This window comes from Compostimonas suwonensis (assembly GCF_002797855.1).
Taxonomy (GTDB): Bacteria; Actinomycetota; Actinomycetes; order Actinomycetales; family Microbacteriaceae; genus Compostimonas; species Compostimonas suwonensis.
In genome coordinates this window covers 1-108,300 of the sequence record NZ_PGFB01000008.1, presented here as the reverse complement: position 1 = coordinate 108,300, position 108,300 = coordinate 1, and the positions used below count along the sequence as shown (strand labels likewise).

General features: G+C 69.4%; 96 protein-coding genes. 62 read left to right on the top strand and 34 right to left on the bottom strand.

From position 1 onward, the window contains the following. Window positions 1-137: 137 nt before the first annotated feature. The 6 genes from CLV54_RS17275 to CLV54_RS17255 all read right to left on the bottom strand — a co-directional run bounded on the left by CLV54_RS17275 (window position 138) and on the right by CLV54_RS17255 (window position 6,465). Window positions 138-452: a hypothetical protein gene (locus tag CLV54_RS17275; RefSeq protein ID WP_157803058.1), complete on the bottom strand. Its 315-nt coding sequence runs from the start codon at window positions 450-452 to the stop codon at window positions 138-140. A gap of 131 nt (window positions 453-583) precedes the next feature. Next, the gene (locus tag CLV54_RS17645; protein WP_157803057.1) at window positions 584-967 is read right to left on the bottom strand and encodes a hypothetical protein; all 384 of its coding nucleotides are present in this window, start codon (window positions 965-967) and stop codon (window positions 584-586) included. A 587-nt stretch (window positions 968-1,554) separates the two neighbouring features. Beyond that, window positions 1,555-2,049 (bottom strand): MarR family winged helix-turn-helix transcriptional regulator, encoded by a 495-nt coding sequence (locus CLV54_RS17270; RefSeq protein WP_100346246.1) that lies wholly within the window; start codon window positions 2,047-2,049, stop codon window positions 1,555-1,557. Further along, entirely contained in the window at window positions 2,049-3,779 is a 1,731-nt protein-coding gene (locus tag CLV54_RS17265) for an MFS transporter (RefSeq protein ID WP_245861795.1), read from the bottom strand. Before CLV54_RS17265 ends, CLV54_RS17270 begins: the two co-directional genes overlap by 1 nt. Before the next feature lie 157 nt (window positions 3,780-3,936). After that, a complete protein-coding gene (locus CLV54_RS17260) occupies window positions 3,937-5,466 on the bottom strand; it encodes an MDR family MFS transporter (RefSeq protein ID WP_211294599.1) in 1,530 nt (509 codons plus the stop codon). A gap of 201 nt (window positions 5,467-5,667) precedes the next feature. Continuing rightward, entirely contained in the window at window positions 5,668-6,465 is a 798-nt protein-coding gene (locus tag CLV54_RS17255; protein WP_100346245.1) for a class I SAM-dependent methyltransferase, read from the bottom strand. Between the two features lie 486 nt (window positions 6,466-6,951). On the opposite strand from CLV54_RS17255, the gene CLV54_RS17250 reads away from it, so the two are divergent. Continuing rightward, window positions 6,952-7,254 (top strand): hypothetical protein, encoded by a 303-nt coding sequence (locus CLV54_RS17250; protein ID WP_100346244.1) that lies wholly within the window; start codon window positions 6,952-6,954, stop codon window positions 7,252-7,254. Window positions 7,255-7,385: 131 nt separating this feature from the next. Further along, window positions 7,386-10,397, top strand: coding sequence for a helix-turn-helix transcriptional regulator (locus CLV54_RS18170; protein WP_100346243.1), 3,012 nt, complete (start codon window positions 7,386-7,388; stop codon window positions 10,395-10,397). Between the two features lie 95 nt (window positions 10,398-10,492). Here the strand turns inward: CLV54_RS18170 and CLV54_RS17240 are convergent, their stop codons facing one another. Continuing rightward, the gene (locus CLV54_RS17240; RefSeq protein ID WP_100346242.1) at window positions 10,493-11,131 is read right to left on the bottom strand and encodes a LysE/ArgO family amino acid transporter; all 639 of its coding nucleotides are present in this window, start codon (window positions 11,129-11,131) and stop codon (window positions 10,493-10,495) included. A 72-nt stretch (window positions 11,132-11,203) separates the two neighbouring features. Here CLV54_RS17240 and CLV54_RS17235 point away from each other — a divergent pair, with 72 nt between their 5' ends. After that, the gene (locus tag CLV54_RS17235; protein WP_100346241.1) at window positions 11,204-12,082 is read left to right on the top strand and encodes a LysR family transcriptional regulator ArgP; all 879 of its coding nucleotides are present in this window, start codon (window positions 11,204-11,206) and stop codon (window positions 12,080-12,082) included. 55 nt (window positions 12,083-12,137) lie between these two features. Here CLV54_RS17235 and ppk2 read toward each other — a convergent pair whose 3' ends face one another. The 5 genes from ppk2 to CLV54_RS17210 all read right to left on the bottom strand — a co-directional run bounded on the left by ppk2 (window position 12,138) and on the right by CLV54_RS17210 (window position 16,606). Beyond that, window positions 12,138-13,073: a polyphosphate kinase 2 gene (ppk2, locus tag CLV54_RS17230; RefSeq protein WP_100346240.1), complete on the bottom strand. Its 936-nt coding sequence runs from the start codon at window positions 13,071-13,073 to the stop codon at window positions 12,138-12,140. A 76-nt stretch (window positions 13,074-13,149) separates the two neighbouring features. Continuing rightward, on the bottom strand, window positions 13,150-13,710 hold the full coding sequence (locus CLV54_RS17225; RefSeq protein ID WP_100346239.1) for a hypothetical protein: 561 nt from the start codon (window positions 13,708-13,710) through the stop codon (window positions 13,150-13,152). Window positions 13,711-13,783: 73 nt separating this feature from the next. Beyond that, window positions 13,784-15,226 carry an MDR family MFS transporter gene (locus CLV54_RS17220; RefSeq protein ID WP_100346238.1) on the bottom strand — a complete coding sequence of 481 codons (1,443 nt, stop codon included), beginning with the start codon at window positions 15,224-15,226 and terminating at the stop codon, window positions 13,784-13,786. Beyond that, window positions 15,223-15,936: a hypothetical protein gene (locus CLV54_RS17215; RefSeq protein ID WP_211294598.1), complete on the bottom strand. Its 714-nt coding sequence runs from the start codon at window positions 15,934-15,936 to the stop codon at window positions 15,223-15,225. Before CLV54_RS17215 ends, CLV54_RS17220 begins: the two co-directional genes overlap by 4 nt. A gap of 262 nt (window positions 15,937-16,198) precedes the next feature. After that, entirely contained in the window at window positions 16,199-16,606 is a 408-nt protein-coding gene (locus tag CLV54_RS17210; RefSeq protein WP_100346237.1) for a helix-turn-helix domain-containing protein, read from the bottom strand. 205 nt (window positions 16,607-16,811) lie between these two features. Between CLV54_RS17210 and CLV54_RS17205 the strand changes: the two genes are divergently transcribed. The 3 genes from CLV54_RS17205 to CLV54_RS17195 all read left to right on the top strand — a co-directional run bounded on the left by CLV54_RS17205 (window position 16,812) and on the right by CLV54_RS17195 (window position 19,721). Next, entirely contained in the window at window positions 16,812-17,387 is a 576-nt protein-coding gene (locus CLV54_RS17205; protein WP_100346236.1) for an ATP-dependent Clp protease proteolytic subunit, read from the top strand. Between the two features lie 57 nt (window positions 17,388-17,444). Further along, complete coding sequence (locus CLV54_RS17200) at window positions 17,445-18,470, top strand: alpha/beta hydrolase (protein WP_100346235.1); 1,026 nt, start codon at window positions 17,445-17,447, stop codon at window positions 18,468-18,470. 213 nt (window positions 18,471-18,683) lie between these two features. Next, window positions 18,684-19,721 carry a Dyp-type peroxidase gene (locus tag CLV54_RS17195; RefSeq protein ID WP_170062024.1) on the top strand — a complete coding sequence of 346 codons (1,038 nt, stop codon included), beginning with the start codon at window positions 18,684-18,686 and terminating at the stop codon, window positions 19,719-19,721. A 137-nt stretch (window positions 19,722-19,858) separates the two neighbouring features. Here CLV54_RS17195 and CLV54_RS17190 read toward each other — a convergent pair whose 3' ends face one another. Both CLV54_RS17190 and CLV54_RS17185 read right to left on the bottom strand, forming a co-directional pair. Beyond that, window positions 19,859-21,244 (bottom strand): threonine/serine exporter family protein, encoded by a 1,386-nt coding sequence (locus CLV54_RS17190; protein ID WP_100346233.1) that lies wholly within the window; start codon window positions 21,242-21,244, stop codon window positions 19,859-19,861. Between the two features lie 47 nt (window positions 21,245-21,291). Further along, window positions 21,292-21,693 carry a glyoxalase superfamily protein gene (locus CLV54_RS17185; protein WP_100346232.1) on the bottom strand — a complete coding sequence of 134 codons (402 nt, stop codon included), beginning with the start codon at window positions 21,691-21,693 and terminating at the stop codon, window positions 21,292-21,294. A 196-nt stretch (window positions 21,694-21,889) separates the two neighbouring features. On the opposite strand from CLV54_RS17185, the gene CLV54_RS17180 reads away from it, so the two are divergent. From CLV54_RS17180 to CLV54_RS17170, 3 genes are all read left to right on the top strand, one after another. Continuing rightward, complete coding sequence (locus tag CLV54_RS17180) at window positions 21,890-22,267, top strand: VOC family protein (protein WP_100346231.1); 378 nt, start codon at window positions 21,890-21,892, stop codon at window positions 22,265-22,267. Window positions 22,268-22,358: 91 nt separating this feature from the next. Then, on the top strand, window positions 22,359-23,279 hold the full coding sequence (locus CLV54_RS17175; protein WP_100346230.1) for a J domain-containing protein: 921 nt from the start codon (window positions 22,359-22,361) through the stop codon (window positions 23,277-23,279). Window positions 23,280-23,377: 98 nt separating this feature from the next. Continuing rightward, window positions 23,378-23,803, top strand: a complete 426-nt coding sequence (locus CLV54_RS17170) for an organic hydroperoxide resistance protein (protein ID WP_100346229.1) — start codon at window positions 23,378-23,380, stop codon at window positions 23,801-23,803. On the opposite strand, the gene CLV54_RS17640 is transcribed toward CLV54_RS17170, so the two are convergent. Further along, window positions 23,778-23,948, bottom strand: a complete 171-nt coding sequence (locus CLV54_RS17640) for a hypothetical protein (RefSeq protein WP_157803056.1) — start codon at window positions 23,946-23,948, stop codon at window positions 23,778-23,780. The genes CLV54_RS17170 and CLV54_RS17640 overlap by 26 nt on opposite strands. Window positions 23,949-24,025: 77 nt before the next feature. Here CLV54_RS17640 and CLV54_RS17165 point away from each other — a divergent pair, with 77 nt between their 5' ends. From CLV54_RS17165 to CLV54_RS17130, 8 genes are all read left to right on the top strand, one after another. Next, entirely contained in the window at window positions 24,026-24,736 is a 711-nt protein-coding gene (locus tag CLV54_RS17165) for a PhzF family phenazine biosynthesis protein (RefSeq protein WP_100346228.1), read from the top strand. A 221-nt stretch (window positions 24,737-24,957) separates the two neighbouring features. Next, entirely contained in the window at window positions 24,958-28,005 is a 3,048-nt protein-coding gene (locus tag CLV54_RS17160) for a Na+/H+ antiporter subunit A (RefSeq protein ID WP_100346227.1), read from the top strand. After that, window positions 28,002-28,538, top strand: a complete 537-nt coding sequence (locus CLV54_RS17155) for a sodium:proton antiporter (protein ID WP_100346226.1) — start codon at window positions 28,002-28,004, stop codon at window positions 28,536-28,538. The genes CLV54_RS17160 and CLV54_RS17155 overlap by 4 nt, the downstream gene beginning before the upstream one ends. Then, window positions 28,535-30,097 carry a Na+/H+ antiporter subunit D gene (locus tag CLV54_RS17150; protein ID WP_100346225.1) on the top strand — a complete coding sequence of 521 codons (1,563 nt, stop codon included), beginning with the start codon at window positions 28,535-28,537 and terminating at the stop codon, window positions 30,095-30,097. The genes CLV54_RS17155 and CLV54_RS17150 overlap by 4 nt, the downstream gene beginning before the upstream one ends. Then, on the top strand, window positions 30,097-30,798 hold the full coding sequence (locus CLV54_RS17145; RefSeq protein WP_100346224.1) for a Na+/H+ antiporter subunit E: 702 nt from the start codon (window positions 30,097-30,099) through the stop codon (window positions 30,796-30,798). The genes CLV54_RS17150 and CLV54_RS17145 overlap by 1 nt, the downstream gene beginning before the upstream one ends. Then, complete coding sequence (locus tag CLV54_RS17140; RefSeq protein ID WP_100346223.1) at window positions 30,795-31,058, top strand: MrpF/PhaF family protein; 264 nt, start codon at window positions 30,795-30,797, stop codon at window positions 31,056-31,058. The genes CLV54_RS17145 and CLV54_RS17140 overlap by 4 nt, the downstream gene beginning before the upstream one ends. An 11-nt stretch (window positions 31,059-31,069) precedes the next feature. Beyond that, window positions 31,070-31,399 (top strand): monovalent cation/H(+) antiporter subunit G, encoded by a 330-nt coding sequence (gene mnhG / locus CLV54_RS17135; protein WP_245861794.1) that lies wholly within the window; start codon window positions 31,070-31,072, stop codon window positions 31,397-31,399. 239 nt (window positions 31,400-31,638) lie between these two features. After that, a complete protein-coding gene (locus CLV54_RS17130) occupies window positions 31,639-32,130 on the top strand; it encodes a LysM peptidoglycan-binding domain-containing protein (protein WP_157803055.1) in 492 nt (163 codons plus the stop codon). A gap of 53 nt (window positions 32,131-32,183) precedes the next feature. On the opposite strand, the gene CLV54_RS17125 is transcribed toward CLV54_RS17130, so the two are convergent. The 5 genes from CLV54_RS17125 to CLV54_RS17110 form a co-directional block, all read right to left on the bottom strand. Continuing rightward, window positions 32,184-35,612, bottom strand: coding sequence for an error-prone DNA polymerase (locus tag CLV54_RS17125; protein WP_100346220.1), 3,429 nt, complete (start codon window positions 35,610-35,612; stop codon window positions 32,184-32,186). Between the two features lie 46 nt (window positions 35,613-35,658). Further along, a complete protein-coding gene (locus tag CLV54_RS17120; protein ID WP_100346219.1) occupies window positions 35,659-37,293 on the bottom strand; it encodes a DNA polymerase Y family protein in 1,635 nt (544 codons plus the stop codon). Beyond that, window positions 37,290-38,147 (bottom strand): hypothetical protein, encoded by an 858-nt coding sequence (locus CLV54_RS17115; protein WP_211294597.1) that lies wholly within the window; start codon window positions 38,145-38,147, stop codon window positions 37,290-37,292. Before CLV54_RS17115 ends, CLV54_RS17120 begins: the two co-directional genes overlap by 4 nt. A gap of 199 nt (window positions 38,148-38,346) precedes the next feature. Then, window positions 38,347-38,469, bottom strand: a complete 123-nt coding sequence (locus CLV54_RS18165; protein ID WP_281258195.1) for a hypothetical protein — start codon at window positions 38,467-38,469, stop codon at window positions 38,347-38,349. A 246-nt stretch (window positions 38,470-38,715) separates the two neighbouring features. Then, window positions 38,716-39,588 (bottom strand): LysR substrate-binding domain-containing protein, encoded by an 873-nt coding sequence (locus CLV54_RS17110; protein WP_100346253.1) that lies wholly within the window; start codon window positions 39,586-39,588, stop codon window positions 38,716-38,718. Window positions 39,589-39,754: 166 nt separating this feature from the next. Here CLV54_RS17110 and CLV54_RS17105 point away from each other — a divergent pair, with 166 nt between their 5' ends. Further along, window positions 39,755-41,077: an MFS transporter gene (locus tag CLV54_RS17105; RefSeq protein ID WP_245861793.1), complete on the top strand. Its 1,323-nt coding sequence runs from the start codon at window positions 39,755-39,757 to the stop codon at window positions 41,075-41,077. Between the two features lie 52 nt (window positions 41,078-41,129). On the opposite strand, the gene CLV54_RS17100 is transcribed toward CLV54_RS17105, so the two are convergent. Then, window positions 41,130-43,802, bottom strand: coding sequence for a LuxR C-terminal-related transcriptional regulator (locus CLV54_RS17100; protein ID WP_157803054.1), 2,673 nt, complete (start codon window positions 43,800-43,802; stop codon window positions 41,130-41,132). A 348-nt stretch (window positions 43,803-44,150) separates the two neighbouring features. On the opposite strand from CLV54_RS17100, the gene CLV54_RS17635 reads away from it, so the two are divergent. Both CLV54_RS17635 and CLV54_RS17090 read left to right on the top strand, forming a co-directional pair. Further along, a complete protein-coding gene (locus CLV54_RS17635; RefSeq protein ID WP_157803053.1) occupies window positions 44,151-45,548 on the top strand; it encodes an MFS transporter in 1,398 nt (465 codons plus the stop codon). Between the two features lie 34 nt (window positions 45,549-45,582). Then, the gene (locus CLV54_RS17090) at window positions 45,583-46,509 is read left to right on the top strand and encodes an NUDIX hydrolase (protein ID WP_100346216.1); all 927 of its coding nucleotides are present in this window, start codon (window positions 45,583-45,585) and stop codon (window positions 46,507-46,509) included. A 74-nt stretch (window positions 46,510-46,583) separates the two neighbouring features. Here the strand turns inward: CLV54_RS17090 and CLV54_RS17085 are convergent, their stop codons facing one another. Beyond that, window positions 46,584-47,417 (bottom strand): DUF1295 domain-containing protein, encoded by an 834-nt coding sequence (locus CLV54_RS17085; RefSeq protein WP_100346215.1) that lies wholly within the window; start codon window positions 47,415-47,417, stop codon window positions 46,584-46,586. 87 nt (window positions 47,418-47,504) lie between these two features. On the opposite strand from CLV54_RS17085, the gene CLV54_RS17080 reads away from it, so the two are divergent. The 4 genes from CLV54_RS17080 to CLV54_RS17065 all read left to right on the top strand — a co-directional run bounded on the left by CLV54_RS17080 (window position 47,505) and on the right by CLV54_RS17065 (window position 50,153). Further along, complete coding sequence (locus tag CLV54_RS17080; protein WP_100346214.1) at window positions 47,505-48,083, top strand: CDP-alcohol phosphatidyltransferase family protein; 579 nt, start codon at window positions 47,505-47,507, stop codon at window positions 48,081-48,083. Between the two features lie 10 nt (window positions 48,084-48,093). Next, a complete protein-coding gene (locus CLV54_RS17075; RefSeq protein WP_100346213.1) occupies window positions 48,094-48,588 on the top strand; it encodes an FHA domain-containing protein in 495 nt (164 codons plus the stop codon). 47 nt (window positions 48,589-48,635) lie between these two features. Then, window positions 48,636-49,289 (top strand): transcriptional regulator FtsR, encoded by a 654-nt coding sequence (ftsR, locus tag CLV54_RS17070; RefSeq protein WP_245861792.1) that lies wholly within the window; start codon window positions 48,636-48,638, stop codon window positions 49,287-49,289. 315 nt (window positions 49,290-49,604) lie between these two features. Then, window positions 49,605-50,153: a MerR family transcriptional regulator gene (locus CLV54_RS17065; RefSeq protein WP_100346211.1), complete on the top strand. Its 549-nt coding sequence runs from the start codon at window positions 49,605-49,607 to the stop codon at window positions 50,151-50,153. 174 nt (window positions 50,154-50,327) lie between these two features. On the opposite strand, the gene CLV54_RS17060 is transcribed toward CLV54_RS17065, so the two are convergent. After that, window positions 50,328-51,140: a ParA family protein gene (locus CLV54_RS17060; RefSeq protein ID WP_100346210.1), complete on the bottom strand. Its 813-nt coding sequence runs from the start codon at window positions 51,138-51,140 to the stop codon at window positions 50,328-50,330. 76 nt (window positions 51,141-51,216) lie between these two features. Here CLV54_RS17060 and CLV54_RS17055 point away from each other — a divergent pair, with 76 nt between their 5' ends. The 4 genes from CLV54_RS17055 to def are packed head-to-tail and all read left to right on the top strand — an operon-like array spanning window position 51,217 to window position 57,870. Next, window positions 51,217-54,621 (top strand): pyruvate carboxylase, encoded by a 3,405-nt coding sequence (locus tag CLV54_RS17055; RefSeq protein ID WP_100346209.1) that lies wholly within the window; start codon window positions 51,217-51,219, stop codon window positions 54,619-54,621. A 42-nt stretch (window positions 54,622-54,663) separates the two neighbouring features. Next, window positions 54,664-55,983: a MinD/ParA family ATP-binding protein gene (locus CLV54_RS17050; RefSeq protein WP_100346208.1), complete on the top strand. Its 1,320-nt coding sequence runs from the start codon at window positions 54,664-54,666 to the stop codon at window positions 55,981-55,983. Next, on the top strand, window positions 55,973-57,382 hold the full coding sequence (locus CLV54_RS17045; RefSeq protein ID WP_100346207.1) for a mycothione reductase: 1,410 nt from the start codon (window positions 55,973-55,975) through the stop codon (window positions 57,380-57,382). Before CLV54_RS17050 ends, CLV54_RS17045 begins: the two co-directional genes overlap by 11 nt. After that, window positions 57,379-57,870 carry a peptide deformylase gene (gene def, locus CLV54_RS17040; RefSeq protein ID WP_100346206.1) on the top strand — a complete coding sequence of 164 codons (492 nt, stop codon included), beginning with the start codon at window positions 57,379-57,381 and terminating at the stop codon, window positions 57,868-57,870. The genes CLV54_RS17045 and def overlap by 4 nt, the downstream gene beginning before the upstream one ends. Before the next feature lie 3 nt (window positions 57,871-57,873). Here the strand turns inward: def and CLV54_RS17035 are convergent, their stop codons facing one another. Further along, complete coding sequence (locus CLV54_RS17035; protein ID WP_100346205.1) at window positions 57,874-59,700, bottom strand: AMP-dependent synthetase/ligase; 1,827 nt, start codon at window positions 59,698-59,700, stop codon at window positions 57,874-57,876. Between the two features lie 176 nt (window positions 59,701-59,876). Here CLV54_RS17035 and CLV54_RS17030 point away from each other — a divergent pair, with 176 nt between their 5' ends. From CLV54_RS17030 to CLV54_RS17020, 3 genes are all read left to right on the top strand, one after another. After that, window positions 59,877-60,824: an ROK family glucokinase gene (locus tag CLV54_RS17030; RefSeq protein ID WP_100346204.1), complete on the top strand. Its 948-nt coding sequence runs from the start codon at window positions 59,877-59,879 to the stop codon at window positions 60,822-60,824. A 30-nt stretch (window positions 60,825-60,854) separates the two neighbouring features. Continuing rightward, on the top strand, window positions 60,855-61,544 hold the full coding sequence (locus CLV54_RS17025; protein WP_100346203.1) for a lysophospholipid acyltransferase family protein: 690 nt from the start codon (window positions 60,855-60,857) through the stop codon (window positions 61,542-61,544). Window positions 61,545-61,656: 112 nt separating this feature from the next. Continuing rightward, window positions 61,657-63,033: a class II 3-deoxy-7-phosphoheptulonate synthase gene (locus tag CLV54_RS17020; RefSeq protein ID WP_425430290.1), complete on the top strand. Its 1,377-nt coding sequence runs from the start codon at window positions 61,657-61,659 to the stop codon at window positions 63,031-63,033. A gap of 168 nt (window positions 63,034-63,201) precedes the next feature. Here CLV54_RS17020 and pknB read toward each other — a convergent pair whose 3' ends face one another. Beyond that, window positions 63,202-65,139: a Stk1 family PASTA domain-containing Ser/Thr kinase gene (gene pknB, locus CLV54_RS17015; RefSeq protein WP_100346202.1), complete on the bottom strand. Its 1,938-nt coding sequence runs from the start codon at window positions 65,137-65,139 to the stop codon at window positions 63,202-63,204. Between the two features lie 61 nt (window positions 65,140-65,200). After that, on the bottom strand, window positions 65,201-66,307 hold the full coding sequence (locus CLV54_RS17010) for a LysM peptidoglycan-binding domain-containing protein (protein WP_100346201.1): 1,107 nt from the start codon (window positions 66,305-66,307) through the stop codon (window positions 65,201-65,203). A 197-nt stretch (window positions 66,308-66,504) separates the two neighbouring features. Between CLV54_RS17010 and CLV54_RS17005 the strand changes: the two genes are divergently transcribed. Further along, entirely contained in the window at window positions 66,505-66,846 is a 342-nt protein-coding gene (locus tag CLV54_RS17005; protein WP_100346200.1) for an Rv2175c family DNA-binding protein, read from the top strand. Between the two features lie 51 nt (window positions 66,847-66,897). On the opposite strand, the gene CLV54_RS17000 is transcribed toward CLV54_RS17005, so the two are convergent. Continuing rightward, complete coding sequence (locus CLV54_RS17000; RefSeq protein WP_100346199.1) at window positions 66,898-68,016, bottom strand: polyprenyl synthetase family protein; 1,119 nt, start codon at window positions 68,014-68,016, stop codon at window positions 66,898-66,900. A 77-nt stretch (window positions 68,017-68,093) separates the two neighbouring features. Between CLV54_RS17000 and CLV54_RS16995 the strand changes: the two genes are divergently transcribed. The 21 genes from CLV54_RS16995 (at window position 68,094) to dnaE (ending at window position 92,152) form a co-directional block, all read left to right on the top strand. Next, a complete protein-coding gene (locus CLV54_RS16995; RefSeq protein ID WP_100346198.1) occupies window positions 68,094-68,480 on the top strand; it encodes a DUF3040 domain-containing protein in 387 nt (128 codons plus the stop codon). A gap of 247 nt (window positions 68,481-68,727) precedes the next feature. Further along, on the top strand, window positions 68,728-69,159 hold the full coding sequence (gene mraZ, locus CLV54_RS16990; protein ID WP_100346197.1) for a division/cell wall cluster transcriptional repressor MraZ: 432 nt from the start codon (window positions 68,728-68,730) through the stop codon (window positions 69,157-69,159). A gap of 100 nt (window positions 69,160-69,259) precedes the next feature. Beyond that, on the top strand, window positions 69,260-70,213 hold the full coding sequence (rsmH, locus tag CLV54_RS16985; RefSeq protein ID WP_100346196.1) for a 16S rRNA (cytosine(1402)-N(4))-methyltransferase RsmH: 954 nt from the start codon (window positions 69,260-69,262) through the stop codon (window positions 70,211-70,213). Then, window positions 70,210-70,848, top strand: coding sequence for a cell division protein FtsL (gene ftsL, locus CLV54_RS16980; protein ID WP_100346195.1), 639 nt, complete (start codon window positions 70,210-70,212; stop codon window positions 70,846-70,848). The genes rsmH and ftsL overlap by 4 nt, the downstream gene beginning before the upstream one ends. Window positions 70,849-70,919: 71 nt before the next feature. Then, on the top strand, window positions 70,920-72,695 hold the full coding sequence (locus tag CLV54_RS16975) for a peptidoglycan D,D-transpeptidase FtsI family protein (protein ID WP_100346194.1): 1,776 nt from the start codon (window positions 70,920-70,922) through the stop codon (window positions 72,693-72,695). 30 nt (window positions 72,696-72,725) lie between these two features. Next, a complete protein-coding gene (locus CLV54_RS16970) occupies window positions 72,726-74,279 on the top strand; it encodes a Mur ligase family protein (RefSeq protein ID WP_100346193.1) in 1,554 nt (517 codons plus the stop codon). Further along, window positions 74,280-75,689, top strand: coding sequence for a UDP-N-acetylmuramoyl-tripeptide--D-alanyl-D-alanine ligase (locus CLV54_RS16965; RefSeq protein WP_100346192.1), 1,410 nt, complete (start codon window positions 74,280-74,282; stop codon window positions 75,687-75,689). After that, a complete protein-coding gene (mraY, locus tag CLV54_RS16960; protein ID WP_100346191.1) occupies window positions 75,686-76,780 on the top strand; it encodes a phospho-N-acetylmuramoyl-pentapeptide-transferase in 1,095 nt (364 codons plus the stop codon). Before CLV54_RS16965 ends, mraY begins: the two co-directional genes overlap by 4 nt. Continuing rightward, window positions 76,777-78,309: a UDP-N-acetylmuramoyl-L-alanine--D-glutamate ligase gene (gene murD / locus CLV54_RS16955; protein WP_245861791.1), complete on the top strand. Its 1,533-nt coding sequence runs from the start codon at window positions 76,777-76,779 to the stop codon at window positions 78,307-78,309. Before mraY ends, murD begins: the two co-directional genes overlap by 4 nt. Then, entirely contained in the window at window positions 78,272-79,597 is a 1,326-nt protein-coding gene (gene ftsW / locus CLV54_RS16950) for a putative lipid II flippase FtsW (protein WP_100346189.1), read from the top strand. Before murD ends, ftsW begins: the two co-directional genes overlap by 38 nt. Further along, window positions 79,594-80,673, top strand: coding sequence for an undecaprenyldiphospho-muramoylpentapeptide beta-N-acetylglucosaminyltransferase (gene murG / locus CLV54_RS16945; RefSeq protein WP_100346188.1), 1,080 nt, complete (start codon window positions 79,594-79,596; stop codon window positions 80,671-80,673). Before ftsW ends, murG begins: the two co-directional genes overlap by 4 nt. A gap of 90 nt (window positions 80,674-80,763) precedes the next feature. Continuing rightward, window positions 80,764-82,212: a UDP-N-acetylmuramate--L-alanine ligase gene (murC, locus tag CLV54_RS16940; RefSeq protein ID WP_100346187.1), complete on the top strand. Its 1,449-nt coding sequence runs from the start codon at window positions 80,764-80,766 to the stop codon at window positions 82,210-82,212. A gap of 28 nt (window positions 82,213-82,240) precedes the next feature. Beyond that, the gene (locus CLV54_RS16935) at window positions 82,241-83,395 is read left to right on the top strand and encodes an FtsQ-type POTRA domain-containing protein (protein WP_100346186.1); all 1,155 of its coding nucleotides are present in this window, start codon (window positions 82,241-82,243) and stop codon (window positions 83,393-83,395) included. A gap of 127 nt (window positions 83,396-83,522) precedes the next feature. Continuing rightward, the gene (ftsZ, locus tag CLV54_RS16930; RefSeq protein ID WP_100346185.1) at window positions 83,523-84,695 is read left to right on the top strand and encodes a cell division protein FtsZ; all 1,173 of its coding nucleotides are present in this window, start codon (window positions 83,523-83,525) and stop codon (window positions 84,693-84,695) included. Window positions 84,696-84,705: 10 nt separating this feature from the next. After that, entirely contained in the window at window positions 84,706-85,389 is a 684-nt protein-coding gene (locus tag CLV54_RS16925; RefSeq protein ID WP_100346184.1) for a YggS family pyridoxal phosphate-dependent enzyme, read from the top strand. Between the two features lie 36 nt (window positions 85,390-85,425). Continuing rightward, window positions 85,426-85,902 (top strand): cell division protein SepF, encoded by a 477-nt coding sequence (locus tag CLV54_RS16920; protein ID WP_100346183.1) that lies wholly within the window; start codon window positions 85,426-85,428, stop codon window positions 85,900-85,902. A gap of 19 nt (window positions 85,903-85,921) precedes the next feature. Continuing rightward, window positions 85,922-86,230 carry a YggT family protein gene (locus CLV54_RS16915; RefSeq protein ID WP_342745302.1) on the top strand — a complete coding sequence of 103 codons (309 nt, stop codon included), beginning with the start codon at window positions 85,922-85,924 and terminating at the stop codon, window positions 86,228-86,230. A gap of 128 nt (window positions 86,231-86,358) precedes the next feature. Continuing rightward, window positions 86,359-87,042, top strand: a complete 684-nt coding sequence (locus CLV54_RS16910) for a DivIVA domain-containing protein (RefSeq protein ID WP_100346182.1) — start codon at window positions 86,359-86,361, stop codon at window positions 87,040-87,042. Next, entirely contained in the window at window positions 87,032-87,643 is a 612-nt protein-coding gene (gene lspA, locus CLV54_RS16905; RefSeq protein WP_100346181.1) for a signal peptidase II, read from the top strand. The genes CLV54_RS16910 and lspA overlap by 11 nt, the downstream gene beginning before the upstream one ends. 2 nt (window positions 87,644-87,645) lie before the next feature. Next, window positions 87,646-88,566: an RluA family pseudouridine synthase gene (locus tag CLV54_RS16900; RefSeq protein WP_100346249.1), complete on the top strand. Its 921-nt coding sequence runs from the start codon at window positions 87,646-87,648 to the stop codon at window positions 88,564-88,566. A gap of 118 nt (window positions 88,567-88,684) precedes the next feature. Next, entirely contained in the window at window positions 88,685-92,152 is a 3,468-nt protein-coding gene (dnaE, locus tag CLV54_RS16895; protein WP_100346248.1) for a DNA polymerase III subunit alpha, read from the top strand. 112 nt (window positions 92,153-92,264) lie between these two features. Here the strand turns inward: dnaE and CLV54_RS16890 are convergent, their stop codons facing one another. Beyond that, the gene (locus CLV54_RS16890; RefSeq protein ID WP_100346180.1) at window positions 92,265-92,813 is read right to left on the bottom strand and encodes a flavin reductase family protein; all 549 of its coding nucleotides are present in this window, start codon (window positions 92,811-92,813) and stop codon (window positions 92,265-92,267) included. Window positions 92,814-92,906: 93 nt separating this feature from the next. Here CLV54_RS16890 and hisD point away from each other — a divergent pair, with 93 nt between their 5' ends. The 3 genes from hisD to CLV54_RS16875 are packed head-to-tail and all read left to right on the top strand — an operon-like array spanning window position 92,907 to window position 95,866. Next, window positions 92,907-94,244 carry a histidinol dehydrogenase gene (hisD, locus tag CLV54_RS16885; RefSeq protein WP_100346179.1) on the top strand — a complete coding sequence of 446 codons (1,338 nt, stop codon included), beginning with the start codon at window positions 92,907-92,909 and terminating at the stop codon, window positions 94,242-94,244. Window positions 94,245-94,249: 5 nt separating this feature from the next. Continuing rightward, window positions 94,250-94,747 carry a transcriptional regulator NrdR gene (gene nrdR / locus CLV54_RS16880; RefSeq protein ID WP_100346178.1) on the top strand — a complete coding sequence of 166 codons (498 nt, stop codon included), beginning with the start codon at window positions 94,250-94,252 and terminating at the stop codon, window positions 94,745-94,747. Window positions 94,748-94,804: 57 nt separating this feature from the next. After that, complete coding sequence (locus tag CLV54_RS16875; RefSeq protein ID WP_100346177.1) at window positions 94,805-95,866, top strand: quinone-dependent dihydroorotate dehydrogenase; 1,062 nt, start codon at window positions 94,805-94,807, stop codon at window positions 95,864-95,866. 48 nt (window positions 95,867-95,914) lie between these two features. Here CLV54_RS16875 and CLV54_RS16870 read toward each other — a convergent pair whose 3' ends face one another. Beyond that, on the bottom strand, window positions 95,915-96,490 hold the full coding sequence (locus tag CLV54_RS16870; protein ID WP_100346176.1) for a DUF3043 domain-containing protein: 576 nt from the start codon (window positions 96,488-96,490) through the stop codon (window positions 95,915-95,917). 39 nt (window positions 96,491-96,529) lie between these two features. Here CLV54_RS16870 and CLV54_RS16865 point away from each other — a divergent pair, with 39 nt between their 5' ends. The 5 genes from CLV54_RS16865 to ctaF all read left to right on the top strand — a co-directional run bounded on the left by CLV54_RS16865 (window position 96,530) and on the right by ctaF (window position 101,783). Continuing rightward, entirely contained in the window at window positions 96,530-97,975 is a 1,446-nt protein-coding gene (locus CLV54_RS16865) for a dipeptidase (protein ID WP_100346175.1), read from the top strand. Between the two features lie 155 nt (window positions 97,976-98,130). After that, on the top strand, window positions 98,131-98,520 hold the full coding sequence (erpA, locus tag CLV54_RS16860) for an iron-sulfur cluster insertion protein ErpA (RefSeq protein ID WP_100346174.1): 390 nt from the start codon (window positions 98,131-98,133) through the stop codon (window positions 98,518-98,520). A 191-nt stretch (window positions 98,521-98,711) separates the two neighbouring features. Further along, complete coding sequence (gene ctaC / locus CLV54_RS16855; protein WP_170062023.1) at window positions 98,712-99,605, top strand: aa3-type cytochrome oxidase subunit II; 894 nt, start codon at window positions 98,712-98,714, stop codon at window positions 99,603-99,605. A gap of 5 nt (window positions 99,606-99,610) precedes the next feature. Continuing rightward, window positions 99,611-101,365, top strand: a complete 1,755-nt coding sequence (gene ctaD, locus CLV54_RS16850; RefSeq protein WP_100346172.1) for an aa3-type cytochrome oxidase subunit I — start codon at window positions 99,611-99,613, stop codon at window positions 101,363-101,365. Between the two features lies 1 nt (window position 101,366). Beyond that, complete coding sequence (ctaF, locus tag CLV54_RS16845; protein ID WP_100346171.1) at window positions 101,367-101,783, top strand: aa3-type cytochrome oxidase subunit IV; 417 nt, start codon at window positions 101,367-101,369, stop codon at window positions 101,781-101,783. Window positions 101,784-101,800: 17 nt separating this feature from the next. Here ctaF and CLV54_RS16840 read toward each other — a convergent pair whose 3' ends face one another. The 5 genes from CLV54_RS16840 to ctaE form a co-directional block, all read right to left on the bottom strand. Next, on the bottom strand, window positions 101,801-102,655 hold the full coding sequence (locus CLV54_RS16840) for a putative RNA methyltransferase (RefSeq protein WP_157803052.1): 855 nt from the start codon (window positions 102,653-102,655) through the stop codon (window positions 101,801-101,803). A gap of 90 nt (window positions 102,656-102,745) precedes the next feature. Further along, the gene (gene qcrB / locus CLV54_RS16835) at window positions 102,746-104,365 is read right to left on the bottom strand and encodes a cytochrome bc1 complex cytochrome b subunit (RefSeq protein ID WP_100346169.1); all 1,620 of its coding nucleotides are present in this window, start codon (window positions 104,363-104,365) and stop codon (window positions 102,746-102,748) included. Next, window positions 104,362-105,441 (bottom strand): cytochrome bc1 complex Rieske iron-sulfur subunit, encoded by a 1,080-nt coding sequence (gene qcrA, locus CLV54_RS16830; RefSeq protein WP_100346168.1) that lies wholly within the window; start codon window positions 105,439-105,441, stop codon window positions 104,362-104,364. The genes qcrB and qcrA overlap by 4 nt, the downstream gene beginning before the upstream one ends. Window positions 105,442-105,479: 38 nt before the next feature. Continuing rightward, complete coding sequence (gene qcrC, locus CLV54_RS16825; RefSeq protein WP_100346167.1) at window positions 105,480-106,292, bottom strand: cytochrome bc1 complex diheme cytochrome c subunit; 813 nt, start codon at window positions 106,290-106,292, stop codon at window positions 105,480-105,482. A gap of 24 nt (window positions 106,293-106,316) precedes the next feature. Next, window positions 106,317-106,907, bottom strand: coding sequence for an aa3-type cytochrome oxidase subunit III (gene ctaE / locus CLV54_RS16820; RefSeq protein WP_100346166.1), 591 nt, complete (start codon window positions 106,905-106,907; stop codon window positions 106,317-106,319). A 182-nt stretch (window positions 106,908-107,089) separates the two neighbouring features. On the opposite strand from ctaE, the gene trpD reads away from it, so the two are divergent. Beyond that, window positions 107,090-108,142, top strand: a complete 1,053-nt coding sequence (gene trpD, locus CLV54_RS16815; protein ID WP_100346165.1) for an anthranilate phosphoribosyltransferase — start codon at window positions 107,090-107,092, stop codon at window positions 108,140-108,142. Window positions 108,143-108,300: the final 158 nt, after the last annotated feature.

The following is a 108,300-nucleotide window of genomic DNA, read 5'->3' as shown; positions in this document are numbered from 1 at the left end:
CGCCCCTGGACCTCGAACGACGACCGGAGAGCAGGGTTGACGGCCTGGCTCGATCACTACAACCTAGACAGACACCACCTCGGCATCAGAGGCAAAACCCCCATCGACCGAATCAACAACGGTCGAGGTCAGTACACCTAGACGGCTTCGCTCTCGGCGATCGGCCGTTCATCCGAGTTCACGATGTACTCGAACGTGTCCGCCTCGATCGAGATGTTGTCGCCGGTCTGGGCGAGGATCTGCACGGAGGTCGCATCCGGCCAGTCCTCGCCATTGATGGACAGCTCGTATACGGTTCTGGCCGGGCCCCACGGGTGCATTCGAGGCATCACCAGGAGCCTGAGGCCTTGTGCGATGATCGTGCCCGTCACGTCGTTCGCAATTTTCAGGGGAATCTCGACTGCACCGTTGTCCCAGTCGATCGTTATCGGGCCGATCGTCGAGTCGTGCACATCCTCCGGATTGGTCCAGTTCATTATCATTCCGTCCCAAGCGGGAGATGAGCCTCCGCACCTTTATTTATTCCTGACAGGTTCACCGCAAGGATTTAGTCGTTGACCTCGGGCATTACCTTTTTCGGAGCTTATTCGTCGGCGTCCGGGTCGGGTGGGCGAATGCTCAGCAGATGGCGACCTTCCGCATTACCCTTTTCGGTGTTTTCAAGCCAGGGCATGGGATCACCGAAGCGCTTGTTTGTCACAGCTGTCCATTCCGACCGAAGTTCAGCGAGAGCGGATGCCCGGTCGTGCGTCCAAGGAACAAAATACGATTTCTGTCCTTCCATCACGAGCTGCCCGACTCTTGCGTATCCGCCCTCCAGAAGTTCTTGTAAAGAACTGATGACTGTTTTCATCGGATTCTCAGCGAAATCGTCAGGGACATAGTCTTCCGCGAACTCGTGGACGTGCCACAACGAGTTCCAGTCGCGGAGGCCGCTGATCAGTATCTCTTGCGACAGTCTCAGCATCCTTCCTCCCAATGAAATCTCGAAACGTTGACGCCTTTGATGTTGTTGATGCCCTTGCTGTTTACGTCGAGTGTTGAGCCATGGTCGCTGCTTTCCCGCAGGCCGACGAATCCACCACCGGGTAAATCGTAGCCTTCACCTGAATAAGCCGATCAGTTCGTAGGAGCTCCGAGTGCGGCAAGACGATTGAAAATGCTCTGCATCTCGTCCTCGGTCAAGGTCCTAACGTGACCCTGGTCACCTTTTTCCCGATCATTCTCCCAACCGGTTTGAGGATGTCTTCAGCGGTCTCGCCCTCGCTCGCTTCGCTGTCGCCACCAGCTTCACATCCTGGATTGCCATCTCCGCCTTGCTGCTTCCTGGCTGGCGCTTCCTTCGGGCGCGGGCGCTCCGGCGCGAGGCTCGGTAGAGAGGCACATTCTTCCTGTCGCATTGAAACCAGCGCAGACGATCTGACCGAGAGCCGGCATGAGACAGGATGCGAGTGTTCCACCGCCACGGCCACACAGGCAGCGGAGTTGGAAGTCGCGTAGTTGGGACGCTCACCGTAAACCCAGGCTGTCACGCGCTCGGTGGCTTCCGGCGGATCAGCCGTTCGACGAGGCGGTGTCCGTCGAGTCGATGCCGGGGATCACGGGCGCGCCGGCGACCGCGGCGGCCTCGAGCACGTCGACCGACGCGGCCAGGCGGGCGATCTGCTCGTCGGTGCTGTCGGTGAGCAGCTGTTCGAGCAGTTCGGCGCGCTCGGCCCGCGCGCGGAGCACGGCCTCTGCTCCGGCATCCGTCGACTGGATGAAGAAGGCGCGGCCGTCGGCGGGGTCTGCCGTGCGGGTGACGAAGCCCTCGCTCTCGAGGCCGGCGATGAGCCGGGTGGCGCTCGGAGCCGCGATGGCCTCGAGGCGGGCCAGATCGCCGGGGCGCAGCGGCCCGAGGCGCACGATGCTCGACAGCGCCGACAACTGCGCGTACGTCATGATGCCGGTGTGCGGTCTGATGCGTCGATTGATGCGACCGATGGCGATGGCGAGACGGGAAGCGAGTTGCGCGCGTTCGTCGTCGGACGCGTGAGGCGCTGTGTCCATCAGGCTCGACTTTCTGTGACTTCCGTTTGTGTTGTCGTTGAGTCTTCCACATGCAGGTACTTCTTGCCGCGGCTGAGGGATGCCACGGCCGCGATGACCGACATGATCGCCGCCGCCGTGAACACGACGACGAGACCGTCGTGGAAGGGCCCGGAGATCAGCTGCGGGAAGAACTCCTTGCCCGTGAGCGTCGCGACGTTCCCCGCCGGAAGGCTCTGCAGCACGCCGGTGGGCTCGAGCAGGCTCTCGATCGGGTTGTAGCCGAGGAACGCGGCGAACAGGCTGCCGACCGGAGGCAGCTGCCCGATCTGCTCCGCCGCGGCCTGCGGAACGCCGTTCGAGGCGAGCCCGTTGGTGAGGGTGCTCGGCAGGGCGACGGCGAGCCCGGCGATCATGAGCGAGAAGAAGACGCCGATCGAGAGCGAGGTTCCCGCGTTCTGCACCGTTCCGGCCATGCCCGAGGCCGAGCCGCGCTGGTTGGCCGGCACGCTGTTCATGATCGCCGTGCGGTTGGGTGCGCTGAACATCCCCGAGCCGATGCCGCTCAGGCCCGTGATGATCGCGAACTGCCAGTACTCGAAGTTCACCGGGATGACGAGCAGCAGCACGAACGACAGTGCGGTCAGCAGCAGGCCGGCCGTCGAGAAGAACCGTGCCCCGAAGCGATCGGAGAGGGTGCCCGAGAGCGGGCCGGCGATCAGGAACCCGATCGTGATCGGCAGCATGTAGATGCCGGCCCACAGAGGTGTGTCCTCGTAGGAGTAGCCGTGCAGCGGCAGCCAGATGCCCTGCAGCCAGATGATGAGCATAAACTGCAGGCCGCCGCGGGAGACCGAGGCGAGCAGCCCCGAGAGGTTCGCCATCGCGAAGGAGCGGATGCGGAAGAGCCGCATCTCGAACATGGGCGCCGTGCTGCGCAGCTCGATCACGACGAAGAGCACGAGAAGCAGGATGCCGCCGCCGATCGCACCGAGCACCCACGGGTTCGTCCAGCCGGTCGAGCTGCCGCCGTACGGCTGGATGCCGTAGGTGATGCCCGCGAGGAGGGCCGTGAGCCCGACGGCGAAGGTGAGGTTGCCGGGCCAGTCGAGCTTGCCCGGGTTGCGCACGCCGACCTCGTGCAGCGACTTGTACGACCAGATGGTGCCGATGATGCCGATCGGCACGCTCACGAAGAACACCGCGCGCCAGTCGACGACGGCGAGCAGGCCGCCGACGATGAGGCCGAGGAAGCTGCCCGCGATGGCCGCCACCTGGTTGATGCCGAGGGCCATGCCCCGGCGGTTGGTGGGGAAGGCGTCGGTGAGGATCGCCGTCGAGTTGGCGAAGAGCATCGCTCCGCCCACCCCCTGCACCAGGCGCCAGACGATGAGCCACATGGCGCCGGCGCCGGCCTGCAGTGGGTCGAGGGCGAGAGCGATCGACCCGATCGTGAAGACCACGAAGCCGAGGTTGTAGATCTTCACGCGCCCGTACATGTCGCCGAGGCGTCCGAAGGTCACCACGAGCACGGCGGTCACGAGCATGTAGCCCATGAGCATCCACAGCAGATAGCTGATGTTGCCGGCCTCGAGCGGGTCGAGGTCGATGCCGGTGAAGATCGCCGGCAGCGAGATGATGACGATCGAGGAGTTGATCGTCGCCATGAGCATGCCGAGGGTCGTGTTGCTGAGGGCCACCCACTTGTAGCGGGGGTGGTCTGTGCTGAAGATGCCGGTGCGCGACGCCACGTGGGCCTCCGGAGAGAGAGGATTAGTTAATTGACGTTAACTAACTATACGCTCACGAAAAGGCCGGCGGCGAAGATCGCCGCCGGCCTCGGCTCGGTGCTTTGTCGAGTCAGTGCCTCGTCGAGTCAGTGCCTCGTCGAATCAGCGCTTCGTCGAGTCAGTGCCCCACGGGAACGCCGTGCGGATCGGGCGAGTCGGCCGGGCGCCGCACGAAGAACGCCGCGACGATCGCGAGCAGCGAGATGATCGCTCCGACGAAGAACGCCGACTGGATGCCGGCGGCCGTCGCCGAGACGACTGCGGCGCCGTTCGCCTCCATGCTGATCTTGGTCGCCGACATGATGGTGATGAAGAGCGCCGTTCCGGCCGCTCCCGCCAGCTGCTGCACCGTTCCCACGATCGCGCTGCCGTGAGAGTACAGCTGCGGGCGGAGCGATCCGAGCCCCGCCGTGAAGAGCGGGGTGAAGAGCAGCGCGAGGCCGACGCTCAGTGAGACGTGGGCGAGCAGCACGAAGCCGAACGGCGAGTTCTCGGTGAGGAGCGTCATGCCCCAGAACACGGCGCTCACGATAACCGAGCCCGGAACGAGGAGCACCCTCGGCCCGAAGCGGTCGTAGAGGCGGCCGACGACGGGGCTCAGGATTCCCATGACCAGCCCGCCGGGCAGCAGCAGGAGGCCGGTGAGCAGCGGGTCGAGGCCGAGCACCGTCTGCATGTAGATCGGCAGCAGGATGATCGTTCCGAAGAGGGCCATCATGCTGATCGCGAGCATGATCGTCGTCACCGTGAAGGTCTTCGAGAGGAAGGTGCGCAGGTCGAGCAGGGCGCGCTCCTTGCGCTCGAGCGAGATCTGGCGCAGGACGAAGACGGCGAGCGCCACGACGCCCACCGAGAGCGAGACGATCGCGGGCATCAGCCCGAACTCGCTCGCCGACTCGCCGAGGCTGCTGAGCCCGTAGACGAGCCCGCCGAAGGCGAAGGCCGAGAGGATCACGGAGAGCACGTCGATGGGAACCCGGCGCGGGGTCGTCACATTCTGGATCCGGAATGCACCGATGGCCAGAGCCGCGACGGCGATCGGGAGCACGAGCCCGAACATCCAGCGCCAGTCGAGCACGCTCAGGATGAGGCCCGAGATGATGGGGCCGATGGCCGGGGCCACCGAGATGACGATCGAGATGTTGCCCATCGTCTTGCCGCGCGAGGAGGCGGGCACGAGGGTGAGCACGGTCGTCATGAGCAGCGGCATCATGATGGCCGTTCCGCTCGCCTGGATGACGCGGCCCACGAGCAGCACGGTGAAGCCGGGCGAGAGCGCCGCGATCAGGGTGCCGATGCTGAAGAGCGTCATCGCCGCGATGAAGACGGGGCGGGTGTTGAAGCGCTGGAGCAGGAAGCCCGTGATCGGGATGACGACGGCCATCGTGAGCATAAACGCGGTCGTCAGCCATTGGCCGGCGCTCTCGTCGATGTCGAGGTCGTGCATCAGACGCGGCAGGGCGACGCCCATGATCGTCTCGTTGAGGATGACGACGAAGGCGGAGACGAGCAGGAGGCCGATCACCAGGCGGTTGCGCGCGGAGACGCGACCGGCCTCGGCGGAGTCGACGCCGGCGGAGTCGCCGCCGGTCGGGTGGAGGTCGCCGGAGGGCGGGAGTTGAGTGGCGGGCAGGGTGCTTTCGGTCACGAGAGGGTCCTGTCGTCGAGCGTGAAAAAGGGTGAAAAAAGTGCTGAGCCGTGCGGGTGGTCGGGCTGTGTGCTGGTGGTCGGAGTCTGGGAGAGGTGCTGGTGGTGAGATGGTGCGACGGTTCACGAGCGCCGGCCGGCTGAGGGCCTGTTGGTGTGAACGTCGTCTACATCCTGCTTTATTCCACCGACATCGCTGTGTTCAACCGACGTTCGACTCCGGGGTCGCGACGGTCACGCGGGTGACGTAGGGGAGGACGAACGTCGTCGAGCCTCCGACATCCGGATCGTCGTCGAGGAAGCTGCGCACTCTGCCCATGAGCTCGTCGCGCTCGGCGGGGGAGAGCCGGATGACGTAGCTGCGGGAGGTCACGAGGGCGAGCAGCTCGTCGACCGTGAGGGTGTCCTGCCACGCGAACTCGCGGTAGGCCGTCGCTCGGAGCGGCGCGGCGATCCGGGGTGTCACGCTGTCGTAGTTCTCCGCCGCCGAGGTGCGGAAGATCGACCAGAACCGGTCGACCCAGCCCACCGAGTCGTCGCGCACGTTCCAGATGAGGGCGAGAGCGCCGGAGGGCCGCAGCACGCGCCCGATCTCGGCCGAGGCGACGACCGGGTCGATCCAGTGCCAGGCCTGGGCCACGGTCACGAGGTCGGCGCTCGCGTCGTCGAAGGGGATGGACTCCGCGCTCCCCGCCCGGGCGTCGACGCCCGGGAGCTTGGCCTGGAGGCGTGCGCGCATCTGCGGGTCGGGCTCGACGGCGCGGCAGTCGAGCCCGCGCTCCACGAGGGACGCGGTGAACTTGCCGCTGCCGGCGCCGAGGTCGATCGCGGTCAGCGGCTCATTGCGGATGCCGGAGCCGCCGTGCTCGCCCGTCGGCCTGCGTTCGCTCGTCAGACCGAGGATCCAGTCGACGGCCTCGGCCGGATACCCGGGGCGTCCGCGCTCGTAGTCGTCGACGGCCGAGCCGAAGGAGAGGGCTGACCGGTCATCGCGAGGCATGCCTCCAGGCTAACCGCTCGGGACGTGTCGCCGCTCGAGATGACGGTGGCGGGATGTCTGAGGCGGGTCTTAGACGCGGTGGCCGAGCGCCTCGGGCAAATAGGTCAAGCGTCCGATGCCGGGCATCCGCCTTAGCGAGCAGTCTCGATCCATCGACGTCGAACACGGTGACACCGAACAGCAGTGGCACGCAACAGCGGCGACATCGGGAGAGGAGCGGAATCATGTGGATCTTCATCGTTCTCGGTGCGATCGGGGTGTGGGCCATCGCCACGACGATCGCCCAGCTCGTGCGGGACGGCTACGGGCCGGTCCCGACGAAGCGCGGTCTGCGCTAGACGCCCGGCACGCGGCATCCGGCACACGGATCGGCACACGCCGTCGACCGTGCAGACCTTCACCCGTGCAGACCTTCACCTACACAGACATCCGGCAGGCGGCTCGCGCACAACGCCGAGCACGCCCGAACACAGAGGAAGCATCACCATGCAGATCACCGAATTCTCCTTCCCCACCCTGTACCGTGCGCACGAAGAACAGCTGACCCGCGAGCTCGAGATCCGGCGCAGCGCGCTCGAACGTCTCGAGGAGACGGAGGGCGGGCATCCGGTCGCAGTGGAGGCCCCCGCGCCTCGCGTCGTGCGCTCCGGTCGGGTCGCCCTGCCCGGGCGACGCGGCGTCCCTCAGCGGATAGTGGCCTGGTTCCGCGGCACCCCGGCCGAGCCGGCCGAGCCGGCCGATCGCGCCCGGGCCGTGCCCTGCGAGAGCCGGGCGAGCTCCGCGCGGTGACGGATGCCGGCGGCGCCCGGGGCACTGCGCGCGGCGGTGCAGACGGCGGTGCAGACGGCGGTGCACATGTCGGTGCACATGTCGGTGCACATGTCGGTGCACATGTCGGTGGTCGGTGGCACGATGAGATCATGCCGCCGACCACCAGCACGAGCCTCATTGGTCGTGAGAAAGACCTCGCGGCCCTCGCAGACGCGCTCGCCGAGAGCCGCACGGGCTCCGCGCGCACGGTCGTCGTGAGCGGCGAGGCGGGTGTCGGCAAGACCCGTCTGCTGACCGAGTTCATCCGCTCGATCCCCGTCGGCGGGCCGTCGAGCCCCGCGCCCATCGTCGTACGGGGCCAGTGCGTCGACCTCGATCGCGACGCCCCTCCCTACGCGCCCGTCATCGCCGCGCTCCGCGCCCTCGCGGCGACGATCGGCGAGGAGGCCTTCCTCGAGGCGGCGGGCCCGGCGCGCGACGCGCTCGCGGTGCTGCTGCCCGAGCTCCGCGACCGGGCGCAGACCGAGGCGACCCAGCGCGGCAGCGCCGAGCGCCTCTTCGAGGCCGTCGCCGCCGTGCTCGAGAACGTCTCGCGCGAGCGTCCCATCGTCGTCGTCGTCGAAGACCTGCACTGGTCAGACCAGGCGACCCTGGCTCTCCTCCGCTTCCTCGTGCGGGTCGTGGAAGACGCCCGGGTGCTGCTCGTCGTGACCTTCCGCAGCGACGATCTGGGCCGCGGTCATCCCCTGCGGGCCTGGCGCCCGGAGCTCGACCGCAACCGCAAGGTCGTGCGCCTCGAGCTGCAACGGCTGAACCGCCGTCAGGTGCGGCAGCTCGTGGGCTCCCTCGTCGGCTCCGCGCCCGACGCGCACGACGTGGGCATCATCTTCGATCGCACCGACGGGGTCCCCTTCTTCATCGAGGAGCTCGTCAAGGTCGACGGCACCCTCAACGTGGAGTGCGTGCCTGCGACTCTGCGCGACATCCTGCTCGTGCGCTACGAATCGCTCACCGAGCCGACTCAGAAGGTCCTGCGCCTGCTCGCGGCCGGCGGCGCACGTGTCGAGCACGAGCTCCTCTCCGAGGTCTACGACGCGAGCTCGGAGCAGGCCGCGGCCGATGACATCGACCGCGCGGCGAGGGAGGCGGTCGTCGCGAGCGTTCTCGTGGTCGACGGCACGGCCTACGCCTTCCGGCACGCGCTCGTGCGCGAGGCCATCCACGAAGAGCTGCTGCCGGGTGAGCGCGTGCGTTTCCACACGCGCTACGCCGAGGCGCTCGAGGGCCGGGCCGGGCCGGCCGACGCGACCGCGATCTCCTATCACTGGATGGCGGCGCACAACGTCGGATGCGCCTTCGCCTCGGCCGTGACGGCCATGCGCCAGGCCCGCGCCGCCTATGCCTTCGCGACCGCGGCGCGTATGGGCGAACGGGCGCTCGAGCTCTGGAGCCAGGTGCCCGACGCCGAGACCGTCGCCGGCAGCAGCCGGGTCGACCTGCTCGCCGACACCGCCTACATCCTGCGCAATGTAGGCGAGAGCGAACGGGCCGTCGCGCTCGTCGACGAGGCGATCGCCTCCTCGTCTCCGGCCGAGCCCGAGCTCTACGCCCGGCTGCTGCGCGACAAGGCCTCCTATCTCGCGAACCTCGGTCAGACGGGCTCGGTCGAGCTGCTGCGCCAGGCGCTCCTCGTGCTGCAGGGCCGGCCGCCGAGTGTGCTCCGGGCCAACGTGCTGGGGGAGCTCGCGGCACGGCTGATGCTCTCCGCCCACTTCGAGCAGGCCGTCGACGTGGCCGACGAGGGCTTCCGCGAGGCCCGCGAGGCGGATTCCCGGGCCCGGATGTCGGTGGCCGCCAACATCCGCGGATTCTCCCGGGTCTCGCTCGGCGACATCGATCGGGGGCTCGCCGACCTCGCGCTGGCCGGAGAGCTCGCCGAGGGCAGCGACTCGGCTCGGCTGCGGTACTGGGTGAACCAGTCCGACGCCATGAACCTGCTCGGGCGCTACGAGGAGGCGATCCGCTTCGCCGAGGAGGGCACCGGGCGCGCCCGCGAGCGGGGCGTGGAGCGCACCTCGGGCGCGATGCTCATGTCCAACGTGATCGGTCCGCTGTTCTGCCTCGGGCGCACGGAACGAGCCAACGAGCTGCTCGACCGCGCGCTCGAGCTCGACCCGCCGATCGGGTTCAGCGCCCATCTGCAGCGCCTCAAACTCCGCACGACGCTGTGGGGCGGCGACGCCGTGCAGGCCGAGCGGCTGCTGCGCGGGTGGCGGGCGGCGCTCAGCGTGCAATTGCAGGTCGAGGCCCAATCCCGCCTCGGCCTCGCGGCGATCGCGGCCGAGATCGCCCTCGAGCGGGGCAACGTGCGCGAGGCGTGGGCGGAGGTCAGCGGCATCCTCGGCCCCGGCTACTGCATCTTCTCGGCCTACGACCTGCCCGTGCTCGCCGTCGCCGCCCGCACGCTGGCCGCGATCGTCGCGACGGGCACGGTCATCGAGCGCGGGGTGAGCGAGGGCGGAGTCAGCGGGGGTACGGGCGCCGGGGGCGACACGATTGCGGGGGAGGGCGGCTTCGACCCCGCTGCGGCCGAGCGGAGGCTCCGCGACATCCTCGGGCAGTCGAGCGGCTGGCCGACGGCGCCGGCCTATCTCGCGATCGTCGACGCCGAGCTGGGCGGTCCGGGCCGCACGGGAACCGATCCCGAGCTGTGGGATGCCGCGGTCGCGGCCAGCGCGGCTGCGACCGTTCCAGCGCAGCTCTCCGCCTACACGCTCCTGCGTCACGCGGAGTCGCTCGCCCTCTCGGGAGACCGGGTGGCGGCGCGCGATCGGGCCCAGGAGGCTCGCGAACGCGCGGAGGAGATCGGCGCCGGTCTCATCACCGCGCACGTGCTCGAGCTCGAACGCCGGATCGGCGCCATCGGCCCGGCGAACGCAGGTTCCGTGGGCGCCGGATCGGCGGCCGGCGGGCTCGCGGGCGGGGCGGGGCTCACCGAGCGCGAGCAGCAGGTGCTCGACCTGCTCGCGCAGGGTCTCAGCAACCGGCAGATCGCCGAACGGCTGTTCATCAGCTCGAAGACCGCGAGCGTGCACGTCTCGAGCATCCTGCGCAAGACGGGAGCCTCGACGCGCACGGAGGCGGCCTACCTCGCGCGCTGAGTCTTCGCGGGCTGACCCTTAGCGCGCTGACCCTTGGTGCTTCCGACCGCGCGCTGATGCCTCGCGCAGGGATTCGGCGTGTGGAGAGCCCGCGTCTACGAGAAGAGCGGCGCGAGCACCGGCACGAGCAGCAGCACGCCGAGGGTGAACATCACCACGGCGATCGCGGCGTCGAGGATGCGCCAGGCCAGTGGGCGCGCGAAGAACCGGCTCAGCAGACGGGCGCCGTGGCCGAGCCCTGCGAACCAGAGGATGCTCGCGAGCACGGCCCCGGCGCCGAAGATCCAGCGGCCGGTGTCGCCGTGCGTGGAGGCGAGCGAGCCGAGCAGCAGCACGGTGTCGAGGTAGACGTGCGGGTTGAGCCAGGTGAGCGCCAGGCAGGTGAGCACCGCGGCGGCGAGGGTCGTGGCGGCCGGGCCGCCGGCATCCAGTCGACCGGGCCGGATGGCGCGGCGGGCGGCGAACACGGCGTAGGCGATGAGGAAGCCCGCGCCGAGCCACCGCACGATGTCGAGCACGACCGGCGCCGTCGTCACGAGCGCGCCGATGCCGGCGATGCCCAGGGCGATGAGGATCGCGTCGCTCAGCGCGCAGATGGCCACGACGACGAGGACGTGCTCGCGGCGCAGACCCTGACGCAGCACGAAGGCGTTCTGCGCGCCGATCGCGATGATGAGCGACGCCCCCGCCGCGAAACCGGAGAGCGCGACGAGGAGGGCTGGCGAGGAGGTCATGCCGTCAACGGTATGCGGCGGGGCCGATGAGGTGAAGCTAAAGATTCTAACGAAAGATTAGGATCGCTTAATATGGAACTCCAGCTTGACCAGTTGAGCACCCTCGCAGCAGTCGTCGACAACGGCAGCTTCGAGAACGCCGCGCGAGCGATGCGCATCACTCCCTCTGCCGTGAGCCAGCGGATCAAATCCCTCGAACAGCAGCTGGGGCGTGTGCTCCTGCAACGCTCGAAGCCCGTGCGGGCGACCGAATCCGGTCAGGTGCTCGTGCGGCTCGCCCGGCAGTTCGCCGTGCTCGAACGCGAGGCCTTCGAGGCGCTGGGCGCGGGTGACGGCTCCGGCCGCACGGTCGTGCCGCTCGTCGTCAACGCCGACTCCCTCGCCACCTGGATCCTGCCCGCGCTGGCCCGGGTTCCCGAGCTCTCGTTCGAGCTGCACCTCGAAGACCAGGATCACTCGACGGTGCTGCTGCGCAAGGGCACCGTCATGGCCGCGGTCACCTCCGAGCCCGAGGCGGTGCAGGGATGCATCGTGCGCCCGCTCGGCTCGATGCAGTACCGCGCGATGGCGAGCCCGGCCTTCGCCGAGCGGTGGTTCCCCGAGGGGCCGACGCCGGAGGCCCTGGCCGTCGCGCCCATGGTCGTCTTCGATCGCAAGGACGAGCTGCAAGACCGATACCTGCGTCTCCGCACCCGGCGGCAGCTGCATCCGCCCCGCAACTACGTCCCCGCCTCGACCGACTTCGTCGAGGCGGTCGTCCTCGGCCTCGGCTGGGCGGCCCTCCCCGGCATCCAGGTGGAGGGGCGGCTCGCCGAGGGGCTGCTCGTCGAGCTCGACCCGGGGCATCCCGTCGACGTTCCGCTCTACTGGCAGCAGTGGGCGCTCGAGTCGACGATGCTCGCGGATGTCGCGGACACCCTCAGTCGCGCCGCCGCCGAGCTGCTGCGCTAGCCGCCCCGCGCCCGATCGTGTTCCGCCCGGGCTCGTCCCGCCCGGCCGCGCTGTGTCAGACGGCCGGTGCCGCCGTGCCGCCCGCGTTCTCGCCGCGCTCGTAGACGTGCGCGGCGGATCCCACGATCTTCGCGTCGGGCCGGCCGACGATCGCGACATCCTTGTTGTCGTAGTCGAAGAGGTGCAGCACGTGCTTCATCGCCTCGAGGCGGGCGCGCTTCTTGTCGTTGCTCTTCACGACAGTCCACGGCGCGATCTCCGTGTCGGTCGCCGCGAACATGGCCTCCTTGGCTTTGGTGTAGTCGTCCCACTTGTCGAGCGAGGCGATGTCCATGGGGGAGAGCTTCCACTGGCGCACGGGGTCGACCTGGCGGATCGCGAAGCGCGTGCGCTGCTCGTCGGACGACACTGAGAACCAGAACTTCACGAGATCGATGCCGTCGCCCACGAGCATGTTCTCGAACTGGGGCGCCTGGCGCACGAACTCCTCGTACTGCTGGCCCGAGCAGAAGCCCATGACCCGTTCGACGCCGGCCCGGTTGTACCAGGAGCGGTCGAAGAGCACGATCTCGCCGGACGCCGGGAGGTGCTGCACGTAGCGCTGGAAGTACCACTGCGAGGCCTCCCGCGGTGTGGGCTTCTCGAGCGCGACGACGCGGGCTCCGCGGGGGTTGAGGTGCTCGGTGAAGCGCTTGATCGTGCCGCCCTTGCCCGCGGCGTCCCTGCCCTCGAAGACGACGACGAGGCGGCGGTTGCTCGCCTTGATCCAGTTCTGCAGCTTGAGCAGCTCGATCTGCAGCAGGCGCTTGTTGAGCTCGTACTCCTCGCGGTCCATCCGCTCGTCGTAGGGGTAGCCCTCACGCCAGGTGTCGACGGGCTTGCCGTCGCGGCCCACGAGCACGGGGTCGTCGTCGTCCACATCGATGACCGTGTAGCCGAGCACGTCGTCGAGGTCGGGTGCGGGCAGGTGGTGGGTCACGAGTTCCGTCATGCTGCCCGAGAGTAGCGAAGCAAGGGAAAGCCGGGGTTGCGGATCGATGGACGGCAGGTTGTGCCGTTCGGCGCGTTCAGGGCAGCAGGCCGTCGTCGGATGACGATCGCACGGCGTCGTCGGGCAGGGTGCGCTCGGTGAAGTAGAAGGTGCGGAAGGCGGTGACGATCTCGACGGCGTCGAAGACCGAGAAGACGCTGCTGACGACCCTGTCGCCGTTGCGGAAGGCGATGGCCTCGAAGCCCTCGTAGATCGACTGGAGCACCGTGTGCGTGCTGCCGTCGATGTCGACGACGGCCCGCTCCCACTCCGGCAGCCGATCGAAGCGCACTCCGCGATTGCCGGGGTCGCGTTCGGCGACGGCCCGCAGATGTTTGGCGGCGAGGCGCTCGACCGTCGCCCACTCGGTGTCCGGCGCCCGCAGATGGTTGCGCACCGCGCCCGAGAGCTCCCGGCCCATCTCGGATCGCAGCGGCGTGCTGTAGGTCACGTCCACGTGGGTGATCGGCCGCGGGCGATCGCTCCACTCGAGCGACTCGTGGATGATCGCCGGCTGAGCGACGAGGCCCGTCAGACGCCCGAAATCCGGCCGTGGGCGCGGCTCGCGAGGGCTCTCACTCCGACGATAGACCGCCATGCTCTCAGCGTCGCACGCGGTCGGGGACTGCGCCAGACCTCGACGTGACGTTCACTCTCCGGTCAGCTGCTGGTCATCTCCCGGTTACCGGCGACTGCCCGGTGTGCTCGACGTCTTCGACGCGGGCGGCGGGCATCACGAGGCCCGCGACGATGCTCAGCACCGCGCAGACGGCGACCGCGACGAAGACGCTCAGCGAGGCGGAGACGACGGTCGCCGGATCCTGTTCCGCGGTGTCGGATGCCGCGAAGATCGAGTTCGCGATGGCTCCGAAGATCGCGACCCCGACCGCGCTGCCGATCGATCGCGCGAAGAGGTTCGTGCCGGTCACGACGCCGCGCTCGTTCCACGGCACGCTCGACTGGGCGGCGATGAGGCTCGGCGTCGCGGCGAGGCCGAGGCCCAGCCCCACGACGAAGCAGCTCACCGCGACGAGCACGAGACTCGGGGTGGAGGCGGTGAGGGCGAGCAGCAGGGTGCCCACGACGGCGAAGGCCGTTCCGAGCAGGACCGTCAGCCGGAAGCCGATCCTCAGGTAGAAGCGCCCCGAGAGCGAGGCCGAGATCGGCCAGCCGATCGTGAGCGCCGCGAGCGCGAGCCCCGAGACGAGCGGGGTGACGCCGATCGACCCCTCGAGGTAGGTGGGCACGTAGGAGGTGAGCCCGATGAGCACCGCGCCGACCCCGAGCGAGACGAAGGTCGTCGTGAGCAGCAAGCGCCGGGAGAACACCCACAGCGGCAGGATCGGCTCGGCCGCACGGCGCTCGACGAGCACGAAGGCCACGAGCAGCAGGCCGCCCAGCACGAAGGCGCCGATGCTCTGCGGGGAGTCCCAGGCCCAGGCCTGGCCGCCTTCGAGCACCGCGAGGATGAGCGCGCTGAGCCCGAGGGTGAGCAGCACCGCGCCCGCGTAGTCGACGGTGTGCGTGCGGGGCTCGATCTTCTCGTGGAAGCGGCGGATGAGCATCCACCCGGCGAGAAGGCAGAGCGGCACGTTGACGAAGAAGATCCAGCGCCACGAGGTGAACTCCGAGAAGACGCCGCCGAGGGTCGGGCCGACGACGGAGGAGATCGCCCAGACGCTCGCCAGGTAGCCCTGCACCTTGGCGCGTTCGGCCACCGAGTAGATGTCGCCGGCGATCGTGATCGCCATGGGCTGCACGGCTCCCGCGCCGAGGCCCTGGATGGCGCGGAAGGCGATGAGCGCGGGCATGCTCCAGGCGAGGCCGCACAGGATCGAGCCGAGCAGGAACAGGCCGATGCCGATGAGGATGATGGGCTTGCGCCCCACCGTGTCGGCGAGCTTGGCGTAGACGGGAACGGACACCGCCTGCGCGAGCAGGTAGATCGAGAACAGCCAGGGGAACTGCGCGAAGCCGCCCAGATCGCCGACGATCGACGGGACGGCCGTCGCGAGGATCGTCGAGTCGATGGCCACGAGGCCCGTCGTCACCATCAGGGAGACGAGCACGGGCCCGCGCTCGGAACGGAATCCGACTCCGCTGGTGTCGGTCATGGTGCTCCTCGGAGGGGTGGTTGCGGGGGTGATGACGGGGTGGTCATGAGGGGTGGGGGTCGTGCGGGAGGACGGTCGGGAGGACGGTTAACAGTTGTGAACTGATTCCCGCTGTTCAGCTTCCCACATCGCCGAGCACCCCCATCGCCGAGCCCCGCATCGCCGAGCCCCGCATCGCCGAGCCCGAGCCCGACACGGTCGGGCACCGCGCGGCCGAGCCCGCGGAGCCACTCCTCGGGAGGATCGGGCCACCACCGGCCGTCGGGCAGACGGGAGAGCGCGCGCTGAACGGATGCCGCGTCCGGCTCGACCGGGATGACGCGACCGGGCGAGGCGGTGGCGAGCACCCCGAACCACCAGTGCCGTTCGATCTGGGGCAGCTCGGCGGCATCCAGCACCAGGAAGTAGTCGGGCAGGAGGGCGTCGCCGCGTCGCAGGGACGCGAGCGCCGCCTCGACCGCGACCTCGACGGTGCCATAGGGGGCGCCGTCGTCGAAGTAGGCGGCCCAGGCTTTTGCGACGGCTGCGAGCGGGTCGGCGTCGTGCACGAGGTAGGCGAGGCTCGATCGGGCGATGAGCTCACGGGCGGGTGGCGCCTCATCGCCGCTCAGGCTCGCCGCCCGGACGTTGGGGAGGCGGTCGAGCGCGGGGAGCACGGCCGGCGGAACCGAGCCGCCGACCACGACGATCGTGCTGCTGGGTCGTGCCATCTCTCGATCCTACGAGCCCTGCTCACCACGACGGAGGTCCTGCTCAGGACGACGGAGGTCCTGCTCAGGACGACGGGCCTTGCTCAGAACGACGGAGGTCCTGCTCAGGACGACGGAGGTCCTGCTCAGAACGACGAGCCCTGCTCAGAACGACGGAGATCCTGCTCAGAATGGGCGGATTCGGGCAGAAACAGGGCGTTTCAGGCAGAATCTCCGTCGTTTTGAGGAGGGGCTCCAGGGGACGGAGGGAAGAGGAGACGGCTCAGGCGGCGAGCAGGTAGGCGTCGAGGCGTCCCGCGCTCGCCGCGGTCACAACGCTCGCCGCGGTCACAACGCTCGCCGTGCTCGCCGTGTGGCCGCCCCTGCCGCGCGCGAGCTCGCGGCCACGGGCCACCTCGCTCACCGAGCCGAGCTCGAGCACGGGCGCAGGCACGGGCGCGGTGCTGCGCTCGAACTCCGCGCTCACCTGGTCGAGGAACGCGCCGATCGTGATGTCGAGCACGCGGCAGACGGTCGCGAGGATCTCCGACGAGGCCTCCTTCCGGCCGCGCTCGATCTCGGAGAGGTAGGGCAGCGACACCCGGGACTCCTGGGCGAGCTCGCGCAGCGTCTTGTTCTGTTCGAGTCGCAGACGCCGCAGCACGGCGCCGATCGCGTGGCGGAGGAGCATCCGTGTTCTCCCGTTCCTGCATCGTGGCGGTTTCCGTTCCCGCCAGACTACGCCGAGGCAGATTCTGCTGTCAGCAGTTCTTCCGAGGGCAGACAACCGCCCGTGAGACCCCCGCCCGGCAGACCATGGAGGAACGGTTCGCGGACCGCCTCGACGGGCCCCCGACGGACCGCCCGACGAACCGCCCCGAAGAAAGGACAGCGCGATGAGCGAACCCGTTCCCGCCCCGGCCCACGATCCGCAGATCTTCCAGCGCCTGCTCGAGGAGCGTATCGTCTTCCTCGGCACCGAGGTCACCGACGACTCGGCCAACGACGTGTGCGCCAAGCTCCTGCTCCTCAACTCGATCGCACCCGAACGCGACATCTACCTCTACATCAACTCGCCCGGCGGCTCGATAACCGCGGGTTTCGCGATCTACGACACCATGAACTTCGTGCACGCGGATGTCGCGACCGTCGCCCTCGGCTTCGCGGCGTCGATGGGGCAGTTCCTGCTCTCCTCCGGCGCCCCCGGCAAGCGCTACGCCCTGCCGAACTCGAGCGTCGTCATGCACCAGCCGCACGGAGGCTTCGGGGGAACCGCCGCAGACATCCAGACCCAGGCGAAGCAGATCCTGTTCTTCAAACGCCGGATGGCGCAGCTCACGAGCGAGCAGACCGGCAGGCCGCTCGACCAGATCACCGCCGACGCCGACCGCGATCGCTGGTTCACGGCCGAGGAGGCGCTCGACTACGGCTTCGTCGACCGGATCGTGACCTCGGCGCCGGTCGCTCGATAGGATCGAGTCCGACTCGTCCCGCCCGTCGCCGCCGGGCCCGTCACGAAGGATCAGCCCATGCCGCAGCCCGCTCGAACCTCGGCGCTGCGCCGGGTGGCCCCGTGGGCCGGTCTCCTCGCGCTCGCCGGCGTCGTCGTGGGCGGTGTGCTGGCCGTCGTCGCGACGCCGTGGCCGGGTGCGCTCCTCATCCGCGCCGTGTTCCAGCGCAACAACGCGAAGCTCAAGCTCGTGATGGAGAAGCACGCCCCCGCCGGGATCGAGCGGGTCGCCGAGCTGCAGTACCGCGAGGGCGACGACGACGCCCACCTCGACGTCTACTTCCCGCAGGGCACGAGCGGCCCTCTTCCCACCATCGTCTGGACCCACGGCGGCGCCTGGATCTCGGGCGGCAAAGACGACGACACCCCCTACTTCCAGCTGCTCGCGAAGGAGGGGTTCACGGTCGTGGGCCTCGACTACTCGCTCGGCCCGGAGCGGCGCTACCCGACCGCCGTCGAGCAGCTCAACGACGCGCACGCCTACCTCCTGGCCAACGCCGAGCGGCTGCACGTCGACACCGACCGCATCTTCCTCGCGGGCGATTCGGCGGGCGCGCAGCTGTCGAGCCAGCTCGCGACCCTCGTGACCAACCCCGCCTATGCCCTGGATGTCGGCGTCACACCCGCTCTGCGCCGCGATCAGCTGCGCGGGGTCGTGCTCAACTGCGGCATCTACCAGGTGATGCCGCTCGTCGGGGCCACGGGGCTGTTCGGCTGGGGCGACATCCAGTCGATCTGGGCGTACACGGGCCACCGCGACTTCGCGAGCTCACGGGCTGTGGATCAGATGTCGACGCACTTCCACGTGACCGCCGAGTTTCCTCCCACCTACCTCAGCGGCGGCAACGGCGACCCGTTGACCGATTCGCAGGCGAAGCCCTTCGCCGAGAGGCTCGGCGCGCTCGGGGTGGACGTCACGACCCTGTTCTGGCCCGACGACCGGGAGCCCGCCCTGCCGCACGAGTACCAGTTCGACCTCGACACCGAGGCCGGCCAGACGGCGCTGCGGGCGACGATCGACTTCCTCCGCGCCCACTCGGCCTAGCTCTGTTGCGCCGTCTGGCAATTCGGGCCCGGTTCCGGCGGTCTCGGCGTCGGGCGGCCTGAACTGCCGTCAGCGCTCTCGGAGACGACGGTTCCGGTGGTGCCGAGGGTGCGGTACCGCATGCTTCTCGCCTTCGTCCGAGCCTCGTCCGGGGTGCCGTCGAGTGCGTGCCTCGCGGGATTCCACGCCCACTCGGCACCCGGGAACGGCAGAATGTCAAGCATGGATGATCAGAGCTGGAACCGGGTGCCCATCGAGCCGCAGAGCGTGAACGCGCCGCTCTCCACCGCGGCGGTCTTCCTGGTGGTCACGATCGCCGAGGGCGAGGATGCCGCGGCTCACGTGCGAGACGTCGTCTCCGATCTGGGGGGCCTCGTGCGCACCGTCGGCTTCCGCGACCTGGGCGGACGCCTCTCCTGCAACGTCGGCATCGGCCGCGAGGCCTGGGACCGTTTCGGCCAGAGCACGCGGCCGGCCCAGCTCCGGGTCTTCTCGGAGGTGCGCGGCGCCCGGCACACGGCCGTCTCGACGCCCGGCGACCTGCTCTTCCACATCCGCGCCGAGCGCAGCGACATGTGCTTCGAGCTGGAACGGCTGCTCCTGAACGCCCTCGGCGACTCCGTGACGGTCGTCGACGAGGTGCAGGGCTTCCGCTACTTCGACTCCCGCGACCTGCTCGGCTTCGTCGACGGAACGGAGAACCCGACGGGCCGCTCGATGCTCGAGGCCTCGTTGATCGGCGACGAGGATCCCGGCTTCGCGGGCGGCAGCTACGTGGTCGTGCAGAAGTACCTGCACGATCTGGGCGCCTGGGGCGCGCTCTCGACGAGCGAGCAGGAGGCCGTCATCGGGCGGACGAAGGCCGACAACGTCGAGCTCGACGACGCGGACCCGGGAGCGGATGCCGGTGCGGGTGCCGGTGCGGGTGCCGGGGTCGTTGCAGCCGGCGCGAGCGGCGGGACCGTGCGGAAGTCGCACAAGAGCCTCAACACGATCGTCGACGCGAACGGTGTGGAACGCGACATCCTGCGCGACAACATGCCCTTCGGGAGGCCGGGGCAGGGGGAGTTCGGCACGTACTTCATCGGCTACTCCCGTGACCTCTGGGTCATCGAGCACATGCTGCGCAACATGTTCGTGGGCGACCCGGCCGGCTCGCACGACAGGATCCTCGACTTCTCGACGGCGGTGACGGGCACGGCGTTCTTCGTGCCCTCGAACGAGGTGCTGGAGGGCCTCGCGGAGGGCTGACAGGCGACCGGGCGCGTGAGGACAGGCGTCACGGGCTCGTCGCGGGCTCGTCATGGCGCGGACACGCCGATCACGCACAATGTCCGTCGTTCTGAGAGGGAGATGAGGGAGGTGAGGGAGGACCCGCTCAGACCCGCTCAGACCCGATCGGCCCCGCTCTTCCCGGCCCCGCTCTTCCCCGACGTTTTCCCTCCGATCTCGCTCGTCCGGATCCTGCGCCACAGCTCACGGGCTCCGGAGAGGTCGCGGCTGAGACCCGTGCCCACGAGCATGCCGAGTGCGATGGAGAGCAGCGAGAGCAGCGTGTTGAGCAACATCTGCCCGCCGCTGGCGAGGTCGGAGGCGCTCTCGCTGAGGCCGATGAAACCCATGGCGCCCGGCACGAGCAGCCAGAAGGCCGGCAGCGTCATCACGATCGCGGGCGGGGCGCTGCGCACCCGGGCGAACAGGCGCGACACGGGCACGACGACGAGCGCTCCGACGAAGCCCGAGAGCTCGGGCGAGAGCAGGATGCTGCCGAGCGCCTGGGCGCCGAATGCCACGTACAGGCTCAGCACGATCCAGATCATCGAGCCCGCGGGCGCCGAGGAGTAGAGCACGTAGCCGATCGCGGTGAGGGCGACCCCGACCCACGGCGACCACGGGCCGAGCCCCGGCGACGAGCTCCCCTCGGTCAGGGCTCCCGTCATCGCGACCGCCGCGTAGACGCCGAAGCCGAGCAGCACGAGTTGCGCTGTGCCGTAGACGAGACGGCTCGCTCCCGCGATGACCTGGTTGCTCGTGAGCTCGACGGCGGCGATCGTGAGCGTGAGCCCGGGGAGGAAGCTCACGAGAGCGGGGGCGATGACCCGCAGGGGCTCCTCGCCCGTGAGCCCGGCGAGCAGCGTCACGGTGAGCACGGTCACGAGGAACGCCGCCAGAACGGGGAGAGCGCTCGCGAGGGTCGGCAACCGGGAGGCGAGGGCGATGAGGCAGCCGACGACGAGTCCGAGGATCACGTACGCGGGGATGGCGGCGAGGGTCGGGTTGAGCACGAGCCCGAACCCGGTCGTGAGGATCGTGTTGCCGAGGATGCTCGTCGCGAGCCCGAAACGGGGCTTGGACGCCCGCACCGCGGCGATCTCGGAGAGCGCCTGCTCGGGAGGGATGCCGCCTCTCGACGTCTTCTCGACGATCGCGGCGATCGCGCCCGCCTGATCGAGCCGCAGGGAGCCGCCGGACACCGACTCGACAGCGATGCGCTGGGCCGTCCCGGAGGGCAGCTGGATGATGACGAGGGTGGGCAGCACGACGACCCGCACGCCTGTGGCCCGGTATGCGTTCGCGATGATCTCGAGGGTGTCCTCGACGTCGTTGGTCGCCGCGCTCGTCTCGAGCATCGCGACGCCGAGACCGCCGAGCATCGAGACGACGGCGGGATCGACCTCGGCGTCGGGGGAGGCGGGCGGAGGCTTCGGGGTGCCCGCCCACAGCCGGCGCACGAACGCCGTGACGCGCGAGAGGGGCCGGGGGCGCGCTGGCATGTGCCCATACTAGCCAGCGTGCGGAGGCCGGCCGGGTGCGGAGGCCCTCAGTTCACGTCTGCTCCCGCCGCGGCCTGAGCGGCGTAGTCGGGGAGCTGCTGCAGCGTCCAGGTGTTGCCGTCGGGGTCGGGGAAGCTGACGAAGCGGCCCCACGGCTGATCGTCGATCTCGCTCGCCTCGACGCCGTTGTCGATGAGGTGCTTCCGCGCGGCATCCGCGTCGGGCACGACCATCTGGATGGAGCTCTGCGTGCCGGGGACCATGTCGGTGATGCCCGTTCCGATGACGATCGAGCAGGCCGAGCCGGGCGGGGTGAGCTGCACGAAGCGCAGCCCCTCGTCGACCTGGTGGTCGTGGTCGGCGGCGAAGCCGACCTGCTCGACGTAGAACGCCTTCGCCCGGTCGACGTCGGTGACGGGCACGGCGATGAGTTCGATCTTCCAGTCCATGATCCTCTTCCTGTCTGCTCTGCGTTCTGTTCTCTATTGTTCTGCGGCCGATGCTCCGAGGGTAGCCGTCGAAGAGGACAGTTCTCGTCCTGTTCGAGACCCCCCTGGCCCTGGACGTACGGCGCTGAATGTGCGATTGTGTGCACCGTACACATCGAACGGCACACACCGAACAGCAGTACGAGACGAGGATGCGATGTTCACTCCGAAAGAAGCCTTCAGCGGGTTCAGTGTCGACGACATCGACGCGGCGCGCGCGTTCTACGGCGAGACGCTCGGCCTCACCGTCGCCGACGACGAGATGGGCATGCTCACGCTGACGCTGCCCTCGGGCGCGCACGTGCTCGTCTACCCGAAGCCGAATCACGAGCCGGCGACCTTCACGATCCTCAACTTCGTGGTCGACGACGTCGAGTCGGCCGTCGACGACCTCAACGCGCGCGGCGTCGTCACGAAGATCTACGACGACGCGGTGCTCGAGACCGACGCGAAGGGCATCCAGCGCGGCTGGGGCTCCGAGATCGCCTGGTTCCTCGATCCGGCGCGCAACGTGCTCTCGGTGCTCACGGGGTAGCCGGCGTCGCCTGATGGTCTCCTGACGGACACTGTCAGTTTTCTTCGGTAACGTCGTCTCCAGAACACGCACGCCAAGGAGACCGACCAGGATGCTCGACAGTCCGGCCTCGCGCACGCCCTATGAGGTTCTCGGGGTCAGCGCGTCGGCGAGCCAGGAGGAGTTGCGCCGGGCCTACCGGCGGCTGGCCCGAGAGACCCACCCCGACATGGGCGGCAACGCCGTGCGCTTCCACGCCGTGCAGATCGCCTGGGAGCGGGTCGGCGACCCCGTCGAGCGCGCCGCCTACGACCGGGGTCTCGGCCCCAGAACGAGCGAACGGGATGCCGGACCCGCCCGTTCTGCGCCGGCGTCGGCCCGCGCGAACTCCTCGTCGATCCGCGCCCGCGTGCACGGTCACCCGGGCGGCGTGGCGAGGGAGCGCTTCCTCGCCCTCATCCGCGAATGGGTGGGCCGGGGCACCGAGCTCGCGGATCCCTACGACCCGGCCCTGCTGCGTTCGGCGCCGCGGGAGATCCGCGCCTACCTCGCGAAGGCGCTCGCCGAGGAGGCGACCGTGCGAGCCGTGTCGACGCTCGGCATCGGCTTCACGATCTGGAGCGACGTCGCGACCGACAAGGGCAAGCTCGACCACGTCGTGCTCGGGCCCTCGGGGCTCTTCGCGCTCGAGTCGGCCGACTGGGGCAGCGTCGTGCGACTGCACCGCGGTGAGGTCGCAGGCGACGATCTCGACGACGACGAGGAGCCGGTGCGCTCGCTCTCTCGGCGGGCCCGGTCGCTCGGCCGCTCGCTCGGCGTGCGCTTCACGGGGCTCGCGATCGTCGTGCCCGACGAGAGCCTCGACGAGCCGGTCGAGCTCATCGAGCGCGGTCGCCACTCGGGAACCGTGCTGATCCGCCGTTCCGTGCTGCCCGAGCTCCTGCGCAACGGGCTGCCCGGCGCGCCCCGCACGAGCATCGATCGGGTCTTCGACGTGCGCACCCGCCTGCAGACCGGCATCCGCTTCGTCTGATCCTGCACTACCCCTCTTCTCTGTGAACGGAGTTCAGATCCCGGGGGTAGCGTTCGTGGCGTCCGTGCCTGTTACTCCTCACGCAAAGGATCGCGAAAATGAGTGCAATCTACACCGCAGTGGCCACCTCGACCGGAGAGGGGCGTGCCGGTGGGCGCGCCGAATCGAGCGACGGGATGCTCGACGTCACCCTCGCCGTGCCCACCGAGATGGGCGGCCCGGGCGGCGGCACCAACCCCGAGCAGCTCTTCGCAGCCGGCTGGTCGTCGTGCTTCCACTCGGCGGTGAAGGGAGTCGCGGCGCAGTCCAAGATCTCGTTCACCGACTCGGCGATCGTCGTCGAGGTCACCCTCGTGCCCGCCGAGAACGGCGGCTACACCCTCGCCGCGGCCATTCACGCCGAGTTCGGCGGGATCGACCAGGCGACGGCCGATGAGCTCGTCGCCCAGGCGCACCAGGTCTGCCCCTACTCGAACGCGACCCGCGGCAACATCGAGGTCACGGTCGACGCGACCGTCGCCTGACGCCCGAGCGCTTCCTCAGCGCTTCCCTCAGCGCGCGTCGTCGGAGCGTCACCGAGTCGAGAACCACCGCGGCGACGATGAACGCTCCGACGACGGCGATCTGCCCCACCTGGGGGAGCACCAGGAGGGGCATGATGTTCGTCATGTGCTGAACCATCGACCTCGCGCCCGGCCGGCGCACCCCGTTGACGTGCTGCCGTGTCGGCGTGAGAGGCTGGGGTCATGAGCAGCACGATCGCCGTCGACGTCGTCCGGGTCTTCACGAACGAGGCGGGCGAGCACGGCAACGAGCTGGGCATCGTGCGCAGCGACGCCTCGACGAGCGGCCGCGAGCAGGCCATCGCGGCTGAGCTGGGCTTCAGCGAGACCGTCTTCGTCGACGAGCTCGGGCGGCGTCTCTCGCCCGACGACGGAGGTTCCGAGCGCACGGCCGTGATCAGGATCTTCACCCCCGTCGCCGAGCTGCCCTTCGCCGGCCACCCGAGCGTGGGCACTGCGTGGTGGCTCGCGCACGAGGGCTCGCCCGTCGACGTGCTCCTCGAGAGGGCGGGCGACGTGCGGGTGCGCTACGACGCCGACCGCACCTGGATCACCGGCCGGGCATCCTGGGCTCCGCACTTCGAGTGGATGCCGCTGGCCGACCCCGCGCAGGTCGACGCCCTCGACCCCGCCGCCGTGACCGCCGGCCACCACTACGCCTACGCCTGGATCGACGAGGAGGCCGGCGCCCTGCGCTCGCGGATGTTCGCCCCCGAGCTGGGCATCGCCGAAGACGAGGCGACGGGCGCCGCGGCCGTGCGCATCACGACCGTGCTCGGCCGCGACCTCGAGATCCTGCAGGGGCGCGGCTCGCGGCTGAGCACGAGACTCGGCGCAGGGGAGAGCGTCGAGGTCGGCGGACGCACGGTGGCCGACCAGCGGATCGAGCTCTGATCCGCCCTGATCCGGCCTGATCCGCTCTGATCCGCCCTGATTCGCCCTGATTCGCCCTGATCCGGCACGATTTCCGCCCCTGATCCGGCGTCACCCGGCCACCGGCCTGGCGCGGATCGACCCCCGATCCGGCACCGATCGACCGGTGCTCGCATACCGGCGCGAGAATATGCACTGGTAAACTGGAGTCCGTCCCACGGCCATCCACGACCGGAGACAGCATGGCGACAATCCTGCTCATCTTTCTGGCACTATCGGTCGTTGCCCCCGCCCTCACGAGGCTTCTGGGCACCCGGGTGTTCTATCTGCTCGCCCTTCTGCCCGCCGCCGTCTTCGGCATCACGATCTCCCAGTACGGGCAGATCGAGGCGCAGGGCGCGATCGTCGAGAAGCTGTCGTGGATCCCGCAGCTGCAGATCGCCCTCTCCTTCCGCATCGACGACCTGGCCTGGGTCATGGCGCTCATCGTCACGGGCGTCGGCGCTCTCGTGCTGGTGTACTGCGCCCGGTACTTCACGAACGACGAGCCCGGCCTCGGTCGGTTCGCCGGGCTCCTGCTCGCCTTCGCGGGAACCATGTACGGCCTGGTCACGGCCGACGACATCATCGTCATGTTCATGTTCTGGGAGATCACGAGTGTGCTCTCCTACCTGCTGATCGGCCACTACACGAACCGCAAAGAGAGCCGCGGGGCCGCGTTGCAGGCCCTTCTCGTGACGACCTTCGGCGGTCTCGTGATGCTCGTCGGCGTCATCATGATCGCCGTCCAGGCGGGCACGACCTCGCTCTCGGAGATCGTCGCGGCGGGGGCCGACGCGCAGCTCGCGGGGCCGATGACCACAACGGCGATCCTGCTCATCCTCGTCGGGGCCCTCTCCAAGTCGGCGATCGTGCCGTTCCACTTCTGGCTGCCCTCGGCGATGGCCGCCCCGACACCGGTGAGCGCCTACCTGCACGCCGCGGCGATGGTGAAGGCCGGCATCTACCTCGTGGCCCGGCTCGCCCCCGGCTACGCCGACACACCGGGGTGGATGCCGGTGCTCGTGGGCCTCGGAGTGCTCACGATGCTCGTCGGCGCCTGGCGCTCCCTGCGCCAATACGACCTCAAGCTCGTGCTCGCCTACGGCACGGTGAGCCAGCTCGGCTTCCTCATGGTCGTGGTCGGCTTCGGGACCCGCGACGCCGCCCTCGCGGCGCTCGCGCTGCTCATCGCCCACGCCCTGTACAAAGCCACCCTCTTCCTCGTGGTCGGGATCGTCGACCATCGTGCGGGCACCCGCGACTGGCGCAAGCTCTCGGAGGTGGGGCGTCAGGCGCCCGTGCTCGCGGTCATCGCGGCGGTGGCCGTGGCATCCATGGCGGGCATACCGCCGCTCATCGGCTTCGTCGCCAAGGAGGCCGTGTTCGGAGCCTTCCTCGAGGCGGGGGAGTCGGGCGACCCCTGGGGCTGGATCGCGCTCGGCGGCACGGCGCTCGGCTCCGTTCTCACGGTGGCCTACAGCGCGCGCTTCTTCTGGGGGGCGTTCGCCCGTCGCCGTGGCGTGCCGGCGAGCCCTCTGCACACGGAGGGCTGGGGCATCCTGATCGCTCCCGGCGTGCTGTCGATCGCGACGATCGCCCTCGGCGTGGGCGCCGCGTGGCTCGACGGGTACCTCGCGCCGTACGCCGACACGATGCCGCACGCCGCCGACGAGGGCGGCTACCACCTGGCGCTGTGGCACGGCTTCGAGCCCGTGCTCGCCATCTCGGCGGTCGTGATCGCGATCGGGCTCCTGCTCTTCTGGCGCCGGCTCTGGGTCGCGCGCCTGCAGGAGTCGGTGCCCGGCCGGCTCGACGCCTCGCGGGGCTACTGGGCGACCGTGCGGGTCGTCGACCGTCTCGCCGCCCGCGTGACGATCTTCGCGCAGCGCGGCGGCCTGCCGCAGTACCTCTCCACGATCCTCGTGGTCTTCGTGCTCACCCTGGGCACGGCGAGCCTGCTCAACCGCACCTGGCCCGACGCGATCAGGCCGTGGGACTACCCGGCCCAGGTCTTCATCGCCGCGATCATGGCCGTCGCCTCGCTCGCCGCGGCGCGAGCCCAGCAGCGGATGACCGCCGTGCTGCTCGTGGGCGTCACCGGCTTCGGGCTCGTCGCCCTCTTCGCCTTCCACGGTGCGCCCGACCTCGCCCTCACCCAGGCGCTCGTCGAGACGATCACGGTCGTCGCCTTCATCCTCGTGCTGCGGCGGCTGCCCACCAAGATCGCGCAGCACAACAAGCCCGTGCAGCGCACCCGCCGGGCGATCATCGGCATCGCGGTCGGCTCGGTCATGGCGACGATCGCCCTCGTCGCGCTCGGGGCCCGTCAGGGCCCGGGCATCTCGGGCGAGCTGCCGCGTCTCGCCGTGGAGGAGGGGCACGGAACGAACATCGTCAACGTCATGCTCGTCGACATCCGCGCGTGGGACACGATGGGTGAGATCGCGGTGCTCGTCGTCGTCGCGACGGGCATCGCGAGCCTGCTCTTCGTCTCCGGCCGCTCGGGCGTCCTGCCGCGGCTGGCCGGGACCCTGCGTCGCTCGCGGGAGTCGTCGCGCTCCCGGGTGCCCGAGACCGTGCCGACGACGGTGCCCGGCCCGCCCGCGCCCGCGGCGGAGTCCGACGCCGATGCCTCCGCTCCCGCCTCCGGCGAGCCCGTGCGCCGCCACTCCTGGCTGCTCGCCGGGCGCACGATCGCCGCCGAGAACCGGTCGCTGATGCTCGAGGTGCTCGTTCGGCTGCTCTTCCACCCCGCGATCGTCGTGTCGGTCTTCCTGCTCTTCGTCGGCCACAACGCGCCCGGCGGCGGCTTCGCCGGCGGGCTCCTCGCGGGCCTCGCGCTCGTCGCGCGCTACCTGGCCGGCGGGCGGTACGAGCTCGCGGAGGCGATACCCATCGACGCGGGCAAGGTGCTCGGAGCCGGCATCCTGCTCGCCGTCGGAACGGCCGTCGCCTCGCTCCTGTTCGGCGGCGCGCCGCTCGAGTCCTCGTACTTCAGTGCCGACGTGCCCGTGTTCGGCGAGATCTCCTTCGGCACCTCGACGATCTTCGACATCGGGGTCTACCTCGTGGTCGTCGGGCTCATCCTCGACATCCTGCGCAGTCTCGGCGCCGAGATCGACCGCCAGCAGGAGGACGCCGAGCTGAACCCCGACGCGGCCGACGACTTCACCTCCACCGTCGACGCCCGCGGTGCCCAGGGCTCGGGAACCGGCGGCCCGGGCGGCCACGAGGAGGTGCCGCGATGAGCGCGTCGCTGACCCTCGTCATCCTCATGGCCGTTATGTACGCCACGGGCGTCTACGTCATGCTCGAGCGGAGCCTGACCCGGCTGCTCATCGGCTTCCTGCTCGTGGGCAACGCGACCAACATCCTCATCTTCCTGATGAGCGGGCCGAACGGCAGCGCGCCGATCGTCACGGGAACCTCGAGCGACGAGCAGATGGTCGACCCGCTGCCGCAGGTCTTTATGCTCACCGCGATCGTCATCAACTTCGGCGTCACCGCCTTCGTGCTCGCCCTGATCTACCGCTCCTGGTGGCTCGCGCAGCTCGGCGACGAGGGCGACGTCGTTCCCGACGAGCACGTGGGCGACACCGAGCAGTCGACGGACGCCGCGTTCGACTCGGTCGACCTCGACGACGCCGCGATCCAGAGGGTGCTCGAGGAGAGCAACGAGCACTCGGATGAGCACGCGGACCAGCACGGTGGCGAACGTGTGGACGAGCACGGCGACGAGCACGCGGACGAGCGCAGCGGCCGAGAGGGGAGCGGACGATGAACACCCTCGTGCCCCTGCTCGTGACGCTGCCGCTGCTCGGCGCGGCCGTGGCCCTCGTGCTCGGCCACCGCCGGCGCGCGCAGATGCTCGTGAGCACCATGACGCTCACGATCGTCACGATCCTCGCCGTCATCCTGCTCGTCTACGTCGACGGCAACGGCACGATCGTCGTGCAGGTGGGCGGGTGGGCCCCGCCCTTCGGCATCGTGCTCGTCGTCGACCGGCTCGCGGCCATCATGGTCGTCGTCTCCGCGCTCATGCTGCTCGGGGTGCTCCTCTTCGCCGTCGGCCAGGGCATCGCCGACGGCCACAGAGAGACCCCCGTCTCGATCTTCCATCCCACCTATCTCGTGCTCTCGGCGGGCCTGTTCGACGCCTTCGTCGCCGGCGACCTGTTCAACATGTACGTGGGCTTCGAGATGCTGCTCGCGGCGAGCTACGTCCTGCTGACCCTCGGCGGCACGGGCGCCCGCATCCGGGCCGGCGTCACCTACGTCGTCGTGAGCCTCATGTCGTCCCTGCTGTTCCTGGCCTCCATCGCGCTCATCTACGGGGCCACGGGAACGGTCACGATCGCGGGCATCTCCGAGAAGGTGCGCGAGCTGCCGAGCGACATCCAGCTGATCCTCTGCCTCGCGCTTCTGCTCGGCTTCGCCGTCAAGGCGGCCGTCTTCCCGCTGTCGTTCTGGCTGCCGGACTCCTATCCCACGGCCCCCGCCCCGGTCACGGCCGTGTTCGCCGGATTGCTCACCAAGGTCGGCGTCTACGCGGTCATCCGGGTCGACACGATCATGTTCGTCGACGTCGACATCACGATCCCGTTGATGATCGTGGCGTTCTTCACGCTGCTCGTGGGCATCCTGGGCGCGGTCGCGCAGGCCGACATCAAGAGGCTGCTCTCGTTCACGCTCGTGAGCCACATCGGCTACATGATCTTCGGGATCGCCGTCGGCGGCCTGCTCGGCATCACCTCGACGATCTACTACATCGTGCACCACATCGTCGTGCAGACGACCCTGTTCCTCGCGGTCGGGCTCGTGGAGCGCGTCGGCGGCACGACCTCGATCAGCAGGCTCGGCGGGGTGCTCAAGGCCTCGCCCTTCGTGGCCGTGCTGTTCTTCCTGGGCGCCATGAACCTCGGCGGCATCCCGCCGTTCTCGGGCTTCCTCGGCAAGGTCGGTCTGTTCGAGGCGGGTGTCGAGAGGGGCGGATGGCTCGTGTACGTGCTCATCGCGGCGGGGGCGGCCACCTCGCTGCTGACCCTCTACGCCCTCGCCCGGGTCTGGAACATGGGCTTCTGGCGGGGCCGCCGCGAGGTCGAGGGCTACGAGTCGCCGCTGCTCGCCTCCCTGCACGAGAGCCCCGAAGACGAGGGCACCGTCATGACGAAGAGCATCTCGCGGCTGATGCTCTCGGCGACCACGGGAATGGTCGTGCTGACCGTCTCGCTCACGATCTGGGCGGGGCCGCTCTTCGACCTCGCCGGCCGGGCCGCCGACGAGGTCGAGACCCCGGCGCAGTACGTGAACTCGGTCTACGAGGACGGAGTGCCGTTCTGATGTCAGCGCCGCAGCCCTCCCAGCCCGGATCGACCCAGCCCGGGTCCTCCCAGCCCGCGTCGACCCGATCCCACGGCCGGGTCGGCGTCGTGAGCCAGATCGTGCTCATCGCGGGCCTCGTTGTGCTCTGGATGCTGCTCTGGGGGCAGTTCACCCTTCTCGCGCTCGCAACCGGGCTCGTGCTCGCGCTCATCGTGTCGCGGGTCTTCTACCTGCCGGCCGTCGACCTGAGCGGCCGGGTCGATCCCTGGCGGCTCCTCGTCTTCGGAGCGGTTCTCGTGAAAGACATCGTCTGGGCGTCGCTGGATGTCGCGTTCACCGTGCTTCGGCCCCGGTTCACGCCGCACAACGCCATCATCGGGGTGCAGCTGCGCACGAGCTCCGAGCTCATCATGGTGTGGACGGCGGGAGCCGTCTCGCTCGTGCCCGGCTCCATCGTCGTCGAGATCGACCGGGCGGCGGCCGTGCTCTACCTCCACGTTCTCAACGTGGCCGACGACGCCGACATCGAACGGGCGCGGCATGCGGTGAGCGCGACCGAACGGCGGCTCGTGCTCGCCCTCGGCTCGGCGGCCGACGTCGAGAGGGTGCGGCTCGGCGGCATCCGCGCGGGCGACGCCGGCGATGCTCGGGGTGACGCACGGGACGACGCCGAGAACGATGCACGGAACGACGCCGAGAACGAAGGGGGCAGGCCATGACGATCGTCGTCATCATCGCGGGTGTGCTGTTCGGGGCGGGGGCGCTCGCCGCCGTCTACCGCATCATCAGGGGGCCGAGCCTGCTCGACCGCATCATCGCCTCGGATGTGCTCGTCGTCACGGTCATGTGCGCCATCGGCGCCGAGATGGCGATCGACAGGCACACCAACACGCTTCCGGTGCTTCTCGTGCTGTCGATGTTCGCGATCGTCGGCTCGGTGAGCGCCGCACGGTTCATGGCGAGACAGGACCAGACCTGATGGACGGCCTGATGGACTTTCGCGACTATGTGACCGCGGCGCTCGTGCTGCTCGCCGCCTTCCTGTGCTTCGCGGCAGGGGTGGGCCTGCTGCGCCTGCCCGACGTGCTCTCGCGTCTGCACGCGGCGACGAAGCCGCAGATCCTCGGGCTCATGGCGATCGTCGTGGATGTCGCGTTCTCGAACCCCGACGTCGGCACCATCACCCTCGCGATCGCCATCCTGCTCTTCCAGGGCCTCACGGCCCCGGTCTCCGCGCACATGGTCGGCCGTGCCGCCTACCGCACCGATCACGTGCGCCGCGACCTGCTGCTGCGCGACGAGCTCGCGGGGCGGCAGTGAGATGGGCGGCAGTGAGGTGGGGCGGCGGCGCGGGGCGGCGGCGATTGATGGGGGATGCTCAGGCGGTGGTTCCGCGGGTCGGGTAGGCTCGCGCGAGGAGCGGCAACGACGCGGGGTGCGCGCTGGCGCGAACGATGCGGTGTGGTGGGCAATGCGGTGTGAACAGCGGGACGCGAACACCGCGGGCAGGAACGATGCAGGCGTGAACGATGCGGAACGGGTCCGGGAGGGTTCCAGGTATGCCGATGGGTAGGGTCAACCGTGGCGCGGGGGTCGCGGCATCCGTCATCGCCGTCGGCGTCGCCGTCGCCCTGGCCCTGAGCGGCTGCGGCCGCCCGGCGCCCGTGCCGACCGTGACCATGGTCGTCACGCAGACCCCCACCCCGACGCCCACACCGACCCCGACACCTCTCCCCACGGCGGTGACGATCGTTCCGCCCCCGCCACCGGCGACCATCGTGCCCAACCCGGATCTGCCGGAGGAGCCCGTCCAGGATTCCGTCCCCTCCGATCTGGGGCCCGGCCCGGGAGCCCAGGGGGTCGTGACCTATGACGGCAACGGCGTGCTGCTGACCTACCGGGTCGTCGAGGGCGACACTTTCTTCGACATCGCCCAGCGCTTCGACGTTCCGCAGCAGCAGCTCCTGCGGATGAACCCGCAGATCGAGGGCGTCGGCCTCGACATCTCCATCAACGAGCTCGTCAACCTCAACATCTACGCGAATTTCTAGACCTGCTGCCCTCTGGTCTCTGCTGCCCTCTGCCTGCTGCTGCCCGCACGTGCTCAGCGGAAGTCGCGCGAGACGGATCGCCCGGGCACCGGGAGGTTCTCGAAGCGGTCGACGAGCACGTTCGTGACCCCTTCCGCCGAGCGCTCCAGGATGCCGCGCACGAGCAGGGCGCGTGAGTCCCGGGCGATCCGGCGGTACCGCGACCAGACCCCCACGGTGCAGATGACGTTCACGAGGCCGGTCTCGTCTTCGAGGTTGAGAAAGGTGATGCCGCTCGCCGTGCCCGGCCGCTGCCGGTGGGTCACGATGCCGCCCACCTCGATCCGCCGCCCGGTCTCCGCGGTCGCGAGGGCGGATGCCGCGAGCACACCGCGTGCCTCCAGCTCGGGCCGCACGTGCCGCACGGGGTGGTCGTCGGGCGAGATGCCGGTCGCCCACAGATCGGAGAGCATGCCGTCGAGAGCGGAGGGCAAGGGGAAGAGGGGCGGCTGCACGGTCAGGACCGTGCCGGGCAGGTATTCGGGGCGGTCGTGGGCGGCGCTTCCGGCCAGCCACAGCGCCTCGCGGCGGCCCAGACCGAGAGAGGCGAAGGCGTCCGCGGCGGCGAGGGCCTCGAGCTGGGCCACGGTGAGCCCCGTGCGCCGTACGAGCTCAGGCATCGACCGGTAGGGGCCGTCCCGCTCGCGCTCAGCGACGATCTTCGCGGCGATCGGGGTTCCGATGCCTTTCACGGCGTCGAGTCCGAGTCGCACGGCGAACGCGGCATCCCGTCGGTGCCGTTCGTCGTCGCGGGGCCGGGAACGATCGAAGACGCGGGGGATCGGCGGCTGCTCGTGCTCGGCGCAGGCTGCGTCGCCCGTGGGCCCGGCCGTCTGCCCCTCGGGCAGCTCGAGCTCGGCGAGAACCCCCGAGAGCAGGATGTCGGGCCGCCGCACCTCGACCCCGTGCCGTCTCGCGTCGGCCGTGAGGGTCGCGCCCGAGTAGAAGCCCATCGGCTGGGCGCGCAGCAGGGCGGCCAGGAAGGCGGCGGGGTAGTGCAGCTTGAACCAGGCGCTCGCGTAGACGAGCAGGGCGAAGCTCAGCGAATGGCTCTCGGCGAAGCCGAAGTTGGCGAAGGCCTTGATCTGCTCGTAGAGGCCCTCGGCCGTGTCTCCTGTGATGCCTTTGGCCGCCATCCCCTCGAAGAGCCGGTCTTTGAGGTCGGCGAACCGTTCCGCTCCGCGTTTGGAGCCGATCGCCCGGCGCAGGCGCTCGGCGTCGTCGGGGCCGAGGTCGCCGAGCGCGGCCGCCATCTGCATGGCCTGCTCCTGGAAGAGCGGCACGCCCATGGTGCGTTTCAGGATCGGCTCGAGCAAGGGGTGCGCGTAGCCGAAGGCCTCGCCCTCGACCTTGCGCCGGATGAAGGGGTGCACGGCCCCGCCCTGGATGGGTCCGGGCCGGATGAGGGCGATCTCGACCACGAGGTCGTAGAACTCTCTCGGCTGCAGCCGGGGCAGCACGCTCATCTGGGCCCGGCTCTCCACCTGGAAGACGCCGATCGCGTCGGCCCGGCAGAGCATGTCGTAGACGCCCTGCTCGTCAGGGGGGATGGTCGCGAGCGTCCAGTCCTCGCCCGTGCTGCCGCGCACGAGATCGAAGCAGTGCTGCAGCGCCGCGAGCATGCCGAGCCCGAGCAGGTCGAACTTGACGAGGCCCATCCAGGCGCAGTCGTCCTTGTCCCACTGCAGCACCGTGCGGTTCTCCATCCGGGCGTGCTCGATGGGGCTCACCTCGCCCACGGGCCGGTCGGTGAGCACCATGCCGCCGGAGTGGATGCCCAGGTGTCGGGGAAAGCCGAGCAGCTCGCCGGCGAGCCCGAGAACGGGCGCGGGGATGTCGTGATCGGCGGCCGAGGCGACCGTGTCCCAGCGCTGCACCTGCTTCGACCAGGCGTCCTGCTGCCCCGGGCTCGCGCCGAGCGCCTTCGCCATGTCGCGCACGGCGTTCTGCGGCCGGTAGCTGATGACGGTCGCGACCTGGGCCGCGTTCAGGCGCCCGTACTTGTCGTAGACGTACTGGATGACCTCCTCGCGGCGGTCGGAGTCGAAGTCGACGTCGATGTCGGGCTCCTCCTCGCGCATGCTCGAGAGGAAGCGCTCGAAGGGCAGCTTGTAGTGGATGGCGTCGACGGCCGTGATGCCCAGCACGTAGCAGACGGCCGAGTTCGCGGCCGAGCCGCGACCCTGGCAGAGGATCCCCCTGCTGCGCGCGAACTCCACGATGTCGTGCACGATGAGGAAGTAGCCGGGGAAGTCCTTCTCCTCGATCACGGCGAGCTCCCCCTCGAGGCGCTTCCGCTTCTCCGGCGGCAGCACGCCCGGATAACGCACGGCCGCCCCCTGCCAGACGAGCTCGCGCAGCCAGGTCATGGGCGTGTGACCGGGCGGGACCTCCTGCCGGGGCAGGCCGGGCCGGGCCTTGCGCAGCTCGAAGCTCAGGTCGCGGGCGATGTCGACCGTGCGCTCGACGGCCCCCGGGTACCGCGCGAAGCGGGCCGCCATCTCCGCTCCCGAGCGCAGGTGGGCCGAGCCGGATGCCGGCAGCCAGCCGTCCATCTCATCGAGACTCCTGCGCGCCCGCACCGCGGCCAGCGCCGTGGCGAGGCGGTGCCGGTCGGGGGTCGCGTAGTGCACGTTGCCCGTCGCGATCGTCGCGAGCCCCCTGCTCTCGGCGAGGGCGGCGAGCACGTCGTTGTGGGTGCTGTCGAGCGGGTAGTCGTGGTCGATGAGCTCGACGACGACGTTGTCGCGACCGAAGAGCTCGACGAGACGGTCGAGCTCGCGGGCGGCCTCGGCCTGGCCCTCTGCGGAGGTCCGGCCCTCTGCGGCGAGCGCCGAGCGCACGGCGCCCTTGCGGCATCCGCTCAGCACGAGCCAGTGGCCTCCCGCCCGTTCGGCGAGGTCGTCGAGGTCGTAGACCGGGCGGCCCTTCGCCCCGCCCGCGATCTGCGCGGCTGTGAGGGCTCCCGCGAGCCGGTGGTAGCCCTCCTCCCGACGGGCGAGAACGACGAGGTGGTGGCCCTCGGGATCGGCGACGCCGTTCTGCGGCGCGGAGAGGCCGAGCGAGAGCTCGGCGCCGAAGACCGTCGCGATGTCGTAGTTCTCGGCCGCCTCCGCCATCCGCACGATGCCGTAGAGGCCGTCGTGGTCGGTGAGAGCGAGGGCATCGAGGCCGAGCCGGGTCGCCTCCTCGAGCAGCTCCTCGGGCTTGCTGGCCCCGTCGAGGAAGCTGAAGTTGGAATGGGCGTGCAGCTCGGCGTAGGGCACCCGGTCGGCGGGTGACGGCGGTGGCTCGATCGGCACGTAGGCCGGCCGTTTGTACGACCAGGCCGGACTGTCGACCTTCTGCTCGTGGTCGCCGGGCTTCGCCGCGCCACGGCGCGGTGCGCCGGCGAGCCGTTGCTCCAGCTCCGACCAGGGGATCGGCGGATTGTGCCAGCCCATCAGCAGACCTCGCCCATCAAGACCTCGCTCATCACGATCCCGGCCATCAGTCGTACCTCGCTTCGGCGAACCAGGCGCCGTCGTCGAGCAGCAGGAGCCAGGCGGTGCCCTCCGCGTCGACGAGCTGCAGGTGGTGCACGGAGCGGTGGGCGTCATCCCACCAGCGCTCCTCGAGCGGCCACGGCCCCGCCCAGGCGGTCACGGCGGCGCCTGCGGGGCTCGGGGAGGGCGTGGTGCTCATGTCTTCAGAGCGTGCGGCAGCGGAGCCCTCGCAGCGGAAGACGGCGGGCTCCGCGGTGAGCGCCCCGCGGCTGTCGACCGCCACGGAGGAGCCGTCGGCGGCCAGCACCCGCGCGGCCCGCGGCGTCTCGAAGAGCGTGCCGGGAAGGGGCGGGGGCAGCCGGCCCGGCCAGGGCGGCTCCCCGGGCGCGGCGAGCAGAGCCCGATCGCCCCAGGGCACGAGGTTCTGGCGTTCCGCGAGGGTGCGCCCGCCTCCGAGGGCCGCGGTGAGCACGGCGCCGTGGCCGAGCATGCTCTGGACGCGGGAGAGCGCGTGGTGGATGCGCTCGTCGGCCGCCCCGCCCCAGAGCCCCGGCTCGTGGTTGCCGATCGCGTCGACGCTCTCGGGAACGATGCGCACGGCCACGATGCCCGAGCGCAGCTCGCTCGCGCTGCTGCCGGCGCCCTGCAGCTGCCAGCGCACGCGATCGACGACGTCGGCCGCCGTGAAGGAGCGCGGGTGCATCCAGCTGCGCTGCGAGAGCTCGCCCGACTCCGTCTCGATCTCGAGCCGCACCGTCGTGCAGACGAGCGTCGCGGCCGTGAGCCCGTCGAGAAAGCGATCGGCGGCCTGCCGCACCGCGAAGGTCACCTGGTCGACCCGGTCGAGCGGCGGTTCGAAGCGGATACCGCGGTCGAGCTCCGCGGGCACCGTGCGCGCCACGACGGCGCTGCCGTCCGCGCCGCTCGCGAGCGCGTGCAGGCGGGCGCCCTCGCCGCCGAACCGGTCGAGCACGTCGTCGGACGACAGGGCGGCGAAGTCTCCGAGGGTGTGGATGCCCAGGCGGCCGAGCAGCGTCGTGAGCTCGGGCCGGTCGAGGAGCCGCACAGGCAGTGGCGCGAGGAACGCCGGGGACTCCCCGCCGGGAACGACGAAGACCGGCTCGGGCTCCGGTCGTCGCGCGGCCTGGAGCGCGGCGAACAGCCCGTCGGCGATGCCGATCCGGGCGCCGGCCACCCCGAGGGCCTCGAGCCGGTCGAGCAGCCGGTCGGCCGCGGCCCGCTCGCCGCCGTAGTACCGGGCCGGGCCCTGGGCGCGCATCACGCAACTGCCGGGACGCATCACCTGCACCCCCGGAACGACCTCCTCGATCGCCGCGAGCACGGGCTCGAACGCACGGTTGTCGACGGTCTCGTCGTAGGGGATCACGAGCAGCCCGGAGCACCGGGACTGCGCCTCGCGCATCCGGAGACCGCGGGCGACCCCCTCCCGGCGGGCGGCGGGGGAGCAGGCGAAGACCTCGCCGCGGTCGACGAGCGCGATCGGCACATCCGTGCTGCTGCCGGCCACCAGGTCGTGGGCCGTGCCGTACGGGGAGAGGGCGGCCGTGACGGGCCAGTCGGGGCACCACAGTGCCAGGGTTCTCGGGGGGCCGGACGAAGAGGGGCCGGGCCGCGTCATCCTGCCGCCTCCCGGCGCGAGGGCGGCTGCGACCTCTGCAGCCGTGAGCTCGGGGCGCCTTGCGATGACCCCGGCTGCTCCGTCGACTCCCCGAGGCCCGGCGCCGAAGAGCGCACCTTCTCGTCGGCGGCGGGCAGCAGCAGGGTCGTGGTGCGAGGGCGCCCGCCGAACCGGGTCGAGACGGTGAGCGCGGCCCGGCGTTCGCGCAGGTAGCCGTGGCCCTGGCCGACCCCGGACCAGCGACCGCCGGAGACGCCGAGCACGGCCTCGCTCTGCGGCCAGGGGCCCTGCACGATGAGCGTCGAGCCCCGTTCCCGCAGCCGCGCGGCGAGCCGGGCGGCGTTCGCGTCGCTCGCGCGGGTCGTGGGGCGGGCGGCGACGACTCCCATGACGTCGACGATGGCCGCGATGACGGAGAGCCACTGCTCGCCGGGGTGCGGGATGAGCACCAGGCGTTCGAGGTCGATCCCGAACCGGGATGCCGCCTCCACCCCGAACTCGGGGATCCCGACGACGGCGCACCACTGCCCCGCCGCCGACGGTGCGGCGAGGAGCGTCATCAGCAGCGAGGCTGAGCCGTCGATCGAGTAGGCGGCCCCCTGCTTGAGCGCGCCGCCCGGCAGGAGCCCGGCGATCGCCGGGTGGGTGGGGATCGCCCGGGAGTCGAGGGTCGGCGCCTGCATGCTGCGGATGCGGTCTTGCAGCGCCGTGACGCTCGCCTTCGCCGCGCCGGCCGCGTCCGTCTGGAATGCGCCGTTCTGCGGCGCGGCGGTCTCCTGCGCGCGCCGATGCACCGCGGGAGGCGGTGGATCGAGCGCGGCGAGCGGGGCGGCCATCTGCTCATATTCGAACATATGTTCGAATATGTCAACCGCCACCGACATCCATCAGGCGTCCCTGGCGTCGAGCGCGGGTTTCTTCGCGAGCGCCGAGCGTCGAAGCACCGCGCCCGCGAAGAAACCCGCGCCCGCGAAGAAGCCCGCGCCCGACGCACGAGGTCCGGGCACGCCCACGGCGTGCCCGGACCTCACCGTCTCGCAGAGGAGGCGGCTGCTAGTTCTCGACCTGGCCGAGGCGCTCTTCGAATTCTTCCTTGGATTCGTTCTCCTGCGGCTTGCCCGCGGGCGGCTTCGGTGTCGGTACCTGGTCTTTCGGATCGTTGCTCGTGTTGCTCATTGCTGCTCCTGATCCATCCGTGGCGCCGCGTTCATCGCGACCCCTGGTGCCACGCTACGACCGCAAGCCCCGCGGCTCAACCCCTGGCGTCGACTCCGGTGCATCGGCGACACGGTGCGAGCGCGCGATCCTGGATGAAACGCCGTGCCCCGGCGCGCTCGCGCGGCGTGCCGCACGGAGCTGTGCTCTCGCGCTCGTCGCGACGCCCGCCGCGCGGTCATCCCCGTCGCATCGCCCGCCGCGACCTTAGGCCGTGCGGTTGAGGGGTCGGCCGAGGATGGCGGATGAGAGCGCCTCGACCGGCTCGGCGGGGGCGAGGGGGTTCGAGAGTAGGGTGAAGTCGATGTCTCCGAGGTCGGGGAGGCTGAAGCGGTTGCTCACCTTCACGAGGTCGTCGGGGATGAGCGTGTGCGGGAACACGGCGATGCCGATGCCGGCCCGCACGGCCGCGAGCACCCCGTTGACCTCGCGGGTGTTGCACGTGATGCGCCAGGTGCGCCCCGCGGCCTCGAGGGCGTCGATCGCGAGCTGCCGGCTGATGCTCGGGGCCTGGTAGGCGATGAGCGGAACCGGCTCGCCGGGCTCCACGATGGTGCGCTCCTGGCCGACCCAGACCATGGTGTCGCGGCGTACGACGGTGCCGCGTTCCGCCACGTCGTCGGCCTCGGCGTCCGGGGCCCGCTTGACGAAGATGAGGTCGAGCTGGCCGGCTTTGAGTCGTCGGTAGAGCGGTCCGCTCTGGTTGACGGTGAGCTCGAGGTTGATCTGCGGGTAGAGCTGCCGGAAGTGCCGCAGGATGCGGGGGAGCTGGGTGATGGCGAGATCGTCGGCCGCCCCGAAACGCAGCCGGCCGCGCATGGCGGAGCCCGTGAAGTAGCTCGACGCCGCCGCGTGGGCGGCGAGGATCGTGCGCGCGAAGCCCGCCATCGCGTCGCCGTTGTCGGTGAGGGTGACGTCTCGGGTGTCGCGCGCGATGAGCATCCGCCCCGCCGCCTTCTCGAGCTTGCGGATCTGCTGGCTCACCGTGGGCTGGCTGAGCCCGAGCTGGTTAGCCGCCTGCGTGAAGCTGTGGGTCTCGGCGACGGCGAGGAAGGTGCGAAGCAGCACGGGGTCGAACACGGCAGAGCGCTCCATTCGAAAATGCGTGTCATTCGAAAATGCAATGAGAGTTATAGCTTCAATTTACTCTCAGAATGGATGCCGCGGGAGTACCGTCGAAGGAGACGCCGGTTCGGGCGCCAGACCAGCAAATTTCTCGCACGTCGTTCTCGACGTAGGAACATCCGTGGCTTCGACACTCTCCAGCAGTTATCCCGCAACAGAACCCATCGCCGTACTCAAGTCGCCGCCCCCGTGGCGCCACACCCTCGTCTCGCTCTCGGTGCGCAACTACCGGATCTTCGCGATCTCCAACCTCGTCGCGATGACCGCCCTCTGGATGCAGAGGATCGCCCAGGACTGGCTCGTACTCGAGCTCTCGGGCAGCGTGACCGCCGTGGGCGTCACGGTCGCCCTGCAGTTCGCCCCCATGCTGATCTTCGGCCTGCTCGGCGGGGTCATCGTCGACCGCTACTCCAAGCGCACCCTCCTCATGATCACGCAGAGCGTCTCCGTGCTCACGAGCGCGACGCTCGCCGTGCTGGCGCTCACGGGCACCGTGCAGGTCTGGCACATCTACGTCGTCGCCGTCGTGCTCGGCTTCGTGACCGTCGTCGACAACCCCGCCCGCCAGGTCTTCACCAACGAGCTCGTCGGCGCCGGCTACCTCCGCAACGCGATCAGCGTCAACTCGTCGACCTTCCAGCTCGGCGGTCTCATCGGCCCCGCGATCAGCGGCGCGCTGCTCGTGGCGGTCGGGGCGGGCTGGTCGTTCGGCATCAACGCCGTGGCCTGCGCGATCGTCGTCTTCACGCTCACCCGGCTGCGGGTGCGCGAGCTCTTCCCCGCGCCACCCGTTCCGCGGGCGAAAGGCCAGCTGCGCGAGGGCATGCGGTACGTCGTGCAGAAGCCGGCGATCCTCTGGACGATCGTGATGCTCGCCTTCCTCGCGGTGTTCTCGCAGAACCTGCCGGTCATCCTCGCGGCCTACGCGAGCGAGGTCTTCGACGCCGGCGCGGGCGGCTACGGCCTCTTCAACACGCTCGTCGCCCTCGGGGCGCTCACGGGAGCCCTGCTCTCGACCCGCCGCAGGAGCGTGCGACTGCGCACGGTGATCCTCGGGGCCGCCGTGTACGGCGCACTGCAGGCGTTCAGCGGGCTGATGCCCACCGAGTGGCTCTTCGGTACCGCCCTCGCGCTCGCCGGCTTCAGCTGGCTCTTCTTCATCACGGCGGCGAACTCGCTCGTGCAGATGTCGTCGAACGTGGCCATCCGCGGGCGCGTCATGGCGCTCTACGTGCTCGTGCTCCTGGGCGGGCAGTCGATCGGCGGGCCCGTCATGGGCTGGGTCGTCGAGCACTTCGGGGCCCACATCGGCATGGTGCTCTCGGGCGGTGTTCCCGCTCTCGCCGCGCTCGTCATCGCCGTCGTCCTCGCCCGCAGCGGAAGCCTGCGCCTCGCCGTCAGCCTGCGCCGCGCCGAGCCGTTCGTCGCGATCGTGCCGCGCTGAGGCGCTGCACTCCGCTGCCGCCCGGCCCCGGCCTCCGACTCCGACCCCGGCCTCAGGGCGCCAGCCCCCGGTCGGCGGCCACGATGAGCGCCTCGTCGCGCGACGAGACCCCCAGCTTGCGATAGAGGCTGCGCAGCTGCGACTTGACCGTGTTGGGCGAGACGAAGAGCCGCTCGGCGATGACCTCGGCCCGCGAGGTCGTGAAGAGCTCGTTCAACACGCTCGACTCCCTGCGGGTGAGCTGCTGCACGATCGTCGCGGCCGTGAAACGGTCGGGAACGGTCTCGAGGCTCGCGAGCTGCGCCCGGCCGTCGCCTCCCGGCGACCACTCGAGCAGCGTCACGAGCTCGGCGCGCGGGATGAGCATGAGCGGATGCCGCAGACCGCTGCCGATGAGCGCGGTGAGCGCGTCGCTCCGGGCCGACAGGGCGATGTCGGCCCGGGCGAGCCGGTGGGCGGCGATGGCGCGCAGGAGCAGCGCGTCCGCGGTGGCGCGGGGCGAGGCATCCGGGGTTCTCAGGAGCGGCTCGGTGATCGTGATGACCTGCCAGCTCTTGCGCTCGACGAGTGCGAGCCGGGCCTCGGAGAGCACCAGCCGATTGCGCAGGCCGCGCGATCGCAGGTACTCGTCGGCCTGGTTGACCCTGCCGCTCATCACGAGGCCGTCGACGATCACCGAGTGGAGGATCTCGCGGGTGTGCGGGCTCGGCGTCCCCTCGGCGCCCGCCGTCGCTGAGACGAGGGCCTTGGCCCGGCTGATGGCGGCGGAGATGCGCCCTCCGACCGACATCGAGGCGGTCTCGATGGCGCTCGCGACGGCCGCGAACTCCGTGCCGGTCGCGGCCTCGCGCACCCAGCGGGCGTGCGCGATGGAGCTCTCGGCGGCGAAGGAGTCGAGGTCGAGCACGGCTTCGGCCAGGCGCAGGCCGATGGCATGAGGGCCCGTGAGCAGGTCGACGGGGAGCGCGCCCGACCGCAGCTCGGCCACCCGGGCGCGGGCGCGGGTCACGTGCCCGAGCGAGGCCTCGGCGTAGGCGAGGCTGCCGGCGGAGTCGAGCCACATCGCGTCGTCGCCGCGTGACCTCGCTCGTGTCGAGGAGCGGAGGAGGTACTCGGCGGCCACGGGCAGCCGGTGCGCCGCAAGGCTCGCGAGGCCGATCTCGCGCGTGCAGAAGTGCACGAGATCGCCCAGCTGCTCCATCTCGTCGGTGTCGAGCGCCGCGAGGGCCGCGCCGAGCCGCTCGGCCGTGAGCCGCGCCTGATCGTAGCGCTCCGCCTCGCGGTGGGCGCGGGAGAGGGCGAAGAGCAACGCCGCCCGGCGTACCGGTTCGGCGTCTTCGAGTGCGTGCATGACCGATTCGGCGAGATGCCGGCTCGTGAGCGTGTTCTCGCAGCCGGTCGCCTCCGGGTGCGCGCTCGTGACGACCGCGACGATGACGGCGAGCTCCGCTTCGAAGCGGGGGTCGCGTCGCGGCACGAGGGCGAGCAGGCGGCACGCGCTCGCGGTGTCGGCCCGCGCGAGCTCGGAGGCGTGCCGCACCGTGACGGCCATGGCGTTCTGCCAGTGCTGAGCGAGGGAGTGCTGCAGGATCGCATCCATGACGTAGCCGTTGGACTCGAGCCACTCGGCGAGCCGCGTGCGCCGTTCGGCGAGCGAGTCGGCGAACACGAGCCGGGCTCGTCGTCGCAGCGAGGAGAGCACGAGGCCCTGATACTCGAAACGGCGGTCGGCCGGGTCGCCCGACCAGCTTCCGAATCCGAGGTGCTCGAGCCGCGCGAGCAGGGATGCCGCATCCGGTGTCTCGGTCAGGGCCGCCGCCAGCTCGGGTGTGACGAAATCGGCGAGGGCCGAGCCGAGCACGAACAGATCGAACTCGGGGTCGGCGGTGCCGCTCAGGAGCGAGCCGACGAGCTCGTCGGAGAGCACGTCCTCGGCCACGAGGGAGAGCGCGTCGTCGACGGACACGCGCTGACGACCGATCACGTGCGCGACGGCGATGAGGGCGAGCGGCCAGCCGTCGAGCTCGTCGACGAGGCGCTGCCGTTCGTCTTCCGTGAGCGTGGGGAGCAAACGTTCGATCACCTGGTGGGCCTCGGCCGAGGAGAGGCGCAGCCGCGCGGGATCGACCAGGGCGATGCCGATCCGGGCGGTGGCGGTGAGGCTTTCGAAGACACTGAAAACCCGGGTCGCGACGATAAAACGAATGGTTCTGTATCGTTCGAGAAGCCACAGGAGGTCGTCGTCGACCATGCGGTCGCCCACCCGGTGGTAGTCGTCGACGACGATCACGATGGGCTCCTCGAGGCGCTCGAGCGCTCCCGCGAGGGTGTGCCGCAGCCACGAGCCCTCGGGAAGGCCTCCGTCAGGGGGCCGGGGGGCGGCCCCGAGGCCCGCATCGACACCGATGAGACCGGCGTCGCGCAGGGCCGTCGACACGAGCGTCCAGAACTCGGTGCGCCCGATCCCGTCGTCGCCGAGGGAGATCCAGACGCCGCGCCGCGGGGTCGAGGGGGAGCGCTCGTGCACCCAGCGCGCGAGCGCGGTCGTCTTGCCGAAGCCCTTGGGTGCCCGGAGGACGGTGAGGGGCGTCGTCGCCGCCTCGTCGATGAGCGCGGTCAGCGCCGGGCGGTCGAGGATCCCCTTCGGAGAGTGCGGCGCGTATGCGATGCCGCTGTCGCCGAGCGCCCGATCCGCCCGTCTGTCGGCGGCTCTCACCGCCGGCATCGGCGCGTTCCCGCACCCTGTCTCGTCCGCATCTTCGTCTGGTCCCCTCCGGTCGCGCGACGTGTCGCATGGCCGTCTTTCCGTGGTCAGTGTCATTACGAGAGACGGCGCCGGGCTCCATTCATTCCGAGGTTCGGCTGTCTTTCACCCTGTCTTTCACCCTCGTTTTCATCACCGCCTCACAGCTGCACGGGATCCGGGGTGAGAAGGGGTGAGAGGGAGTGGGATGCGCCTGAAACCCGGCTTAAACGCGGCCGAGCCGAGCCTGCGACCAGCGGCGTCCGATCGGGTTGGAGCCCGAGGCGCGCCGTTAACGCCCTGTCAACATTGCGCGGCCACTATGGGGCGATGGCCGGACAGAAACTCAGCGCGCTCATAGAGAGCGTCGATTTCGCCAAGACCCACCGCAGGGTCTGGCTGCTCTCGTCCATGGGCATCATGCTCGACGGGTTCGACTTCTTCATCATGGGCGTGGCCATCCCGCTCATCGCGCACGAGTGGAACCTCACCCCGTGGGAGACGGGCCTCGCGAGCTCGGCGGCGATCGTGGGCGCGATCGTCGGCGCAGCGGTCATGGGCCCGGTCTCCGACCGGATCGGCCGCAAGCTCGCCTTCCGCATCGACCTCGCGATGTTCGTCGTCTTCGCCCTGCTCTCCGCCCTCGCGCCGAGCCTGTGGTGGCTCGTCGCCTTCCGCTTCCTGCTCGGAGTCGGCATCGGCGCCGACTACCCGATCAGCTCGAGCTACGTGAGCGAGATCGCGCCCTCCCGGCTGCGCACCCGCCTGCTCGTCGCGACCTTCAGCTTCCAGGCGGTCGGCCAGATCCTGGGTGTGCTCGTGGGCCTCGCGATCCTCACCCTCGAGCCCACGCCCGACGCCTGGCGCTGGATGCTCGGCGCCGGCGTCGTTCCCGCGATCGTGATCGTCTGGCTGCGGCGCGGGGTGCCCGAGAGCCCGCAGTGGCTCGCGGCGACCAACCAGCTCAAGGAGGCCGCGGCGGCCATGTCGGTCTTCTGCGAGCGGCTCGTCACGGTGGAGGAGATCCGCGACGAGGAGGTCGCCGGCGCTCTCACGACCGTGCACAAGGCCGATCTGCGGGATCTCTTCTCGAAGCGCTACCGGAAGTCGACCCTCCTGACCTCCGTGCCGTGGTTCCTCATGGACATCGCGACCTACGGGGTCGGGGTCTTCACTCCGACGATCCTCGCCGCCATCGCGCTCTCGCCGTCGGCGTCGACGCAGTTCATCGCCGACGACATCACCTCGACCGAGGGCGCCGCCCTCCTCGACCTCTTCCTCGTCTTCGGCTTCGCCACGGCACTCCTGACGATCGCGCGGCTCGGCGCCGTCGTGCTGCAGTCGGCGGGCTTCTTCGTCATGGCCGGCGGCCTGCTCGTGCTCGCGATCGCGACGACCCTCACCGACGGCAGCCCGCTCAACCTCGCGCTCGTGCTCATCGGCTTCGCGGCGTTCAACTTCTTTATGAACGCCGGGCCCAACGCGACGACCTTCCTGATGCCCACCGAGGCGTTCCCCGCCGAGATCCGGGGCAGCGGCTCGGGGATCGCCGCCGCCTCCGGCAAGGTCGGGGCCGCGGTCGGCACGCTGTTCTTCCCCATCCTCACCTCGGCGATCGGCCTGAGCACAACGCTCGTCATCATCGCCGCGGGCTGCGCGGTCGCCGCCGTCCTCACGATCACCCTGCGTTCGGCCGTGAAGCCCCGGGTGCCCGCGATGCTCGTCTAGGGTTTCCGGGCCCCCGAGGTGAGAGGCTAGGTACATGGACGACCTCCGCCCCTCGGGCCCGCCGCATCGGCCTCGCGACAGCGGGGACGCCTGGGTGGAGGGCCCCGACGGACGCCGGTACTGGGGTCGCTTCGGCGCAGCGGGCCTGCTCGCCCACGACCCCGAGGCCGGTGTGCTGCTGCAGCACCGCGCGGAGTGGAGCCACTTCGGCGGCACCTGGGGCCTGCCCGGCGGCGCACGGCACGGCGGCGAGTCGGCGGTCGACGCGGCCTTCCGCGAGGCGCGCGAGGAGGCCGGGGTCGACCCGGCGCGCCTGCGGGTGCGCACGCTGACGGTGCTCGACCTCGGGATCTGGAGCTACTCCACGGTCGTCGCCGACGTCACCGAGCCGTTCGAGGCGACGATCGGCGACCCGGAGAGCATCGAGCTGCGCTGGGTCCCGGTCTCCGAGGTGGAGGGGTATCCGCTGCATCCGGGGTTCGCCGCGAGCTGGCCGGCGCTGCGGGCCGGGCTGGGGCGCGGCATCCTGCTCGTCGTCGACTCGGCCAATGTGCTCGGCTCCCGCCCCACCGGGTGGTGGCGCGATCGCGCGGGCGCGACGGAACGGCTCGCGGGGGAGCTGCAGGCCGCCCTCGACGAGGGGCTGCCCGCGGACTTCGACGCGTCCCCGACACTCGCCTGGCCGCGCACCGTGCTCGTGGTCGAAGGCGAGGCGAAGGCCGCGCAGCCGCGACTGGCGCCGCCGCACGGTCGCGCAGCCCTCACGATCGCCCGTGCGGAGCACGACGGCGATCAGGCCATCGTCGACCTCGTCGAGAGAGCGCGCGACGACGGGAGTCTCACCGCCGTGCACGTGGTCACGGCCGACCGCGAGCTGGGGCGCAGGGTCTCCGAGCTGGGCGCGCACCTCGCGGGGCCGTCGTGGCTGCTGAGCCGGATGGATGCCGCGCGCGGCCGCTGAGCCGCGCTCCGACCTCCGCGTCAGATCCTCGTTCTCAGGCCCTCGTCGTCAGGCCCACGTGTCGGCTCCCGCCGTCAGCTCGCCTCGGCGGCGCGGGCGTCGGGCTGCCGCCGCGGGAACCACGGGATGATCGGCGACGTCGTCTTGCGGTAGTCGGCGTACTCCGGGTAGCGCGAGAGCGTGATGCTCTCGGTGAAGACGGTCGAGCCGATGAAGAGCAGGGTGAGCAGCAGGGGCCCGATGACCGTCCAGACGAGAACGGTGCCGGCCGCGAGCGCGGCGAACACGAAGAAGGCCCACCACTGCGCCTGCTCGAAGAAGAAGTTCGGGTGGCGCGAGTAGCGGAACAGCCCGCTCTGCAGGAAGCGCGGCGACGGCCGCTGCCCGGCGGCCACCTGCGCGGCCTTGCGCTGGTGGAAGGTCCACTGCTGCTGGTCGGCGACCGTCTCGCCCACGAGGAAGGCCAGGAAGACGACGGCGACGACGACGTCCCAGACGCCGAACGGAGTCGAGCGGTTCTCGAAGGCCGTCCAGGCGGGAAGGGTGAAGAGCAGGATGAGCGTGTTCTGGTAGATCACGATGAAGAAGAGGTTGAAGAGCTCGAACTGCCACCCCTTCATCCGCCCGCGCAGCACCGCCCAGCGGTAGTCCTCGCCGCCGGGCGCGTAACCGCCCTTGCGGGCGAAGTTGAAGGTCAGGCGTGCGCCCCAGAGGGTGACGAGAACGGCCATGAGCGTGAGCCGCGGATCCTCGAGGCCGGCCGCGATCGCGAAGACCCACACATAGACGACGGGCACGATCGACCAGATGCGATCGACCCACGAGTGCTCTTTCGTGATGACGGAGAGCGCGTAGGTGACGACGTTGACGCCGATGTAGATCCAGATGCAGACCAGTAATGGACTCATGGTCGCAGTCTACGACCTCGTCGGCGCCACCTCGCTAGACTGGGGGACGTGGGACAGGCGCGAGTCGAAGAGGTCAGCTCGCGGGTTATGACGATTCCCAACCTGCTGAGCTTCTTCCGCCTGCTCCTGGTGCCCGTCTTCCTCGTCCTGATCATCGTCGGCCAAGACGTGCTCGCACTCGCGACGCTCGTCGTGTCGAGCCTCACCGACTTCCTCGACGGCTACCTCGCCCGCCGCCTGCACCAGGTGACGCGTCTCGGCCAGCTGCTCGACCCGGCGGCCGACCGCCTCTACATCTTCGCGACCCTCATCGGCCTCGCCTGGCGCGAGCTCGTGCCGTGGTGGCTCGTCGCCGTCATCGTCGGCCGCGACGTCATGCTCATCGTGCTCGCCGTCGTGCTCGCGAACCACCGCTACGGCCCGCTGCCCGTGCACCGGGTCGGCAAGATCGCGACCTTCTGCCTCTTCTACGCGCTGCCGCTGCTGATGCTGGGGCAGGCGTTCCCGGTGATCGCGTGGCTCTCGGAGCCCGTCGCCTGGGCCTTCGCCATCTGGGGCGCGTTCCTGTATTGGTGGGCCGGTTTCATCTATCTCTCGGAGACCGTGCGGATCATTCGTGCTCGACGGGCCTCTGTGCTCGCCCAATCCGATACGCTGGATTCGTAGGAGGTACACGGTGCTCGAATCCCAGGACAACACCCCTGAGGCGAACGTTTTCGGCGCAGGCAGCCCGCTCGACAACGCGAATGAGACGACTGCCTCGTTCAGCGACGAGCTCGCGGCTCACATCGCCGGGATCGACAACGCCGTCTCCGCCGAGGAGCAGGACGCGATCGCGGCCCTGCCGTCGGGATCGGCTCTGCTGATCGTGCGGCGCGGCCCCAACGCGGGTGCGCGGTTCCTCCTCGACGCCGATGTGACGGTGGCCGGCCGGCATCCCGACGCCGACATCTTCCTCGACGACGTGACGGTCTCGCGCAAGCACGCCGAGTTCGTGCGCCACGGCACGGCCTTCGAGGTGCGCGACCTGGGCTCGCTCAACGGCACCTACTTCGACGGCGTCCGCATCGAGACGGCGCTCCTCAGCGACGGCGCAGAGGTCCAGGTGGGCAAGTTCCGCCTCACCTTCTACGCATCGCGCATCGACCTCCCCGGCCTGGCGAGCAACTAGTGGTCAGGTCAGCCGCCCAGACGAGCTCGTCTGGGCGAGTTCCGCTATTGAGCATCGGTCAGGTGCTCGCGAAACTGACCCCCGACTTCCCCGAGCTGACCCCCTCGAAGCTCCGCTTCCTCGAAGAGCGCGGCCTCGTCTCGCCCGCCCGCACCGAGTCCGGGTACCGCAAGTTCTGCCAGGCCGACGTGGAGCGCCTGCGGATGGTGCTCGCCATGCAGCGCGACCACTACCTGCCGCTCAAGGTCATCCGCGAATACCTCGACGAGTTGGATGCCGGCGGCTCGCCCACTCTGCCGGGCGGCGCCTCGGGTGCACCCGAGTCCATGCTCGCGAGCGGGCGGCGTCTGAGCCGCGACGAGCTGCTGCGCGAGACGGGTGCGAGCGCGGCGCTCCTGACGGAGGCCGTCTCGGCGAGCGTCATCACCCCGGCCGACGTCTACGGCGACGACACCGTCACGGTGCTCACCGCGCTCGTCGAGCTGCAGAAGTCGGGGATCGAGCCGCGGCACCTGCGCGGTTTCCGGGCCGCCGCCGAGCGCGAGCTCGGGCTCATCGAGAGCGCCCTGCGGCCGATCGCCCGCCGTAAGGACACCTCGAGCCGCGCGCAGGCGGGGGAGCTGGCCCGCGAGATCGCCGGGAACCTCGAGACCGTGCGCAGCACGCTCATCCGTTCGGCCCTCGGCCGGCTCGTGCCCTGAGCCCCGCGTCGGCGTGCTCTTCTCCTCCCTCGTTTCTCCTCCTCCGTCCCGCAGCTCTCCGCGCACCTCGCAATCTCCTCGCCCCGCAACTATTTCGGTTCGCGAGGCTCCCCGACGGGTAGACTGAGCGTTCATCCAGTCCGATCGTCCCGCGAGATGCGAGGCGTGCGAGGCCCGTGAATCCTCGTCGCAGAGGGTCAACTGCCAAGACACGCCGAAGCCCAAACGCGGATGTCATTGCTCGCCGCCGTGGGCATCGGTACCGTGGGTGAGTACGGTCGTTCACGGCCGCGCAGAACAGCGAGGGGCAACCGAATGACTGAACTCAGCCGAAGCGATGAGTCCCGGTACGATCTCGGGCTCCTCTTCACCGACGGGCTCCCGGAGATGGACGACCTGTCCGGCTACCGCGGCGCCGTGGCGGCGCGCGCGGCGGGGATCAGCTACCGGCAGCTCGACTACTGGGCCCGCACCGGGCTCGTGGAGCCCACTGTGCGCGGTGCGGCGGGATCGGGTTCGCAGCGCCTGTACGGGTTCCGCGACATCCTCGTGCTCAAGCTCGTCAAGCGCCTGCTCGACACGGGCATCTCGCTGCAGCAGATCCGCACGGCCGTCAACCAGCTCAGGGAGTCGGGGGTCAGCGACCTCGCCCAGACGACGCTCATGAGCGACGGCGCGAGCGTCTACCTCTGCACCTCGAACGACGAGGTCATCGACCTCGTGAGCCGCGGTCAGGGCGTCTTCGGCATCGCGGTCGGCAAGGTGCTGCGCGAGGTCGAGTCGAGCCTCGTCGAGCTCGACACCCAGACCGTCGACGCCATGGACGAGCTCGCGGCCCGTCGCACGCAGCGCAAGATCTCCTAGCGCGGCTTCTCACCCTCGCGCTGAGCCCCTCTCCCGGCCTCTGCGCTGCCCCCACCTGCTCAAAACGACGGACCCTCCTCAAAACGACGGAGATTCGCGGCAGAACGCGACCTTTTCGCCCCAACGAGGCACTTTCGGATAGAAAGTCCGTCGTTGTGAGCCGGCCTGAGGTGCTTAGGGCGTGGGGTTGTCGGCGTACTCGCCCATACGCGCCGTGCGCAGCACCCGCTCGAGCAGCAGGTCGAAGTTGTGGGCCATCTCCTGGGCGCTCTCACCCGGCCAGATGTGCAGGGGCTTCGCCGCGCCCTGCGCCTGCTGCAGCGAGGTGCGCTCCGGCAGCTGGGGGCTCAGCACGAGCGGCCCGAACATGTCGCGCAGCTCCTTGATGCGGAACTGGTGCTCGAGCGACTGCACGCGCGCGCGGTTGACGATGATGCCGAGCGGCTGGAGCCGGGGGGAGAGCCCGCGGCGGATCTCCTCGATCGCGCGCAACGCACGATCGGCGGCCGCGACGGAGAAGAGCCCCGGCTCGGTCACGACGGTCACGCGGTCGCTCGCGGCCCATGCCGTGCGGGTGAGCGCGTTGAGCGAGGGGGCGCAGTCGATGAGCACGAGGTCGTAATCCTGCTCGACGTTCGCGAGGGCCTCCTCGAGCTTCCAGATGTCGCGGATGCTCGGGTGCGGGCCGTCGAAGTTGATCGCGGAGGGGCTGCCGATGAGCACGTCGATCTTGCCGGGGCGCCCGCGCGTCCAGCCGCTCGGAGCGATCGCGGAACGCACGATCTTCTCTTTCGGCGAGGCGAGCACGTCGGCGACGTTGAGGTGGCCGGCGACCTGGATGTCCATGCCCGTCGAGACATCCGACTGGGGGTCGAGGTCGACCACGAGCGTCCGGAGTCCCTTGGCGAAGGCGGCGGAAGCGAGACCAAGAGTAACCGTGGTCTTGCCTACGCCCCCTTTGAGGGAGCTGACGCTGAGTACGTGCACAAGTAGATACGTTACCTTTACTAGTCTTAGAGAACCTAACCGTTTGCTGAGTGCGTCTCGCTCCCGAAAGGTCTCTATGTTCACCAAGATCCTCGTTGCCAACCGCGGCGAAATTGCCATCCGTGCCTTCCGTGCTGCCTATGAGCTGGGCGCGAAGACGGTCGCCGTGTTCCCCTACGAGGATCGCAACTCGATGCACCGGCTCAAGGCCGACGAGGCCTACCAGATCGGCGAGCCGGGGCATCCCGTGCGCGCCTACCTGGATGTCTCGGAGATCATCCGGGTCGCGAAGGAGAGCGGCGCCGACGCGATCTACCCCGGCTACGGCTTCCTCTCCGAGAACCCCGACCTCGCCCAGGCGGCGGCGGACGCGGGCATCACCTTCATCGGCCCGCCGACCCGGGTGCTCGAGATGGCCGGCAACAAGGTCACCGCGAAGGAGCACGCGATCGAGGCCGGCGTGCCCGTGCTCAAGTCGAGCCCGCCCTCGAAGGACATCGACTTCCTGCTGGGCCAGGCCGAGGAGATCGGCTTCCCGATCTTCGCCAAGGCCGTCGCCGGAGGCGGCGGGCGCGGGATGCGCCGCGTCGCCTCGCAGGCAGACCTCAAGGGTGCGCTCGAAGAGGCCATGCGCGAGGCCGACAGCGCGTTCGGCGACCCCACGATGTTCCTCGAGCAGGCCGTCCTCCGCCCGCGTCACATCGAGGTGCAGATCCTCGCCGACGCCGACGGCGGCACCGTGCACCTCTTCGAGCGCGACTGCTCGGTGCAGCGCCGACACCAGAAGGTCATCGAGATCGCGCCGGCCCCCAACCTGAGCGACGAGGTGCGCGCCAAGCTCTACACCGACGCCATCGCCTTCGCCCGCTCGATCGGCTACGTGAACGCGGGAACCGTCGAGTTCCTGCTCGACACCGACGGCCCGCGGGCCGGCCAGCACGTCTTCATCGAGATGAACCCGCGCATCCAGGTCGAGCACACCGTGACCGAGGAGGTCACCGACGTCGACCTCGTGCAGTCGCAGATCCGCATCGCCGCGGGGGAGAGCCTCGTCGACCTGGGCCTCGAGCAGGAGAGCATCCGCCTGCGCGGAGCGGCCCTGCAGTGCCGCATCACGACCGAGGACCCGACGGCGGGCTTCCGGCCCGACACGGGCAAGATCACGACCTACCGCTCGCCGGGTGGTGCCGGCATCCGTCTCGACGGCGGAACCATCAACCCGGGCGCGCAGATCAGCCCGCACTTCGACTCGATGCTCGCGAAGATGACCGCCCGCGGCCGCGACTTCCCCGCCGCCGTCGCGCGTGCCAAGCGTGCTCTCGCCGAGTTCCGCATCCGCGGCGTCTCCACCAACATCCCCTTCCTGCAGGCCGTGCTCGACGACCCGGCGTTCGTCGCCGGCGACCTCTCGACCTCGTTCATCGACGAGCGCCCCGAGCTGCTCAAGGGCCGCCCCTCGAAAGACCGCGGCACGAAGATCCTCAACTGGCTCGCCGACGTCACCGTCAACCTGCCGAACGGCCCTCTGCCGACGACCGTGCACCCCGCCGACAAGCTCCCGGCGATCGACCTGGGCCAGCCGGCGCCCGCGGGCTCGCGCCAGCGCCTGCTCGAGCTGGGGCCGAAGGGCTTCGCCGAGGCCCTGCGCGCGCAGACGGCCCTCGCCGTCACCGAGACGACGTTCCGCGACGCGCACCAGTCGCTTCTCGCGACCCGCGTGCGCACCCGCGACCTCGTCGCCGTCGCCCCCTACGTGGCCCGGATGACGCCCGAGCTGCTCTCGGTGGAGGCCTGGGGCGGCGCGACCTACGACGTCGCGCTGCGCTTCCTGGGCGAAGACCCGTGGGAGCGCCTCGCCACCCTGCGGGAGGCGCTGCCGAACATCAACATCCAGATGCTGCTGCGCGGCCGCAACACGGTGGGCTACACCCCGTACCCCAACGACGTCGCCGACGCCTTCGTGCGCGAGGCCGCCGCGACGGGCGTCGACATCTTCCGCATCTTCGACGCGCTCAACGACGTCTCGCAGATGCGCCCGGCGATCGAGTCGGTGCTCGCGACCGGCACGACGATCGCCGAGGTCGCCGTCTGCTACACGGGCGACCTGCTCGACCCCGCCGAAGACCTCTACACCCTCGACTACTACCTGCGGCTCGCCGAGCAGATCGTCGAGACCGGCGCCCACGTGCTCGCGATCAAAGACATGGCAGGCCTGTTGCGCCCCGCCGCGGCCGAGAAGCTCGTCGGCGCCTTCCGCGAGCGCTTCGACCTGCCCGTGCACGTGCACACCCACGACACCCCGGGCGGCCAGCTCGCGACGCTGCTCGCCGCGAGCCGCGCGGGAGCGGACGCGGTCGACGTCGCGAGCGCGCCCATGGCCGGGACCACGAGCCAGCCCTCGGCCTCGTCCCTCGTCGCGGCCCTCGCCCACACCGAGCGCGACACGGGCATCTCGCTCAGCGCCGTCAACGACCTCGAGCCCTACTGGGAGGCCGTGCGGCGCATCTACAAGCCGTTCGAGTCGGGCCTGCCGGGCCCCACCGGCCGCGTCTACACGCACGAGATCCCGGGTGGCCAGCTCTCCAACCTGCGGCAGCAGGCCATCGCGCTCGGCCTCGCCGACGACTTCGAGAAGGTCGAGGACATGTACGCCGTGGCCAACCGGATCCTCGGCCGCATACCGAAGGTGACGCCGTCGTCGAAGGTGGTCGGCGATCTCGCCCTGCACCTCGCGGCCGTGAACGCCGATCCGGCCGACTTCGCCGAGAACCCGGGCAACTACGACATCCCCGACTCGGTCGTCGGCTTCATGGCGGGCGAGCTCGGCGAGCTGCCCGGCGGCTGGCCCGAGCCCTTCCGCAGCAAGGTGCTCGCGGGCAGGAACATCAAGATCGGCGTGACCGAGCTCACCGAGGAGGACCGCGCAGGCCTCGCCGGCGACGGCGCCACCCGTCGGGCGACTCTCAACCGCCTGCTCTTCCCGGCCCCCACCCGGCAGTTCGAGCAGATCCGCGAGCTCTTCGGAGACCTCTCGGTCGTCGACACGGTCGACTACCTCTACGGCTTGCGCCCCGCGGCCGAGCACGTCATCGAGATCGCCAAGGGCGTGCGGCTCTTCGTGGGGCTCGAGGCCATCGGCGAGGCCGACGACAAGGGCATGCGCACGGTCATGACGACCCTCAACGGCCAGCTGCGGCCCGTCTTCGTGCGCGACCGCGGCATCACCGTCGAGGCGAAGGCGGCTGAGAAGGCGGATGCCTCGAAGCCGGGGCAGGTCGCCGCGCCGTTCTCGGGCGTCGTCACGCTGCAGACCGAGGTCGGGGCATCCGTCGAGGCCGGGCAGGCCGTCGCGTCGATCGAGGCCATGAAGATGGAGGCCGCGATCACGGCGCCCGTCGCCGGCACGATCGAGCGTCTCGCGGTGCCGAAGACCCAGCAGGTCGACGCCGGGGACCTGCTCGTCGTGATCGCTCCGCGCTAAACTTCAGATCGCACTGCCAATCCATCAGAGGAGACCGTTCTCGTGTCAGAGAAACGCAAAGTCGACGATGCTCCCGGGCAGCTCCTCCAAACCGACGAGGAGCTCGTCGAGCAGTACCACGGCGAGCTGCCGCCGACCCCCGGCGACGACCTCGCCGCGGCGCTCCCCGAGAGCCTGAGCATCACGGTCGATCTGCCGCCCGCGCCCGCGCCCGAGGTGCCGGCCGAGGAGGTCGCGGTCGCGATCGACGAGGTCAGCGTCAACCCCGGTCACGTCGAGGTGAGCGAGCCGTCGACCACGAGCGTGGACATCGTCGCACCCTCGACCACGAGCGTCGACGTCGCCGCGCCTGCTCCCGTCGTCGACAACTCGCTGTCGCGTCGCGACAGACTGCGCGGCGAGCACTCGAGCGATCCCGAGTCGGCTGCGATGCTCACGGCCGACCGCCTGCTCGACGTCAACCGCAAGACGCGGCCGGTGCCCGAGGGCGGCTGGAACCGTTTCGTCTACACCGTGACGTTCAAGACCCTCAACCTCGGCGACTCCGCGAAGGTGCGGGCCCGCAAAGAGATGGACCAGCGGATCTCGAAGGTCTTTGAGGGCGGCGCGCGCTTCGTGCCGATCCTCACCCGCAAGGGCGGCGTGGGCAAGACGACCGTCACGGCCCTGCTCGGCATGGCACTCGCCGACGCCCGCGAAGACCGCATCATCGCGATCGACGCGAACCCCGACCGCGGAACGCTCTCGGAGCGCGTCAACAAGCAGACCCGCGCGACCGTGCGCGACGTCGTGACGAAAGCCCCCTCGATCCAGGGCTTCACCGACTTCACGACCCTCGTCTCCCGCGACGAGACGCGTCTCGACATCCTCGCGAGCGACACCGACCCGCTGCTCTCCGAGGCCTTCGACGAGAACGACTACAACGTCGTCGCCGACCTCGCCGCGCGTTTCTACTCGATCGTGCTCACCGACTGCGGCACGGGCATCGTGCACTCCGTCATGCGCGCGACCCTGCAGCGCGCCGACTCGATCGTGATCGTCTCGGGCGGCAGCGTCGACGAGGCGCGTCTCGCCTCGGAGACCCTCACCTGGCTCGAGGCGAACGGCTACGGCGACCTCGTGCGCAACGCGATCGTCGCCCTGAACACGGCCACCCAGGGCACCAACCTCGTCAAGCTCGAGGAGATCGAGTCGCACTTCCAGTCACGGGTGCGCGAGATCGTGCGCATCCCCTACGACCCGCAGCTCGCCGCGGGCTCGGTCGTGTCGTACAAAGACCTCAAGCCGCTGACGAAAGACGCGGCACGCACCCTCGCGTCTCTCGTGGTCGAGGGCCTGCCCACCAGCAGACGTGACGCATAGCAGCACCTCCGAGCAGCACGTCGATCTGATCGTCATCGGCGCGGGCTCGGGCAATTCGCTCATCGGCCCCGAGTTCCACGACAAGACGGTCGCGCTGCTCGACGACGGCCGATGGTTCGGCGGCACCTGCCTGAACGCCGGCTGCATCCCCACGAAGATGTTCGTGCACGTCGCGGATGTCGCGGCACACGCGGCGGACGCCCCGCGCATCGGGCTCTCCTTCACCCGTGACCCGGTCGACTGGCTCGCGATCCGCGACCGGGTGTTCGCGAAGACCGACAAGATCAGCCGGGCCGGCTTCCGCTATCGCGACGAGAAGAGCCCCAACGTCACGGTCTTCCGTGAGACCTTCCGCTTCGACGGCCCCCGTACGCTCGTGTCGGCGAGCGGCGTGCGCCTGAGCGGCGAGCAGATCGTCATCGCGGCCGGCTCCCGACCGCGCCCCCTGGAGGTTCCGCACGACGGCGACGATCCCGCGCTGCACACCTCCGACTCGATCATGCGCATCGACGCCCTGCCGGCCTCCCTCACGATCCTCGGCGGCGGCGCGGTCGCCGTCGAGTTCGCCCACGTCTTCTCGGCGCTCGGCGTGCGGGTGACCCTCGTCGCGCGCTCCGAGCGGCTGCTCACCGAGCTCGACCACGAGATCTCGGAGCGGTTCACGGCCCTCGCCTCCGAACACTGGTCCCTGCGCCTCGGTGCGCACCTCGGCGGGGTCGCGCGCGACGGCGCCGAGCTCGTCGTGTCACTCGACGGCGGCGAGGAGCTGCGCAGCGAGCTGGTACTCGTGGCGCAGGGGCGGATTCCGAACGCCGACCGGCTGGGCGCGGCATCCGCCGGCTACGATCTCGAGGCCGACGGCAGGCTCGCCGTCGACCACCACCAGCGTGCGCTCTCGGGCGGCGAGCCCGTCGCGGGCGTCTACGGGCTGGGCGACGTGAGCTCGATGTGGGAGCTCAAGCACGTCGCCAACCACGAGGCCCGCATCGTCGAGCACAACCTCGCCCATCCGCACGAGCTCATCGGCGGGCATCCCGGGCCCGTGCCCTCGGCGATCTTCTCCCGGCCGCAGATCGCGCACTTCGGGCTCACCGAGGAGCAGGCGCGGCGGAGTCATCCGGACGCCGTCGTCGTCGTGCAGGAGTACCGCACGACCGCCTACGGCTGGGCTCTCGAAGACGTGACGAGCATCTGCAAGCTCGTGGTCGACCGGGAGACGGCACTTCTCCTCGGCGCCCACATCGTGGGGCCGGAGGCGAGCATCCTCATCCAGCCGCTCATCCAGGCCGCGAGCCAGGGCCTGAGCATCCGCGGGCTCGCCCGCGGGCAGTACTGGCCGCACCCGGCCGCGAGCGAAGTCGTCGAGAACGCCCTGTTGAAGGCGGAGGAGGAACTGTGACAGAACGCCAGATACGCATCTTCGGCGATCCCGTGCTGAAGACCGTGAGCGAGCCGATCGGGGTCGTCGACGACGGCATCCGCGGCCTCGTCGACGACCTGCTCGACAGCGTGCGGCCTCCGGGGCGCGCGGGCGTCGCCGCCTCGCAGATCGGCGTCAATCTGCGGGCCTTCAGCTACAACGTCGACGGCGTGGTCGGCTACATCCTGAACCCGCAGATCGTCGAGCTGAGCGGAGAGCCGGAGCTCGTCGACGAGGGCTGCCTCTCGGTGCCCGACCTCTGGTTCCCGACGCCGCGGTACCCGTTCGCACGGGTGCGCGGAATCGATCTCGACGGCACAGAGATCGAGCTCTCGGGCACGGGTCTCATGGCGCAGGCGCTGCAGCACGAGCACGACCACCTCGAGGGCAAGCTGTACCTCGACCGGCTCGAGAAGCCGACCCGGCGCGAGGCGATGAAGGCGATCCGCGAGTCCGACTGGTTCTGAGCCCTACCCCGCGAGGCTCACACCCTGGGTCGCCGGCGCCGAGCTGTACATCGTGTCGATGACGTCGGCGAAGTCGTCGAGGATGACCCCGCGCTTGATGCTCATCTTGGGGGTGAGGTGCCCGCTCGCCTCGGTGAGGTCGGTCGAGAGCACCACGAACTTCCTGATCGACTCGGCACGCGAGACGCCGCTGTTGGCGTGGTCGACGGCCCGCTGCACCTCGGCGAGCACCGCCGGGTTGACGGATGCCTCGGCGAGCGTCATGTCTTTGTCCTCGCCGTTGTTGGCGAGCCAGACCGGCAGCATCTCGGGGTCGAGGGTGATGAGGGCGGAGATGAACGGCCGCTGATCGCCCACCGCGATCACCTGGCCGACGAGCGGGTTCGCCCGGATCGGGTCCTCGAGGGCCGCAGGCGCGACGTTCTTGCCGCCCGCTGTCACCAGGATCTCCTTCTTGCGGCCCGTGATCGTCAGGAAGCCGTCGTCGTCGAACGAGCCGAGGTCGCCCGTTTTGAACCAGCCGTCGTCGAAGGCCGCGGCGGTCGCCTCGGGGTTCTTCCAGTACTCCGCGAAGACGTCGATGCCCTTGACCTCGATCTCGCCGTCGTCCATGATGCGCACGGAGACGCCGGGGAGCGCGGGGCCCACGGTGCCGATCGTGAACTTGTCCGCGAGGTTCACCGTCGCGGGCGCCGTCGTCTCGGTGAGGCCGTAGCCTTCGAGGATGACGATGCCGAGGCTGTGGAAGAAGTGGCCGAGCCGGCTGCCGAGCGGGGCCGAGCCCGAGACGGCGTACTTCACGCGGCCGCCCATCGCCTCGCGCAGCTTGCTGTAGACGAGTCGGTCGAAGACGCGGAACTTGAGCGAGAGCCCGAACGGCACCTTGCCGGCCTGGAGAGCCTTGGAGTGCGCGACCGCGGTGTCGGCCGCGGCCCGGAAGATCTTGCCCTTGCCGCCCGCCTCGGCCTTCTGCTCGGCCGAGTTGTAGACCTTCTCGAAGACCCGCGGCACCGCGAGCAGGAAGGTCGGCTTGAAGCTCGCGAGCGAGGAGAGCAGCTGCTTGGTGTCGGGCTGGTGGCCCGTCTTCACACCCGCGTGCACGTCGAGCACCGAGATGAAGCGCGCGAAGACGTGCGCGGTCGTGATGAAGAGCAGGGTCGAGGCGCCCGGCTCGGCGACGACCTCCTTGAGCGCGAGGGCGCTGTTGCGGCACAGCTCCACGAAGTTGGAGTGGGTGAGCACGCAGCCCTTCGGGCGGCCCGTCGAGCCCGAGGTGTAGATGAGGGTCGCGATGTCGGAGCCGACGGCGAGCGTGCGGCGGCGCTCGATCTCCTCGTCGGGCACGGCCGAGCCCGAGGCGGCGAGCTTGTCGAGGTCGCCGAGGTCGACCTGCCAGACCTGGCGGATGAGCGGCAGCTCGGCGTGCACCTCGTCGAAGCGGGCGAAGTGATCGGGGGTCTCCACGATCATCCAGGTGGCGCCCGAGTCGCTCAGGTTCCAGAGCACCTGCGAGGGGGATGAGGTCTCGTAGACGGGAACGAGGATCGCGCCCGCGAACCAGGTCGCGAAGTCGACGAGCGTCCACTCGTAGCGGGTCTTGCACATGAACCCGATCATGTCGCCGGGCTCGATGCCCGCGGCGACGAGCCCCTTGGCGAGGGCCACGACCTGCGCGAGGAACTCGCTCGAGGTCACATCGCGCCATCCGCCGTTCTCGGGCACGGCGAAGAGCGGATCGTTCGGAGTCGCGGCGACGCGGTCGATGAGCAGATCGGTCGTATTGGCCTGCGGATCGGCTGCGACGAGTGCGGGTGTGCTGAATTCTTTCACGGCAACTCCTTTGTAACCGGGCGGATTCTATCCGTCTACTGTACCTGTGGCGAGGCTGTGAACAGGCCTCCGCGGCCCATTCGCCGAGCAAATCATCAGGCACCGTAGACTCTTCTGGGGCGTTCCGCCGATCGGCTGGAGACGCGGCATCCTCTTGGCACCGAAAGGGTTTCTCCGTGCACGCGATTGGCATCGACATCGGTGGAACGAAGATCGCGGGAGCGGTCGTCGACGAGTTCGGAACGATCGTGAGAGAGGATCGCCGGCCGACGCCGGCGGGCCAGGCGGGTCTCATCGAAGACGTCGTCGTGAGCATGGTCGAGCGGCTGAGCGAGGGCAGCGATCCGGTCGCCGTGGGCGTGGCCGCCGCGGGCTTCATCGACTCCTCGCAGTCGACCGTGTACTACGCCCCCAACATCAACTGGCGCAACGAGCCGTTCCGCGCGAAGCTCGAGGCGCGCATCGACGTTCCCGTGATCATCGAGAACGACGCCAACGCGGCCGGCTGGGCCGAGTTCCGCTACGGCGCGGGGCGTCTGGTGAGCGACATGCTCATGCTCACGATCGGCACGGGGGTCGGCGGCGCGATCGTCGCGGGCGACAGGCTCTTCCGCGGCGGCTTCGGCGCCGGCGCCGAGATCGGCCACATGCGGGTCGTTCCCGAGGGCTTGCCCTGCGGGTGCGGGGCGCACGGATGCATCGAGCAGTACGGCTCGGGCCGGGCGCTCCTGCGCATGGCCAACGAGCTCGCCGACGCCCGGGGCATCGGCCAGGTGCTCGCCGACGTTCGTGCCGAGAAGGGAGAGCTCACCGGCACCGACGTCGGCGACCTCATCCAGGCCGGCGACGCGGGCGCCCTCGCGGCCCTGCGCCAGCTCGGGACCTGGCTCGGCCAGGCCTGCGCGAGCTTCGGCGCCGTGCTCGACCCGCAGCTCTTCGTCTTCGGCGGCGGCGTCGCGCAGTCGGGCGAGCAGCTGCTCGAGCCCATCCGTCACGCCTACCTCGAGAACCTGCCGGCCCGCGGCTACCACCCCGAGCCGGAGTTCGCGATCGCCGAGCTCGTCAACGACGCGGGGGTGGTCGGCGCCGCCGATCTCGCGCGCATCCGCTACCAAGAGCTGTAGTCTTTCAGCCTGGTCGACGAGGAGCTGGCAGTGTTCTACTGGATCATGAAGCACCTGATCGCGGGGCCCCTGCTGGTCGGGATCTTCCGCCCCTGGGTCATCGGGATCGAGAATCTGCCCGAGAAGGGTCCCGTGATCCTCGCGAGCAACCACCTCTCGTTCATCGACTCGATCTTCCTGCCCCTCGTGGTGCCGCGGCGGGTGTCGTTCCTCGCGAAGAGCGACTACTTCACACGCAGGGGCTTCAAGGGCTGGGCGACGAAGTGGTTCATGAACGCCACCGGCCAGCTGCCCATCGACCGCTCGGGCGGCAAGGCCTCGGAGGCCTCGCTCAACACGGGACTGCGCGTGCTCGCACAGGGCCACGTGCTCGGCATCTACCCGGAGGGCACCCGCAGCCCCGACGGCAAGATGTACCGGGGCCGCACGGGCATCGCGCGTATGGTGCTCGAGTCAGGCGCGCCGATCGTCCCCGTCGCCATGATCGACACCCAGCACGTCATGCCGATCGGCACGCGCATCCCCAAGGTGCGGCGGATCGGCATCATCCTCGGCAAACCGCTCGACTTCAGCCGTTTCGAGGGCCTCGAGGGCGACCGCTTCATCCTGCGCGCGATCACCGACGAGCTCATGTACGAGCTCAACACCCTGAGCGGCCAGGAGTACGACGACGTCTACGCGACGACCGTCAAGGAGAAGCGCGCGAACCTTTCGCGCTAAGCTCGATTCTCGGTGCGAGACGAGTCGGGCGAGAGGCCCGGCCGAGCTCCGACGGGCTCGCCCGGGTGAGACGCAGCACCGTTCGTCCGTGCGAGAGAAGCAGGAAAACTCCGTGGTAGATCCGAGTGAAACCGTTGTGCTGGCCGACGAGTCCGTGATCGCAGGCCTCGACAACTGGCGCAATCTGCCCGTCAAGCACCAGCCGCAGTGGCCCGACGCGGATGCGGTTGCCGCGGCATCCGCCGAGATCGCGACCCAGCCCCCGCTCGTCTTCGCGGGCGAGGTCGACCAGCTGCGCGAGCGGCTCGCCGCCGCAGCACGGGGCGAGGCCTTCCTGCTGCAGGGCGGCGACTGCGCCGAGACCTTCGCCGGGGCGACGGCCGACCAGATCCGCAACCGGGTCAAGACGGTGCTGCAGATGGCCGTCGTGCTCACCTACGGCGCCTCCACGCCGGTCATCAAGATGGGCAGGATGGCGGGGCAGTTCGCCAAGCCGCGCTCGAGCGACACCGAGACCCGTGGGGGAGTGACCCTTCCCGCCTACCGCGGCGACATCGTCAACGGCTACGACTTCACCCCGGAGTCGCGCACGGCCGACCCCCGGCGGCTCATCCAGGGCTACCACATGGCCGCCTCGACCCTGAACCTCATCCGCGCCTTCACCCAGGGCGGTTTCGCCGACCTGCGCCAGGTGCACGACTGGAACAAGGGCTTCACCCAGAACCCCGCCAACCAGCGCTACGAGCAGCTCGCGAAGGAGATCGACCGCGCGATCAAGTTCATGATCGCCTGCGGGGCCGACTTCGACGAGCTCAAGCGCACCGAGTTCTACACGGGCCACGAGGCGCTGCTCTTCGACTACGAGCGGCCCATGACGCGCATCGACTCGCGTACGGGCACCCCGTACAACACCTCGAGCCACTTCGTCTGGATCGGCGAGCGCACCCGCGACCTCGACGGCGCGCACGTCGACTTCCTCTCCCGTGTGCGCAACCCGCTCGGCGTCAAGCTCGGCCCGACGACGAAGCCCGACGACATGCTGCGGCTCATCGACAAGCTCGATCCCGACCGCGAGCCGGGCCGCCTCACCTTCATCACGCGGATGGGGGCGGGCACGGTGCGCGACGCGCTGCCGCCGCTGCTCGAGGCGATCAAGGGCCACGACGCGAACCCGCTCTGGGTCACCGACCCCATGCACGGCAACGGCCTCACGACCCCGACCGGGTACAAGACCCGCCGTTTCGACGACGTCGTCGACGAGGTCAAGGGCTTCTTCGAGGCTCACCGCGCCGCGGGCACGCACCCGGGCGGCATCCACGTCGAGCTCACGGGCGACGACGTGACCGAGTGTCTGGGCGGCTCCGAGCACATCGACGAGGCGACGCTCGCGACCCGCTACGAGTCGCTGTGCGATCCGCGGCTCAACCACATGCAGTCGCTCGAGCTCGCCTTCCTCGTGGCCGAGGAGCTCGGCGCCGCCGCGCGCTGACCCTCCTCTTCAGCCCTCAGCCCTTCAGCCCTTCAGCAATCGAGCGCGGGGTTTGTTCGCGGGCGCGGCACCTCGGCGCTCGTCGCTCGCGAACAAACCCGCGCTCGGCTACAGACCCGCCCGCGTCGCACCCGCTCGGCGTGCTCAGGAAGGCGAGCGGCGGCGGGTTCAGAGACTGGCTTGGATCGTGACGGTGGAGCCGCGTTTCAGCTGCTCGCCCCCCGCCGGGTCGGTGGAGGAGACGACCAGTCCCGGCAGCCCCCAGCCGCCCTCGGGAATGATCGAGTTCACCTCGACAGTGAACCCGGCAGCCTCGAGAGTCGCTTTGCCCTCGGCGACGTTGACGCCCGAGACGTCGGGCACCTCGACGAGGTCGGGGCCCTTCGAGACGTTCAGGACCATGGGATCGTTCGCTCTCACCGGGTCGGTCTGGGTGATGGCGCCGATGACCAGGCCGGCATCGACGTCGTCGCTGAAGTCCTCCTGCTGATCGGGAGACACCGTGAGCCCGGCCTGGGTGAGGGCAGCGGTCGCGTCGTCGACCGACAGGCCCGCGACATCCGGGATCGCCCCCGCGCTCACCACGAGCGTGATCGGCTGCCTCTCGCCGTACTCCGCCGGCAGGGGCTGGCCGGCGCCGTCGGTCGCCGCGAGGACGACGCCTGCGGCCTGATCGGAGAACTGCCTGATCGAGTCCCCGATCGCGAAGTCGGCGAGGGCCGCGCGAGCCTGGTCCTCCGGCATGCCGACCACGTCGGTGACGGCGATCATCTTCGGGCCGCTCGACACGTAGAGCGTGACCTGAGTGCCCTTCTGGGCGGTCGTCTGCCCGTCGGGCGAGCTTCCGGAGACCGTGCCCGCGGGGATCTCGACATCGCTGCGCTGCTCTGAGGCGACCTCGAAGCCGAGCTCCTCGAGCTGCTGCTGCGCGAGCTCCGGGGCCATGCCGCGCACGACCGGGATGGTCACGAAACCGCCGGGCCCCGCGCTGAAGTACCAGCCGGTTCCGGCGGCGAGGGCGGCGAGCAGGATGACGAGGCCGAAGATCCAGCCTCCTCGCCGTCGGCGCCTCGCGGCGGCGGCCGTGAGGGCGGTCGCGCTGTCGTCGACCACCGGGCCCGTCTTGTGGCGGGCCTTCTGCGTGAAGGCCTGGGTCTCGGCGTTGCTCTCCGCCGTCGAGAACCGGTCTGTCTCGAGGAGCTCGGTCGCGAGGGCGGCCGGCATGACGGCCGTCGAGCCCACCGCGAGGGTTCCGCCGTTCTCGTGCAGGTGGCGGCTGACCTCGAGCACCTGGTCGAGGAACGCCTTGGCGTCGCGCGGGCGCTTCTCGGGGTCTTTCTCCGTCGACCAGAGCACGAGCTCGTCGAGCTCCACGGGCACCCGAGGGTTCTTGCTGCTCGGCAGCGGCACGGTGTCGTTGGCGTGCTGATAGGCGATCTGCATGGGCTGTTCGCCCTGGAAGGGCTGCTCGCCCGTGAGCATCTCGAACATCATGATGCCGAGCGCGTAGATGTCGCTGCGGGTGTCGGCGATGCCGCGGGTGACGAGCTCGGGCGAGAGGTAGGCGATCGTGCCGAGGAGGGCCTGGCCGGTGGCCGTGTTGGCGGATGCCGCGCGCGCGAGCCCGAAGTCGCCGATCTTGATGCGGCCGTCGTCGGCGAGCAGCACGTTCTCGGGCTTGAGGTCGCGGTGCACGATCCCGGCCTTGTGCGCGGCGGAGAGACCGCTGAGGATCGCCTCCATGATGTCGAGGGTCTGCTCGGTCGTGAGGGTGCCGCGGTCTTTGATGAGGTCGCGCAGGGTGATGCCGGGCAGGTACTCCATGACCAGGTAGGCCATGTCGGAGTCCTGGCCCTGGTCGAAGACGTTGACGACGTTGGGGTGGGCGAGCCGGGCGGCCTGTCGGGCCTCCTGCACGAAGCGGTTCTTGAAGGTGCTGTCGTCGGCGAGGTGGCCATGCATGATCTTGATGGCCACACGGCGTTCGAGGCGCAGATCCGTCGCGAGGTAGACGGTCGCCATGCCGCCCCGGGCTATCCTCGAGCGCACCTGATAGCGGCCGTCGATGAGACGGCCGATCATCGGGTCGGCAGAGGTGTTGCTCACGGGTTCGATTCTAGGGACGGATGCTCCGAGCACCCGGTCAAAACACCGCCGAAGCCGAGCTTCAGCCGAGTTCTGCGAGCCAGGCGGTCGCCGGGCCCTCCCAGCGCGCGTACGCGTCGGGGTATGCGGAGATCTGCACGGCCTGCGCGGCCTGTGCGACGGTCATCGACTCCCAGCCCGAGATGTCGAGCAGACCGGGGGTCCACCCCGGGGTGGGGCTGTCGGCTCCGCCGAAGAACGCGCGTGCGGCGTAGCCCGGGTCGATGATCTGCTCGGGCGTGCCCCAGCCCATGCTCGGCCGCTGCTGGAACAGTCCCACGGAGTCGCGGTCGCCGTGCTCGATGTTGAGCAGGCTGGACTCCTGCATGGCGGCGGCGAGGGCGATGATCAGCCCGCGGTCGCTCACGCCGAGCTCGCGGCCGACGGCGACGATCGTGGCGGCGTTGGCCCGCATCCCCTCGCTCAGCGGGGTCTGGTCGGTCGCCACGGATGCCACGGGGGCGGAGGCCGAGGGCTCCGGTGCGGTCACGGGCGGGGAGAGAGGCGCGGGCGGTGCGATCGCGGCGACCGCGACGTCCATGCCGCCGAGCGGCACGGTCACGACCTGGCCGGGGTAGATGATGCTCGTCCAGCTGAGCCCGTTCGCGTCGAGCACGTCTTGCACGGGAAGCCCGTAGCGCTCGGCGACGGCGCCGATCGTGTCGCCGGCCTGGATCGTGTACTCGAGGCCGCCAGCCGCCGCGGGCTGCGGCGCCGGTGCGGCGGGCGCGTGGCTCGCCGGGTCGGCGGCGAGGCGCAGCACCTGGTCGGGGAAGATGAGGGAGTCGGAGCTGAGACCGTTGAGGTCGAGCACCGCCTGGGTCGACAGGCCGAATCGCGCGGCGATGCCGCTCACGGTGTCGCCCGAGGAGACGATGTACTGCGGGGGCGCGGCCTCGGCGACCGTGGCGGTCGCGGAGGGTGTCGTCGAGGCGGCGGCGGGTGTGAGCACGGGAGCCGCGACGCGCGGTGTGGCGGGCTTGGGGGTTGCCTGACGGCGGGTCTCGGGTGCCGCGCCCGCGGGGGAGGCCATTCCGAGCGAGACGGCGAGCGAGCCCACGAGCACGACGGCTGCCGAGCTCTGGACCGGACCATGGACTCGCGTCTGCCGGGTTTGTGTTCCGCGCATCGTCGAGACCCCCTTTTTTCATCGTGACGCGTGTGGTGCCGCGTCGAACGGAATCCGCGGAATTCCGTGGCCCGTCTACCCACGCTGACACAGAAGGCAACCCGAGTCAACCATTGTGGCGGGAGTGAAAAGCGTTAACACGATGGAAACAATCGACGGAGTTGGAGGGCGACGGGGTTCATGGCACGCTTGTTCCCGTGACAGACCCGAATCCCACTCGTCAATGGCTGACTGTTCCCGACCTCGTCGAGGTGCTCGGGCAGAGCCCCAGCCGCGTGCGCAGGCTCATCGAAGACCACCACCTCCTCGCCATCCGCGTCGACGGGGTGCTCAAGGTCCCGGCCGACTTCATCGTCGACGACGAGCCGCTCGGCGAGCTCAAGGGCACCCTGACGGTTCTCGCCGACAACGGCTTCGACGACGACGAGGCCATGAGCTGGCTGCTCGACGTCGACGACAGCCTCGGAGTCGCGCCCATCGACGCCCTGCTCGCCGGTCGCAAGGCCGAGGTGCGGCGGATCGCCCAGGCGCTCGCCTGAGCCCGCCCGGCCCGAGAGCGCTCGCCTGAGCCCTCGGCAATCAGCCCCCCGTCACGCCGTGCGGCGGGTGACCGTCTCGGCCAGTGCGAGCAGCTGATTCGCCGACCGCCTGCTGAGCGGCGCGCCGTCGAGCGCGGCGCGAGCCTCGGCGACGTTCCGCGCGATGAGCTTCTCGATCGTCTCGAGCGCCCCGCTGTGCCGGATCGTGTCCTGCAGCGTCTGGATCTGGATGGCGGTGAGCGCGGGATCGCCCAGCAGCTCGTCGAGGATCCGGCGCGCCCCGGGTGGCAGGGCCTGCCGGGCGAGGGCGATGAGCACGGTGCGCTTGCCCTCGCGCAGGTCGTCGCCGCTCGGCTTGCCGGTGACCTCGGCGTCGCCGAAGACGCCCAGCAGGTCGTCGCGCAGCTGGTAGGCGATGCCGAGCGGCAGGCCGAAGGCGCGCAGGACCGCGATCTGCTGCTCATCCGCCCCCGCGATCGCCGCCCCGATCACGAGCGGGGCCTCGACGCTGTACTTCGCCGACTTGTAGACGATGACGCGCTGGGCGCGCTCGAGCAGCTCCGCCTCGGGGTGCACGCTCCAGGCACGCTCCTCGACGATGTCGAGGTACTGCCCGGCCGTGACCTGCGTGCGCATGGTGTTGAAGAGGCGCCGTGCGGATGCCGCGCGCTCGGGTGACCCGAGCCGCCGGAGCCCCTCGTCGACGAGCTCGTCGCTCCAGCCCAGCAGCAGGTCGCCGAGGAGGATCGCCGCGGAGGTGCCGAACTGCGCGGCGTCGCCCGACCAGTCGTCGTCGCGGTGCACGCCCTCGAATCGGCGGTGCGCCGAGGGGGCGCCGCGCCGGGTGTCGGAGTTGTCGATGATGTCGTCGTGCACGAGCGCGGCCGCGTGGAAGAGCTCGAGGCCGCTCGCGACGTCGATCACGGTGTCGAGCTCGGCGGGCTCGAGCGAGCCGAAGGGATCGAACTCGGAGTCGATTCCGGCGACCGCCTGCCAGCCCCAATAACAGAAAAGGGCCCTGAACCGTTTGCCACCGCTGAGAAAGTCCCGAGAGAAGCCGAGAAACGGAGCGAGGTCGGTGCTGATCGAGGCGACAATAGGGTCACGTTCTTCAAGGAAGTCATCGATCCTCGTTTGAACGAGATCAACCAAACGAGTGCTATCGGCCACCTGTCTAGCCTAGCTTCGCCGAGCGGGGATAGAATTGATTGTCATGATGCGTCGATCCCGAGCCTGAGGGGAACCAGATGCCGCTATCAGAACAGGAGCAGCGACTCCTCGATGAGATGGAGCGCAATCTCTATCAAAACGATGCCGATTTCGTTGCGACGGTCGGTACGAGGAACGGTCGCGTCAACTATCGCGCCATCATCCTCGGGATCCTCCTCGCCCTCGTCGGCGTGGGAGCGCTCGTCGCGGGGGTGATCCTCCAGCAGCCGTTGATCGGCGTGGCCGGTTTCGCGATCATGCTCGTGGGTGTGCTGGTCGCCATCAACCCGCCCAAGCAGAAGGGCGGCTCACCGGGTCCGGTCGGCGCAGGCTCGGCCCGCGCCTCCACGAAGGCTCCGGCATCCTCGAGTTTTATGGACCGCCTCAACGAGCGCTGGGACAAGCGCGACGAGAACCGGGACTGACCCGCCACACTCCTCCACCCCACTCCCTGACGGGGCCGATCGTCTGATCGGTCCCGTTTTTTGTGCCCTTTTGCCGTTCGGACGCGCCACGGTGCTCCATTTCCCTCCACCTCGTTCTTGCCCGGAAATCCGGGCTTTTTTTGTGCCGTTTTGGGCATAATCGCGCCTCGATCGTTGTTTGGTGGTGGATTGTGGAGTAAAGTGGAGGCACGCCTTATCCTTGGCCGGAAGAGTGGGGGAGTTGCCGATGTTCCTGGGCACCTACAACCCCAAGCTCGACGAGAAAGGGCGCATCATCCTGCCGGCGAAGTTCCGGGACGAGCTCGAGGCGGGAATCGTCATGACGCGCGGCCAGGAGCACTGCGTCTACGTTTTCAGCAGCCGCGAGTTCGAGAACGTGCACGACAAGATCCGCCAGGCGCCCGTCACGAGCAAGCAGGCACGCGACTACCTGAGGGTCTTCCTCTCGGGTGCGAGCGCGGAGACCCCCGACAAGCAGCACCGGGTCACGATCCCCCCGACCCTGCGCAGCTACGCGAGCCTCGACCGCGATCTCACGGTCATCGGCGCGGGCAGCCGTGCCGAGATCTGGGACACGGCCGCGTGGGAGAGCTATCTGGCCGAGCAAGAGGCCGTCTTCGCGAACACCGCGGAGGAGGTGATCCCGGGACTCTTCTAGTCCTGGCCCCTGACTCCCAGCCGTTCCTCGCCCTGGCGCACTTCCCCGGTGCCAGGTCGGAATGGATGGGGATCAGAGATCAGGAACGGTCCGCATCACCATGGCACTCGACGACATCCACACCCCCGTCCTCCTCGAACGCTGCTTCGAGCTGCTCGAGCCGGCGCTGCGCGCACCCGGCGCGGTGCTCGTCGACGCGACGCTCGGCATGGGCGGGCACTCCGAGGCGTTCCTGTCGCGCCTGCCCGGGCTCACCCTCGTGGGCCTCGACCGCGACCCCCAGGCCCTGTCGATCGCGGGGGAGCGCCTCGCGCCCTTCGCCGACCGCACGCACCTCGTGCACGCCGTCTACGACGAGTTCCTCGACGTGCTCGGCGAGCTCGGCATCCCCGAGGTCGCCGGCGTGCTCTTCGACCTCGGCGTCTCCTCCCTGCAGCTCGACCTCGTCGAACGGGGGTTCTCCTATTCGAAGGATGCCCCGCTCGACATGCGCATGGACTCGACGAGCGAGCTCACCGCCGAGGTCGTTCTCGCGAACTACAGCGAGGTCGAGCTCCGCACGATCTTCCGCGACTACGGCGAGGAGAAGCTCGCCGCGCGCTACGCCCAGGCCATCGTCGCCGCGCGTCGCGAGGCGCCCATCGAGCGCTCCGGCCAGCTCGTCGAGATCATCACCGCGGTCACGCCCGTCGTCGTGCAGCGCGCGGGGCACCCGGCGAAGCGGGTCTTCCAGGCCCTGCGCATCGAGGTCAACCGTGAGCTCCTCGCCCTCGAGCGGGCGATCCCCCAGGCGATCGAGGCGCTCGGGATCGGCGGCCGCATCGTCGTCATGTCGTACCAGTCGCTCGAAGACCGCATCGTCAAACGCGATCTGCAGCGCGTCACGAGCTCGAGCGCCCCGGCCGGGCTCCCGGTGGAGCTCCCCGAGCACCGGCCGCAGCTCAGCCTCCTGACCCGCGGCGCCGAACGCGCCTCCGAGCGTGAGATGGACGAGAACCCCCGTGCCACCCCCGTGCGCTTGCGCGCGGCCGAGCGGATCGGACGACTGTCATGACCGACACCCTCGCCACCGCGGCGATCCCCGACTGGGCGCTGCCGAACCCGACCCGACGTCCCGACGAGGCGCCCGAGCAGCACGAACGCGCGCCGCACATCGAGATCGTCTCCACCCGCGGTCAGCGCAAGGCCCGCCCGCGCACCATCTATGCGGCGATCGTCATCGTCGGCATCATCGTCATCGTCATCGCCCAGCTGCTCCTGAGCGTCGGCCTCTCGCAGGGCGCCTACGAGATCAGCAGCCTGCAGGAGTCCCAGAAAGACCTCACGAGAACCGCGAGCTCGATCTCGGAGGACCTCGACCGCGTCTCCTCGCCGCAGAACCTCGCGGCCAATGCCGAGGCCCTGGGCATGGTGAGCAACACGAGCCCCGTCTACCTCCGGCTCTCCGATGGAGCGGTGCTCGGCGTCCCCGCGCCCGCGCAGGGCAGTGCGGGCTCGCTCATCGGGCCGGCCGGCCTGACCCCCAACTCGCTCCTGGCCGGCGTGCCCCTGGTCACCCAGCTGCCCGCAGACCAGGCCCCGGATGCCGCGACCCAGCCGGTCTCCGGCACGCCGGTGCAGACTCCCGCCGTCACACCCGACGCGCAGCTACCGTTGCACAGCGGGCTCCCGTCGCCGACGACGCACTGATCGGTGTTCGACATCAGCACCGTGTTCCACAGCAGCACCGAGCACGACAGATCCGAGAGGAAGGCGTCCGAGTGACCGCCAATTCACGATCGCACCGCCGCCGTCTCGCCATCGCCATCGTCGGGCTGCTCGCGATCGTCGGGGTGTTCGTCGTCAAGCTCGTCGACATCCAGGTGGTGCGGGCCGATGAGATCAACACGGAGTCGCTCGGCAAGCGCTCGGTGCCCGTCGACGTCTACGGAACCCGTGGCAGTATCCTCGACGACAAGGGGGTCGTGCTCGCCGACAGCGTCGACCGCTTCGACATCACGATCTCCCCGGAGGACGCCAAGCCGTTCGAGCGCGAGGGCGCCGACGGCAAAGAGGTCACCGTCTCCGTCGCCGAGGCCGCCGCCGAGATCGGGGCGATCACCGGGCAGACGCCCGAGAGCATCCTCGCGGTCATCTCCGGCGCGCTGGCCGCCGACCCCGACTCCCAGTGGGCCATGCTCACGAAGACGGTCGACCTCGACGTGTACCGGGCCGTCGCCGCGCTCGAGATCCCATGGACCTACTTCGCACGCGTGCCCGGCCGGGTGTACCCGAACGGCTCCGTCGCGGGCAACCTCGTGGGATTCGTGGGATCGGACGGCACTCCGCTCGCGGGCATCGAGGAGGACCAGGACTCATGCCTCGCGAGCGTCGACGGCGAGGAGACCTACGAGAAGGGCGCCGACGGCGTGCGTCTCCCCGGCAGCACGGTGACGACCAAGCAGGCGAAGGACGGCGGCGACGTCGTTCTGACGATCGACTCCGACCTGCAGTGGTTCTCGCAGCAGAGACTCGCCGAGCAGGTGCAGGCCGTGGGGGGCACCTACGGCATCGCCACGGTCATGGAGGTCAAGACCGGCAAGCTGCTCGCCGTCGCGGAGTATCCGACGGTCGATCCCAACAACGTCGACGCCACGGCGGAGGCCGACCGCGGCTCGCGGGCGTTCAGCGCCCCCTTCGAGCCCGGTTCCACGGGCAAGTCGCTCACCGCGGCATCCCTCATCGACGCCGGCGTCGCCGACCCGCTCACCCAGGTCGTCGCCCCCTACCGGCAGATCTTCCCCAACGGCGCCGACATCAACGACAGCGATTACCACGACCCCGAGAACCTCACCCTCACGGGCGTGCTCATGGAGTCGTCGAACACGGGCATGTCGCTGCTCGGCGACAAGCTCGACGAGCAGACCCGCTACGACTACTTGAAGAAGTTCGGTGTCGGCACCGAGACCGAGGTCGGCTTCCCGGGCGAGTCCGGCGGCATCCTCAACGACCTGCCCTGGGACAACCAGTCGCACTACGCGACCACATTCGGCCAGGCGTACTCGACGACGGCGATCCAGGTCGCGAGCATCTACCAGACCCTCGGCAACAAGGGCGTGCGGATGCCGGTGCAGCTCGTCGAGGGATGCCGCCAGCCCGACGGCACGATCACCGACGCCCCGGCCGCGCAGGGCACGCAGGTCGTCTCGGAGTCCGCCGCGACGCAGACCGTGAACGCGCTCGAGTCCGTCGTGACCGACGGCTGGCTGAGCGACACGCTCACGATCCCCGGCTACCGGGTGGCCGCGAAGACGGGCACCGCGCAGATGTCGGACGGCAACGGGGCGTACAGCCACAGCTACCTCGTGTCGCTCGCGGGCATCGCCCCGGCCGACGATCCCCAGTACGTCGTTTCGGTGAATATCGCGAACCCCGTTACGATTACTTCGTCGGCGGCCTCGGCTCCGGTCTTCCAGGAGATCATGACCCAGGTGCTCAAGACCTACCGCGTGAAGCCCTCGACGGAACCATCGCCGAACTTGCCGACCACCTGGTGACATGACGCGACCACGAAAGACTGAGGCCCTGTGACGGAACCGGTTTTCCAGGCCCCATCGGCTCTTCGTCCCGAGCATCCCGTTCCGCGGTCGCTCTCGGGTCTGGTCGCCGAGTTCGGCCTCGACCATCGGGGCGGCATCGACGAGGTCGAGGTGAGCGGGGTGAGCCTCGACTCGAGATCCATCGAGGCGGGCGACCTCTACATCGGGATGCCGGGGCGCAACGCCCACGGGGCGTCCTTCGCGGGCGTCGCCCGTGACTCCGGCGCCGTCGCCGTGCTCACCGACGAGGCCGGCGCCGAGCTCGCCGCCGAGAGCGGACTGCCCGTCGTCATCACGAGCGATGTGCGCGTGGCCCTCGGCGACGTCGCCGCGTGGGTCTATCGCACGCTCGAAGACCCGCCCACCCTGCTCGGGGTGACGGGCACGAACGGCAAGACCTCGGTCGTCTACATCCTGAGCGCGATCCTCGGCCAGCTCGGGGTCGTGTCGGGCCTCAGCTCGACCGCCGAGCGGCGGATCGGCTCGCTCGCCGTGACGAGCAGGCTCACGACCCCCGAGGCGACCGAGCTGCACGGCATGCTCGCCCGGATGCGCGAGGCCGAGGTGCGCACGGTCGCCATCGAGGTCTCCGCGCAGGCGCTCTCGCGTCATCGCATCGACGGGGTCGTCTTCGACGTCGTCGGCTTCACGAACCTGAGTCACGACCACCTCGACGACTACGCCGACATGGACGAGTACTTCCGGGCGAAGCTCGAGCTGTTCCAGCCCGACCGCGCCCGCCGTGCCGTCGTGACCGTCGACTCCGAGTGGGGGAGCCGGCTCGTCGCCGAGTCGCGGATCCCCGTGGTCACCCTCGCGACGCGTCCGGGCATCGAGGCCGAGTGGACCATGACCCTCACCGAGGAGGCGGCCGGCCACACCGAGTTCGTGCTGGAGGGCCCCGGCTCTCAGCGGCTGCAGACCCGGATCCCGCTGCTCGGCTGGTTCATGGCGGCCAACGCCGCCCTCGCGATCGTCATGCTCGTCGAGGCCGGCTACGACGTCGACGTCATCGCCCACGCGCTCGAGCGCGACGGGGGCATCGACGTGTTCATCCCGGGCCGGGCCGAGCTCATCTCGGGGGGGCGCGGGCCCCTCGTCTACATCGACTACGGGCACAGCCCCGACGCCTTCGAGAACACCCTCGCGGCCATCCGGAAGTTCGCCCGGGGCCGCATCATCATGGTCTTCGGCGCCGACGGCGACCGCGACGCGAGCAAACGCGTCGACATGGGCGCGATCGCGGCGCGGGGCTCCGACGTCGTCGTCGTGACCGACTTCCACCCGCGTTTCGAAGACCCCGCAGCCATTCGCGCGACACTCGTCGGCGCCGCACGGGCCGCCGTGCCCGAGCGCGAGATCTACGAGGTGGCAGACCCCAGGGCGGCGTTCCGCGAAGCCCTCGCGCACGCCCAGGACGGAGACGTGATTCTGTACGCAGGCCCCGGACACGAGGACTATCACGAGGTCGCGGGGGAGAAGCTCCCCTACTCGGCCCGAGACGACGCGCGGCTCGCGCTCATGGAAGCGGGTTGGCTCTAGATGATCGACCTGACACTCGAGGAGGTCGCCCGCATCACGGGCGGCACGCTCCACCTCGCGGGGGAGGCCACGCCGCAGACGGTCGTGAACGGAGCCGTCGACACGGATTCGCGTGAGATCGGGCCCGGCGGCGTCTTCGTCGCGAAGCCCGGCGAGTTCACCGACGGCCACCTCTTCGCGGACGCCGCGGTGGAGGCCGGTGCCGCTCTGCTCATCGTCGAGCGGCTCGTCGACGCCCCTGTGCCGCAGGTCGTCGTCGCCGACAGCGTCGACGCCCTCGGCGAGCTCGCCCACGAGGTCGTGCGGCGCGTGCGCGAGCTCGGGGCCCTGAAGATCGTCGGGGTCACGGGATCGAACGGCAAGACGACGACCAAGAACCTCCTGCGCACCGTTCTCGAGGGCGTCGGCGAGACGATCGCCCCGCGAGCCTCCTTCAACAACGAGGTCGGAGCCCCGCTCACGATGCTCGAGGTCACGGAGAGCACGCGGTTCCTCGTCGCCGAGATGGGCGCGAGCAAGGTGGGCGAGATCAGCCGCCTCGTGCGCTTGGCCCGCCCCGACATCGGGATCGTGCTCAAGGTCGGCCTCGCCCACGCGGGCGAGTTCGGCGGCATCGAGGCGACCCTCGCCGCGAAGACCGAGATGGTGAGCGATCTGCTGCCCGGCGACGTCGCCGTGCTCAACCGCGACGACCCGCGGGTGGCCTCGATGGCCGACAAGACCGCGGCGCGAGTGGTGTGGTTCGGCATCGGCGAAGGGGCGGATGTCTGCGCGACCGACGTCGTCGCGACATCCGAGGGCACGCGCTTCACCCTGCACCTGCCGGGCGGAGAGAGCCGACCGGTCGTCTTCCGCGTGCTCGGGGAGCACCACGTGATGAACGCCCTGGCCACGGCCGCGGCGAGCCACGAGCTCGGTGTCGGCATCGACGCCGTCGTCTCCGCGCTCGAGTCGGTCACCCGCGCCGAGCGCTGGCGTATGGAGGTGCTGGGCGGGGCGGGCGGCGTCTCGATCATCAACGACGCCTACAACGCGAGCCCCGACTCCATGGCTGCGGCGCTCAAGACCCTCGCCCAGATCACGGGCCCCGGGGGGCGCGCGATCGCCGTGCTCGGCGAGATGAGCGAGCTCGGCGAGCTCGCCGGAGACGAGCACGACCGTATCGGGCTGCTCGCGGTGCGCCTGGGCATCGACCAGCTCGTCGTCGTCGGAACGGCCGCGCGGCGGATGCACATCTCGGCCATCAAGGAGGGCTCGTGGGACGGCGAATCGTATTTCGCCGACACCGCCGACGACGCCTACGAGTGGCTGCGGCCGAAGCTGAGGGCGGGCGACACGGTGCTCGTCAAATCGTCGAATTCCGCAGGACTGCGTTTTCTGGGCGATCGACTGGGAGAATCGTTCTCGTGATCGTCCTACTGACCTCCGCAGGGCTGTCCTTGGCGTTCACGCTTTTCCTGACCCCGCTGTTCATCCGGTTGTTCAAGAAGCTCCAGTGGGGCCAGTTCATCCGCGACGACGGGCCGCAGAGCCACCACGCCAAGCGCGGCACCGCCACGATGGGCGGCATCATCATCATCCTGGCCGTGCTGTTCGGGGTGGGCATCGCGACGCTCGTCAACGGCGAGCACTTCACGCCGAGCGCCCTCCTCGTGCTCTTTATGATGGTCGGGCTCGGCATCGTCGGCTTCATCGACGACTTCCTCAAGACGCGCAATCAGCGCAGCCTGGGTCTCACCGGCTGGGCGAAGATCGCCGGCCAGGTGATCGTGGCGGGCGTCTTCGCGATCCTCGCGATCCAGTTCCCCAACGAGGAGGGGGTCACTCCCGCCTCGACGAGCATCTCGTTCATCCGCGACCTGCCCGTGGACTTCATGGTCTTCGGCACGGTCGCCGGGGTCATCGTCTACCTCATCTGGATCAGCCTGCTCGTGACGGCGACCTCGAACGGCGTCAACGTCGCCGACGGCCTCGACGGCCTCGCGACGGGCTCCTCGATCGTGGCCATCGGCTCCTACGTGATCATCGGCTTCTGGCAGAGCAACCAGTCGTGCTTCAGCCCGACGCTCAGCGAGGACGTCGCGTACAAGTGCTACGACGTGCGCGACCCGCTCGACCTCGCCATCGTGGCGGCGAGCATCGCCGGCGCCCTCGTCGGGTTCCTGTGGTGGAACACCTCGCCCGCGCAGATCTTCCTCGGCGACACCGGCTCGCTCGCCCTCGGCGGCGCCCTCGCGGCTCTCGCGATCCTCAGCCGCACCGAGCTGCTCCTCATCTTCATCGGCGGCCTCTTCGTGATCGTCACGGGCTCGGTCATCCTGCAACGGGCGTACTTCAAGATCACCAAGGGCAAACGCATCTTCCTGATGAGCCCGCTGCACCATCACTTCGAGCTCAAGGGCTGGGCGGAGGTCACCGTCGTCGTGCGGTTCTGGATCATCGCCGGGCTGCTCGTCGCCGCCGGGGTGGGAACCTTCTACCTCGAATGGCTGTCGCGATGACCGAGCCCCTCGACGACAGGCTCGCGAGCCTCACGAGCTGGCACGACGACTGGAGCGGCCTGCGGGTCGCGGTGCTGGGACTCGGCGTCACGGGGTTCTCGGTCGCGGACACCCTCGTCGAGCTCGGCTCTTCGGTGCTCGTGGTCGCCTCGACGGCGGACGACGATCGTGCGCGCCTGCTCGAGGTGATCGGGGCCGGGCTGCTGCGGCATCCTCTCGACGTCGTGCCCGAGGGCCTGCGCGGGTTCGACCCGCAGCTCGTGATCGTCTCCCCGGGGTTCCATCCCGACCATCCCGTGCTCGAGTGGGCGGCCGCGAGCGGCATCGCCGTGTGGGGCGACATCGAGCTCGCCTGGCGGCTGCGCGACAAGGTCGGCACGCCGGCCGAATGGCTGTGCGTCACGGGAACGAACGGCAAGACGACGACCGTGCAGCTCGCGGCGACCATGCTCGTGGCCGGAGGGCTGCGGGCGGCGCCGTGCGGCAACATCGGCGTGCCCGTGCTCGACGCGATCCGCGACCCGCAGGGCTTCGACGTGCTCGTGGTCGAGCTCTCGAGCTACCAGCTGCACTGGGTCAACCGCAACGCCGGCGGCGAGCTCGTGCCCTACTCGAGCGTGTGCCTCAACATCGCCGACGACCACCTCGACTGGCACGGCTCGGCCGAGGCCTACCGCGAGGCCAAGGGCCGCGTCTACCAGAACACCCGGGCCGCCTGCGTCTACAACAAGGCGGATGCCGTGACGGAGGAGCTCGTGCGCGAGGCCGACGTGATCGAGGGCGCCCGCGCGATCGGCTTCGGTCTCGGCGTGCCGGGGCCGAGCGACCTCGGCATCGTCGACGGGATCGTGGTCGACCGCGCCTTCCACGAGGAGCGCTTCACGAGCGCCCTCGAGATCACGACCGTGGAGGAGCTCGCCGAGCTCGGGCTCGCGGCGCCGCACGTGCTCGCCAACATCCTCGCGGCGAGCGCACTCGTGCGGTCGATGGGGGTGCCGCCGGCGGTGATCAAGGCGGCGCTCGAGGGCTTCCGCCTCGACGCGCACCGCATCGAGCGGGTCGCGCTCGTGCGCGACGTCCTGTGGATCGACGACTCGAAGGCCACCAACCCGCACGCGGCGGACGCCTCTCTGCGCGCCTTCCCCTCCGTCGTCTGGATCGCCGGCGGCCTGCTCAAGGGCGTCGAGGTCGACGATCTCGTGCGCGGGCACGCCGAGCATCTGAGGGGGGTCGTGCTCATCGGAGCGGACCGCGACGCGCTACGGGAGGCATTCCGGCGACACGCCCCCGACGTGCCCCTCTACGAAGTGGATGCGCCCGAGACTAGAGAGGTAATGCCGAGCGCGGTCCGTCTGGCCGCCGAGCTCGCCGAGCCGGGTGACGTCGTCCTCCTGGCCCCGGCGGCGGCGTCGATGGACCAGTTCCGGGATTACGCGGATCGCGGTCGGTCGTACGCTCAGGCCGTTCGAGAATTTTTGGGAGGTGAGGCGGATGACGAGTCCGCCTCGCAGCGCACCGACGGCGAGTAGGCTCTTCGGCCGGAGCCGGGGCGCCGGCGCAGGCCCCTCGGGCGACGACACGGCGGCCACGGGTGCGGGTGCAGGCACCGCGACCGGCACCGGCTCTTCGGCCCGGATCTCGCTCGGGCGTCTGTTCCGCGCCGAGACCGCGAACTACTTCCTGCTGCTCGGCACCACGCTCTTCCTCGTCGCACTGGGTCTCGTGATGGTGCTCTCGTCATCCTCGGTCGACTCCTACCTCGACGACGACGGCTTCTTCGGCGGCTTCTGGCGGCAGGCGCTCTACGCGGGCATCGGGGTTCCGCTCATGCTCGTCATCAGCCGCTTCCCGCCCACCTTCTGGAAGCGCTGGGCTCTGCCTCTGCTCGCCTTCGGCGCCATCCTGCAGCTGCTCGTGCTCGTGACCCCGCTCGGCTACGAGATCGGCGGCAACAAGAACTGGCTGCGCATCGGCGCCTTCACGGCCCAGCCCTCCGAGGCGCTCAAGGTGGCCCTCATCGTCTGGCTCGGCGTCTTCCTCGCCCGGCGCATCGGAGCGCCCAACCAGACCAAGCAGATCCTCATGCCCATCGCGATCGTCGGAGGCGGCTCGATCGCCCTCGTGCTCGCAGGCGGCGACCTCGGCACGGTCATCATCATGGCGGGCATCGTCGTCGGCGCGCTCTTCTTCGCCGGTGTGCGGCTGCGGATCCTCGCACTGCCGATCGTGCTCGGCGCCATCGCCGCCGCCGTCGTCGCGATCTCGAGCCCCAACCGGCTGCAGCGCATCGAGGCCTTCTTCTCCGAGGACTGCACCGACTACGCGAACTCGTGCTGGCAGATCCAGCACGGCTATTACGCGATGGCGAACGGCGGCATCTTCGGCGTCGGCCTCGGCAACTCGAAGGCCAAGTGGTCGTGGCTGCCCGCGGCCGACAACGACTTCATCTTCGCGATCATCGGCGAGGAGCTGGGGCTGCTCGGCGCGATCGTCGTGCTGGCCCTCTTCATCCTCCTCGCCGTCTCGTTCGTGCGCATCATGCACGCGCAGACCGAAGTCTTCCCGCGGGTCGTGACCGGCGGCATCCTGGTCTGGATCATCGGCCAGGCGTGCGTGAACATCGGGGTCGTGCTCGGGGTGATACCCGTGCTGGGGGTTCCGCTGCCGCTCATCTCCTCGGGCGGCACGGCGCTCATCACCTCCCTCGTGGCGATCGGCATCGTGCTCTCCTTCGCGCGCCAGCCCGCGCGGCTCCCGGGCGAGGTGGCGGATGCCGCGACCGCCCGCCCTCGCAGAAAGCGCCAGCCCACCCGATGACGACGTACCTCCTGGCGGGCGGCGGCACCGCCGGCCACGTCAACCCCCTGCTCGCCGTCGCCGACACGATCCGCGAGCGCGAGCCGGAGTCGACGGTTCTCGTGCTCGGAACCGCGGAGGGGCTCGAGGCGCGCCTCGTGCCCGCGCGCGGCTACGAGCTGCTCGTCATCCCGCGCCTGCCGTTCCCGCGCCGGCCCAACCGCGACGCGGTCCGGTTCGCGGGGCGCTTCCGGGGCACGATCGCGCAGATCGCCCGCATCATCCAGGAGCGCTCCGTCGAGGTCGTCGTGGGATTCGGCGGCTACGCGTCCGCTCCCGCCTACCTCGCGGCGCGCCGGCTGCGCACGCCGCTCGCGCTCCACGAGGCGAACGCCAAGCCGGGCCTCGCCAACCGCCTCGGCAGCCGCTACACGCAGCACGTGGGGGTCGCCTTCCACGGCACGCCGCTGCGGCACGCGAGCTTCGTCGGGATGCCGCTGCGCCCGGAGATCGCCCGGCTCGACAGGGCGGCGCACCGTGCGGAGGGCCTCGACCTCTTCGGGCTCGCCGCCGACCGGCCGACCCTGCTCGTCACGGGCGGCTCGCTCGGCTCGCGGCGCATCAACGCCACGGTCGTCGGCTCGGCGCGGGCCGTGCTCGACGCCGGGTACCAGATCGTGCACATCACGGGCCGGAAGTCGGAGGTCTCAGACCCGGGGCTCGAGGGCTACCGGATGGTCGAGTACTGCGACCGTATGGACCTCGCCCTCTCGGTCGCCGACGCCGCCGTCTCGCGCGCGGGCTCGGCGACCGTGAGCGAGCTGAGCGCACTCGGCATCCCCGCCGTCTTCGTGCCCTATCCGGTCGGCAACGGCGAGCAGCGCTTCAACGCCCGCGAGGTCGTCGAGGCCGGCGGGGGAATCCTCGTCGACGACACGGCGTTCCTTCCCGAGTGGGTGCGCTCGACGCTCGTGCCACTGCTGGCGGATCGGGAGAGGATCGACGCGATGGCGGCGGCCGCGGCATCCGTCGGCGTTCTCGACGGAGCCGAGCGGATGACCGACCTCGTTCACGACGCGCTCCGCCGCGACACCTGAGCACGGCCTCCAGGCGCGTACCGTATAACGGTAGGCGCAGTCCGCCGCACACCATCCCAGCCTCGCTGGCAGGCACGAAGAGAGCACCACGTGATCAAGCCCGACCCGACCATCGAGATCCCCGAGGAGCTCGGACGCCTCCACTTCGTCGGCATCGGTGGAGCGGGCATGAGCGGGATCGCCCGGCTGTTCCTCGACGCCGGCTACACCGTGACCGGCTCCGACGTGCGTGACTCCTCGAACATCGACGCGCTGCGCGAGCAGGGCGCGACCGTGACGATCGGGCACGACGCGGCCAACGTGGGCGAGGCGCAGACGCTCGTCGTCACCTCGGCGCTGTGGGCCGACAACCCCGAGTACCTGCTCGCGAAGGAGCGCGGCCTTCCGGTGCTGCACCGTTCGCAGGCCCTCGCCTGGCTCATCAACCGGCACCGGCTCGTGGCCGTCGCGGGAGCGCACGGCAAGACCACCTCGACGGGCATGATCATCACGGGGCTCCTGGGCCTCGGCGCAGACCCGAGCTTCGTCAACGGCGGCGTCATCGAGTCGCTCGGCGTGAGCTCGGCCAGCGGGTCGGACGACCTCTTCGTCGTCGAGGCCGACGAGTCCGACGGCTCCTTCCTGCTCTACGACACCGCCGTCGCCCTCATCACGAACGTCGACCCCGATCACCTCGACCACTACGGCTCGCTCGAGGCGTTCCGCGAGGCCTTCGTGACCTTCGCGAGCTCCGCGAGCGAGCTCGTCGTCGTGTCCTCCGACGACCCGGGCGCCGTCGCCGTCACGAAGGATCTCGAGGGCCGGGCGACCGGCGGCCAGAAGGTCGTGACCTTCGGCGAGGATGCCGCGGCCGAGGTGCGCGTGCGCGACATCGTCACCCGTGGCCCCGTGGCCTTCACGATCGACTACGCGGGAGCGAGCTATTCGGCGACCCTGCGCATCCCGGGGCGGCACAACGCGATCAACGCGGCGGGCGCCTTCGCCGTGCTCGCGGGGCTCGGCTTCGACCCGGCCGGCTCGCTCGCGGCGATCGCCGAGTTCGGCGGCACCGAGCGCCGCTTCGAGCTGCACGGCACCGTGCGCGGCGTGAGCGTCTACGACGACTACGCGCACCACCCGACCGAGGTCGCGGCCGCTCTGAGCGCCGCGCGTACGGTCGTGGGCGATGGCCGCATCATCGCCGTGCACCAGCCGCACCTCTACAGCCGCACCCGCCTGTTCGCCGGCGAGTTCGCCGAGACGCTCGAGCGCTACGCCGACCACACGGTCGTGCTCGACGTCTACGGGGCCCGGGAGGACCCGGAGCCGGGGGTCACGGGCGAGCTCGTCTCCGCCCGGTTCGACGACGCCTCGCACGTCGCCTTCGTGCCCGACTGGCAGGCCGCCGCCGACTACACGGCCACGATCGCGCGTGAGGGCGATTTCGTCATCACGCTCGGCTGCGGCGACGTCTACCGCATCGTGCCGCAGCTGCTCGACGCGCTCCGCTCGACGGAGGCGGACGCCGAGGGAACGGTGCGGGGATCAGCGCGGGGATGACGGGTGCGGGGATGACGGGCAGGGGACTGTGAAGCGACCCGAGGGGATCAACCGCCCGGCGGGGCCGTCGCGCGAGCCGTCGGGGCAGTCCGAGCCGTCGGGGCAGTCCGGCCAGTCCGGGCAGTCCGGGCAGTCCGGTCCGTCGAAACGGGATCCCGGCGCGAAGGCCGCCCGTGCGCAGGATGCCGCCGCCCGCCGCCGCCCGCAGGCGCCCCGTGGCGGCGCCGATCCCACGACCGAGCCGATCCCGCTGCCGGGCGGCGCGGCGGCGACCGCGGGGGTGGGCGCGGCCGAGGAGCCCCTCGCCCACGTGACGGAGGTGCTGCCGCGTCTGGAGGGGCGCGGACGGCCCACCGGCGCCGGCTCCGACACGATCACGGCCGAGGAGCGCGACAGCGCCGAGACGGCGCTCACGGCCCGGGAGGCCCGCCGACGGCTGCGTGAGGCGACCGCGGAGCGCCGGCGCTTCGAACGCTCGGAGGTGCGGCGCTTCACCAAGCGCACCCGCCGCCGCCGGATCATCTGGCTCGTCTCGTCGATCGCGATCGTGGGTCTCGTCGCCTTCGTCGTCGTGGGGGCATACTCGCCGCTCATGGCGCTCAAGACCATCCAGATCGAGGGAGCGCAGCGCGTCGACCCGGCCCAGCTCGCGACGGCTCTCGACGGCCAGCTCGGCACGCCGCTGCCGCTCGTCGACGTCAACAGCATCCAGTCGACGCTCGCGACCTTCCCCCTCATCCAGAGCTTCTCGACCGAGAGCCGCCCGCCGAACACGATCGTCGTGCGCATCGTCGAGCGCGTGCCGGTGGGCCTCGTCGCCTCGGCCGCCGGCTTCGACCTCGTCGACGCGGCCGGCGTGGTCGTCGAGAGCACGGCCGAGCGCCCGCCCGGCTATCCGCTCATGGAGACCCAGGGCGCACCGAGCGGCCCGGCCTTCGTCGCGGCGAGCTCCGTCATCCGCTCGCTGCCCGACGACCTCAGGGGCCATGTCGACCGGGTCGTCGCGACGACCAACGACGACGTGACCCTCGTCTTCACGGGGGTGGGCCAGCAGGTCATCTGGGGCAGTGCCGACGACTCGGCGTTCAAGGCCGTCGTGCTCGCGAAGCTGCTGCCGCAGCACGACCCGAACACGCCCGTCGTCTACGACGTCTCGTCGCCGAACAGCCCGGTCTGGCACTGACTTTCGCGACACGCGGCACGGGGTCACGCCGCGCGGCGGTTGCGCACCTAACGTCAAGTCAGGAATTGCATACTGAGCATAACTTTAATCCTTAACCTGAGGTTGAAAGTTTCAGCGGAGGCCGGACGTGACTACAAACCAGAACTACCTCGCCGTGATCAAGGTCGTCGGCATCGGCGGTGGCGGCGTGAACGCCGTCAACCGCATGATCGAGCTCGGCCTCCGGGGGGTCGAGTTCATCGCCATCAACACGGATGCTCAGGCGCTCCTGATGAGCGACGCCGACGTCAAGCTCGACGTCGGCCGCGAGATCACCCGCGGCCTCGGCGCCGGAGCTGACCCCGAGGTCGGCCGGCGCGCATCCGAAGACCACGCGGAGGAGATCGAGGAGGCCCTCGCGGGCGCCGACATGGTCTTCGTCACCGCGGGAGAGGGCGGCGGAACCGGCACGGGCGGCGCCCCGGTGGTCGCGCGGATCGCGAAGTCGATCGGTGCGCTCACGATCGGCGTCGTCACGAAGCCCTTCGGCTTCGAGGGCCAGCGCCGCCAGCACCAGGCCGAGGTCGGCGTCGCGGCGCTCAAGAACGAGGTCGACACGCTCATCGTCGTTCCCAACGACCGTCTGCTCGAGATCAGCGACCGCGGCATCAGCATGCTCGAGGCCTTCTCGACGGCGGACGAGGTGCTCCTCGCCGGCGTGCAGGGCATCACCGACCTCATCACGACCCCCGGTCTCATCAACCTCGACTTCGCCGACGTCAAGTCGGTCATGCAGGGCGCCGGCTCCGCGCTCATGGGCATCGGCTCCTCGCGCGGCGCGGACCGCGCCATCAAGGCCGCGGAGCTCGCGGTCGCCTCGCCCCTCCTCGAGGCGAGCATCGAGGGCGCGCACGGCGTGCTCCTGTCGATCCAGGGCGGATCGAACCTCGGCATCTTCGAGATCAACGACGCCGCCAGGCTCGTGCAGGAGGCCGTGCACCCCGAGGCCAACATCATCTTCGGAACCGTCATCGACGACACGCTCGGCGACGAGGTGCGGGTGACCGTCATCGCGGCCGGCTTCGACGGCGGAGAGCCGAGTGTCAAGGTCGACTCGCGACGCAGCAACTTCGTCGCGGCCGGCGCCGGCGCCCCCTCTCTGGCGGCGGTCGGATCCGAGGCGGGCGAGACCGCCGAGGCGGCGACGGCCGGCAGCCCGTGGAGCCCCATCGCCGAGCAGCCCGCGGCCGAGAGCGTCGTCGCCGACCCCGCCTTCGAAGACGAGGACGACGATCTGGACATCCCCGACTTCCTGAAGTAGCGGCGCGGTGATGGAGCAGCTGCCGGGCACCCTGGCCGAGCGCCTCGAAGCCGTGCGGCAGGGGGTGCGGGATGCCGCGGCATCCGCTTCTCGTTCCGAGGCCGAGGTCAAGACGATCGTCGTCACCAAGTTCCAGCCCGCGTCGCTCGTCGCCGAGCTCCATTCGCTCGGGGTGCGCGACGTCGGCGAGAACCGGCACCAGGAGGCGCAGGAGAAGGCGCACGAGCTGCGCGACCTCGATCTCCTCTGGCACTTCGTCGGGCAGCTGCAGAGCAAAAAGGCCCGGCAGGTGCGGGCGTACACCCACGCCGTGCACTCGGTCGACCGCCTCTCGCTCGTCGACGCCCTCGACGCCTTCGACGAGCCGCTGGACTGCTTCGTGCAGCTCAACCTCACCGACGACCCCGCACGCGGCGGTGTGGCCTCAGCCGGTCTCGAGGCGCTCGTGGAGCATGTGCTCGAGGCACGCGGGCTGCGGCTCCTGGGGGTCATGGCGGTCGCGCCGCTGGGGGAGGAGCCCCGCAGCGCGTTCGCACGCCTGCGTGCGGCGAGCGAGCGTGTGCGGCGCCTCGACCCCGCGGCCTGGGCGATCTCGGCGGGCATGTCCCACGACTACCCCGCGGCCATCGCCGAAGGGGCGACACACCTGCGGATTGGCACGGCAATCACGGGAAACAGACCGCAGGCCGGTTAATCTCGAACTGTTGCACGATTCGACACGGAGGTAACGATGTCCAACCCGCTCAAGAAAACCATGGTCTACCTGGGCTTGGCCGACGAGGAACTCGAATACGAGGAGACGCCTGCCCAGCAGGCCGCACCCGTGACCCCGGTCCGCAACACCACGCCCGCGAGCGAGAACCGCGCTCCGGTCACCCCCCTGCGCAGAACGTCCACGACAAGGAGCGCGCCGCCGGTGGAAATGAATGAGATCCTGACCGTACACCCCAAGCAGTACCGCGACGCCCAGGTGATCGCCGAGAGCTTCCGTGACGGCATCCCGGTCATCATCAACCTCTCGCAGATGAGCGAGGGCGACGCCCGTCGTCTCATCGACTTCGCGAGCGGCCTGTCACAGGGCCTCTACGGAAAGATCGAGCGCGTCACCAACAAGGTCTTCCTGCTCTCCCCCTCGCACGTCGCCGTCTCGGGCGATCAGTCGCAGGGCGAGGCCGGCGTCGAGGCCTCGTTTTTCGCACAGCCGTAGAGTCATCCATACTTGACGGGTGACGACGATCTCGATAGTTTCCCTGATCGCTTCCATCGCGTACTACCTCCTTCTGATCTACTTCTTCATCATGTGGGGGCGATTCATCGTCGACCTCATGCGAACGTTCAGACGCGGGTGGAGGCCGGGCCGGTTCGGGCTCGTGCTGGCGGAAGCGGCGTACACGGTGACCGACCCGCCCATCAAATTCTTCCGGCGCATCATCCCTCCGGTGTCGTTCGGGCCGGTCGCACTCGATTTCGGCTGGAGCGTCACGATGCTCTGCGTCATCATCGGGATGTTCGTCACCAGCCTTCTCTCACGGTGAGTCGTTGTATCCTGAGGCGGACGCCCCGAAGCGGCGTCCGACTCGATGGTGGGTACGCAGCCGACTTTGCTAGCGTTGACATTCGTAAATGAGTTTTGTGTTCGTTCGAGTTCTAAGGGTGGAAAGCCATGGCGCTAACTCCGGAAGATGTAGTCAACAAGCGGTTCCAGCCGACCAAGTTCCGTGAGGGCTACGACCAAGACGAGGTCGACGACTTCCTCGACGAGGTCGTCGTCGAGCTCCGCCGCCTGAACCAGGAGAACGAAGAGCTCCGTCAGCGCCTCGTCGCGAGCGACTCGCGAATCTCCGAGCTGCAGCGCAGCGCGGGCCAGCCGAGCCTCGCCAGCGAGCAGGCAGCCCCCGTCGCCGCTCCCGTCGCGCCGCAGCCCCCGACCGCCGCGCTCAGCTACCCGACGGCCGCCCCGGCCGAGGTCGCCGACTCGACGAGCACCAACAACCTCCTCCAGCTCGCCCGCCGTCTGCACGACGAGCACGTGCGCGAGGGCATCGAGAAGCGCGACGCCCTCATCGCCGAGGGTCACGCCACCGCAGCGCGCGTCGTCGCCGAGGCCGAGGCCAAGCAGCGCACCCAGCTCACCGCGCTCGACCAGGAGCGCTCCGCGCTCGAGGGCCGGATCGACGAGCTGCGCAACTTCGAGCGCGACTACCGTCAGAAGCTCAAGGGCTACATCGAGGGTCAGCTGCGCGAGCTCGACAGCACCGGGCCCGCGAGCTACAGCGCTCCGGTCTCCGAGAACCCCGCGCCGGTAGCAGCACCGCAGCCTCCGAGCTTCCAGAGCTTTGGCGGCTAAGACCGCCACGAAGGTCAGCGTCGTCTCGCTCGTCGTCCTGGCCGTCGTGGCCGTCGGTGTCTTCGTCACCGATCAGGTCGCCAAGTATCTCGTCGTCGAGAACCTCACCCTGGGCGAGCAGGTCAACGTCCTGGGTGAGGCTCTCCAGCTCCGTTTCGTGAAGAACCCGGGCGCCGCCTTCGGCCTCGGAAGCGGCATGACCTGGATCTTCTCGATCGCGGCCATCGCCGTCATGGTGCTCATCATCTGGTTCGCCCGGCGCATCCGCTCGATCGGCTGGGCGATCCTCTTCGGGCTGCTGCTCGGCGGCATCCTGGGAAACCTCACCGACCGGCTCACGCGTGAGCCCGGCTTCGGAGTGGGCCACGTCGTCGACTTCATCTACACGCCGTGGATGCTGCCGGCGATCTACAACTGCGCCGACATCGCCATCGTCTCGAGCATGGGTCTGTTCATCATCCTGACGATCCGCGGCGTCGGCCTCGACGGCACCCGCGTCGCCCGCTCGAAGGGCACGGATGCCGCGCCCGAGGCGGCGCAGAACACGGCCGCCCCGTCTCCGACCGACTCGCCCGTCGCTCCCGGCGACTCCCCGCGGTGACCGTGGAGTCGCGTTCCCTCCCGCTCCCCGACGGCCTCGACGGCGTCCGCGTCGACGCGGCCATCGCGAAGCTCCTCGGCTTCTCGCGCAGCTTCGCGGCCGAGGTCGCCGAGGCCGGGGGAGTCACCCTCGACGGCAAGACCCTCGGCAAGTCCGACCGCCTGCGCGCGGGCGGCTGGCTCGAGGTCTCCTGGTCGCCGCGCGAAGAGCTCGCGATCGTGCCCATCGCCGTGCCGGATCTCGGGATCGTCTACGACGACGACCACATCGTCGTCGTCGACAAACCGGCCGGCGTCGCCGCGCACCCCTCCGTCGGCTGGACGGGTCCCACGGTCGTCGGGGCCCTGCACGCCGCCGGCTACCGCATCTCGACGTCCGGGGCTGCCGAGCGCGCGGGCATCGTGCACCGCCTCGACGTGGGCACGAGCGGGCTCATGGTCGTCGCGAAGAGCGAGCTGGCCTACACGGGCCTCAAACGTGCCTTCCACGACCGGGAGGTCGAGAAGATCTACAACGCCGTCGTTCAGGGACATCCCGATCCGCTCGCGGGCACGATCGACGCGCCCATCGGCCGCCATCCGAGGTCGGACTGGAAGTTCGCGGTCACGGCCGACGGCAAGCCCTCGGTGACCCATTACGAGACGATCGAGGCGTTCCCCTCCGCCTCGCTGCTCGAGATCCACCTCGAGACCGGTCGCACGCACCAGATCCGGGTGCACATGGCCGCACAGCGGCACCCCTGCGTCGGCGACGCGATGTACGGCGCCGACCCCACGATCTCGGCGCGGCTCGGCCTCACCCGCCAGTGGCTGCACGCCTCGCGGCTCGCCTTCGCGCATCCCGACTCGGGGCAGTGGGTCGAGTTCCGCTCCGCCTACCCCGCAGACCTGCAGCACGCCCTCGATGTCCTGGGTCGGAGTTAGTCTTTTCTCAGCCCTTCGCGGGCCCCGCCGTTCGGTACCGAAACACTAGAGAGCCGGAGCTGTTTTGTCCTCTCGTGGCGATTCTTTCGTTCATCTGCACGTGCACAGCGAGTACTCGATGCTCGATGGTGCGGCCCGAGTCAAACCCCTCATCGAGGCCGCCGTCGAGCAGGGCATGCCCGCCGTCGCGGTCACCGACCACGGCAACGTCTTCGGGGCCTTCGACTTCTGGAAGACGGCGACGGATGCCGGCATCAAGCCGATCATCGGAACCGAGGCGTACCTCACGCCGGGCACCGCCCGCGGCGACCGCACCCGGGTGCGGTGGGGCAGCGGCGGCGAAGACGACGTCTCGGGGGCCGGCGCCTACACCCACATGACCCTCCTCTCGTCGACGACCGAGGGCATGCACAACCTCTTCCGCCTCTCCTCGCGGGCGTCGATCGAGGGCTACTACTTCAAGCCGCGTATGGATCGCGAGCTGCTCTCGCAGTACAGCTCCGGACTCATCGCGACCACGGGCTGCCCCAGCGGCGAGGTGCAGACCCGGCTGCGGCTCGGCCAGTACGAGGAGGCGAAGAAGGCCGCCTCCGACTTCCGCGACATCTTCGGCAAAGAGAACTTCTTCGCCGAGATCATGGATCACGGCCTCGGCATCGAGCGCCGGATCATGAGCGACCTGCTCCGCCTCGCGAAAGAGCTCGACCTGCCGCTCGTCGCCACGAACGACCTGCACTACACGCACGCCCACGACGCGACGAGCCACGCGGCCCTTCTGTGCGTGCAGTCGGGCACGACGCTCGACGACCCCAACCGCTTCAAGTTCGACGCCGACGAGTTCTACCTCAAGTCGGCCCGGCAGATGCGCGAGCTGTTCCGCGACCACCCCGAGGCCTGCGACAACACGCTCCTCATCGCCGAGCGCTGCGAGGTCGCCTTCAACACCTCGGCGAACTACATGCCCCGGTTCCCGGTGCCCGAGGGCGAGACCGAAGACACCTGGTTCATCAAAGAGGTCGAGACCGGCCTCCACTACCGCTACCCGAACGGCATCCCCGACGAGGTGCGCAAGCGCGCCGACTACGAGGTGGGCGTCATCGTGCAGATGGGCTTCCCCGGCTACTTCCTCGTCGTCGCCGACTTCATCAACTGGTCGAAGAACAACGGCATCCGGGTCGGGCCGGGTCGTGGCTCGGGTGCGGGCTCGATGGCCGCGTACGCCATGCGCATCACCGATCTCGACCCCATCCGGCACGGGCTGCTCTTCGAGCGGTTCCTGAACCCCGATCGTGTCTCGATGCCCGACTTCGACGTCGACTTCGACGACCGTCGCCGCGGCGAGGTCATCAAGTACGTGACCGACAAGTACGGCGAGGAGCGCGTCGCCCAGATCGTCACCTACGGCACCATCAAGGCGAAGCAGGCGCTCAAGGACTCCTCGCGTGTGCTCGGCTTCCCCTTCGGCATGGGCGAGAAGCTCACGAAGGCGATGCCGCCGCCCGTGATGGGCAAAGACATCCCGCTCACCGGCATCTTCGACAAAGACCACCCGCGCTACAAGGAGGCGGCCGACATCCGGGCCGTCGTCGAGACCGACCCCGAGGCGAAGACGGTCTTCGACACGGCTCTCGGCATCGAGAACCTCAAGCGGCAGTGGGGCGTGCACGCGGCCGGCGTCATCATGTCGAGCGATCCGCTCATCGACATCATCCCGATCATGAAGCGAGAGCAGGACGGCCAGATCGTCACGCAGTTCGACTATCCGGCAGCCGAGGCGCTCGGCCTCATCAAGATGGACTTCCTCGGGCTGCGCAACCTCACGATCATCGACGACGCGCTCGACAACATCGAGTCGAACCGCGGTTTCCGGCCCGTGCTCGAAGATCTGGAGCTCGACGACGCGCCCGCCTACGAGCTGCTCGCCCGCGGCGACACCCTCGGCGTCTTCCAGCTCGACGGCGGCCCCATGCGCTCGCTCCTGCGGCTTATGAAGCCCGACAACTTCGAAGACATCTCGGCCGTCATCGCGCTCTACCGGCCCGGCCCGATGGGCGCGGACTCGCACACCAACTACGCCTTGCGCAAGAACGGCCTGCAGGAGATCACGCCCATCCACCCGGAGCTCGAGGAGCCCCTCTCCGAGGTGCTCGGCGGCACGCACGGCCTGATCGTCTACCAGGAGCAGGTCATGTCGGTCGCGCAGAAGCTCGCCGGCTTCACCCTCGCCCAGGCAGACCTGCTGCGGCGCGCGATGGGCAAGAAGAAGAAGTCCGAGCTCGACAAGCAGTTCGAGGGCTTCTCGGGCGGCATGGTGGCCAACGGCTACTCGATGGACGCCGTCAACAAGCTGTGGGACATCCTGCTGCCGTTCTCCGACTACGCCTTCAACAAGGCGCACTCGGCCGCGTACGGCGTCGTCTCCTACTGGACGGCCTACCTCAAGGCTCACTTCCCGGCCGAGTACATGGCCGCGCTCCTCACGAGCGTCGGCGACTCGAAGGACAAGCTCGCGATCTACCTCAACGAGTGCCGCCGGATGGGCATCAAGGTGCTCGCCCCCGACGTCAACGAGTCGATCGGGTTCTTCGCGGCCGTCGGCAACGACATCCGCTTCGGCCTCGGAGCCGTGCGCAACGTGGGCTTCAACGTCGTCGACGCCATCAAGAAGGCGCGCGAGGAGAAGGGCCGCTTCGAGTCCTTCCACGACTTCCTGCGCAAGGTTCCCCTCCAGGTCGCGAACAAGCGCACGATGGAGTCCCTCATCAAGGCGGGGGCCTTCGACTCGCTCGGCGCCACCCGGCGCGCGCTCGTCGAGATCCACGAGCAGGCCGTCGAGTCCGTCGTGAAAGACAAGCGGGCGGAGGAGAACGGCGACATCGGCTTCGACTTCGACAGCCTCTTCGACGAGGTCGACGTTCCGAGCATCTCGCTCGTGCCCGAGCGCCCCGAGTGGTCGAAACGCGACAAGCTCGCCTTCGAGCGCGAGATGCTCGGGCTCTACGTCTCCGACCATCCGCTCGCGGGGCTGGAGGTGCCGCTCGCGAAGCACGCGAGCATCTCGATCGCCGACCTCATCGCCTCCGAGTCCATCCAGGACGGCGAGACCGTCACGGTCGCGGGCCTCGTGACGAGTGTGCAGCACCGGGTCGCCCGCAGCTCGGGCAACCAGTACGGCATGATCCAGGTCGAGGACTTCGGCGGCGAGATCACCGCGATGTTCATGGGCAAGGCCTACCAGGAGTTCTCCTCGACCCTCGTCAACGACTCGATCGTCGTCGTGCGCGGGCGCGTGAGCATGCGCGACGACGGCATGAACCTGCACGCCTTCAACATCTTCTCGCCCGACATGGGCCAGGGCGCCGACTCGGGCCCGCTCGTGCTCAACATCCCCGAGAACAGGGCGACGACCGAACGGGTGCAGGGCCTGCGCGAGGTGCTCATGCGGCATCGTGGCGAGAACGAGGTGCGCCTCAAGCTCGTCAAGGGCGACATGGCGCGGGTCTTCGAGGTCCCGCACCCCGTCTCGGTGACGGCCGACCTCTACGGCGAGCTCAAGAGCCTCCTCGGCCCCAACTGCCTCGGCTAGTGTTGCGCGCGGTTCGTGTCGTCGAGCGCGGGCTTGTCGTCGAGCGCGGGGCTTCGACGCTCGTCGCCCGGCGACAAAGCCGCGCTCGACGCCTGCTGGTCGAGCGCCGGGGTCAGACGGGGTCGCCGGGGGTGCGGTAGCTGCGTTCGTGGTAGAGCAGGGCCTCGTCCTCGTCGCCGAGGGCGCCCTGCTCGATCTGCACGACGACGACCGCGTTGTTGTGCACCTGGAGCCGTTCGACGATGCGGCCGACCATCCACGAGGTCACGCCCTTGAGCACGGGCAGGCCGTGGGGTCCGGCCTCCCAGTGCTCGCCGTCGAAGCGCACGGCGTTGTCGCCGGACATGATCTGGGCGACGTCGCGGTTGCGCGAGCCCATCATGTGGATGACCACACGATCGGTCTCGGCGAGGGCGGGCCACGAGCTCGCCGAGCGGGCGATGTTGAAGGTCGCGAGGGGCGGCACGGCCGAGAGCGAGGCGAGGGATGTCGCGGTGAAGCCCACCGGCGTGCCGTCGGGCGTCAGCGCCGTCACGACCGCCACACCGGCGGCATGCCGCCGGAAAGCCTGCTTGAAGGCCTCGAGGTCGGCCGGCGTCGCCGGCGAGGTCGCGGAGGTCCGGTCGTCGTGGGAATCCTGGGGCGGGGTCGTCTCACTCATACGAATGCATCAATCGTTTCGGCCGCCATGATATTCCCCTCGGAAGAGGCCTTTCGGCTGCGACCCGGGCGGGACCGCTAGGCTTGTCTGGCCATGATCCAGCGTCGCGACCTCCGGGGCCACAAGCCTAACCCCACAGAACTCCTGGGACTCGTCCCGCGCCCGACGATCGACGTGTCGGTCGCCTCGGCCGCCGCCGCGACCCTCATCGACGAGGTGCGTTCGCGCGGTGCGGACGCGCTGCTCGAGCAGGCCGAGCGTTTCGACGGGGTGCGGCCCCGCGACATCCGCGTGCCCTCGTCTCAGATCGCGGCCGCCGTCATCGCTCTCGAGACCCCTGTCCGCGAGGCCCTCGAGGAGGCCATCGACCGGGTGCGGCGTGCGACGGCCGCCCAGGTCCCTCCCGAGATCGTGACGTCGATCGGGCCGGGCGCGCAGATCGTGCAGCGCTGGCAGCCGGTCGCGCGGGCGGGCCTCTACGTTCCCGGCGGCAAGGCCGTCTATCCCTCGAGCGTCGTGATGAACGTCGTGCCGGCCCAGGTGGCGGGTGTCGCCTCGATCGCCATCGCGTCGCCGCCGCAGCGCGAGTTCGACGGCCGGGTGCACCCGGTCATCCTCGGCGCCGCGGGGCTGCTCGGCATCGACGAGGTCTACACGATGGGCGGCGCCGGCGCGATCGGCGCCCTCGCCTGGGGTGTTCCGTCGCTCGGGCTCACGCCCGTGCAGGTCATCACCGGCCCCGGCAACATCTACGTCGCCGCCGCCAAACGCCTCGTGACCGGCCAGGTGGGCATCGACGCCGAGGCGGGCACGACCGAGATCCTCGTGATCGCGGATTCCGCGGCCGACGCCCGGCTCGTCGCCGCCGACCTCGTGAGCCAGGCCGAGCACGACGAGGCCGCCGCGGCGCTCCTCGTCACCGACTCGCTCGAGCTCGCGGAACGGGTCGAGGCCCAGCTCGAGCTCCTCGCCGCGTCGACGACGCACTCCGCGCGTGTGCGCGCGGCGCTGTCCGGGCCGCAGTCGGCGATCGTGCTCGTCGACGACCTCAAGACCGCCGTGGCCTTCAGCAACGCCTACGGCCCCGAGCACCTCGAGCTTCAGACGAGCGACCCGGAGGAGACCCTCAGGGGCATCGAGAACGCCGGCGCGATCTTCCTCGGCGCGCACAGCCCCGTGAGCCTCGGCGACTACCTGGCCGGCTCGAACCACGTGCTGCCCACGGGCGGCCAGGCGCGCTTCTCCTCGGGCCTCGGCGCCTACAGCTTCCTGCGCCCGCAGCAGCTCGTGCGCTACAGCAGGGAGGCGCTCGGCGAGGTGGCGGAGAAGATCGTCGCGCTGTCGCACGCCGAGCAGCTGCCGGCCCACGGCGACGCCGTCACCGCACGTTTCGATCACAGCTCGGCCTCAGAGCCGGAGGATAGGCTCTAAGCACCATGTTCTGCCCTTTCTGCCGTCACCCCGACTCCCGGGTCATCGATTCGAGGACGAGCGACGACGGCCTCTCCATCCGTCGCCGTCGACAGTGCCCCGAGTGCGGCCGGCGCTTCAGCACGACGGAGACCGCGAGCCTCAACGTCATCAAGCGCAACGGCGTCGTCGAGCCGTTCAGCCGCGAGAAGATCGTCTCGGGGGTGCGCAAGGCCTGCCAGGGCCGGCCCGTGACCGACTCCGACCTCGCCGTGCTCGCCCAGAAGGTCGAGGAGACGGTGCGGGCCACCGGTGCCTCGCAGATCAACGCGAACGAGATCGGCCTCGCCATCCTGTCGCCCCTGCGCGACCTCGACGAGGTCGCCTACCTGCGGTTCGCGAGCGTCTACCAGGCCTTCGACTCGCTCGACGACTTCGAGGACGCGATCACCCTGCTCCGGGTCGAACACGGCGGCGAACGCAGCGACTCGAACCGCGCGCTGGAGCCCGAGCCCGAGAACTGAGCGGGGCCGAGAGTCGGGCGAACCTCGCGCCCCGGCGACCGGTACCCTGGTGCAGGCATGTATCGCATCCTCTTCTCCCTCGTCCTGTCCAAACTCGACCCGGAACGCGCCCACCACCTCGCGTTCGACGTGATCCGGCTGCTGCCGGCCGTGGGCCTCGCGCCGCTCGTGCGCCGGTTCACGAAGCCCGCGCCGGGTCTCGCCGTGCGCACCCTGGGGCTCGACTTCGACTCGCCGTTCGGCGTCGCGGCGGGCTTCGACAAAGAAGGCAAGGCGATCCTCGGCCTGGGCGCGCTCGGCTTCGGGCACGTCGAGGTGGGCACGCTCACCGCGATCCCTCAGCCCGGCAACCCCCGCCCGCGGATGTTCCGGCTCATCCCCGACCACGCCGTCGTGAACCGCATGGGCTTCAACAACAACGGCGCCTACGAGGCGGCCCGCCGGCTCGCACGGGTGCTTCAGCGGCGTTCGCGCCCGATCGTCGGCGTCAACATCGGCAAGAGCCGGGTGGTCGCCGTCGACGACGCCGTCGCCGACTACGTGCTGAGCGCGCGTGTGCTCGCCCCGCTGGCCGACTACCTCGTCGTCAACGTGAGCTCGCCGAACACCCCGGGTCTGCGCGGACTGCAGGAGATCGAGTCCCTCGCGCCGCTGCTCGAGGCCGTCGCGGCGGCGGTCGCCGCACCCGCAGACGCCCCGGGGCGCCGATCCACGCCTCTGCTCGTCAAGATCGCGCCCGACCTCACCGACGAGCAGGTGCGCACGATCGCCCAGCTGGTGCTGCGGCTGGGCCTCGACGGCATCGTCGCGACGAACACGACGACCTCACGCGACGGCCTCGTCACCGATCCCGCGGTCATCGCGGCAGCCGGCGACGGAGGAGTGTCCGGCGCCCCGCTCGCGCAGCGCTCCCTCGAGATCCTGCGTCTCATCCGCACGATCGTGCCGCCGGAGCTCTGCGTCATCTCGGTGGGCGGCGTCTCGACGGCGCACGACGTCTCCGAACGCCTGGATGCGGGCGCCACACTCGTGCAGGGCTACACGGGTTTCGTCTACACCGGGCCGCTGTGGGCGCGGCAGATCAACCGCGGTCTCGCCAGACTCCGCGCGAAGGCCTGAGCGGAGCGCTCCGCGGTCAGCGGATGCCGCTCAGCCGGCGGATGCCGCTCAGCTCGGGTACTGGCCGCGCTTGACCTGCGGCTTCGGCAGGCGCATGACGCGCAGCTGCAGCGCGCGCATCGAGGCGTACCAACGCACGCGTTCGGCCCGTGACTCGCCGAACTTGGCCTTGACCTTCTTGGTCACGAGGTAGCTGAGGATCACGCAGTCGATGACGGCGAGGACGAAGAACGCCCAGAGCGCGAGGATTCCGTACACCTGGAAGTCGGGGTTCGGGATGAACGTCAGGATGATCACGAGGAACATGACCGGGATGAGCAGCTCGCCGACGCTGAAGCGCGCGTCGACGTAGTCGCGCACGAACTTCTTCTGCGGCCCCTTGTCGCGAACCGGCAGGTAGCGGTCGTCGCCGGCCGCCATGCCGATCCGGGCGCGCTCCCGCTCCGTGGCCGCCTGGGACCGCGCGTTGCGTGCCGCTTCCTTGCGGTCGCCCGGAACGAGCGGTCGTTTGTTGGCGGCCTCGCGCTCCTTGCGGGTGGGGGTCGCATGGCCCTTGCCGTTCGTGGAGTTCAGATCTCCGTCGTCGGTGGGGGGAACGTCGTTGCTCGTCTGTTGCTTGGCCACATCAAATCCTTGATTTCGTCTGGACTTAAGATTACCTGCATGACGCAGAATCCAGAGCACGAAGAGAATCCAGCGGCCGCGACGTCCGGAAGTCACAGCGGAAGCACAGCTCGACAGGCCGCCGTGACCGAGGCCGTGGGCGCCGGCATCCCGAACGCGATCGCCCAGCTGGCCGATCTCGTGCGGATCCCCTCGGTGTCGTGGTCGGCCTTCGATCCCGCCGACGTCCAGGCGAGCGCAGAACGGGTCGCAGCGCTGCTGACCGGCACCGGGGTCTTCGACTCCGTCTCGATCGCACGCGCCCCGATCGGCGAGAGCGACACCCTCGGGCAGCCGGCCGTGCTCGCGACCCGGGCCGCGAGGAACGGCCGCCCGACCGTGCTGCTCTACGCGCACCACGACGTGCAGCCCCCCGGCAGGGACGCCGACTGGGAGACCCTGCCCTTCGAGCCCACCGTGAAGGGCGATCGCCTCTACGGACGCGGTGCCGCCGACGACAAGGCGGGCGTCATGGCGCACGTCGCCGCGGTGCGCGCCTTCGCCGAGGTCACCGGGGGCGATTTCGACCTCGGGCTCGTGGCCTTCATCGAGGGTGAGGAGGAGTTCGGCTCCCGCTCGTTCTCGAACTTCCTGCAGCAGAACCGCGACGCCCTGGCGGCCGACGTCATCGTCGTCGCCGACTCCGACAACTGGGATGTGAACACGCCCTCGCTCACGGTCGCCCTGCGCGGCAACGTGACCTTCCGGCTCACGGTCTCGACGCTCGCCCATGCCTCGCACTCCGGCATGTTCGGGGGAGCAGCCCCCGACGCCATGCTCGCGATGGTGCGCCTGCTCGACACCCTGTGGGACGCGGAGGGATCCGTGGCCGTCGCCGGTCTCACGAGCACGGATGCCGCGACCCCCGAGTACTCCGAGGAGAAGCTGCGCGAGGAGGCGGCCCTGCTCGACGGCGTGCGCCCGATCGGCACGGGGGAGGTGCTGGGACGGATGTGGTTCAAGCCGTCGGTCACGGTGACCGGCATCGACGCGCCATCCGTCGACAACGCCTCGAACACCCTGCTGCCGAGCGTCTCGGTGCGGATCAGCGCGCGGATCGCCCCCGGTCAGACGGCGGCGGACGCCTTCGCCGCCCTCGAGCGGCACGTGCGCGAGCACGCCCCGTTCGGCGCCGTGATCGAGGTCACCGAGGTCGACATGGGAGACCCCTTCCTGGTCGACACGAGCGGCTGGGCCGTCGGCGAGGTCACCGCGGCGATGCACGAGGCCTGGGGGGTGCCGGCGGTCGAGGTCGGCATCGGCGGATCGATCCCGTTCATCGCGGACCTCGTGCGGGTGTTCCCCGAGGCGCAGATCCTCGTGACCGGCGTCGAGGACCCCGACTCGCGGGCGCACAGCCCCAACGAGTCGCTGCACCTGGGCGTCTTCAAGCGCGCCGTGCTGAGCGAGGCCCTGTTCCTCGAGCGTCTGGACCGTCGCGGCTGAGAGCCGAGCCGAGCGGTGCGGTGGCCGCTGCGTCGAGCACCGTGCCGGGCGCCGCGCCGCACGGATGGGAATGAGCGCAGACGATTCCGGGTCACCGGAGTTACACTGGCCTTAGTTTTTCGCGACTCCAGCGATTCTGACCCTTCAGGAGTGACATGAGCGACACCACACTCACGACCGAGACCCCCACGATCGAGACCGCCACCGCCGAGAAGACCGCCCACGGCGTCCTGCTCAGCGACACCGCGGCGCAGAAGGTCCACAGCCTCCTGACCCAGGAGGGCCGCGACGACCTGCGCCTGCGCGTGGCCGTGCAGCCCGGCGGCTGTTCCGGCCTCATCTACCAGCTCTACTTCGACGAGCGCCTGCTCGACGGCGACGCGACCGTCGACTTCGACGGCGTCGAGGTCGTCGTCGACAAGATGAGCGTGCCCTACCTCGACGGCGCGACCATCGACTTCGAGGACACGATCCAGAAGCAGGGCTTCACGATCGACAACCCGAACGCCACCGGCAGCTGCGCCTGCGGGGACTCGTTCCACTGATCCACAGGCGCCACACACCGATGGGGACCGCGTTTCGCGGTCCCCATCGCTGTTTAATCGGGCGGAATCCCGGCAGATTTCGTCGCAACCCACCTGTCGGGTGCGTTCGCGGGGGGTGACGGAGCGCTAGGCTAGAACGAGTCAAACCCACTGCCCTGAGCAGTGTCCCAGAGTCTCCCGAAAGGTCACCGGTGCGCAACAAACGCCGACTCCGATGGGCTGCCATTCCGATCGCAGCGATGCTAGCCGTCGTTCTCGCGGGGTGCACGCAAGCCCAGCTCAACGGATTCCTCCCCGGGTTCGAAGAAGGTCAGCCCCCCGTCACGTCCACGACGTCGATGGTGTCGGGGCTGTGGGTCACCTCGTGGCTCGTCCTTCTCGTCGTCGGCCTCATCGTGTGGGGACTCGTCATCTGGACGGTCATCGTCTACCGCCGCCGCAAGGGCCAGAGCGGTCTGCCGGCCCAGCTGCGCTACAACATGCCGATCGAGATCTTCTACACGGTCGTGCCTCTCATCCTCGTGCTGGGCTTCTTCGCCTTCACCGCACGTGACCAGGCCGTCATCGAGGCCCGCTACGACGAGCCCGACGTCAACATCGAGGTCTTCGGCAAGCAGTGGGCCTGGGACTTCAACTACGTCGACCAGGATGTCTACGAGCCGGGCATCCAGGCCCAGCCCGACACCGACGCGCCGGCCGGAACCATCGTCGAAGACGAGCTCCCGACCCTCTACCTGCCCGTCGACAAGAAGGTGGAGATCAAGCTCGAGTCGCGCGACGTCATCCACTCCTTCTGGGTCATCGACTTCCTCTACAAAAAAGACATGATCCCGGGCAAGACGAACTACATGAGCGTCACGCCGACCCGCGAGGGCACCTTCGCGGGCAAGTGCGCCGAGCTCTGCGGCGAATACCACTCCGAGATGCTCTTCAACGTGAAGGTCGTCTCCGAAGAGGAGTTCGAGCAGCACATGGACGACCTCGCGGAGCGGGGCTACACCGGCCAGCTCGACCAGGACTACAACCGCCTCGGCAACCTCCCCGGTAACGGACAGCCGGACCAGCACTCAGAAGAAGGGGAGTAGGGCGAATGACGACCACAGCACCGGCTCCGGCAGCCACCAGCACTCCGCCCGCTCCGACCCCGCCGAAGACCTTCGGCACGCCGCGAGTCGAGCACAAGGGCAACATCATCGTCCGGTGGGTCACCTCGACCGACCACAAGATCATCGGGTACATGTACCTGATCACTTCCTTCGTCTACTTCCTCATCGGCGGAGTGATGGCGCTCATCATCCGCGCCCAGCTCTTCGAGCCCGGCCTCGAGATCCTCGCGACGAAAGAGCAGTACAACCAGCTCTTCACGATGCACGGCACGATCATGCTGCTGATGTTCGCGACACCGCTCTTCGCGGGATTCGCGAACGTCATCATGCCGCTCCAGATCGGTGCCCCGGATGTCGCGTTCCCCCGCCTCAACGCCTTCGCCTACTGGCTCTACAACTTCGGCAGCCTCATCGCCGTCGCCGGCTTCCTGACGCCCCAGGGCGCGGCATCCTTCGGCTGGTTCGCGTACGCGCCGCTCTCGAGCACGACCTTCTCACCGGGCGTCGGCGGAAACCTCTGGGTTCTCGGCCTCGCGATCAGCGGTTTCGGAACGATCCTCGGTGCCGTCAACTTCATCACGACCATCATCACGATGCGCGCGCCCGGCATGACCATGTTCCGCATGCCGATCTTCACCTGGAACACCCTCGTGACCTCGATCCTCATCCTGATGGCGTTCCCCGTGCTCGCTGCTGCGCTCTTCGGCCTCGCCGCCGACCGTGTCTTCGAGGCCCATATCTATGACGCCGCCAATGGCGGTGTGCTGCTCTGGCAGCACCTCTTCTGGTTCTTCGGGCACCCGGAGGTCTACATCATCGCGCTGCCGTTCTTCGGCATCGTCTCAGAGGTGTTCCCTGTCTTCAGCCGAAAACCGATCTTCGGCTACAAGACCCTCATCTACGCGACGATCGCGATCGCGGCCCTGTCGGTGACGGTGTGGGCTCACCACATGTACGTCACGGGGTCGGTGCTCCTACCGTTCTTCGCGCTTATGACGATGCTCATCGCCGTTCCGACGGGTGTGAAGATCTTCAACTGGATCGGCACCATGTGGCGGGGTTCCCTGACCTTCGAGACACCCATGCTCTGGGCGATCGGCTTCCTCATCACCTTCACCTTCGGTGGTCTCACGGGTGTCATCCTGGCGTCGCCGCCGCTCGACTTCCATGTCTCAGACACGTATTTCGTCGTAGCGCACTTCCACTACGTCGTCTTCGGCACGGTAGTCTTCGCGATGTTCAGCGGCTTCTACTTCTGGTGGCCGAAGTGGACGGGCAAGATGCTCAACGAGCGTCTCGGCAAGTGGCACTTCTGGTTGCTGTTCATCGGCTTCCACACGACGTTCCTCATCCAGCACTGGCTGGGCGTCATCGGCATGCCGCGTCGTTACGCGAGCTACTCGCCCGATGACGGCTTCACCTGGCTGAACCAGATCTCGACGGTCGGTGCGATGATCCTCGCGACGTCGATGATCCCGTTCTTCCTGAACGTGTACCTGACGGCGCGCAAGGCTCCCAAGGTCACGGTCAACGACCCCTGGGGCTACGGCGCATCGCTCGAGTGGGCGACCTCGTGCCCGCCGCCGCGTCACAACTTCACCTCGATCCCTCGCATCCGCTCGGAGCGTCCGGCGTTCGACCTCAACCACCCCGAGGCGGGTCTTCCGGTGGGCATAGGCCCGGCGAAAGACGCCCCCGACGCGCCGACCGTCGACCTTGCCGACGAGAAAGTGAAGTGAGTTGAAAGCCAACGCCAATCTCTTCTGGATCCTGACGGCCTTCTTCCTGCTGGCCGACGTGACCTACCTGATCTGGAACCTCATCGAGATCCAGGACATCGAGTGGGTCGGCACGGTCGCGCTCACGCTCTCGGTGCTCCTCGCCGGCTTCATCGCCTTCTACCTCCAGCGGGTGCACAGCGCCCAGGGCGGCGAGCTGCCGGAGGACCTCCTCGACTCGAACATCGATGACGGAGACCCCGAGCTCGGCTTCTTCAGCCCGTGGAGCTGGTGGCCCATCATGCTCGCCGCCGCCGCCGCGCTCGTTGTGCTGGGGCTCGCGGTCGGCTTCTGGATCGCGTTCATCGGAGTCGCGTTCGCGATCGTCTGCATCGTGGGCTGGACCTACGAGTACTACCGGGGCTACTTCGCCCGCTAGACCTTCGGCAGCGAGGCTCAACCCCTCCTGCGGAACAGCACGACGTCGACGGCGGCAGTCACTGCGACTGCCGCCGTTGTGCTGTCTGCGCTCCGGTGATGGGCGGAGGGGCCCATGCCGATGAGATCGTCGATCTGCGCTGCGGTGAGCTCGGCGACGAACTCGACGGGCCGGCTCTCCTCGAGCTCGAAGAACGCGTCGAGGGATGCGACGAGCTGGCTGTGCTTGTCGTCGCCGATGCCGAGCACCCTCCCGGCCGCGCGGAGCTCCTGCAGGTGCTCGGGGCGCGGGATGACGACGAGCAGAGCGCCTGCGGGTTCGAGGATCCGGTGGAACTCGGCCGGGTTGCGCGGTGCGAAGACGTTCAGCAGGAGGGTGGCCGCGCCGTCGCGGATCGGCAGCGGCCTCCAGGTGTTAGCCACGAGCCCGTCGACGACGGGCTCGACAGCGCTGCCGCCCCGGAAGCGCCGCACGGTGCGAGCCACAGCGGCGGGGGAGAGGTCGACGGCGAGAGCGCTCGAGGCGGGCCTCTGCGCCACCACACCCGCGAGATAGTGCCCGGTACCGCAGCCGAGGTCGATCGCACGCTCGGGGCGCCCTTCCGCCGGCATGAGGGCGTCCCGGAGCACTGCGTCGATCATGGCGCTGATCGGCGCGTAGTGGCCGCCGATGAGGAAACGGTCCCGGGCATCCAGCATGGCCGCGCTGTCGCCCACAACGGCCTCACGAGGGCCCAGGAGCGTCACGTAACCCCGTCGGTTGACGTCGAAGCGATGCCCGTTCACGCAACCCAGTCCGAGCTCGCCGAGCGGTTCCAGGGGCTGGGCGCACGACGGGCAGCGAAGCCAGCCGGCCAGGGTCGGGGTCGTCATGGGAGGGGGCCGCAGGGCGCGTACACACGAGAGCGGGGAGTGAGAGTCATCCTGTGACCCTCACTCCCCGCTCCGCGAGCTGTGTGCGACCTAGTGGTGATCGCCGTGGGACTGCTCGATCTCCTTGTTGGTGACCGGCGTGATGCGGTCTTCGAAGAACCAGCGGGAGAGTGCCGCGCGGAAACGCTGCGTTCCTGTGATGCGTCCCTTGCTGTCGGGGCGGATCATCAGCGGCTTGTACTCCTCGAAGCTCACGAGCTTCCAGCGCTCGTAGTCGTCGAGCTGCTGGTGCACCTCGATGAACTCGCCACCGGGCAGTCGAACGATGCGGCCGGACTCGAAGCCGTGCAGGGCGATCTCGCGATCCTTCTTCTGCAGCCCGATGCAGATGCGCTTCGCGATGAAGAAGGCGATGAACGGGCCGAGGATCAGCAGAGCCTGCAGTGTGTAGATGACCGACTCCATCGTGAGATGGAAATGGGTGGCTATGATGTCCGAGCTCGCGGCGGCCCACATGACGGCGTAGAAGGTGACGCCGGCGGCGCCGATGGCCGTGCGGGTCGGGGCGTTGCGCGGGCGGTCGAGGATGTGGTGCTCGCGCTTGTCGCCCGTGATCCACGCTTCGAGGAACGGGTACATGAACACCACGCCGAGGAACACCACGAGGATGAGCACGGGCACGATGATGTTCATCGACCAGGTTCTGTCGAGCCAGACGAACTCCCAGCCCGAGGGTATCAATCGGAGCATTCCGTCGGCGAAGCCGATGTACCAGTCCGGTTGGGTACCCGCCGAGACGGGGGATGGGTCGTAGGGGCCGTAGTTCCAGATCGGGTTGATCGTCACGAGCGAGGCGATGACGGCGATCACGCCGAAGACGATGAAGAAGAAGCCACCGGCCTTGGCCGCGTAGACCGGCAGCACCGGGTAGCCGACGACGTTCTTCTGCGTGCGGCCGGCGCCCGGGAACTGGGTGTGCTTGTGGATGACCACGAACATGAGGTGGATCGCGATGAAGGCGATGACCATGAGCGGCAGCAGCAGGATGTGCAGGGAGTACAGGCGGCCGACGATGTCGGTTCCCGGGAACTCCCCGCCGAAGAGCAGGTAGGTCATCCAGGTGCCGACGACGGGGATGCCCAGGAGCATGCCGTCGATGATCCGGAGGCCGTTGCCCGAGAGCAGGTCGTCGGGGAGGGAGTAGCCGGTGAAGCCCTCGCCCAGCGCGAGCACGAACAGCACGAAGCCGATGACCCAGTTGACCTCGCGGGGCTTGCGGAACGCGCCCGTGAAGAAGATGCGGAGCATGTGCAGGCCGATGGCCGCGATGAACAGCAGCGCCGCCCAGTGGTGGATCTGCCGCATGAGCAGCCCGCCGCGGATGTCGAACGAGATGTTGAGCGTCGAGTCCATCGCCGCCGACATCTCCATGCCCTTGAGGGGCACGAAGGAGCCGGTGTAATGGGTCTCGACCATCGACGCCTGGAAGAAGAAGGTCAGGAAGGTTCCCGAGAGCAGGATGACGATGAAGCTGTAGAGCGCCACCTCACCGAGCAGGAACGACCAGTGGTCGGGGAAGATCTTGCGCCCGAACTCCTTGACGGCACCCGAGATGCTCGTGCGCTCGTCGATGTAGTTCGCGGCCGCTCCGACGAAACCGCCGGTCTTCGGCTCGACGGCCTGTGTGCGAGTGGGGGTAGTGGTACTCAAGGACGCTCCCAGAAGCTCGGTCCGACAGGTTCGGTGAAGTCGCTCTGTGCGATGAGGTAGCCCTCGTCGTCAACGGCGATCGGGAGCTGCGGGAGAGGCCGTGCGGCCGGTCCGAAGATCACCTTGGCGTGGTTCGCGACGTCGAACTGCGACTGGTGGCAGGGGCAGAGCAGGTGGTGGGTCTGCTGCTCGTAGAGGGCCACGGGGCATCCGACGTGCGTGCAGATCTTCGAGTAGGCGACGATGCCGTCGTACGACCAGGACTTGCGGTCGGGCAGCTCGTGCAGGTCTTCGGGCTTGAGGCGCATGAGCAGCACGGCGGCCTTGGCCTTCGCCTCGAGCCTGCCGCTCTCCATCTCGGCGAGGCCCTCGGGGATCACCTGGAAGGCGGAGCCCAGTGTGACGTCGGCCGCCTTGATGGGCGTTCCCGTGGGGTCGAGCGTCAGGCGCAGGCCCTTCTTCCACATCGTCTGGGAGAGCAGCTCGACCGGGTTCTCGTTCTGCGGAGCGAGGCCGCGGAAGAGCACGACGGCCGGCAGCGGGAAGGCGATGAGCGCACCCACCAGGCTGTTGCGGATGAGGGTGCGGCGGCCGAAGCCCGACTCCTCGTTGGCTTCCTGGAAGATCTCGACGGCGCGGGCGCGGGTCTCGTCGGTGCCCTTGACCGGGTGACGGAGGTCGATGCCCTCGTGGTCGGCCATGAGCGCCTTGCCCCAGTGCACGGCTCCGATGCCGATCGCGAGCAGCGCCAGGGCGATGCCCAGGCCGATGAAGAGGTTGTTGAGGCGGATGGCTCCGGGGTCGCCGTCTTCGATGGGGAAGGCCATGTACGCCGCGATGGCGAAGACGCTTCCGACGATCGACAGGTAGAAGAGCGTGTAGACCGTGCGCTCGGCCTGCTTGGCGGCCTTCGGATCCTTGTCGGTCACGCGCTGACGATGCGGGGGGAACCCGGGGTCTGCCACGGAGTCCTGAACGATCACCGCAGTGCCCGGAGATTCCTCCAGAGCATGCTCGACGGCCGACGAACCCGTCTGTGGGATCACGTCCTTACCGCCGTTATCGTCCTGTGCCATTGTTCTCCTTCTTAAGCTGTGTCATCTCGGATCGGTGCTCAGTTGGACTTTGCAGTGATCCAGACGGTAAGTGCGACGATCGCTCCGATTCCGAAGATCCAGATGAAGAGGCCTTCGGAGACCGGACCCAGCGCACCGAGGTCGAGACCGCCGGGCGATGGGGTGTCTTGCACGTACTTGAGGTACGTGATGATGTCGCGCTTGTCTTCCGGCGTCAGGTTGAGGTCGTTGAAGACCGGCATGTTCTGCGGGCCCGTGATCATGGCCTCGTAGATGTGCACGCCGCTGACGGTCGTGAGCGGGGGAGCGAACTTGCCCTCGGTGAGGGCTCCTCCCGCGCCGGCGACGTTGTGGCACATCGCGCAGTTGATGCGGAAGAGCTCCCCGCCGCGGCTGGTGTCTCCGCCGCCGGAGGTGATGTCGGCCGGAGGGATCGCCGGGCCGGGCGCCAGGGACGCGACGAAGGCGGCGAGAGCCTTGGTCTCGTCATCCGTGAACTGCGGCGGCTTCTCGAGGGCCTGAGGGCCCTGCATCTGCATCGGCATGCGTCCCGTGCCGACCTGGAAGTCGACCGAGGCCGCGCCGACGCCGATGAGGCTCGGCGCGTTGTCGGTGCCCTGAGCCGCGAGGCCGTGGCAGGTGGCGCAGTTCGCCTGGAAGAGCTTCTTGCCCTCGTCGATCGTCTGCTGCGAGGCCATGTCGACCTCTGCGGAGGCGGTGCTCGTGCTGAAGGCCGCGTACGCGCCGCCCGTGAAGACGAGGCCGATGGCGATGAGGGCGGCCGTCGCGAGGGGATTGCGGCGACCGCGTTTGCGCGTTGAGCGCTGAGTGCGAGGTGTGTTCTCGGGCATGCTGTAGGGGTCCGCTCCTAATTCTTACTTGAGCACGTAGATGACCAGGAAGAGCCCGATCCAGACGACATCGACGAAGTGCCAGTAGTAGGAGACGACGATGGCGCTCGTCGCCTCTTTGTGGCCGAAAGTCTTCACCGCGAATGCGCGGCCGATCACGAGGAGGAAGGCGATCAGACCGCCTGTCACGTGGAGCGCGTGGAACCCTGTCGTCATGTAGAAGGCGGAGCCGTAGGCGTTGGAGGAGAGCGTGATGCCCTCTGAGACGAGCGTTGCGTACTCGAGCACCTGGCCGGAGACGAAGACCGCGCCGAGGGCGAAGCTCACGAAGAACCACTCGACCATGCCCCACTGCGTGGGCTTCCAGCCGGTGCGTCGCGACTGCAGGCGCTCGGCGGCGAAGACGCCGAACTGGCAGGAGAACGACGACAGGACGAGGATGATCGTGTTGACGGTCGCGTACGGCACGTTGAGCCGTCCGGCCTCGAATTCCCAGAGTTCAGGGGAAGTCGATCTGAGGGTGAAATAGATCGCGAACAGCCCGGCGAAGAACATGACTTCGCTTCCGAGCCAGACGATGGTTCCAACGGCGACCGTGTTCGGCCTGTTGACCATCGGCTTGATCGCCGATTGGGATATTGAGGTGCTCGTCACTGTTCCATTATGGCCGATTTACTCACGGCATTTTCCCATTCGGAGGCCCGTTTCGGGGCGAGATTTGTTAGGTCAACCTAACTTCTGGGCCGTATTCGGCCGTCACGGAGTGTCCGTGCGCCGTGTGGCCTAGGATCCTGTACATGCCTGAAACGACATCCTGGCCGGCCGTCATCACCTCTCTCCTCGAGGGGAACGACCTGAGTGTCGCGGATGCCTCGTGGGCTATGGAGCGCGTGATGACGGGTGAGGCGAGCCCCGCGCAGCTCGCCGGCTTCCTCGTGGCGCTGCGCGCGAAGGGCGAGACGGTCGACGAGATCGTGGGCTTCCGCGACGCCGTTCTCGAGCACGCGATCGAGCTGCCCATCGACCCGATGGCCCTCGACATCGTCGGCACGGGCGGGGACCGCTTCGGCACGGTCAACATCTCCACCATGGCGAGTGTCGTCGCCGCGGCATCCGGTGTGCCCGTGATCAAGCACGGCAACCGGGCGGCGAGCTCGGCGAGCGGTTCGTCGGACGTGCTCTCGGCACTCGGCATCGACCTGACCCTCTCGGCGGAGCGGGTGGCCGAGGTGTTCGGCGAGACGGGCATCACCTTCGCCTTCGCCTCGATGTTCCACCCGGGATTCCGCCATGCGGGCGTCGTGCGGGCCGAGCTGGGCATCCCGACCGTCTTCAACTTCCTCGGGCCGCTGTGCAACCCGGCGAGGCCCGAGGCCTCGGCCGTCGGCGTGGCCCACCTCGACCGTGTTCCGCTCATCGTCGGCGTTTTCCAGACCCGCGGGGCGACGGCTCTCGTCTTCCGCGGCGACGACGGCCTCGACGAGCTCACGACGACCGGCCACAGCCACATCTGGGAGGTCTCGCGCGGTCAGGTGACCGAGCACGATCTCGACCCGCACGACCTGGGCATCCCGCGCGTGACGATCGATCAGCTGATCGGTGGGAGCCCCGAGGAGAACGCCGGTATCGTGCGCGCCGTGTTCGCGGGGGAGACGGGGCCGGTGCGCGACATCGTGCTGCTCAACGCGGCAGCCGGCCTGGTGTCGTTCTCGCTCGCCGGCGATCCGGGGCAGGTGCTGCGGGGCTTCACCGAGCGGATGGCGGAGAAGCTCGAGATCGTCGCCCAGACGATCGACTCCGGCGCGGCGGAGGCCAAGCTCGAGCAGTGGGTCGCCGCCACGCGTCGCTGAGCCGGCGCCGCCGCTTCTCCGCTTCAACGTCAGCTTCAACGTCAGCGGCCAGCCGACTCATCCGCGGCTCTGTTCTGTTTCTGATCCGTTCCGCTTCTGAGTCCGCTTTAAACCACAAACGACGGAGGTCCTGTCCTGTTTCCGGTGTTCTGGTGGGT

Bases quoted from the DNA above. Each gene is read 5' to 3' on its own strand.
- CLV54_RS17195 (WP_170062024.1), top strand. From the start codon at position 18,684: ATGTCAAGCATGGATGATCAGAGCTGGAACCGGGTGCCCATCGAGCCG.
- CLV54_RS17235 (WP_100346241.1), top strand. From the start codon at position 11,204: ATGGAACTCCAGCTTGACCAGTTGAGCACCCTCGCAGCAGTCGTCGAC.
- qcrC (WP_100346167.1), bottom strand. From the start codon at position 106,292: ATGCCCGAGAACACACCTCGCACTCAGCGCTCAACGCGCAAACGCGGT.
- CLV54_RS17130 (WP_157803055.1), top strand. From the start codon at position 31,639: ATGCCGATGGGTAGGGTCAACCGTGGCGCGGGGGTCGCGGCATCCGTC.
- CLV54_RS17055 (WP_100346209.1), top strand. From the start codon at position 51,217: ATGTTCACCAAGATCCTCGTTGCCAACCGCGGCGAAATTGCCATCCGT.
- CLV54_RS17150 (WP_100346225.1), top strand. From the start codon at position 28,535: ATGAACACCCTCGTGCCCCTGCTCGTGACGCTGCCGCTGCTCGGCGCG.
- CLV54_RS16995 (WP_100346198.1), top strand. From the start codon at position 68,094: ATGCCGCTATCAGAACAGGAGCAGCGACTCCTCGATGAGATGGAGCGC.
- CLV54_RS16920 (WP_100346183.1), top strand. From the start codon at position 85,426: ATGTCCAACCCGCTCAAGAAAACCATGGTCTACCTGGGCTTGGCCGAC.
- CLV54_RS17255 (WP_100346245.1), bottom strand. From the start codon at position 6,465: ATGCCTCGCGATGACCGGTCAGCCCTCTCCTTCGGCTCGGCCGTCGAC.
- CLV54_RS17100 (WP_157803054.1), bottom strand. From the start codon at position 43,802: ATGCCGGCGGTGAGAGCCGCCGACAGACGGGCGGATCGGGCGCTCGGC.
- ctaD (WP_100346172.1), top strand. From the start codon at position 99,611: ATGACGACCACAGCACCGGCTCCGGCAGCCACCAGCACTCCGCCCGCT.
- CLV54_RS17080 (WP_100346214.1), top strand. From the start codon at position 47,505: ATGACGATTCCCAACCTGCTGAGCTTCTTCCGCCTGCTCCTGGTGCCC.
- CLV54_RS17170 (WP_100346229.1), top strand. From the start codon at position 23,378: ATGAGTGCAATCTACACCGCAGTGGCCACCTCGACCGGAGAGGGGCGT.
- CLV54_RS17190 (WP_100346233.1), bottom strand. From the start codon at position 21,244: ATGCCAGCGCGCCCCCGGCCCCTCTCGCGCGTCACGGCGTTCGTGCGC.
- CLV54_RS16910 (WP_100346182.1), top strand. From the start codon at position 86,359: ATGGCGCTAACTCCGGAAGATGTAGTCAACAAGCGGTTCCAGCCGACC.
- CLV54_RS16875 (WP_100346177.1), top strand. From the start codon at position 94,805: ATGTATCGCATCCTCTTCTCCCTCGTCCTGTCCAAACTCGACCCGGAA.
- CLV54_RS16865 (WP_100346175.1), top strand. From the start codon at position 96,530: ATGACGCAGAATCCAGAGCACGAAGAGAATCCAGCGGCCGCGACGTCC.
- CLV54_RS17085 (WP_100346215.1), bottom strand. From the start codon at position 47,417: ATGAGTCCATTACTGGTCTGCATCTGGATCTACATCGGCGTCAACGTC.
- ftsL (WP_100346195.1), top strand. From the start codon at position 70,210: ATGACCGACACCCTCGCCACCGCGGCGATCCCCGACTGGGCGCTGCCG.
- dnaE (WP_100346248.1), top strand. From the start codon at position 88,685: ATGCTCGATGGTGCGGCCCGAGTCAAACCCCTCATCGAGGCCGCCGTC.
- CLV54_RS17180 (WP_100346231.1), top strand. From the start codon at position 21,890: ATGTTCACTCCGAAAGAAGCCTTCAGCGGGTTCAGTGTCGACGACATC.
- CLV54_RS16965 (WP_100346192.1), top strand. From the start codon at position 74,280: ATGATCGACCTGACACTCGAGGAGGTCGCCCGCATCACGGGCGGCACG.
- CLV54_RS16890 (WP_100346180.1), bottom strand. From the start codon at position 92,813: ATGAGTGAGACGACCCCGCCCCAGGATTCCCACGACGACCGGACCTCC.
- hisD (WP_100346179.1), top strand. From the start codon at position 92,907: ATGATCCAGCGTCGCGACCTCCGGGGCCACAAGCCTAACCCCACAGAA.
- CLV54_RS17185 (WP_100346232.1), bottom strand. From the start codon at position 21,693: ATGGACTGGAAGATCGAACTCATCGCCGTGCCCGTCACCGACGTCGAC.
- CLV54_RS17165 (WP_100346228.1), top strand. From the start codon at position 24,026: ATGAGCAGCACGATCGCCGTCGACGTCGTCCGGGTCTTCACGAACGAG.
- CLV54_RS17640 (WP_157803056.1), bottom strand. From the start codon at position 23,948: ATGACGAACATCATGCCCCTCCTGGTGCTCCCCCAGGTGGGGCAGATC.
- CLV54_RS17155 (WP_100346226.1), top strand. From the start codon at position 28,002: ATGAGCGCGTCGCTGACCCTCGTCATCCTCATGGCCGTTATGTACGCC.
- CLV54_RS17250 (WP_100346244.1), top strand. From the start codon at position 6,952: ATGCAGATCACCGAATTCTCCTTCCCCACCCTGTACCGTGCGCACGAA.
- rsmH (WP_100346196.1), top strand. From the start codon at position 69,260: ATGGCACTCGACGACATCCACACCCCCGTCCTCCTCGAACGCTGCTTC.
- ppk2 (WP_100346240.1), bottom strand. From the start codon at position 13,073: ATGACGGAACTCGTGACCCACCACCTGCCCGCACCCGACCTCGACGAC.
- trpD (WP_100346165.1), top strand. From the start codon at position 107,090: ATGCCTGAAACGACATCCTGGCCGGCCGTCATCACCTCTCTCCTCGAG.
- CLV54_RS17215 (WP_211294598.1), bottom strand. From the start codon at position 15,936: ATGGCACGACCCAGCAGCACGATCGTCGTGGTCGGCGGCTCGGTTCCG.
- CLV54_RS17270 (WP_100346246.1), bottom strand. From the start codon at position 2,049: ATGGACACAGCGCCTCACGCGTCCGACGACGAACGCGCGCAACTCGCT.
- CLV54_RS17010 (WP_100346201.1), bottom strand. From the start codon at position 66,307: ATGCGCGGAACACAAACCCGGCAGACGCGAGTCCATGGTCCGGTCCAG.
- CLV54_RS17140 (WP_100346223.1), top strand. From the start codon at position 30,795: ATGACGATCGTCGTCATCATCGCGGGTGTGCTGTTCGGGGCGGGGGCG.
- CLV54_RS18170 (WP_100346243.1), top strand. From the start codon at position 7,386: ATGCCGCCGACCACCAGCACGAGCCTCATTGGTCGTGAGAAAGACCTC.
- murD (WP_245861791.1), top strand. From the start codon at position 76,777: ATGACCGAGCCCCTCGACGACAGGCTCGCGAGCCTCACGAGCTGGCAC.
- qcrA (WP_100346168.1), bottom strand. From the start codon at position 105,441: ATGGCACAGGACGATAACGGCGGTAAGGACGTGATCCCACAGACGGGT.
- CLV54_RS17145 (WP_100346224.1), top strand. From the start codon at position 30,097: ATGTCAGCGCCGCAGCCCTCCCAGCCCGGATCGACCCAGCCCGGGTCC.
- nrdR (WP_100346178.1), top strand. From the start codon at position 94,250: ATGTTCTGCCCTTTCTGCCGTCACCCCGACTCCCGGGTCATCGATTCG.
- CLV54_RS17210 (WP_100346237.1), bottom strand. From the start codon at position 16,606: ATGCTCCTCCGCCACGCGATCGGCGCCGTGCTGCGGCGTCTGCGACTC.
- erpA (WP_100346174.1), top strand. From the start codon at position 98,131: ATGAGCGACACCACACTCACGACCGAGACCCCCACGATCGAGACCGCC.
- CLV54_RS17125 (WP_100346220.1), bottom strand. From the start codon at position 35,612: ATGGGCTGGCACAATCCGCCGATCCCCTGGTCGGAGCTGGAGCAACGG.
- CLV54_RS17635 (WP_157803053.1), top strand. From the start codon at position 44,151: ATGGCCGGACAGAAACTCAGCGCGCTCATAGAGAGCGTCGATTTCGCC.
- ftsW (WP_100346189.1), top strand. From the start codon at position 78,272: ATGACGAGTCCGCCTCGCAGCGCACCGACGGCGAGTAGGCTCTTCGGC.
- CLV54_RS17645 (WP_157803057.1), bottom strand. From the start codon at position 967: ATGCTGAGACTGTCGCAAGAGATACTGATCAGCGGCCTCCGCGACTGG.
- CLV54_RS17220 (WP_100346238.1), bottom strand. From the start codon at position 15,226: ATGACCGACACCAGCGGAGTCGGATTCCGTTCCGAGCGCGGGCCCGTG.
- CLV54_RS17065 (WP_100346211.1), top strand. From the start codon at position 49,605: ATGACTGAACTCAGCCGAAGCGATGAGTCCCGGTACGATCTCGGGCTC.
- CLV54_RS17115 (WP_211294597.1), bottom strand. From the start codon at position 38,147: ATGTTCGAATATGAGCAGATGGCCGCCCCGCTCGCCGCGCTCGATCCA.
- CLV54_RS17225 (WP_100346239.1), bottom strand. From the start codon at position 13,710: ATGGCGGTCTATCGTCGGAGTGAGAGCCCTCGCGAGCCGCGCCCACGG.
- ctaE (WP_100346166.1), bottom strand. From the start codon at position 106,907: ATGGTCAACAGGCCGAACACGGTCGCCGTTGGAACCATCGTCTGGCTC.
- CLV54_RS18165 (WP_281258195.1), bottom strand. From the start codon at position 38,469: ATGAGCAACACGAGCAACGATCCGAAAGACCAGGTACCGACACCGAAG.
- CLV54_RS17205 (WP_100346236.1), top strand. From the start codon at position 16,812: ATGAGCGAACCCGTTCCCGCCCCGGCCCACGATCCGCAGATCTTCCAG.
- mraZ (WP_100346197.1), top strand. From the start codon at position 68,728: ATGTTCCTGGGCACCTACAACCCCAAGCTCGACGAGAAAGGGCGCATC.
- CLV54_RS16925 (WP_100346184.1), top strand. From the start codon at position 84,706: ATGGAGCAGCTGCCGGGCACCCTGGCCGAGCGCCTCGAAGCCGTGCGG.
- CLV54_RS16840 (WP_157803052.1), bottom strand. From the start codon at position 102,655: ATGACGACCCCGACCCTGGCCGGCTGGCTTCGCTGCCCGTCGTGCGCC.
- CLV54_RS17175 (WP_100346230.1), top strand. From the start codon at position 22,359: ATGCTCGACAGTCCGGCCTCGCGCACGCCCTATGAGGTTCTCGGGGTC.
- CLV54_RS17200 (WP_100346235.1), top strand. From the start codon at position 17,445: ATGCCGCAGCCCGCTCGAACCTCGGCGCTGCGCCGGGTGGCCCCGTGG.
- CLV54_RS17240 (WP_100346242.1), bottom strand. From the start codon at position 11,131: ATGACCTCCTCGCCAGCCCTCCTCGTCGCGCTCTCCGGTTTCGCGGCG.
- CLV54_RS17120 (WP_100346219.1), bottom strand. From the start codon at position 37,293: ATGACGCGGCCCGGCCCCTCTTCGTCCGGCCCCCCGAGAACCCTGGCA.
- murG (WP_100346188.1), top strand. From the start codon at position 79,594: ATGACGACGTACCTCCTGGCGGGCGGCGGCACCGCCGGCCACGTCAAC.
- CLV54_RS17090 (WP_100346216.1), top strand. From the start codon at position 45,583: ATGGACGACCTCCGCCCCTCGGGCCCGCCGCATCGGCCTCGCGACAGC.
- mnhG (WP_245861794.1), top strand. From the start codon at position 31,070: ATGGACTTTCGCGACTATGTGACCGCGGCGCTCGTGCTGCTCGCCGCC.
- CLV54_RS17160 (WP_100346227.1), top strand. From the start codon at position 24,958: ATGGCGACAATCCTGCTCATCTTTCTGGCACTATCGGTCGTTGCCCCC.